General features: G+C 60.9%; 85 protein-coding genes, 1 pseudogene and 1 CRISPR repeat array (1 of these 87 running past the window's edge). Of the genes and pseudogenes, 25 read left to right on the top strand and 61 right to left on the bottom strand.

Going from position 1 to position 115,343, the window contains the following annotated elements; translation table 11 throughout:
* The 4 genes from ACTQ0H_RS02565 to ACTQ0H_RS02550 form a co-directional block, all read left to right on the top strand.
* Positions 1-172, top strand: partial view of a hypothetical protein gene (locus ACTQ0H_RS02565; RefSeq protein WP_441537781.1) — the final stretch only. The gene continues 1,019 nt to the left of window position 1, outside the view; the window shows 172 of its 1,191 coding nt (coding positions 1,020-1,191); its start codon lies off the left edge, out of view; its stop codon occupies positions 170-172.
* Between the two features lie 411 nt (positions 173-583).
* Positions 584-952, top strand: coding sequence for an ArsR/SmtB family transcription factor (locus ACTQ0H_RS02560; RefSeq protein WP_427747430.1), 369 nt, complete (start codon positions 584-586; stop codon positions 950-952).
* A gap of 63 nt (positions 953-1,015) precedes the next feature.
* A complete protein-coding gene (locus ACTQ0H_RS02555) occupies positions 1,016-1,234 on the top strand; it encodes a cation transporter (protein ID WP_117583778.1) in 219 nt (72 codons plus the stop codon).
* 100 nt (positions 1,235-1,334) lie between these two features.
* Complete coding sequence (locus ACTQ0H_RS02550; RefSeq protein ID WP_441063031.1) at positions 1,335-3,287, top strand: heavy metal translocating P-type ATPase; 1,953 nt, start codon at positions 1,335-1,337, stop codon at positions 3,285-3,287.
* Positions 3,288-3,385: 98 nt separating this feature from the next.
* Here ACTQ0H_RS02550 and ACTQ0H_RS02545 read toward each other — a convergent pair whose 3' ends face one another.
* The 8 genes from ACTQ0H_RS02545 to ACTQ0H_RS02510 all read right to left on the bottom strand — a co-directional run bounded on the left by ACTQ0H_RS02545 (position 3,386) and on the right by ACTQ0H_RS02510 (position 12,331).
* Positions 3,386-4,156, bottom strand: a complete 771-nt coding sequence (locus ACTQ0H_RS02545; RefSeq protein ID WP_441014848.1) for a Cof-type HAD-IIB family hydrolase — start codon at positions 4,154-4,156, stop codon at positions 3,386-3,388.
* A 6-nt stretch (positions 4,157-4,162) separates the two neighbouring features.
* Complete coding sequence (locus ACTQ0H_RS02540; RefSeq protein ID WP_441547735.1) at positions 4,163-6,022, bottom strand: ABC-F family ATP-binding cassette domain-containing protein; 1,860 nt, start codon at positions 6,020-6,022, stop codon at positions 4,163-4,165.
* A 205-nt stretch (positions 6,023-6,227) separates the two neighbouring features.
* Complete coding sequence (gene pstB / locus ACTQ0H_RS02535; protein ID WP_441547734.1) at positions 6,228-7,100, bottom strand: phosphate ABC transporter ATP-binding protein PstB; 873 nt, start codon at positions 7,098-7,100, stop codon at positions 6,228-6,230.
* The gene (gene pstA, locus ACTQ0H_RS02530) at positions 7,097-8,023 is read right to left on the bottom strand and encodes a phosphate ABC transporter permease PstA (RefSeq protein ID WP_427719564.1); all 927 of its coding nucleotides are present in this window, start codon (positions 8,021-8,023) and stop codon (positions 7,097-7,099) included. The genes pstB and pstA overlap by 4 nt, the downstream gene beginning before the upstream one ends.
* Entirely contained in the window at positions 8,016-8,924 is a 909-nt protein-coding gene (pstC, locus tag ACTQ0H_RS02525) for a phosphate ABC transporter permease subunit PstC (RefSeq protein WP_427719566.1), read from the bottom strand. The genes pstA and pstC overlap by 8 nt, the downstream gene beginning before the upstream one ends.
* A gap of 24 nt (positions 8,925-8,948) precedes the next feature.
* The gene (locus tag ACTQ0H_RS02520; RefSeq protein WP_154515770.1) at positions 8,949-9,884 is read right to left on the bottom strand and encodes a phosphate ABC transporter substrate-binding protein; all 936 of its coding nucleotides are present in this window, start codon (positions 9,882-9,884) and stop codon (positions 8,949-8,951) included.
* Positions 9,885-10,177: 293 nt separating this feature from the next.
* Positions 10,178-11,614, bottom strand: a complete 1,437-nt coding sequence (locus ACTQ0H_RS02515) for a M20 family metallopeptidase (protein ID WP_441063028.1) — start codon at positions 11,612-11,614, stop codon at positions 10,178-10,180.
* A 54-nt stretch (positions 11,615-11,668) separates the two neighbouring features.
* Complete coding sequence (locus tag ACTQ0H_RS02510; protein WP_441063027.1) at positions 11,669-12,331, bottom strand: HAD hydrolase-like protein; 663 nt, start codon at positions 12,329-12,331, stop codon at positions 11,669-11,671.
* 156 nt (positions 12,332-12,487) lie between these two features.
* Here ACTQ0H_RS02510 and ACTQ0H_RS02505 point away from each other — a divergent pair.
* Positions 12,488-12,613, top strand: a pseudogene (locus ACTQ0H_RS02505) (DegV family protein); the annotation flags it as partial.
* Positions 12,614-12,627: 14 nt separating this feature from the next.
* Positions 12,628-12,783 carry a hypothetical protein gene (locus tag ACTQ0H_RS02500; protein WP_441547602.1) on the top strand — a complete coding sequence of 52 codons (156 nt, stop codon included), beginning with the start codon at positions 12,628-12,630 and terminating at the stop codon, positions 12,781-12,783.
* A gap of 50 nt (positions 12,784-12,833) precedes the next feature.
* Here the strand turns inward: ACTQ0H_RS02500 and ACTQ0H_RS02495 are convergent, their stop codons facing one another.
* Both ACTQ0H_RS02495 and ACTQ0H_RS02490 read right to left on the bottom strand, forming a co-directional pair.
* The gene (locus ACTQ0H_RS02495) at positions 12,834-13,592 is read right to left on the bottom strand and encodes a TIGR00730 family Rossman fold protein (protein WP_441063025.1); all 759 of its coding nucleotides are present in this window, start codon (positions 13,590-13,592) and stop codon (positions 12,834-12,836) included.
* A gap of 457 nt (positions 13,593-14,049) precedes the next feature.
* Positions 14,050-15,537, bottom strand: coding sequence for an ATP-binding cassette domain-containing protein (locus ACTQ0H_RS02490; RefSeq protein WP_441063024.1), 1,488 nt, complete (start codon positions 15,535-15,537; stop codon positions 14,050-14,052).
* A gap of 391 nt (positions 15,538-15,928) precedes the next feature.
* Here ACTQ0H_RS02490 and ACTQ0H_RS02485 point away from each other — a divergent pair, with 391 nt between their 5' ends.
* Positions 15,929-16,987, top strand: coding sequence for a tyrosine-type recombinase/integrase (locus tag ACTQ0H_RS02485; protein WP_441537777.1), 1,059 nt, complete (start codon positions 15,929-15,931; stop codon positions 16,985-16,987).
* Between the two features lie 15 nt (positions 16,988-17,002).
* On the opposite strand, the gene ACTQ0H_RS02480 is transcribed toward ACTQ0H_RS02485, so the two are convergent.
* From ACTQ0H_RS02480 to tgt, 6 genes are all read right to left on the bottom strand, one after another.
* On the bottom strand, positions 17,003-17,482 hold the full coding sequence (locus ACTQ0H_RS02480) for a hypothetical protein (protein WP_441032094.1): 480 nt from the start codon (positions 17,480-17,482) through the stop codon (positions 17,003-17,005).
* Complete coding sequence (locus ACTQ0H_RS02475) at positions 17,466-19,049, bottom strand: hypothetical protein (RefSeq protein WP_441032092.1); 1,584 nt, start codon at positions 19,047-19,049, stop codon at positions 17,466-17,468. The genes ACTQ0H_RS02480 and ACTQ0H_RS02475 overlap by 17 nt, the downstream gene beginning before the upstream one ends.
* Complete coding sequence (locus ACTQ0H_RS02470; protein ID WP_441537776.1) at positions 19,042-21,762, bottom strand: tyrosine-type recombinase/integrase; 2,721 nt, start codon at positions 21,760-21,762, stop codon at positions 19,042-19,044. Before ACTQ0H_RS02470 ends, ACTQ0H_RS02475 begins: the two co-directional genes overlap by 8 nt.
* Complete coding sequence (locus ACTQ0H_RS02465) at positions 21,746-22,405, bottom strand: tyrosine-type recombinase/integrase (RefSeq protein WP_441547733.1); 660 nt, start codon at positions 22,403-22,405, stop codon at positions 21,746-21,748. The genes ACTQ0H_RS02470 and ACTQ0H_RS02465 overlap by 17 nt, the downstream gene beginning before the upstream one ends.
* Positions 22,406-22,465: 60 nt before the next feature.
* Positions 22,466-22,906: a hypothetical protein gene (locus ACTQ0H_RS02460; RefSeq protein WP_441064235.1), complete on the bottom strand. Its 441-nt coding sequence runs from the start codon at positions 22,904-22,906 to the stop codon at positions 22,466-22,468.
* Positions 22,907-23,171: 265 nt separating this feature from the next.
* Positions 23,172-24,311 carry a tRNA guanosine(34) transglycosylase Tgt gene (gene tgt, locus ACTQ0H_RS02455; RefSeq protein ID WP_441041950.1) on the bottom strand — a complete coding sequence of 380 codons (1,140 nt, stop codon included), beginning with the start codon at positions 24,309-24,311 and terminating at the stop codon, positions 23,172-23,174.
* Positions 24,312-24,544: 233 nt separating this feature from the next.
* Here tgt and ACTQ0H_RS02450 point away from each other — a divergent pair, with 233 nt between their 5' ends.
* Positions 24,545-26,317: a hypothetical protein gene (locus tag ACTQ0H_RS02450; protein ID WP_441537775.1), complete on the top strand. Its 1,773-nt coding sequence runs from the start codon at positions 24,545-24,547 to the stop codon at positions 26,315-26,317.
* Between the two features lie 399 nt (positions 26,318-26,716).
* Here the strand turns inward: ACTQ0H_RS02450 and queA are convergent, their stop codons facing one another.
* From queA to ACTQ0H_RS02435, 3 genes are all read right to left on the bottom strand, one after another.
* Positions 26,717-27,928, bottom strand: coding sequence for a tRNA preQ1(34) S-adenosylmethionine ribosyltransferase-isomerase QueA (gene queA / locus ACTQ0H_RS02445; protein ID WP_441537812.1), 1,212 nt, complete (start codon positions 27,926-27,928; stop codon positions 26,717-26,719).
* 70 nt (positions 27,929-27,998) lie between these two features.
* Complete coding sequence (locus tag ACTQ0H_RS02440) at positions 27,999-28,574, bottom strand: epoxyqueuosine reductase QueH (RefSeq protein ID WP_441014868.1); 576 nt, start codon at positions 28,572-28,574, stop codon at positions 27,999-28,001.
* Between the two features lie 129 nt (positions 28,575-28,703).
* Positions 28,704-29,273, bottom strand: coding sequence for a DUF3267 domain-containing protein (locus ACTQ0H_RS02435; protein WP_427719827.1), 570 nt, complete (start codon positions 29,271-29,273; stop codon positions 28,704-28,706).
* A 132-nt stretch (positions 29,274-29,405) separates the two neighbouring features.
* Between ACTQ0H_RS02435 and ACTQ0H_RS02430 the strand changes: the two genes are divergently transcribed.
* Positions 29,406-31,556: a methionine--tRNA ligase gene (locus tag ACTQ0H_RS02430; RefSeq protein WP_441537774.1), complete on the top strand. Its 2,151-nt coding sequence runs from the start codon at positions 29,406-29,408 to the stop codon at positions 31,554-31,556.
* A 151-nt stretch (positions 31,557-31,707) separates the two neighbouring features.
* On the top strand, positions 31,708-32,811 hold the full coding sequence (locus ACTQ0H_RS02425) for an RsmB/NOP family class I SAM-dependent RNA methyltransferase (protein WP_441537773.1): 1,104 nt from the start codon (positions 31,708-31,710) through the stop codon (positions 32,809-32,811).
* Positions 32,812-32,834: 23 nt separating this feature from the next.
* Here ACTQ0H_RS02425 and ACTQ0H_RS02420 read toward each other — a convergent pair whose 3' ends face one another.
* A complete protein-coding gene (locus tag ACTQ0H_RS02420) occupies positions 32,835-33,005 on the bottom strand; it encodes a hypothetical protein (RefSeq protein WP_441537772.1) in 171 nt (56 codons plus the stop codon).
* A gap of 188 nt (positions 33,006-33,193) precedes the next feature.
* Here ACTQ0H_RS02420 and ACTQ0H_RS02415 point away from each other — a divergent pair, with 188 nt between their 5' ends.
* The gene (locus ACTQ0H_RS02415; protein WP_441537771.1) at positions 33,194-34,285 is read left to right on the top strand and encodes a hypothetical protein; all 1,092 of its coding nucleotides are present in this window, start codon (positions 33,194-33,196) and stop codon (positions 34,283-34,285) included.
* Between the two features lie 106 nt (positions 34,286-34,391).
* On the opposite strand, the gene ACTQ0H_RS02410 is transcribed toward ACTQ0H_RS02415, so the two are convergent.
* A complete protein-coding gene (locus ACTQ0H_RS02410) occupies positions 34,392-35,282 on the bottom strand; it encodes a DegV family protein (protein WP_441535688.1) in 891 nt (296 codons plus the stop codon).
* Positions 35,283-35,600: 318 nt separating this feature from the next.
* Between ACTQ0H_RS02410 and ACTQ0H_RS02405 the strand changes: the two genes are divergently transcribed.
* From ACTQ0H_RS02405 to ACTQ0H_RS02395, 3 genes are all read left to right on the top strand, one after another.
* Complete coding sequence (locus ACTQ0H_RS02405; RefSeq protein ID WP_441537770.1) at positions 35,601-37,517, top strand: fructose-1,6-bisphosphatase; 1,917 nt, start codon at positions 35,601-35,603, stop codon at positions 37,515-37,517.
* 78 nt (positions 37,518-37,595) lie between these two features.
* Positions 37,596-37,991, top strand: coding sequence for a GtrA family protein (locus ACTQ0H_RS02400; protein ID WP_427728966.1), 396 nt, complete (start codon positions 37,596-37,598; stop codon positions 37,989-37,991).
* A 220-nt stretch (positions 37,992-38,211) separates the two neighbouring features.
* A complete protein-coding gene (locus tag ACTQ0H_RS02395) occupies positions 38,212-38,619 on the top strand; it encodes a GtrA family protein (RefSeq protein WP_370450581.1) in 408 nt (135 codons plus the stop codon).
* Positions 38,620-39,018: 399 nt separating this feature from the next.
* On the opposite strand, the gene ACTQ0H_RS02390 is transcribed toward ACTQ0H_RS02395, so the two are convergent.
* The 8 genes from ACTQ0H_RS02390 to ACTQ0H_RS02355 form a co-directional block, all read right to left on the bottom strand.
* Positions 39,019-39,909: a DUF4430 domain-containing protein gene (locus tag ACTQ0H_RS02390; RefSeq protein ID WP_441537769.1), complete on the bottom strand. Its 891-nt coding sequence runs from the start codon at positions 39,907-39,909 to the stop codon at positions 39,019-39,021.
* 9 nt (positions 39,910-39,918) lie between these two features.
* A complete protein-coding gene (locus tag ACTQ0H_RS02385) occupies positions 39,919-47,202 on the bottom strand; it encodes a DUF4430 domain-containing protein (RefSeq protein WP_441547732.1) in 7,284 nt (2,427 codons plus the stop codon).
* 586 nt (positions 47,203-47,788) lie between these two features.
* Positions 47,789-49,552 (bottom strand): ABC1 kinase family protein, encoded by a 1,764-nt coding sequence (locus ACTQ0H_RS02380; RefSeq protein WP_441537767.1) that lies wholly within the window; start codon positions 49,550-49,552, stop codon positions 47,789-47,791.
* A gap of 8 nt (positions 49,553-49,560) precedes the next feature.
* Positions 49,561-49,971 (bottom strand): hypothetical protein, encoded by a 411-nt coding sequence (locus ACTQ0H_RS02375; RefSeq protein WP_229770640.1) that lies wholly within the window; start codon positions 49,969-49,971, stop codon positions 49,561-49,563.
* A gap of 153 nt (positions 49,972-50,124) precedes the next feature.
* Positions 50,125-51,648 carry a C69 family dipeptidase gene (locus ACTQ0H_RS02370; RefSeq protein ID WP_441537766.1) on the bottom strand — a complete coding sequence of 508 codons (1,524 nt, stop codon included), beginning with the start codon at positions 51,646-51,648 and terminating at the stop codon, positions 50,125-50,127.
* A gap of 99 nt (positions 51,649-51,747) precedes the next feature.
* A complete protein-coding gene (locus tag ACTQ0H_RS02365) occupies positions 51,748-52,602 on the bottom strand; it encodes a bifunctional 5,10-methylenetetrahydrofolate dehydrogenase/5,10-methenyltetrahydrofolate cyclohydrolase (RefSeq protein WP_441537765.1) in 855 nt (284 codons plus the stop codon).
* 2 nt (positions 52,603-52,604) lie between these two features.
* A complete protein-coding gene (locus ACTQ0H_RS02360) occupies positions 52,605-53,237 on the bottom strand; it encodes a cyclodeaminase/cyclohydrolase family protein (RefSeq protein WP_441537764.1) in 633 nt (210 codons plus the stop codon).
* A 185-nt stretch (positions 53,238-53,422) separates the two neighbouring features.
* Positions 53,423-54,262: a zinc-ribbon domain-containing protein gene (locus tag ACTQ0H_RS02355; protein WP_441537763.1), complete on the bottom strand. Its 840-nt coding sequence runs from the start codon at positions 54,260-54,262 to the stop codon at positions 53,423-53,425.
* 352 nt (positions 54,263-54,614) lie between these two features.
* On the opposite strand from ACTQ0H_RS02355, the gene ACTQ0H_RS02350 reads away from it, so the two are divergent.
* Entirely contained in the window at positions 54,615-54,809 is a 195-nt protein-coding gene (locus ACTQ0H_RS02350; RefSeq protein ID WP_441537762.1) for a hypothetical protein, read from the top strand.
* 230 nt (positions 54,810-55,039) lie between these two features.
* Here the strand turns inward: ACTQ0H_RS02350 and ACTQ0H_RS02345 are convergent, their stop codons facing one another.
* Positions 55,040-55,216 carry a hypothetical protein gene (locus tag ACTQ0H_RS02345; RefSeq protein ID WP_441537761.1) on the bottom strand — a complete coding sequence of 59 codons (177 nt, stop codon included), beginning with the start codon at positions 55,214-55,216 and terminating at the stop codon, positions 55,040-55,042.
* 229 nt (positions 55,217-55,445) lie between these two features.
* Here ACTQ0H_RS02345 and ACTQ0H_RS02340 point away from each other — a divergent pair, with 229 nt between their 5' ends.
* From ACTQ0H_RS02340 to ACTQ0H_RS02330, 3 genes are all read left to right on the top strand, one after another.
* Positions 55,446-56,039, top strand: a complete 594-nt coding sequence (locus ACTQ0H_RS02340; protein WP_441537760.1) for a hypothetical protein — start codon at positions 55,446-55,448, stop codon at positions 56,037-56,039.
* 348 nt (positions 56,040-56,387) lie between these two features.
* Positions 56,388-57,173, top strand: a complete 786-nt coding sequence (locus ACTQ0H_RS02335) for an ADP-ribosylglycohydrolase family protein (RefSeq protein ID WP_441537759.1) — start codon at positions 56,388-56,390, stop codon at positions 57,171-57,173.
* Positions 57,174-57,208: 35 nt separating this feature from the next.
* Positions 57,209-57,430, top strand: a complete 222-nt coding sequence (locus ACTQ0H_RS02330) for a hypothetical protein (protein WP_441537758.1) — start codon at positions 57,209-57,211, stop codon at positions 57,428-57,430.
* 8 nt (positions 57,431-57,438) lie between these two features.
* Here ACTQ0H_RS02330 and ACTQ0H_RS02325 read toward each other — a convergent pair whose 3' ends face one another.
* Together ACTQ0H_RS02325 and ACTQ0H_RS02320 are read right to left on the bottom strand one after the other, a co-directional pair.
* Positions 57,439-57,588 (bottom strand): hypothetical protein, encoded by a 150-nt coding sequence (locus tag ACTQ0H_RS02325; protein ID WP_441547731.1) that lies wholly within the window; start codon positions 57,586-57,588, stop codon positions 57,439-57,441.
* A gap of 64 nt (positions 57,589-57,652) precedes the next feature.
* Positions 57,653-57,796: a hypothetical protein gene (locus ACTQ0H_RS02320; RefSeq protein WP_441537757.1), complete on the bottom strand. Its 144-nt coding sequence runs from the start codon at positions 57,794-57,796 to the stop codon at positions 57,653-57,655.
* Between ACTQ0H_RS02320 and ACTQ0H_RS02315 the strand changes: the two genes are divergently transcribed.
* Complete coding sequence (locus ACTQ0H_RS02315; protein WP_441537756.1) at positions 57,791-58,009, top strand: hypothetical protein; 219 nt, start codon at positions 57,791-57,793, stop codon at positions 58,007-58,009. The two genes, ACTQ0H_RS02320 and ACTQ0H_RS02315, sit on opposite strands and share 6 nt — an antisense overlap.
* A gap of 737 nt (positions 58,010-58,746) precedes the next feature.
* A CRISPR array of direct repeats spans positions 58,747-62,620; the repeat unit is 29 nt; unit sequence GGGATCATCCCCGCGTGTGCGGGGAGCAG.
* 26 nt (positions 62,621-62,646) lie between these two features.
* Here the strand turns inward: ACTQ0H_RS02315 and cas2e are convergent.
* The 9 genes from cas2e to ACTQ0H_RS02270 all read right to left on the bottom strand — a co-directional run bounded on the left by cas2e (position 62,647) and on the right by ACTQ0H_RS02270 (position 74,160).
* Positions 62,647-63,540, bottom strand: a complete 894-nt coding sequence (cas2e, locus tag ACTQ0H_RS02310) for a type I-E CRISPR-associated endoribonuclease Cas2e (RefSeq protein ID WP_441537755.1) — start codon at positions 63,538-63,540, stop codon at positions 62,647-62,649.
* A gap of 3 nt (positions 63,541-63,543) precedes the next feature.
* A complete protein-coding gene (gene cas1e, locus ACTQ0H_RS02305; RefSeq protein WP_441537754.1) occupies positions 63,544-64,536 on the bottom strand; it encodes a type I-E CRISPR-associated endonuclease Cas1e in 993 nt (330 codons plus the stop codon).
* A gap of 5 nt (positions 64,537-64,541) precedes the next feature.
* The gene (gene cas6e, locus ACTQ0H_RS02300) at positions 64,542-65,303 is read right to left on the bottom strand and encodes a type I-E CRISPR-associated protein Cas6/Cse3/CasE (protein WP_441032287.1); all 762 of its coding nucleotides are present in this window, start codon (positions 65,301-65,303) and stop codon (positions 64,542-64,544) included.
* Positions 65,304-65,306: 3 nt separating this feature from the next.
* Complete coding sequence (gene cas5e, locus ACTQ0H_RS02295) at positions 65,307-66,074, bottom strand: type I-E CRISPR-associated protein Cas5/CasD (protein ID WP_441032284.1); 768 nt, start codon at positions 66,072-66,074, stop codon at positions 65,307-65,309.
* A gap of 2 nt (positions 66,075-66,076) precedes the next feature.
* Positions 66,077-67,222, bottom strand: coding sequence for a type I-E CRISPR-associated protein Cas7/Cse4/CasC (cas7e, locus tag ACTQ0H_RS02290; RefSeq protein ID WP_441032281.1), 1,146 nt, complete (start codon positions 67,220-67,222; stop codon positions 66,077-66,079).
* A 32-nt stretch (positions 67,223-67,254) separates the two neighbouring features.
* Positions 67,255-67,899, bottom strand: a complete 645-nt coding sequence (gene casB / locus ACTQ0H_RS02285) for a type I-E CRISPR-associated protein Cse2/CasB (RefSeq protein ID WP_441537753.1) — start codon at positions 67,897-67,899, stop codon at positions 67,255-67,257.
* Complete coding sequence (casA, locus tag ACTQ0H_RS02280; RefSeq protein ID WP_441537752.1) at positions 67,896-69,629, bottom strand: type I-E CRISPR-associated protein Cse1/CasA; 1,734 nt, start codon at positions 69,627-69,629, stop codon at positions 67,896-67,898. The genes casB and casA overlap by 4 nt, the downstream gene beginning before the upstream one ends.
* Positions 69,626-72,571, bottom strand: coding sequence for a CRISPR-associated helicase Cas3' (cas3, locus tag ACTQ0H_RS02275; protein WP_441537751.1), 2,946 nt, complete (start codon positions 72,569-72,571; stop codon positions 69,626-69,628). Before cas3 ends, casA begins: the two co-directional genes overlap by 4 nt.
* 251 nt (positions 72,572-72,822) lie before the next feature.
* A complete protein-coding gene (locus tag ACTQ0H_RS02270; protein WP_441537750.1) occupies positions 72,823-74,160 on the bottom strand; it encodes a hypothetical protein in 1,338 nt (445 codons plus the stop codon).
* Positions 74,161-74,378: 218 nt separating this feature from the next.
* Here ACTQ0H_RS02270 and ACTQ0H_RS02265 point away from each other — a divergent pair, with 218 nt between their 5' ends.
* Positions 74,379-75,560 (top strand): cation diffusion facilitator family transporter, encoded by a 1,182-nt coding sequence (locus ACTQ0H_RS02265; protein ID WP_441537749.1) that lies wholly within the window; start codon positions 74,379-74,381, stop codon positions 75,558-75,560.
* A 110-nt stretch (positions 75,561-75,670) separates the two neighbouring features.
* Here the strand turns inward: ACTQ0H_RS02265 and ACTQ0H_RS02260 are convergent, their stop codons facing one another.
* On the bottom strand, positions 75,671-76,627 hold the full coding sequence (locus tag ACTQ0H_RS02260; RefSeq protein WP_441537748.1) for a hypothetical protein: 957 nt from the start codon (positions 76,625-76,627) through the stop codon (positions 75,671-75,673).
* Between the two features lie 138 nt (positions 76,628-76,765).
* On the opposite strand from ACTQ0H_RS02260, the gene ACTQ0H_RS02255 reads away from it, so the two are divergent.
* On the top strand, positions 76,766-77,002 hold the full coding sequence (locus ACTQ0H_RS02255) for a hypothetical protein (RefSeq protein WP_035137347.1): 237 nt from the start codon (positions 76,766-76,768) through the stop codon (positions 77,000-77,002).
* A 494-nt stretch (positions 77,003-77,496) separates the two neighbouring features.
* Here ACTQ0H_RS02255 and ACTQ0H_RS02250 read toward each other — a convergent pair whose 3' ends face one another.
* From ACTQ0H_RS02250 to ACTQ0H_RS02200, 11 genes are all read right to left on the bottom strand, one after another.
* Entirely contained in the window at positions 77,497-79,164 is a 1,668-nt protein-coding gene (locus ACTQ0H_RS02250; protein ID WP_427794639.1) for a formate--tetrahydrofolate ligase, read from the bottom strand.
* A 146-nt stretch (positions 79,165-79,310) separates the two neighbouring features.
* Positions 79,311-80,378, bottom strand: a complete 1,068-nt coding sequence (gene ruvB / locus ACTQ0H_RS02245) for a Holliday junction branch migration DNA helicase RuvB (protein ID WP_152073622.1) — start codon at positions 80,376-80,378, stop codon at positions 79,311-79,313.
* Entirely contained in the window at positions 80,378-80,998 is a 621-nt protein-coding gene (ruvA, locus tag ACTQ0H_RS02240; protein WP_154515896.1) for a Holliday junction branch migration protein RuvA, read from the bottom strand. The genes ruvB and ruvA overlap by 1 nt, the downstream gene beginning before the upstream one ends.
* Positions 80,998-81,519: a crossover junction endodeoxyribonuclease RuvC gene (gene ruvC, locus ACTQ0H_RS02235; RefSeq protein WP_035137351.1), complete on the bottom strand. Its 522-nt coding sequence runs from the start codon at positions 81,517-81,519 to the stop codon at positions 80,998-81,000. Before ruvC ends, ruvA begins: the two co-directional genes overlap by 1 nt.
* Positions 81,520-81,813: 294 nt before the next feature.
* The gene (locus ACTQ0H_RS02230) at positions 81,814-83,799 is read right to left on the bottom strand and encodes a hypothetical protein (RefSeq protein ID WP_441547730.1); all 1,986 of its coding nucleotides are present in this window, start codon (positions 83,797-83,799) and stop codon (positions 81,814-81,816) included.
* Positions 83,800-83,916: 117 nt separating this feature from the next.
* Positions 83,917-84,279, bottom strand: coding sequence for a desulfoferrodoxin family protein (locus ACTQ0H_RS02225; protein ID WP_427747728.1), 363 nt, complete (start codon positions 84,277-84,279; stop codon positions 83,917-83,919).
* A gap of 165 nt (positions 84,280-84,444) precedes the next feature.
* Entirely contained in the window at positions 84,445-87,918 is a 3,474-nt protein-coding gene (locus ACTQ0H_RS02220) for a DEAD/DEAH box helicase (RefSeq protein WP_441547729.1), read from the bottom strand.
* 162 nt (positions 87,919-88,080) lie between these two features.
* Positions 88,081-91,884 (bottom strand): DNA polymerase III subunit alpha, encoded by a 3,804-nt coding sequence (dnaE, locus tag ACTQ0H_RS02215; protein WP_441547728.1) that lies wholly within the window; start codon positions 91,882-91,884, stop codon positions 88,081-88,083.
* A 263-nt stretch (positions 91,885-92,147) separates the two neighbouring features.
* Positions 92,148-95,774: a UvrD-helicase domain-containing protein gene (locus ACTQ0H_RS02210; RefSeq protein WP_441547727.1), complete on the bottom strand. Its 3,627-nt coding sequence runs from the start codon at positions 95,772-95,774 to the stop codon at positions 92,148-92,150.
* Between the two features lie 3 nt (positions 95,775-95,777).
* Entirely contained in the window at positions 95,778-98,876 is a 3,099-nt protein-coding gene (locus ACTQ0H_RS02205) for a PD-(D/E)XK nuclease family protein (RefSeq protein ID WP_441032256.1), read from the bottom strand.
* Between the two features lie 182 nt (positions 98,877-99,058).
* Complete coding sequence (locus tag ACTQ0H_RS02200; protein WP_154515917.1) at positions 99,059-99,358, bottom strand: YerC/YecD family TrpR-related protein; 300 nt, start codon at positions 99,356-99,358, stop codon at positions 99,059-99,061.
* Positions 99,359-99,684: 326 nt separating this feature from the next.
* Between ACTQ0H_RS02200 and ACTQ0H_RS02195 the strand changes: the two genes are divergently transcribed.
* The gene (locus tag ACTQ0H_RS02195) at positions 99,685-100,050 is read left to right on the top strand and encodes a phage holin family protein (protein WP_441032254.1); all 366 of its coding nucleotides are present in this window, start codon (positions 99,685-99,687) and stop codon (positions 100,048-100,050) included.
* Between the two features lie 137 nt (positions 100,051-100,187).
* Here ACTQ0H_RS02195 and ACTQ0H_RS02190 read toward each other — a convergent pair whose 3' ends face one another.
* Positions 100,188-100,616 carry an RrF2 family transcriptional regulator gene (locus tag ACTQ0H_RS02190; RefSeq protein WP_154515923.1) on the bottom strand — a complete coding sequence of 143 codons (429 nt, stop codon included), beginning with the start codon at positions 100,614-100,616 and terminating at the stop codon, positions 100,188-100,190.
* Between the two features lie 251 nt (positions 100,617-100,867).
* On the opposite strand from ACTQ0H_RS02190, the gene cysK reads away from it, so the two are divergent.
* Together cysK and mnmA are read left to right on the top strand one after the other, a co-directional pair.
* Positions 100,868-101,806, top strand: coding sequence for a cysteine synthase A (gene cysK / locus ACTQ0H_RS02185; RefSeq protein ID WP_154515926.1), 939 nt, complete (start codon positions 100,868-100,870; stop codon positions 101,804-101,806).
* Between the two features lie 17 nt (positions 101,807-101,823).
* On the top strand, positions 101,824-103,089 hold the full coding sequence (gene mnmA, locus ACTQ0H_RS02180; protein WP_441547726.1) for a tRNA 2-thiouridine(34) synthase MnmA: 1,266 nt from the start codon (positions 101,824-101,826) through the stop codon (positions 103,087-103,089).
* Between the two features lie 8 nt (positions 103,090-103,097).
* Here mnmA and ACTQ0H_RS02175 read toward each other — a convergent pair whose 3' ends face one another.
* From ACTQ0H_RS02175 to ACTQ0H_RS02160, 4 genes are all read right to left on the bottom strand, one after another.
* Positions 103,098-104,471 carry a hypothetical protein gene (locus tag ACTQ0H_RS02175; RefSeq protein ID WP_427795723.1) on the bottom strand — a complete coding sequence of 458 codons (1,374 nt, stop codon included), beginning with the start codon at positions 104,469-104,471 and terminating at the stop codon, positions 103,098-103,100.
* A gap of 138 nt (positions 104,472-104,609) precedes the next feature.
* Complete coding sequence (locus ACTQ0H_RS02170; RefSeq protein ID WP_441537811.1) at positions 104,610-105,629, bottom strand: M42 family metallopeptidase; 1,020 nt, start codon at positions 105,627-105,629, stop codon at positions 104,610-104,612.
* 264 nt (positions 105,630-105,893) lie between these two features.
* Positions 105,894-107,060 carry a lactaldehyde reductase gene (fucO, locus tag ACTQ0H_RS02165; protein WP_154515935.1) on the bottom strand — a complete coding sequence of 389 codons (1,167 nt, stop codon included), beginning with the start codon at positions 107,058-107,060 and terminating at the stop codon, positions 105,894-105,896.
* A 229-nt stretch (positions 107,061-107,289) separates the two neighbouring features.
* A complete protein-coding gene (locus ACTQ0H_RS02160) occupies positions 107,290-108,006 on the bottom strand; it encodes a YoaK family protein (RefSeq protein ID WP_154515938.1) in 717 nt (238 codons plus the stop codon).
* Between the two features lie 250 nt (positions 108,007-108,256).
* Here ACTQ0H_RS02160 and ACTQ0H_RS02155 point away from each other — a divergent pair, with 250 nt between their 5' ends.
* Positions 108,257-110,401: a YgiQ family radical SAM protein gene (locus tag ACTQ0H_RS02155; RefSeq protein WP_441537738.1), complete on the top strand. Its 2,145-nt coding sequence runs from the start codon at positions 108,257-108,259 to the stop codon at positions 110,399-110,401.
* Here the strand turns inward: ACTQ0H_RS02155 and ACTQ0H_RS02150 are convergent.
* The 3 genes from ACTQ0H_RS02150 to ACTQ0H_RS02140 all read right to left on the bottom strand — a co-directional run bounded on the left by ACTQ0H_RS02150 (position 110,398) and on the right by ACTQ0H_RS02140 (position 114,805).
* Positions 110,398-111,309 (bottom strand): CPBP family glutamic-type intramembrane protease, encoded by a 912-nt coding sequence (locus tag ACTQ0H_RS02150; protein ID WP_441537737.1) that lies wholly within the window; start codon positions 111,307-111,309, stop codon positions 110,398-110,400. The two genes, ACTQ0H_RS02155 and ACTQ0H_RS02150, sit on opposite strands and share 4 nt — an antisense overlap.
* Positions 111,310-111,397: 88 nt before the next feature.
* Entirely contained in the window at positions 111,398-111,601 is a 204-nt protein-coding gene (locus ACTQ0H_RS02145; protein WP_117647680.1) for a type II toxin-antitoxin system RelB/DinJ family antitoxin, read from the bottom strand.
* 972 nt (positions 111,602-112,573) lie between these two features.
* The gene (locus ACTQ0H_RS02140) at positions 112,574-114,805 is read right to left on the bottom strand and encodes a DEAD/DEAH box helicase (protein WP_441537736.1); all 2,232 of its coding nucleotides are present in this window, start codon (positions 114,803-114,805) and stop codon (positions 112,574-112,576) included.
* Positions 114,806-115,343 lie beyond the last annotated feature (538 nt).

Genomic DNA, 115,343 nt, shown 5'->3' with positions numbered 1-115,343 from the left:
TGAGCTCGAGCGCGCAGTGCTCGAGGGCATCTCGCTGGACGACCCGACGATCAACAATGTCCCGGCCATCGACGACATGCAAGTCATCGAGCTGGATTGCCCGGAGTTCGCCCAAACAAGCACCTCCACACCCGAAGGCAGGGTGTACGGGGCCAGAACAGAGGCGGACTGACAGGGTGGGTACCCCGGCGACGTGCAAAAACGGGAGTTTTCAGCAGAGCCGAGTATCCGAGGGCGGCCGAATTGCCCCATTTTGCACCGAAGCCGCTGTTTTCGATGTAAGTTAGGCAACAGCTGAGGAATATCTATTGCCATTTGCACTCCAGTAAAGCCCTGTGGCGGCAAACGACGCCGTATCATGCAATAAATAACCCCTCGTCGATGCTGAAAACTCCCGTTTTTGCACGTCGCTAGGATACCCACGTTGGCATCGGCGGCCTTATCAGCACCAACCAATGCCCTTAGCCGCCTCTGGGGCCAATCGACAGCAAAAAATTTCGCAAATTATATTGACATATGAACATGCGCTCATATACTCGGAAGTAAGTTATATGAGCACATGTTCATATGAAAGGATATTGCAATGAGCGAACACGCCGATGAAATAAGGACCGACATCGACACCGCCATCGTGCCCGACATCCCCACCACTTGCTCGCCCGAGGACCTTCCCGACGAGGAGCTGCTGTACGACCTTGCCGACTTGTTCAAGGTTTTCAGCGACACCACGCGTATCAAGATCCTCTACGCTCTCATGGGCCGCGAGCTCTGCGTGGCAGACATCGCCGAAGCGACTGCGACTTCGCAGTCCGCGGTGTCGCACCAGCTGCGCACGCTCAAACAGTCGCACCTGGTTAAATTCCGGCGCGACGGGCGCAACATCCTCTACTCGCTCGCCGACGATCATGTCTACACCATGCTCAACCAAGGCATGAGCCACATCTGCGAATAGCGACCAACCACGGTACCAGCGCGGCCTGCACCCAAGCCGCAAATACAGGGAAAGGAACCCATCATGAAAAAGCAGTTCAAGCTCGACGAGATCGACTGCGCCAACTGCGCGCGTGAGCTTCAGGACGAACTCGCCAAGCTCGAGGGCGTCAAATCCGTTTCGGTCAACTTTATGACTCAGAAGCTGACGCTCGAAGCCGACGACGCTGAGTTCGACGAGGTCCTCGATCGCGTCGTGGAGTTCACCGCCGACGCCGAGCCGGACTGCGAGATCATTCTCTAGCCTGCGCATACGCTGATACGCAAGGCCGCGCTTGCCGCGGCCTTTGCTCGCGAAATTACATGAGCGAGTGTTCATACATTCAAATGGGAGGATACGAGTCATGGCCACCGCCGACCCCAAGAAGAAAAAGAAGAAGCGCAAGAAAAAAGAGTCACTCGAGCATAAACGCAACCGCATCCTGGTAGCGCTGGGTATTTTTGTCGTGGTGTACGCCCTCGATGAGCTCGGCGCCCTCACTATCGCATTTGGAGAGCCCGGCAACATCTACGCCAGCTTTGTGCTGTTCCTCGTGCCGTTTTTGATTGCCGGCTACGACGTGCTCCAAAAGGCATTCAGCAACATCCGCCGCGGCAAGGCGTTCGACGAGAGTTTCCTCATGGCCGTCGCGACCATCGGCGCGTTTGCCACGGTGCTCTTCCCCGATACCGACCCGCACATGGCCGAAGGCGCCGCCGTTATGCTGTTCTACCAGGTCGGCGAGCTGTTCCAGACATACGCCGTGGGCAAGAGCCGCAAATCGATCAGCGCCATGATGGACATCGCGCCCGATTACGCCAACGTTGAGCAGGCTGACGGCACGCTCGAGCAGGTCTTTCCCGATGACATCGCCGTCGGCACCGTCATTGTCATCAAGCCCGGCGAGCGCGTGCCCATCGACGGCGTTATCGTCGAGGGCGTAACCCAGCTCGACACCGCCGCCCTCACCGGCGAGTCGGTCCCCCGTACCGCCAAGACCGGCGACGATATCATCAGCGGCTGCATCAACATGACGGGTCTTATCCGCGTACGCACCACCAAACCCTTTGGCGAGTCCACCGTCGCGCGCGTCCTGGAGCTCGTGGAAAACGCCAGCGAGAAGAAAGCGCGCACCGAAAACTTCATCACACGGTTCGCCCGCGTCTACACGCCCGCCGTCACCGGCGCGGCAGCGGTGCTCGCGCTCGGCGGCGGCCTGGTGACCGGTGCTTGGTCCGATTGGATCCTACGCGGCCTGACCTTCCTCGTCGTCAGCTGTCCGTGCGCACTCGTAATTAGCGTGCCACTGAGCTTCTTTGGCGGCATCGGCGGCGCGTCCAAGCTGGGAGTTCTCATCAAGGGCTCCAACTACCTCGAGGCGCTCGCCGATGTGGATACCGTCGTCTTCGACAAAACCGGCACGCTCACCAACGGCACGTTCTCGGTCGTCGCGGTGCACCCCGAGGGCGGCTATACCGAGCAATCGCTGCTTGAAGTCGCAGCCCTCGCCGAGTCGTTCTCCGACCACCCCATCGCGCAGTCGGTGCGCGCCGCCTTCCAGGGCCAACTCGACCCCAAGCGTGTATGCGACTCCACCAACGACGCGGGCCATGGCGTGACGGCGAACATCGACGGCAAGCACGTCGTCGTCGGCAACGCCAAGATGCTCGCCGCGGTCGGCATCGAAGCGCCCGATTGCGAGGTCGTCGGCACTATCCTCCATGTGCTGGTCGATGACGTCTATGCCGGTCACATCGTAATTGCCGACACCGTCAAGGCCGATGCCGAGCAAACGATTCGCGAGCTGCACGCCGCCGGCGTCAAGCGCACCGTCATGCTCACGGGAGACCGCGAGGAAGTGGCCGCCGCCGTGGCCAATCAGCTGGGAGTCGATGAGTTCCACGCGCAGCTTCTGCCAGGTGACAAGGTCGAGCGCGTCGAGGCATTGCTGGCGACCGAATCGGGCAAGGGCAAGCTCGCCTTTGTGGGCGACGGTATCAACGATGCGCCCGTGCTCACCCGTGCCGATGTGGGCATTGCCATGGGCGCCATGGGCTCCGACGCCGCAATCGAGGCAGCGGACGTTGTGCTGATGGACGACAAGCCGTCCAACATTTCCCGTGCAATCCGCGTGGCTCGCAAGACCATGACGATTGTTCGGCAGAACATCATCTTTGCACTGGGCATTAAGTTGCTGATTCTGGTGCTCGCGGCGCTTGGCATCGCCAACATGTGGCTCGCCGTCTTTGGCGACGTGGGCGTGGCGATCATCGCCATCCTGAACGCCATGCGCGCGATGGGTGTCAAGAACCTGTAGCATGCGTGGCTGTCCGGCCGGGCGACGCGGCACACAACGCGCAAGGGGCGTCCCCAACTGCCGGCAGAAAAGGAACGTCCCCAAGTGCCGAGCCGCAGCTATAGCAGCCCAAAGTGCTTTGCGGCGTTGTAAATTCCGTCGTCGTCCACGGCAGTCGTCACGTAGCTCGCCGCAGCCTTTACCGTGTCTTGCGCGTTGCCCATGGCCACGCTCGTGCCCACGGCGGCAAACATCGACAGGTCGTTCTCGCCATCGCCAAAGGCGATCGCCTCGCTCGCGTCGATGCCCAGGCGCTCCAGCGTCGCCGCCACACCCAGGTCCTTGCCGCCGTTGGCCGGAATAATGTCGCAGAACAGGTCGCACCAGCGCGTGGTGAGCGAATGCGACACGGCGTCGGTCACGATATGCTCGTCGGCAGGATCCACAAAGGCGCAAAACTGGTAAACCGGCGCATCGAAGGCGTGCTCAAACGGCTCCTCGTGGTAGACAATTCCCGCGTTGTTACCGGCCGTCACCACGCGCTCGGACAGGCGGTTCACAAACGAGTTCTCGCCCTGCATGCACAGCGAGTCGTAGCGCCCCTCGGCCACCTGGTCCACAATCACCGCAACGTCGTCCGGATCAATCGGGCAGCTGCGGTAGACGCCCTCGGCATCAAAACAGTGCTGGCCCGAAAGCGTAATATACGCATCCCAACCAAGATCGAACAGCCAATCGGGCATCTGGTAGGTCGGGCGGCCCGTGGCGATCACGCACGCAATCCCCTGCTCGTGAAAGCTGTCGAGCACTTGCTGCGCCGACGCCGGAATCCGGTGCGTCTTAAAGCTCAGTAGCGTGCCGTCGATATCGAAAAACGCGGCTTTGATCATCCTCGTCTACTCCTCGCCCTCGAGCTTCTCGCTCGCCTCGAGCCACGCCATCTCCAGCTCGTCCATAGCGGCGTGAGCCTCGTCGATCTTTGCCTGCTGCTCGCCCAGCGCCGTGTAGTTGGTGGGGTCGACCTGAGCCATCGCGGCCTCGGCCTCCTCCACGCGAGCGCGCTGCGTCTCCATCTTGCGCTCGAGCGAGCTCACCTCGCGGCGGAGCTTCTGGCGCTCGGCATTGGAAAGGCCATTGGGCTGACCGCTCGCCTTGGGCTTTTCGGCCGCAGCTGCCGCGGCACCGGTGTCGAACGTGCCAGTCTTGGCGCTCGGCGCACCCACGGGCTCGCCCTCGGCGGTGGCGTTGCACAGGCGCAGGTACTGGTCGACGCCGCCGGGCATGTGCGTCAGGTGGCCGTCGAGCAGCGCCCACTGCTGGTCGGTCACGCGCTCCATCAAAAAGCGGTCATGCGTTACCAGAATCAACGTGCCGGGCCAACCATCGAGCAGGTCCTCGACAATCGCCAGCATGTCGGTATCCAGGTCGTTGCCGGGCTCGTCCAGGATGAGCACATTGGGCTCGTCCAGGATCGTCAGCAGCAGCGACAGGCGACGGCGCTGTCCGCCCGAAAGATCGCCGATACGACTCCAGAGCTGCTGCGTCGTAAAGCCCAGACGCTCGCAGAGCTTCTCGGGCGAGGTCTCCTTGCCATCGATAACGTAGTACTTCTTGTAGTTGCTGAGCACCTCGCGGATCGTGTCGCCCATGTAGGGCTCGAGCTCCTCGAGCTGCTGCGACAGCACGCCAAAGCGCACCGTCTGGCCAATCTTCACGCGGCCGCGCAGGGGCGCGATCTTGCCCTGAATCACATCGAGCAGTGTGGACTTGCCGGCGCCGTTCTCGCCCAAAAGACCATAGCGGTCGCCCGCACCAATGAGCCAGGTCACGTCGGAGAGCACTTGCTTGGGCGCGCCGTCGGTATCGGCATAGCCGGCGTCCACGTCGACCACGTCGATAACCTGCTTGCCCAGGCGACTCACCGCCAGGCGCTTGAGCTCCAGCTCGTCGCGCACGGGCGGTACGTCGGCAATGAGCTCGCGGGCGGCCTCCACGCGAAACTTGGGCTTGGTGGAGCGCGCCTGTGCGCCGCGGCTCAGCCACGCGAGCTCCTTGCGCGCCATGTTGCGACGGCGCTCCTCGGTAACGGCGGCCATGCGGTCGCGCTCTACGCGCTGAAGGATATACGCGGAGTAGCCGCCCTCGAAGGGGTCGACCTGGCCGTCGTGGACCTCCCACATGCTGGTGCAGACCTCGTCCAAGAACCAACGGTCGTGCGTGACCACGAGCATGGCGCCCTGGCCGCGCTGCCAGCGGGCCTTTAAGTGGCGCGCGAGCCAGTTGATGGTGCGCATGTCCAGGTGGTTGGTGGGCTCGTCGAGCATGAGCACATCGTAGTCGCCGATCAGCAGGCGCGCGAGGTCCACGCGGCGGCGCTGACCGCCCGAAAGCTCGCCCACCGTGCCCTCCCAGGGCACATCGCTAATAAGGCCGGCCAGGATCTGGCGCGTACGCGGGCTCGAGGCCCATTCGTACTCGGGCGTGTCGCCGACGACGGCATGATGCACGGTGTCGGTATCGACCAGGTTGTCCTTTTGGCCGAGCAAACCAATCGTCGTGTCGCGGCGATGCGTCACGCGGCCGTCGTCGGGGTCCAGCGTACCGGCGAGCACACTCAGCAGCGTCGACTTGCCGTCGCCGTTTTTACCGACGATGCCAATGCGGTCGCCCTCGCCCACGCCGAGCGTCACGCTATCGAAAATATGCTTGGTGGGAAACTCTAGGCTGACGGAATCGCATCCCAAAAGAATCGCCATATGCCCTGCTCCTTCGTAGAAATTCAACGTTGTCCATGATAGCAGCGAGCCCCGCCCCAAACCACCACGAAGGTGCCTGTCCCCTTTGTGGTGGTCGTTTCGGTCGCAGAGCAAAAAGGCGGGCCATCTCCCGCAGGAGATGACCCGCCTCTCCAATCAGTCCCGCGGCAACCATGGCCGCCGCGGGCCTCAAGCATGTCCCGGACTAGGAGAACATGCCGGTGAGGTAATCATTCAGCCGCTTATCCTTGGGCCGTTGGAAAATCTCGTCGGTCTCGTCGTACTCGACCATATCGCCCATGTAGAAAAACGCCGTGCGGTTGGACACGCGCGACGCCTGCTCCATGTTGTGCGTCACGATGACGATGGCGCGGTCGGCAACAATCGATGACATCAGGTCCTCGATTGCCAGCGTCGAGATGGGGTCGAGCGCCGAGCAGGGCTCGTCAAACAGAATCACGTCGGGATTGAGCGCCAGCGTGCGCGCAATGCACAGGCGTTGCTGCTGGCCGCCCGAAAGCGCGTAGGCGCTCTTGTCGAGCTTGTCCTTGACCTCGTCCCACAGCGCCGCGCCGCGCAGGCTTTCCTCGACCATGCGATCGAGCTCGTCGCGGTCAGTAATGCCGTGGCGTTTGGGCGCAAACGTGATGTTGTCACGAATGGACTTGCGGAAAGGGTTGGGCTGCTGAAACACCATGCCAATGGAGCGACGCAGCTCGTAGGTGTTCTCGGTCTTGGTGTTCACGTTGCGCCCGCGGTACTTGATCTCGCCCTCCACGCGGCAGTCGCGAATCTCGCGATTCATAAGGTTGAGGCTGCGCAAAAAGGTCGACTTACCGCAGCCCGAAGGCCCGATGAGCGCCGTGATCTCGCCCTTGTGAAAGTCGAGCGACGTATCGTGCAGCGCATGGTGGTCGCCATAGTACACGTTGACGTCCTTGGTGGAAAGCACGACCTCGTCGCTCACGGCTTTGCCGCTTACGCGCACGCGCTTCTCGCTCTCCCCCACGCTCGACAAAAAGTCCTGGGTCTCGGACGCGGCCGCCTCGGTTGCGGGCGTTGCATTTATCTCGCTCATTCGGCCGTCATCCTCCTTGCCAGTTGCTTGCCCACGATACGGGCGACTACGTTAAACAGCAGCACGCAGATCATCAGCAGTGCCGCGGTGCCCCAAACAATCTGCTGTGCCTCGGGGCTGCCCTCGCCATAGATCTTATAGATGTGCACGGCGAGCGACTCACCGGGGCGGAACACGTTCCAGGCGCAAGTGGGACTCGACAGGTTAAAGCTCAAGAAGTTCAGACGCACCGGCGAGCTCATGCCCGAGGTAAAAAGCAGCGCCGCGGCCTCGCCAAACACGCGGCCGGCCGAAAGCACGATACCGGTCACGATGGCGGGCATGGCCTCGGGGATCAGGATGTGCAGCGTGGCTTCCCAACGGGTGAGGCCCATAGCCAGGCACGCATCGCGCTGGGCCTGCGGCACGTCCTCGAGCGCCTGCTGAATCACGCGCACCAGGATGGGGATGTTGAACATGGTGAGCGCGACGGCGCCGGAGATGATGGAGTACTTCCAGCCCAGCTGCACCGAGAACACCAGAAAGCCGAACATGCCGACGACGATGGAAGGCAGCGAGGACAGCGTCTCGATGGCGGTGGAGGCGATGTCACGGATGGGGCCGTCCGGCGCGTACTCAACCAGGAAAACCGCGCCGCCCAAGCTGATGGGCACCGAGATACCTAGGGTGATCAGCAGCAGATAGAACGAGTCGAACAGCTGATAGAGCACGCCGCCCTGGGTTCCGTTGGCGCGCGCGGGCTGCGTGAGAAAGCCCGGCTGGAACAGCGTCGAGATACCCTCGAACAGAATATAGGCCACCATGGAGACGACGATGAGCATGACGATGGCGACGATTGCCGTCAGTACGCCCGTGGCGATGCGGTCCTGCTTTTGGACGCGCCCGAGTCTCGCCTCGTCGATATGAATGCGCGTGCTAGCCACGAGCCTTCGCCCCCTTGCGGCCGATAAGGTGGATGATCAGGATAAAGATGAGGCTCATGCCCATCAGCAGCAGACCGAGCGCCCACAGGACATCGTCTTGGGCCGAGCCCTCGGCATAGACCGCCATGGACGTGGTGAGCGTGGTGGTGATGGTGGAGGCCGGCGACAGCAGCGACGTCGGCATGGCCTCGATACCGCCGATAACCATGCGCACGGCGAGCGTCTCACCAAAGGCGCGGGTCATGCCGAGGATGACCGCGGTCATGAGCGACGGCATGGCGGATTTGAGTACCACGTGCCAGATGGTCTGCCAGCGGGTGTAGCCCAGCGCGAGCGAACCCTGACGGTAGCTATCGGGCACGGCACGCAGGCCATCGACCGAAAGGGTGGTCATCGTCGGCAAGATCATGACGGCCAGCACAATGGCGCCGGGCAAGATGCCCAGGCCCGTGCTCACGTGGAAAACGCTCTTCATAAGACCGACGACCACGTGAAAGCCGACCAGGCCAAAGACGACCGAGGGAATGCCGGTCAAAAGCTCAATAAGCGGCTGAAACACCTTGGAGCCAAACTTAGGGCTAATCTCGACCGCAAAGATAGCAGAGCCGATGGCGATGGGCAGCGCGATAAGCGTGGAGAGCACCATGACCGCAAACGAGGTGACGATCAGGGGCAGGGCGCCGGTATAGGGCAGGCCGTTTTCGGCCGTGTTGGCCAGGTCCCACTTGGTGCCGGTAAAGAACTCGACGACCGAAACGCCGTCCTTGAGAAAAGCCGAGAGGCCCTTTTGGGCGACCATAAAGATGAGCGCGGCAACGACAAGCGTCACGAGCGCTACGCACGCGCCCGTGACGCCCAGGCCCACGTTCTCAAGGTCGCGCTTTGGCAGCTGTTTTGCCATTGCAAACCTTTCCGGGGCGATTACTTATTTAGCGGAGACCTTGCCGCTGGCGTCCTTGACGACCTTCATGGCAGAGACGGGGATAAAGCCCTGCTCCTCGACAAGTTTGCCCTGGACGTCGTCGGAAAGCATGAACTCCAGGAAGGCCTTGGTGGCATCGTCGGCGTCCTTTGCGCAGTACATGTGCTCGGTCGCCCAGATCTTAAAGGAGTCGTCAGTGACGTTTGCGCTCTTGGGCTCCACGCCCTCGACCTTGATGGCGTTGAACTTGGAGTCGTCGAAGTGCGAGAAGTCGAGGTAGGAGATGGCGTTGTCGGTGCTGGCCATCTGAGTCTGGACGTCGCCGGACTTGTCGAGCTCGGCGTCGCCCTTAAAGTCGACGGCCTCGTCGCCAAAGACGGCGGCCTCGAAGGTGGCGCGGGTGCCGGAGCCGGCCTTGCGGTTGAGAACGACGATGGTGGCGTCGTCGCCGCCGACCTCCTTCCAGTTGGTGATCTGGCCGGAGAAGATGCCCTTGAGCTGCTCGAGGGACAAGTCGTCGACCTTCACGTTCTTGGAGACGACGGGACCCATGCCCACGACGGCGACCTCGTGGTCGACGAGGTTCTTGACCTGGTCGGCCTCGAGCTTGGTCTCGGCGAAGACGTCGGAGTTACCGATGGTAACGGTACCGGCGGCAACGGCGGTCAGGCCCTTGCCCGAACCGTTGCCCGAGCCAGAGACGGAGACGTCCGGGTTGGCGTCCATGAACTTCTCGGCAGCGGCCTCGACGAGAGCCTGGAACGAGGAGGCGCCGTCGTAGGTCACCTCGCCGGAGACGGACTCGGCAGCGGCGCTGCCCTTGTCGGCGGCGTTGGAAGCGCCTGCGCCGCCGCAACCAACGAGGCCGAGGCCCACGAAGCTGGCAAGACCACCAGCGAGGCCGAGGAACTGACGACGAGAATAAGCCTGATCGAGCATGATCTTCCTTTCATACATGCGACTCGCGGGCACCCTGCCCGCTTTGCTGTTTGGAAAGATACTGCCTCGATCGGGCGGTGCCCGCGCCAACTGCGGTTTCTTACGGGCATTTGATAGACCCTTACCGCAAGCGCGACTCGGCTTTACAAACGAATAACAAACCCGCCCCCAAGCATGGCCCTCCTTTTACACCAATAAAAACAAAGTTGCGGTGAAATAGTTCCTGCTTGGCCATCAAATGGCCCATTCTAGGAACTATTCCATCGCAACTTAGATTAGGAAACCGTGTAACCTTAAAGCTCTAATTCATTCAAACGGAGGATCGCAACAATATAGATCTTGAGCGCCTGCTTGAGCTGTTCCTCGTTGGCGCACTCGTTGGGGCCGTGCATCTGGCCGCCCCATGCGGGCAGCTCCAGGCCGGTTTCCTCGGGGCCAAACGACACGGCGCGGGCAAAGTTGCGCGCGTACGTGCCGCCGCCCATGGCAAAGGGCTCGGCATGCTTGCCCGTAAACTCGTTATAGGTATCAATAAGCGCCTTCACGGCCGGATCGTCGGCGGACACCGAGAACGGCACCTTTGCACGACCCACACGGCACGTCACGCCAAAGCGGCCCACGAGCGGCTCGAGCTGCTCGCAGATGGTATCGGCGCTCGTGCTGTCGGGGAAACGTACGTCGATGACCTGCTCAATATGGCCATCCATCACACGGATAACACCGGGGTTGCACGTGAGCGGGCCAAACGCCGGGCTCGTCGCGTCGATACCCAGGCCGCGGCCATAGGCATCCGCATGTACAAAGGTCAGAAACTTGACAAACTCGTGCTCGACGGGCGTCAGCAGACGCTCGTCGCGTGCACCAAACGCGTCCTCGGCCTCGCGCAGATACGCCACGATGAGGCCGACGGCATTGATCGTTCCCTCGGGCATCGAAGCGTGACCGCCAATACCGTGGGCGAAAATCTGCGCATGCCCGTTATCGAGCGCCGTGATCTCCAGGCGGTCGGCGTTCTCAACGGGCGCCGGCAGCTCATCGGCGGCAATCGCGAGCTCGCAGATAGACTGCGACGGAATGGCGTTGCTCGCCTCGGCACCGCTCCACGATACGATGCGCCCGCCGTCGATCTTGGAGCTCACAAACGTCGCCCCAAACTGGCCCTTCTCGGCATTGCAGACCGGGAACTCGGCATCGGGCGTAAACAAAAAGTCGGGATCTGCGTGGTTCTCCAGATAATGGTGAACGTCGGACATGCCCACTTCCTCATCGCAGCCCAGCAGCGCGCGGAAGGTATAGCGCGGCACAATGCCGTGCTTGATCAGGTAGGCACCGGCGTAGAGCGACAACACGGCCGGGCCTTTGTCGTCGATCACGCCACGACCGAGCAGCCAGCCCTCGCGGCGCTCCATCGCAAACGGGTCGGTGTTCCAACCGGGACCGGCGGGCACCACATCCACATGGCAGATGGTCGCAAGCTGCTTATCGCCGCGGCCGGGAATGTCGGCGATGCCCACATAGCCCTCGTCGTCGCTCGTCTGGTAGCCGAGCTTTTGCGCAATGCCGAGCGCACAATCGAGCGCATCACGGACCGGGCGGCCAAACGGCGCACCGGGCTCCGCATGGGCAGCAACGGCCACGGACGGATAGCTCACCAGCTGCTCGATATCGGCAACGACATCTTCCCAGATCTCGTCGACATACTCGGTAACGCTCTGTTCCACCTGATTCATGGACGACCTCCTTACCAATGAGCGACGGCCACACCCGCCCCTCGCATAACGTCATTAGATGGCGAAAAGTTTAGCAAGCTCGGCCACCGAGTGCACCACTGCATCGGCGCCCGCCGCCTCGTGCTCGCCCGGCACCGCCGCGCCCGAATAGATGCCAATGCACGGCACGCCCATTGCGTGCGCGCCCTCCACATCGTTAAAGCGGTCGCCGATCATCACGGCATCGTCCGCCGTCGCGCCGAGCGCCGCCAGGGCATCGCGAACCGAATCGGCCTTGGTCTCGCGCCCCTGCGGCGGATTCATACCGACCACCGCCTCAAACTGCGAAAGCCCCAGCTCGCCCACCATGTCGATGCACTTTGCCTCCATGCGCGACGTCGCCACGGCCAAGTGATGCCCCTGGGCGGCCAAGCCATCGAGCAGTTCGGGAATTCCATCGAACACGGGGTACTCTTCCGGTCCCAGCTCATCAAAAAAGGCACGGTACTCGTCGGCCACCACAAGCGACTCCTCGCGCGAGAAGCCGTAAAAGTCGTGGAAGCTCTTCCACAACGGAGGCCCGATCATGCGGCGCAGGTCACCCATCTGCGCCTCAGAAAACCCGCGCGCAGCCAGCGTTTTACGCGTCGAGGTCATCACCGCCCGGCCCGTATCGGCCACCGTGCCGTCAAAATCAAACAGCACGACCGACCGCTTGCATATCTCCAGAGCCTCCATCGACATCCCTCTTCCCCAGTTGACGATTTCCACACCGACACTTCAAACTGTTGACTATTCAACAATTGAACCTAGTAATGTGGAACGACTCTACTATACTTGTCGCACTTTGCTCTCAGAAGGCGGCGCCGTCACGCCCCAACGAAAGGTGCAATTATGTCTTTTGCCATCATAACCGACTCCACGTCGGGCATCTCCCCCGCCCGCGCCCAAGAGCTCGGCATTTACGTGATTCCGCTTCATGTGATTATCGAAGGCGAAGACCTGCTCGACCAGGTGCAGGCCAGCTCACGCAGATGCTCAATATTCGCCTGGCCGTTTCGCCGGAGTGGAAATCGGGCGAGATCAAGGCGATCAAAAAGGGTCGTGGCGCCAAGCGCATCGTCGCCAACCAATCCCTATTCCACCGCAACTTGGAAGCAGTTCATTTGGGACGGGGCCAAAAAGACTGATATCAAACGTTTCAGACCAGTCTTTTTAGCCCCGTCCCATTTTACCTACCCTACATCAGCCCGCTCAGGACAATATCGACGGCCTCGTTGAGGTCATCGGTGATGTGGACGAGGTCTGGATCGAGTGGGCTGATCATGCCGGCATCCATCACCGGGCCGTTGAGCCAGTCGAACAGGCCCTGCCAGTATTCGCTGCCCACCAAAACAAGCGGCATGCGCTTGACCTTGTGCGTCTGCACCAGCGTGAGCACCTCAAACATCTCGTCGAGCGTACCAAAACCACCGGGAAACACGATGGCGCCCGAGCTGTATTTGACAAACATGGTCTTGCGCACAAAGAAGTAACGGAAGTCCATGCCGAGGTTCACGTATTTGTTGAGCCCATGCTCGTGCGGAAGCTCAATACCCAAGCCGACCGACTTGCCGTTGGCGCTCGCCGCTCCCCTGTTGGCCGCCTCCATAATGCCAGGACCACCGCCGGTGATAACCGCCACGCCGCGCTGCGCGATCTTGCGGCCGACCGTGCGCGCCGCCTTGTAGAGCGGATCGGTCTTGGGCGTGCGGGCACTGCCGAAGATGGTCACCGCGGGCCCGAGCTCGGCAAGCGCGCCGAAGCCATCGACAAACTCGGCCTGAATGCGCAGCACACGCCACGGGTCGGCGTGCAACCAGCCAGTCGAGTCCTCGGGCGCCAGCAGGTTGGCGTAGGTGTTGTCCTTAGGAATCATAGGGCCGCGCATAACCACGGGGCCGCGTCGGTACGTCTCGTTGTAGGCCGGCTCGCCCTCGACGTTCTCATTCTTAATCATGGGGGATACTCCTATCGAAAATAGAAACGGGCGGGGTCGACGCCATGCGTCAAACACCCGCCCGAACATCAACCATTCGGTATGGTACCCACGTTTTATTATGTAATGGCTTAGTGTTATTGAAGACTTATTTACTCACTGTAATCATGTTAGCACACCGACCAAGGGTTTCTATGAGTCCTTATTTGTTTGTCCGTGCTAGATATTTGACGGTGACTTTGATGGGACTTTCATCTTGGTGTCGAACTCCACGACTCTGTCATCACCTTTAAGCCACTTGCAACCACAGGATAACAATAGTCGCTGTCATCACGAGCAAACCGCTTGCGTCCACCCTTTGGCAATAGTCGCTGTCGTCACGAGCAAGCCGCTTGCGACTACCCACGCGGAGTTAAACAATAATTGCAAACTGAAGCTGCAAATCCACCCGACAAGGCTCTTTTATAAAACCCATTGTTTAGACGACCAGCAATCTCATCAGGCTCTCACCTTGAATAGTTTCCCAGCCAATCTGCGTGACTGCCTCCGACAGCTGTCTATCATGCGTAACCAACAGTAACGCGCCAGAGAAACCGCTCAGCATCTCCTGCAGCGCCTCAATAGAACCCACATCAAGATGATTCGTCGGCTCGTCGAGTACGAGGAGGTTGGGATTCGTAACAAGCTGTTCAGCAAGCATGAGTTTGCGGAGTTCGCCAGGACTCAAATCGTCGCCATCGAGCAGTTTGTCAGGGTCGGAGTTCAACCGCGCCACGATGGAGAGGATGCGACCTTTCGTCTCCTGGTCCTGGTCTCGGAGATGCCTCAGTGCTCGCTCGCGTTCCTCTGGCCCGACGTCCTGGGGAACGTACGCAACTTTGACATTATCAGGAACAGATTCGATGACGCTTCGTACCACCAGGCTCTTTCCCGTTCCGTTCGCACCGGTCAACACCACGTGATCCGTTGGCGAGATCCAGAGCTCCGGCACATCTATCGAGAACTCGCCAGCAGACAGTCGCGATGCCTCCAAGTGCGCCACGCAACTTGAGCGCGCAGCGACGCCGAACTCGCCGATACGATGGTCGTATCTTTTCGAGACGGTTTTCTCAGAAAGCTCTGCCTCGGCCTTTGCGAGCCGCCCGCTCATTTTGGACGAGAGCTTCCCTGCAACGCCGTCCTTTCCAGAGACTATGGCGCGTCCGATCTTCTCCCGAGCGTCGCTGTCTTTTTTGCTCAAGCCGCGCTTGCTTCGCTTGCCCTTCTGACGTGCCGCCTCTTCGCTCCTGCGCTGGGCTTCTGCCTTCAGGCGCTTAGCTTCACGAGAGGCTTGCTCGCGATCCCTCATCGCAGAGGCGCGTTCGCTCGCCGCCTGGTCGCTTGCCTTCGAGTACCCGCCGGGGCGCATGGTCCAACGCGCGCCCTCGCACATGAGGCTCTGGCCCACAAGGCCGTCGAGCAGATCCCTATCGTGCGAGATGAGGATGCCGATGCCGCCGAACGAAGCCAGCGCCTCCTTCACGATGTCGCGCGTGGCGGCATCGAGGTCGTTGGTCGGCTCGTCCATGATGAGGACATCCGGTTGTGCATAGAGGGCGCATGCGATCTGGATCCGCTTCTGCTGACCGCCCGAGAGCGTGTCGTAGCGCCAGAACCAGTCGTCTTCGATGCGGAGCAGCGCCCTTGCCCGTTGCGCCTCCTTGCCCCAATCCGATGCGAGATCAAAGAGCTTGTCTGGCTCTTGGGTCGAGTCTTGCTCGCAATACGACGCGAACAGATTCGGGCTCACCGTCCCGGAATCGGGTGTAATAACGCGGGCGGCGATACGGGCGAGCGTGCTCTTCCCGCATCCGTTGTCGCCGATGATGCCCGTCCATCCCGTCGGGAACGTGGCGCTGACGTCTTCGATGGCTGGCGATGCCGTACCGGGGTAGGTATAGCTGATGTGAGTGAGATTCAGTTGCATGGCGAGCTCCTTTGAGAGGAGGTCGCGCAGGGGCCAGGCACGCGATGTATGGATTCGGAACGAGAAGGCACTGAAGCGATGCGGCACCCTGAAGCGCGACCGGATGTACAGAATGGTCGTATGGGGTACCCGAAACGGGCATCGCTAGTTCTTCATCTAACCTGACCTAACTCGAAGCGGCGCTTGCCAAAGGCCCCGCTGGATGATTGATATCTAGGATTATAGCATGGTGATTTCCCTTGGCTCGTCGCTTCACCCAAGTGCTGATTGGTGCTGAGAGCGGAGAGACTGCGTGGCACTGCTCCCTCTAGCTGGCGCCTGATGCTGGAAAGCATCACACAGAAACGCCTGCCCTTCCCGCAACCCGCCAGAGCATGGCCGAAGGCGGCGGTTGGCACTGCAGCCCCCTCCCGTGTTATCTTTATTGAAGATAATTAAGAAGGTGGTGCACGATGTGCAGAACATACCCGGGAACGGAAACGAAACACAGAACCAACTCATAACAGCGACGCAGCAGCCCTCGAGTCCCGTGGCCCTGAGCGCAGACGTCGAGATGCTGCTCGAGCGCTTTTTAGTCGAGGCCGAGCTGGCCGAGACCACGAAGGAGACCTACCGCAGGACCCTGAGGGGCTTCTTCGCGTGGAAGGAGGAGCGAGGGATCACAGACCTCGCCAGGGGAGACATCCTCGCCTACAAGCAGGACATGCTGGCGAGGGTGCGGCCCTCGACGGCGAGCACCTACCTCACCGCGGTCAAGAGCCTGTTCAAATGGCTCGAGTCCGTGAGAGCCTACCCGAACGTGGCCGCGGACATAAAGACGGTCAAGCTAGTGGGCAACATCCACCGCAAGGACGCGCTGACGCCGGCGCAGGCCAAGCGTGTGCTCCAGGTGCTGAAGGGCGACACGCTGCAGGCCAAGCGCGACTTCGCGCTGGTGAACCTGCTCATCAGAGTCGGCTTACGCTCGGTGGAGGTCACGCGAGGCCGTCTGGGTGATTTGCGCAACAGGGGCGATCAGACGATTCTGCTCGTCCAGGGCAAGGGCAGGGTCGAGAAGGACGCGCTCGTGGTGCTGACCGATGCGACTCTAGGACCCATTTACGACTACCTGGCAGCGCGCAGGTGCGAGGGGCGCGAGGTCGTCGGGGAGGACTCGCCGCTGTTCGCCAGCCTCTCCAACAAAACATATGGGAAGCCGCTGTCCACGCGCAGCATACGGCAGATTGCGAAGGAGGCCCTGCGCGCGGCGGGGCTCGACAGCGAGAGGCTCACGACCCACAGCTTCCGGCACAGCGCGGTGACGTTCGCGTTGCTGGGGGGCGCCAGCCTGCAGCAGGCCCAGGCGCTCGCAAGGCACACGAACCTGACGACCACGATGGTCTATGCCCACAACGTCGACCGCGTGAGCCAAGCTCCGGAGCGTTTTGTCGACGGCCTCCTCGACGACTAGGAGGCCGGGGCCGCGTCATGCGAGGGGAATGCCCGAGAGGTCGCTCCCCAGCACCTCCAGGTACTCCAGCAGCTGCTGGTACTTGCCTCGGAGCAGCAGGAGCTGTCGCTGGAGCTCCGCGTTCTCCTCCTTCAGCTTCCTCGATTGCTTCCTGCTCTTGTCGAGGGCGATATCGAGGTCCTGCAGGCGCGACTGCGCCCTCTGGAGCTCCCTTGACAGCCTGGTTATCTCGGCGTCCTTGTTCAGCTCGAGGTTCCCTTTCTGGCTTACCTTTGCGAGCGGCCTGAACTGGCAGACCTGGTTCTTCGCCAGGAGCTCCTTGACGTGCTGCTGGCTGAACGTCCCCGAGCTCAGCCCCGTTAGCGCCATGAGCTCCTTCTTGGTGACGATGCGGTGGTCCTCTTCGATTTCGTCGATGGCTCCCTGGATGAGGGCCAGCGTCTTCTCCCTCTTCGCCGCGTACATCCTCTGCATGTTCTCACTGGGCTGCTTCATCAGAGACCTCCAGGTCCTCGCCGCTAATCGCGTTCAGCACGCGCTGGATCAGCGTCTTGTATGCGTCTATCCAAACACCGCAGAGCTCCGCGAAGACATCGTTGCCACAACTTAGAGCCTTCTCCTGCTTGCTGCGCCAGTCGTCGAGCTCGCTTTGATAGTAGTCGAGGTCGCCGGCGTCGGGGACGAGGTAGCTGCAGCGGAGGCACCTCGACCTGTCGGCGCTGCAGCCCCTTGCGTCCGAGCACAGGCCGATCCTGTGGACCCTCTTGGCGAAGGGCTTCGACAGGATCCTGTCGAAGCGGGCAGGGTCGTCTGTGTTGATGATCCTGCCCCTGAACACGACGGGGTCGTCCTTGCGCAGGTCCTTGACGGAAGTGTGGGTATAGCTCTGCTCGATCATCTTGGTGTTGTGGTGGGCGGTGAGCGGCAGCAGGTCGATGGCGCGGAAGAGGCCCGAGTTCATGCGGTCGCTGACGGCGTTGTGGCGGAACTGGTGCGTCGTCGGGGAGTAGGGCTCGCCGTGCTCGTCGACGATTCCCCTGCACTTGCAGAGCCGCGAGAAGAAGCGGTTGCAGCTTCCAAGGTTCTTCGGCTTGAATGCCGACCCGTGAGTCCTATAGCATCTCTCCCCCGTCTTCGGGTCCCTTATGAGCCTGTAGGCCCGCGAGGTGAAAAGCCACCTTGCATTCTCGCCGAGGTGCGCCAGCACCTCGTCCCTCTGGGCTGCCACCAGGTCGACGAGGAGCTTCCCCATGCCCTCGTACCTGACCTCGATCAGCTTGATGTCGCTCGGGACGTAGGGTCCCGACTGCTTGAAGGACGGGATCGTCAGGGTGTAGGTGTCCGCGTCGAGCCGCTTCAGGCACCTGACCGTCATGCTGAGGACCTCGGTGGCGCGGTTGGGGATCAGGCGCAGCATCCAGTAGATGCACCTGTAGACCAGCGGGATGCCGTCTTTCATGAAGATGACGTCGAGCTGGCCGGCCACCTCGTCGGGGATGTACTTGTCCTCCTTCTTGACGTAGGCGGGGGCCCTCTCCAGCACGAACCTCTGCATGGCGGAGCTGATGTCGGTGAACCCCGACTCCCTCGCGAATGCCTCGAGAGCGTGCCAGTAATGCAGGCGCTTTCTCAGGGTGGTCTTCCGCTCTCCCGAGAAGAGGTAGGCATAGAAGGAGGCGAGCGCCTCCGGCGGGGCTTCTGCGAAGCTCTTGCAATCGTCGGGGATGAAGTCTGCGCAGTGCTTGATGGACATGCAGATGTCTGAGCTGATGGCAGCGGGGTCCCGCCCCTTCACGAGCCTCGTCAGCGCCCATCTCTTGGCCTCCTTCTTGAGGTGTTCGTTCGAGATACCCGTGAAATATATGTTGCGCGAGCTCGGTTTGACGTTCTTGTCGGGCTTCACCTTGTCGGCTTGCCAGACGTCGTCGCTGAAGCTCGAGGCAGAGCAGTAGTCTGAGAGCATCTTGGCCGCCTGCTCGTCGGTGACGGACACGGCGTTGGAGAGGACGACCGGCTCGAGGGCCGCGGACCCGGATGTGGGGAAGAGCAGGCTGTCAGGCATGTTGCGTTCCCTCCTCAATGGCGTCGAGCACGGCCCTGTAGCGCTCGTTCAAGGCCCTCTCCTGCGCGTACTCGGTGTAGCCCTCGTACTCGTCCATCGGGATGTCCAGCTCCGCGTACTTGGCCTCGAACTGCGCCAGCAGCCTCGACGAGTCCTCGCAGAGCTCTTCCCAGCGCCCCTGGAAGGCCCTTCCCGTGCACAGTTTGGGGCAGGACGCGCAGCTGATGTTGCCGAGGTCGGCGCACCTGCCCTCCGAGGGGTGTTTGGAGCACACGCCCAGCTCCACGTTGCGGCGGTTGGTGCAGAAGTCGACGTAGAGCCAGCGGCGCTCCTCCTCCGTGTACAGGTCGAGCCTGCCGCTCTCGATCAGGAGGTTGAACTTCTGCTGGAAGAACTCGCTGTTCAGCTCTGCGAGCCTCCTCATCCTCACCTCGGCGTAGACGCGCTCGGTGGTTCTGTAGTCGACGTGGCCGAGCTGCTTTTGCACGTCTGTAAGCGTGGCACCCGACGTGATGAGCTCGACGGCGACCGTCTTGCGCGTCTGCCTGGAGCAAAACGTGTCGTAACTCTCGTCGATCGACTGCATGCCGTACCGCTCGAGCAGCCTGTTGATCGCTCCGTTGAAGGTCGTCGCGGGGAACTCGGTCTTAACCCCGTTGGTGATGCAGAAGAAGAGCGTCTCGACCCCGTACATCTCCCTGAGGGCGGAGGTCTCCTCGATGTAGGCCTCGATCTCGCCGTGCAGCTCTGGCGAGATGACGGCGAAGATCTTGTCGCCGAGGCGCCGCTTGATCCTGGATGCCGCGGTCTTGGGGGACCTCGCCCTCACCTGCGGCATGCCGCTGGCGGGGTCCTCGGCCGTGATGTCCTCGACGCGGATGCTCTTGATATCGGAGAGGCGCCACCCGGTCTCCATCGCGAGCTTGAGCATCAGCTTGCAGGCGCTCGACCCAAGCTCGTCGACGTGCTCCTCGAGGAACACCAGGATGTCCTCGGGGATATCCGGGGTCGCCCTCGAGTAGTCAGAGCCGCTCCTGACCGTCAGGTTCGCGGTCGGGTCCGTGTCAAGGCGCCCGCGAGCGACGAGGTGCCGGAAGAACCTCCTGCAGCTGGTCAGATGATGCTTGAGCGTGCCGGGTGCATAGCCATCCTTGCTCATATGCGAGAGCGCGGCGAGGACATGCAGCTCGCCCACGTCCTCTGGGCAGGTGATGCCGTATTCGCCGACGAGGAAGGAGAGCACGGTTAGCAGATCGGCCATCGCAGCCGGGATGCGCGCCAACGCGCGATGGTCAGAGCTCGCGCGCTGGCATGCATCCTGGTAGAGGAACCTCAGATACTCCCTCGCATCCTGCTGGAACAAACCCGTCCCGTCCAGCACGGAGAAGTCGAGCCGCCTGCCTGAGAACGTCTCCCCCTTGGGAAAGTAGAACCACACCTCCGACTTGTCGCTGGCCACCTCGTCGGCGTTGCCGTCGAACATGAACCTGCGCAGGCCGGCGATCTTGTTCTCCAGGTGCTCGTCAAAAGCGTTTGCGAGGGTGGGGGTCTGCCGCACCTTCTTGAACGCCGCGAACTTCCTCACGTCCTCGTCTTCCAAATGCTCCTTGAAGTCGCGACGGAATCTGTGGAGGGGCAAGATCGGCCCCCTCGGAGAGTCGGGGGCCAGGTACCTGCCGGCGAAGAACGCATCGTATGCGCCCAGGAGCTCCTCGAAGCTGACGCCGCCTGGCAGTTCCGGTGCCGGCAACTGGGAGTCACCTGCGACAAGCAGTCCAGCAGGGACGGAGCTCTTGTCAACCCGCACAGCTTTCTCGTCGTAATAGGCGCGTTCCTCCGCGCTGAGATCTAGGAATTCATATACGGCGGTCCGGTTAGAGGTCGTAGCGTACGCAGCGTACGTGTAGGGCAACATCTCCCTAGCGATTACTTCATGCAGCCTGCGATAGTCCCACCGCTTGCCGTGCCCCCTCGCTTTGCGCTTTCGGCACCTCCCGACAGGGCGCCAGGAGAACCCGAAGATGTACGCGGTCAGGCGCGGGTAGGTGAAGTGTCGGTAGTTGCGATCGGACAGCCCCGAGGCATACTTCTCTGCCATGTCGCGCACATACGCCGCGAACTCCTCCTCGCCGACCTCTTCGACAACGCAGTTGTCAAACCACTGCAAGAAGTTATTGCGGGAAAGGCTGCAGTACTTCTCGATAAACTCCCTGCGGATTTCGACGAGGGGTTCACGTCGTCTGACGGCCTCGACGGCGCGGTCCCCGATCTGCACCGGGAAGCGGTGATAGGTGTAGAAGCGCTCCATGTACGTCTCGCCAAAGATACGTATCAGGGGGTTAACGCAGTCCCTGACCTGGTAGGTCAACCCGGTTATCACCTTGCAGAGCTTCTTTATGCCGGGCTTTTCCCAGGCTTCCTCGTCCTCGTGCATGGAGACGAGCACGTCGAGGAAGTAGTCGCTCAGCTCCTCCTCCGAGAACATGGAGGTCAGGGCAAGACGACACAGGGTCCCATAGCTATATGTCCCCTTCAGCGACTCCTCCAAGCCCTCGCAGGAGGGCAGCGGCGTGCGCGACTCCACGCAGGCGGCCAAGGCAGCAAAGTCGCTCACCGTCGCCGTGTCTGCGACATGGGTGTAGTTGTTGCTGCGCTTCGCACCCCCGGAGTTGTCCCTGATGTGCTCGAGCGCCTCCTCAGGTTGCCTGATCATCGGCGCGCCTCTGTTCCTTGGCTGCTTCGAGCCTCTTCCAGTTCTCGACGGCGGTCACCCTGTCCTGCCTGTTCTTGTAGGGCTCGGCAGACTCCATGCTCTTCCAGCCCATGATGTCGAGTATCTGGTTGTCGGTAAGGGAGGCGGGGTCGAGGGCCTGCTGCCTGAGGAGCTCCTCCATCTTCGTGCTCCTGCCGGAGTGGGTGCGCACCTTGGCGGGGTCGAGGCCGGCGCGCTTGGCGGCGCGCTTGATGATCTCGAGCGCGTTGTGGTAGGCCATCGGCTTGCCGAAGCTGCCCTCGCGCTCGCGCAGGTTGAGGAAGATCTCGGTCGGTATGAGCGACCTTGAATCGATCAGCTTCCCCTCGACGGCGCTGCGCTCGTTGTAGAGGTACTCCTCCAGCAGTCGCCGCGAGCGCTCCGACAAGACGCAGACGCGCCCCTCGCCCTCGCGCCTTCCCTTGCTGCGGAAAAGCTTCAAGGTGCCCTCGTCTGCGCGGTAGAGGTCGATCTGGGCGGAGAGGATCTCGTCGATGCGAAGGCCGTCGAGCGAGAGGGAGAAGACCGCCTTGTCGCGGTAGGTGCGGAAGTTGCTGAGGATTGCGTCGACCTGCTCGTCCGTGTACCACTTCTCGTAGTCCACAGGAGGCTTTCCGCTGGCGAAGGACGTCTCGGCGACATAGCGCGGCGACGTGGTCACGATTCACTGGCCGTAGAGGAAGGAGTGCGGGTTCTCCCCGCTTCGCTCCTCTGCGACCTCCATCTTGATGTCTTTGCCCTGGGAGCGCAGGAAGGTGTAGAAGCTGGCCACGACCGTGTAGTAGCCCCTGACGGTGAAGCCGGACCTCTTTCCCTCCACTGCGCCGACGAACGGGATGACGTTTCCGAACTGCAGGAAGCGCAAGAAGCCGGCGAGGTGCTTGGCGGTCGCGTCGGCGTAGCCGATGTGCCAGCAGTCCTGCAGGTAGTTGAGGTACTTGCACAGCTTGTAGGCGTACTGCCTCGCCGTCTGGGGCGAGCCCATGCTCATCTTGTGGAGGAACTTGTTGGCCCAGAAGGGGTAGGCGTCCGGATGGTTGATGATCCAGCCGTCCATCGTTCCCCCGTCGGCCTTCGGGTAGAGGCATTTTTCAACGGCAAACATTTTTTGTCACCTGAACAAACATCAATTCACTGGATAACGCTTAGTTAAACATCACAATAAGTGCTCGACCTATCAACGACTAAAAATAAATCTTAGTATCTGAAATACATAATAAAATGGTAGATGCATCAAACGCTTGCAAGGCATCGGTCAGAGGTCGTGCAACCGATGCCGACGCATGCGATGCCCGGCGCCGGTTACGCACGGTCGATTGGCACGCAGCCTCGACACCGCGCGAGCGCCCCCGTAAGCGCACCCGCAGCTCTTAGTAATCCACTGCCGCGGGGCTGTTCATCCAGTCGCTCACGAACGCACCGTAGTGGCCCTCGATAATGGCCTGGCGGGCACGCTGCATAAGGTTGAGCAGGTAGTAGATGTTGTGCATCGAAAGCAAAATGCCGCCGAGCATCTCCTTCTGCGTGACCATGTGGCGAATGAGCGCACGGCTGTAGCCGCCCGTGCACACCGGGCAGGTGCAGGTGGGATCGATGGGGCCGTCGTCGTGCGCAAAGCGGGCATTGCGGAAGTTAAGGCGACCCTCGCTCGAGAACGCCGTCCCCATGCGGCCGGTGCGCGTCGGCAGCACGCAGTCGAACATGTCGATGCCCACGCCTACACCACGCACGAGCGTCGTCGGGTTGCCGACGCCCATCAGGTAGCGCGGCTTATGTTTGGGCATGTACTCGCTCGCGAGCGGTGCCAGCGTCTCAAACATGGTCTCGTGGTCCTCGCCCACCGAGTAGCCGCCAATGCCGTAACCGGGGAAGTCACCGCACTCCTCCAGATGGCGCAGCGAACGCAGGCGCAGGTCCAGATGCATGCCACCCTGAACGATGCCAAAGAGCGCCTGGTCGTCGCGGGTATGAGCTTTATAGCAGCGCTCGGCCCACATACTCGACAGCTCAACGGCGCGCTCAACGTAGGCGCGCGTGGCGGGATAGCCCGGGCACTGGTCGAGCTGCATGCAGATGTCGGAGCCGAGCTTCATGGCGATTTCCATGTTGTCCTCGGGCGTCCAGAACACGTGGCGGCCGTCGTAGTCGTTGACGATAAAGCGCACGCCCTCGTCGGTGAGCTTGACGGCGTCGTTGTGGCTGAACACCTGGAAACCGCCGGAATCAGTGAGGATGGGGCCATGCCAGTTCATAAACTTGTGCAGACCACCCAACTCGGCGATGGTGTCCTCGCCGGGACGCATGGACAGGTGATAGGTATTGGCGAGCACGATCTGGGCGCCGAGCTGCTTGACAGTCTCGGTAGGAATGCCCTTGACGTTTGCCTTGGTGCCCACGGGCATAAAGATCGGCGTCTCGATGTCGCCGTGCGGAGTGTGCAGCACGCCGGCACGCGCATGCGTCGTCGGATCCTCGGCGATCAGGTCGAATTTAAATAGGCTCTGGTCCATAAACTGGAACTCCTTGGTTGCGGTTCATACGCAAACCATTATAAAGACCGCGGCAGGTGAACGGCATAACGTCTTTCGGAGAAGGGAATGTCAAGCGCAAACTGAATAGAGCGGCCGAATTTTTGCTATCCAAGCGAGCCATCGAACACGTTTTGAAACTTTGCTGCGGCGCGCGGGATGCCGGCGCGAGACTTTATCATAGGGTGACAATCAACGATGAGGAGCACATGCCTATGACAGACGAGCTGGACCCCCAGACTCAGCAGCATATTGATGATTCCGCAGACGCCGTCGACGACTGCAGCACTCCTACCTGCGTCGCCGCTTCCGTCGATGCATCCGCCGAAGATGCGCACGCCGGTGCGGATAAGGCAACAGACACAGGCGATACTGTCGAGCATGACGAAGGCGAGCAACCGGAGTCGAACGACGCCGAGCCCGACGCGGACCCCGCGCCACAGGCGGCAGGCCCCATCGAGGTATCTTCGGAAGAAGAGCTCGATGCCGTCATGGACTCCATGATGGATGCCGTCAAAGCAATGAAAGACGCCGTGGCCGACGCCGATGTGGACGCCGAAGAAGAGAAGGCCGCCGAGGCCGCATCGACCTTCGTGCCTGGCGAGACCCCCGTTGCCGACCAAGGCAGCACCGTACCTTCGTTCTTACAGCTCGAGCACCCTACAATTGGCGCAGATGCAGTTGACCCGCACACTGCCGGATTTTCCGTGATCGAGGGTGGCACCGGCAATATCGCCACGTCGCAGGCGCCCGATGCGGGTACGGCCGACGCCGGTCACCCGACCGCTCCACACGCCCCTGCAGCCAGCCGCGATCTGGGAACCGCCGTCTCAAATACAGCAAACGCCGTAGGCACTTTTATCGCCCAGGGCGCCTCTGCCATGCGCGAGATGAACGCCGCAAAGAAGGCGCTCGCGGACGCTCGTGCCCACCTGGCCGAACTTGATCAGCGCATTTCCGATCAGACCGAGGAGCTCGAGACGCGCCAGGATATCGCAGGGCGTTACGACCAGATTGTCGCCGACCAGCGCCACGCTATCGACACGGCACAAAAGGCCGCCGCGGCGGCAGAAATCGGCCGCGATACCCATGCCGCCAAGACAACAGAGCTCAAAGCGCAGCTCGAACAAATAAAAGAAGAGGACGACGCCACCGAGCGGCGTCTCAAAGCCGCACTCGATGCCGTAGAGGCTCGCGAGGCGAGTTCGCGCGAGACCGGTAACCGCCTCGTACGACGTCTCGAGGATTCCAAGCGCATCCGCGACAAGGTACAGGCCGAGCGCGACGCCGGCGTTGCCGCAGCGCAGCAAACCGTCGACGCCACGCGTGCTCAACTCGAAACGTTGCGCCGTGAGTATGCCGAGCTGCAGCGCAATCCCTCGGCAAATCCCGCCAACTATACGGTGCGCACCAGCGAGCTTTCGATGCAGATCTCCGACACGGCTGATGCCCTGCGCAAAGCCGAGGAAGATGTCCCGCGCATCACCGCCGATCTTGAGCACTCGCTCGCAGCCGCCGAGCACGCCGTCGAGCAGGCGCAAGCCCCCATCGCCGACGCCAAGCGCGCCCATCAGGCCGTGACGGCCGAGGCCGATGCCGCGCGCGACGAGCTGCAGACCGCAAAGGCGGCCGCTGCAACGCGCCAGCGCGAATTACGCGAGAAGATCGTCACCGAGGACAAAGCGCGTCAAGAGCAAGAGCAGGCTATCGCCAATGCCCAGGCGGACGTCGCGCATGCGCAGTCGATCATCGAGCAGGCGACCGAGGTGCACAACCATCCCGAGATCACCGAATCGCTCGCGGGCTCCCTGGCTCGCGATAAGGACGAGCGTGCCGAAACCGAGCGCGAAGTGGCTCAGCTCGAAGCCGCCGAGAACGACGTGCGCGAGCGCACCCGTGACTCACGCGTCAAATTCACCGGCGCAATCGTCTGCATTGTCACCGTAATCCTCGTGATCGTCCTAATCTGGCTGTTCGCGAGCAAGTAAACCAGCTGCCAAAAAACACTCACCGCAACGTTTTGATTGGTGCAAAGGGGCCAGGCTACTTTGCACCAACTTGGTGCATATAAAGCAGTCCCCATTGCACCAACAACGTTTGCCCAGATAAAACCTGCCAAAATAAACCTGTCCCTTTTTGGCAGGTTGAACCACGGCAACGCCAATGTTTTGGCGAAGTCAGCGAAAACCCGCCAGAACGGCAATCTCTTGACAACCAAAGAAATGCCGATGTTTTGCCAGCGACAGCGAGCGGGTCGCATTTGAGGCAAGGTGACGTGAAACGAAAGGGCGCTGACCTTCTGGTCGCGCCCTTGAAGTTGAACGTCAGATTGTCCAAATGCGGCCCGCGCAGCGTCGAGCAGTTACGCGGTTCGTAGAACCGCGTAACTAACAAATGAGCATGGCGTCGCCAAAGCTGAAGAAGCGGTAGCGCTGCTCGATAGCGGCGGCGTAGGCATCCATGATCTGATCGCGGCTAGCAAGTGCGCTCACGAGCATCATGAGTGTGGAGCGCGGAACATGGAAGTTAGTGATCAGCGCGTCGACCACGTGATAGGTCGAGCCGGGCATGAGGTAGAGCTGCGTCGTCGCGTTCTCGCGCGCCACGATGTCACCACGGCCGAGCGTGTCGGCCCCGTCCTTACGGCCCTCAAAATAGCGCGCCGTCACAGCCGGATCGGACACCGGCGCGTCCGCGTCAAACGCACTCTCGAGCGAGCGGACTGCGGTGGTACCGACAGCAATCACGCGATGCCCCTCGGCCTTAGCCTTATGCACGGCGTCGACAACCTCCTGCGACACGTGATAGCGCTCGGTGTGCATCACGTGCTGCGTGGGGTCGTCCTCCTCCACCAGACGGAAGGTATCGATGCCCACCTCGAGCTCGACAGCGGCAAACTTCGCACCCTTGGCCTCGATAGCGGCCATGAGCTCGGGAGTAAAGTGCAGGCCCGCCGTGGGAGCGGCAGCTGAGTGCTCCTCCTTCATGGCGTAAACGGTCTGGTACTTCTCGGGATCGCCCTCGTAATCGGTAATGTAGGGCGGCAGCGGCACGTGGCCGGCAGCATGGATAGCCTCATCGAGCGTGCGCGGCTCGCCGGCGGCATTGCAACCGGCCGGCTCAAAACGCACCAGGCGACCGCCGCGGCTATCGGTGACAAAGTCGACGACCTCGGCCGTCAGCACCACGGGAGCACCCTCGGGCGCATGGGCACCACCGGCGCGATACTCAATCTGAGCGCCGGGCTTTAAGCGCTTGCCCGGCTTGACCAAGCACTCCCAAACGTGACCCAGCGGATCCACGTCCTCGCGGCGCTTGAGCAGCAGCGTTTCGACCACGCCGCCCGAGCCTGTCTTGCGACCGATAAGACGGGCCGGCATCACACGCGTCTGGTTGATGACGAGCACGTCACCCGGCTCGATATAGTCGATGATGTCGCGAAAGATGCGGTGCTCGACGGTGCCACCATGCTCCAGCGGCGTCCCCGCCTGGGAGCCCTTGCGGTCCACCACCAGCAGGCGGCAGGAGTCGCGCGGCTCGGCAGGAGCCTGGGCAATCAGTTCCTCAGGAAGGTTGTAGTCAAAATCATCGGTACGCATAGACACGTCGAATACTCCTTATATAGCTAAAATCCGCTCTACATCCTAGCAGGCTGCCAGCCCAAAAGGACTACTTTTTGGACGCTTTGCGCTCGTCGCGGATGCGGGCGCGGTCCATGGCCGCCTCGACGGCCGAGAATCGGCAGCCGCAATAGTTCTGCCGATACATGCCCAGCTCGCGCGAACGACGCGTGGCCTCGGGATAATACGGGCGAAAATCGCGAATCACCGGGGTGAGACCATGTGCCGCCGCCAAGCGCTCCAACACATCGTTGCAGGTGTCGAACAACTGATACGGCGAGACGGCGAGCGTCGTGCCCACAAACTCAAACCCGCACTCCTGGGCCACACGGCATGCCTCGGCCAGGCGCAGGGCATAGCACGCACGACAGCGACGGGGTCGATCGGCGCCCAGCGGGGCCACGCCGGCCTCCCAGCGCTCGCGGTCCTCCCCCGCCTCGATGAGCTCGATGTCGCCATCGGCACACCACCGGCGCAGCTCGTCCAAGCGGCGCTGCCATTCATCGCGTGGCTGAATATTGGGGTTGGTCCAGCAAATCGTGGGCTCAAACCCCTCCTCACGCAGCAGACGAACCGGCTCAAGCGAGCACGGCGCACAGCACGCATGCAGCAGCAGCGGCTTCATGGACATCTCCTCCCAATCTTTGCCCAGGGTAGTCTTTTTGGGACGGGGCTATTTTGACTACTTTTAACGTCAAGCAGTCAAAAATACCCATCTCCAAAAAGTAGTCAAAATAGCCCCGTCCCAAAAAGACTACTGACCAAAAAAGCGCACGCCAAAGGACGTGTCCTCGCAGGCGACAATGCGGCGGTCGCGCAAAATGGTCCGCACGTAATACCAGTCGCCCACACAGCCCGACAAATGCAAGCCGGCCGCCAGGTAGCACAGCAGCGGATAGCCCGAAAACGCAAACCCCAGGGTAAACGCTGTCGTCACGACAACCGTCGGCGCCAGACAAACTGCCATGTACCGCCGGCGCGAATACACAACGCCCTCGGCGCAGGCATAGATCATGCATGTCTCGAGGTTCGCCCCAAAGGTCACCTGCGCGCCCGCAGGAGCCAGCAGCTTAAAGAACACGCCGTGCACCAACTCGTGCACGGCAAATGACGCCGCCGAAACCGCAGCCAAGCCGACTATCCAGCCTAAGACAGCCGTCCAGCCACCCGCGTCAGCCGCATCCAAGTCCGCGGGCCCACCCAGCAGCATAAACACCGGCACCAGGCACACGGCAAATGCGCCAAGCACGGCCATCCCCCACACAAAGCAAGCGTGCAGGAAATCCTCGTCTTCAAACGCATGTATGTTGGAAATCTCATTCATAGCATCTTAGGATAGCGCCCCTGCCACGTACCCGTCCGCATGTGCGATAATGTCGAACGATATGCACGAATTGACCACCGCGTCGCCGAGCCCCGCGCCCGGCCACGCTCTCACCATATGCGAAGGAGTCCCATGGCATCCAAATACTCCATGAACGACCGTCCCAGCTGGCCTCGCCGCGCCATCGTAACCGCCGGCGAGCCCTATGGCAACAAGGGCCTTCACTTTGGCCACGTTGGCGGCGTCTTTGTTCCGGCCGACTTCTTCGCCCGCTTCCTGCGCGACCGCCTGGGCCGCGAGAACGTCATCTTCACCTCGGGCACCGACTGCTACGGCTCGCCCATCATGGAGAGCTACCGCAAGCTCAAGGAGAACGAGGGCTACGATAAGTCCATTAGCGAGTATGTCGAGTCCAATCACTCTCGTCAGGCCGCGACCCTCAACAACTACAACATCAGCTGCGACATCTACGGCGGCTCGGGCCTTGAGCCGGCGGCCCAGATTCACAACAAGGTGACCGCCGAGATTATCGAGCGCCTGCACGAGCAGGGCACCATCTCCAAGCGCTCTACCCTTCAGTTCTACGACGCCAAGGCCGGCACGTTCCTCAACGGTCGCCAGGTCATCGGCCGCTGCCCCATCCAAGGTTGCAAGTCCGAGAAGGCTTATGCCGACGAGTGCGACCTGGGCCACCAGTTTGAGCCCGAGGAGCTCATCGCGCCCAAGAGCCAGCTCACCGGCGAGGTGCCCGAGCTGCGCCCGGTCGACAACCTCTACTTCGACCTGCCCGCCTACCTCGACTTTATGAAGACCTACACCGCCAAGCTCGCCCAGAACCCGCAGGTTCGCTCCGTGGTCTCCAAGACCATGGAGGAGTGGCTGCTGCCGGCACAACTCTACATCCAGAACAAGTTCCGCGAGGCCTTCGATGCCGTCGAGGACCAGCTCCCCGAGCACACCGTGCTGGAGCCCGAGGGCAACAAGAGCAGTTTTACCGTCACCTTCCCCAGCTGGAAGGAGCGCGACGACGCCCACGCGGTGCTCGCCAACGGCGGCGTGCGCTTCCGTAGCGGCAAGGCGCTCGTGCCCTTCCGCATCACCGGCAACATCGACTGGGGCGTTCCGGTGCCCGAGGTCGATGGCGTCTCCGACGTCACCTGCTGGTGCTGGCCCGAGAGCCTGTGGGCGCCCATCAGCTACACCCGCACCGTGCTCGCCCGCGATGCCCGCGCCGCCGGCGTGACCGAGGGCGTCGCCGCCCAGGATGCCGCCCTCATGGGCGAGCCCGCCGCCGATTCCACCCAGGTCCCCGCGCCCACCTACCAGCACAGCTCGCTCGACTGGCGCGACTGGTGGTGCTCGGATGACGCACAGATCTACCAGTTTATCGGTCAGGACAACATCTACTTCTACTGCATCGCGCAGACCGCCATGTGGGAGGCCCTGGGTTGGAACCTCACGCAGAGCACCGTCAGCGCCTGCTATCACCTGCTCTACATGGGCAAAAAAGCCAGCTCGTCCTCGCAGACGCCTCCCCCGCCGGCAGACGACCTGCTCAACCACTACACCTGCGAGCAGATGCGCGCGCATTGGCTGTCGCTCGGCCTGTCCGAGAAGCCGGTGAGCTTTAGCCCCAAGGCATATGACACACGCGTGACCGGCAAGGACAAGGACGGCAACGAGGTGCGCGCCTGCGACGACAAGCGCGTTATCGACCCGGCCCTTAAGGAGAGCGCGCTTTTGACCGGCGTGTTCAACCGCCTGGCCCGCAGCTGCTTCTACGGCGTCGCCGTCAAGGAGGGCGACGAGAGCCCCTACCGCAACGGCTGCATCCCCGCCGGTGCCGCCTCCGCCACCGTGGTCGAAGCCGCCGAGCAGGCAGCTCTCGCCTTTGAGCAGGCCATGTACAAGTTCGAGACGCACCGCGCGCTCGCCGTGTGCGACGACTACCTGCGTGCCGCCAACAAGCGCTGGAGCGACGCCTCCAAGGCTGCCAACAAGCTCGAGGGTAGCGAGGCAAACACCGCAATGACGCAGGCACTGGTCGACGCCTTTACCGAGCTGCGCGTGGCGACCGTCCTGATGCACGGCATCGTCCCGGCCGGCTGCGAGCTCATCTGCGAGTACTTCGACGTCGATCCGGTCGCCTTCTTTAGCTGGGACAACATCTTTGCCTCCACGGACGAGTTTGTGGAGAGCCTGGGCGAGAAGCCCGGCGAGCACCGCGTAAAGCCGCTGCCCCCGCGCTTCGACTTCTTCAGCAAGCACGAGAGCCAGTACTAGACAAACGCCAAGGCAGACTAGTCAATTTGGGACGGGGCTATTTTAGCTACCCCGTCCCAAATTTAACTGCAACGCCTGCCGAAACGGACGGGTAGCTAAAATAGCCCCGTCCCAAATTGACTACTTTTAATGGAATGGGAAGGAAAGACGGATGTCCAAGCCGCGTCGTCGTAAGCAGAAAAAGCAGGTTAAGCCCGAGCTCAAGCTTAGGCAGTTTGCCGCCACCGAGCTTTCCGACCAGCTTGCCGCCCAACACTCCGCCGCCGACCTGCCGCGCTTTATGGTCGACACGGTCGCCGGCGCCTATGCGCCTGCCGATGCCGAGCTCATGATCGAGGGCTTTGGCGCCGCCGCCACGCGACCGGTCACGCTGCGCGCCAACACGCTCAAGGCGACCGCCGAGGACATCGCCGCCGCGCTCGACGCAGCCGGCATCGCCCACCAAACCGTTGCCTGGTACCCGGACGCTTTCATCCTGCCCGAGGCCCAGGTATCCGATCTGTGGGATCTCGACATCTACCGCAACGGCAAAATCTATCTGCAGAGCCTGTCGTCCATGATGCCTCCTTTGGTGCTGGGCGCTCAGGCCGGCGAGGATATCCTGGACATGTGCGCGGCCCCCGGCGGCAAGACGACGCAGATCGCCTCTCTCACCCAGGGACAGGCGCACCTCACCGCCTGCGAGATGAGCATTCCCCGCGCCGAAAAGCTCGAGGCCAACTTGGACCGCCAGGGCGCCAAAAACGTGCCCGTCATGCGCATCGACGCACGCGAGCTTGACGAGTTCTTCCGCTTTGACCGCATCCTGCTCGACGCCCCCTGTACCGGCACGGGCACCGTCATCAGCGGCAACGAGAAAAGCCTGCGCGGCCTGACCGAGCAGCTGCTCTGCAAGTGTGCCCGCTCGCAGCGCGCGCTTCTGGACCGCGCCATGGGCGCCCTCAAGCCGGGCGGCACGCTCGTCTATTCGACTTGTTCGATCTTGCCGCAGGAAAACGAGGACGCCCTGCAAGAGGCCCTCGACAAACACATGGACTGCGAGCTCATTCCCCTCGACGGCACGCCGAGCGAAAGCGAAGCGCGTCGCGCCCAGGAAGCTGGCGAAGAGCCACGCGTCGAGAGCAACGCCCTCACCGAGGCCATCGCCACCGGCCACGTCTCGACCGTCGCCAACGGCATGCCCGGCACGCTGACCATCCCACCCAGCCGCGACTTTGAGGGCTTCTACATCGCTCTGATCCGAAAACGCAGCTAGCGCACGGATTCAAACTCAACAGACTATCGCCGTGCGCGCCTGTCCTGCTGGTCCTTATGCCGCGCAAGCGCTTCACGCTCCTTGCGCTCGGCCTTTTTGCCCTTAATGGCCGTAACCACAAAGTAGATGACCGCGGCGGCTACGATTGCGCCCACGCATAGGCCAATCGAGCTCAATATTGTCGTGATTTCCATACCGCGCCACCTCTCTTATAAACGGGACATCCAAGATAGCACCTCGATTCCCGCCACCACAGCTCCTTCACGTTCGCGGCCCTTCAGTCTAACGGATGGCGCGGCGGGGAAAAATCAACACGTCAAACGTTTTAGCAACGTAGCGCCGGTCGCACGCTGCCGACCGCACATTATAGAAACGGACCGCAATGGATTCTCTCAACGATTTGAACGAGCGTGTTGACGCTTTTGTCGCCACCAGCTCCTTCGACACGCCCGCCGCGACGAACGACCAAGCCCCCATCGATGTTCCCGCCGAGGTTCACGAGGACATCGTCGCCTCGGTCGATTTCTCAGAGGTTGAGCTTGCGGACGAATTTACCGAGCCCCAGGTGGCTGTAACCCCCAGCGGCCTTTTGCCCATGGAGCCGCTGCCCATCGACGGGCGCCTGCGCAAGGCGGCCCTCCGCATGCCCGATGAGATCGAGGAGGCCAGCGGCTTTACGCTCTTTGGACGCCGCATCAAATCGCTCATCTATACCACCGACGTGGCGGTCATCCGCAACTCCAATGCCGACGCCGTGTTTGCCGTCTACCCCTTCACGCCGCAGCCCGCCATTACGCAGGCGCTGCTGACTGTTGCCGAGTGCCCGGTCTTTGTGGGCGTTGGCGGCGGTACCACCACCGGTAAGCGCTCCGTGCAGATGGCGGCCGTCTCCGAGATGCAAGGCGCGGCGGGCTGCGTGGTCAACTCCCCCGCTACCGCCGAGATGGTCGAGCACATCACCAACATCGCCGACATCCCCGTCATCGCCACGGTCGTTCGCTGCGATGACGATGCCCACGCCAAGGTGCGCGCCGGGGCCAAGATCCTCAACATCGCCGCCGGCAAAAACACACCCCAGGTCCTACGCGAGCTGCGAGAGCACTATCCCAGCCTGCCGCTCATCGCACCGGGTGGCAAGACGCCCGAGAGCATCCGCGAAACCATCGCCGCCGGCGCCAACGCTATCATCTGGACGCCGCCTTCGGCCCAGCAGCTGCAAACCGACATGATGGAGCGCTACCGCAAGATGAAGGAAGACGCCACGCCTGTCATCTCGCGCGACGATGTGCCCATTATCGACCAGGTCGCCGCCGCCGAGGTCAGCCAGGTCGAGAACATGAATCCCGACGTGCCGATTCCCGACGAGGTCATCGAACGCGTCGCCTCGATCCACGATCATATCGCGGAGCGTCGTGCCAACCGCGGACTCAAGCCCTCGCTACACGGTTTCTTCTTCCGCGGAAAGAAACGCTAGCAAAACATCTTGGCCCGCCCCGCAAACAACGGGACGGGCCTTTTTCTGTTATCAAATGTCAGGAGGACAGGCGTAGCCGTTAAAACCGTCAGCCAGCCCACAAACGTTAGTCCACGCGCTTGTCGCCCATAAAGAAGAGCGCCACCGTACCAGGTCCGGTATGCGAGCCAATCAGAGTACCGATGTCATTAATCTCAATCTTGCCTTTAAGCTGCGGAACCTGTTCCTCTATCAGCGCCGCAACTGCCTCGGCATCCTCGCGACACGCCGAGTGCGACATGATGCACTTACCCGAATAATCCGCACCGCCCTGCACGTGTGCCATCATGGTCTTAGCCATCTCGGAAATCGCACGCTTCTTGGTGCGAATCTTCTCACGCGGCGCCAGCTCACCTTCGCAATCGACCGTCATAAGCGGGCAAATCTTGAGCGCCGTGCCGATAATCGCGCTCGCGGCCGAAATGCGACCGCCGCGCAGATAGCTCGACAGATCGGTCGAGAAGAACCAGTGGTGCAGGTTGAGTTTATGCTCCTCAATCCAAGCGGCCGTCTCGTCGAGCGAAGCGCCGCCATCGCGAACGTCGGCGGCACATTCCGCCAGCAGGCCAAGGCCCGAAGACGCCGCCAGCGAATCGATGACGCGCACCTTGCCGCCCTGGGGATAGCGATCCGCGAGCATCTGCGCCGCAACGCAGGCCGATCCATACGTGCCCGAAATACCCGACGACAACGTCAGGTGCAGCACGTCTTTACCCTCGGCAACAAGCGGCTCCCAAAACTCCTCGTACTCACCCACGCTCACCTGAGACGTCTTGGGCATGGCGCCCGCGGCAATCTGAGCAAAAAACTCGTCCGGCGTAATCGACTGATACAGATCGTCCGTATAGACAACATCGTCGATCTCGTAATGAAAACACACGACAGGAATATTGCGCGACGCAAAGAACTCACGGGTTCGATCGGCGGCGGATTCACAGGTCAGGACAAAATCACTCATATGAGGCTCCTTACTCATTGCTGCGCAAATTATCGCACAGCATGCGTGAATACGGTACAAATGTCCGTTATTCACCAAATTGAACCAAAGGTAGTGAACATCTTTACCGTCATCATCTCTAGCGATCCCGGAGGTATGCGCCTGCAAAAACGACCCTACGTCTCCACTCAACCGCCACATCTACCTCGACTAAATCGATTTAGCAAACCGTTCGGCCAACAATTCAATCTCCTAACCCCAATCGAAACAAAAGCGGCGCATACTGATAAACGTTTGGCGCTGTTTATCAGTTTTACCAACCACATCGGAAGGTGTTTCATGGTCGCATTCGATCGCAATCCGCAAGACTTCAAGTATCTGCGCCTGCTGTCGAGACAGTTCCCCACCGAGCAATCCGCATTCACCGAGATCATCAACCTCTCGGCCATCCTCAACCTGCCCAAGGGAACCGAGCATTTTATGAGCGATGTGCATGGCGAGTACGAAGCCTTTATGCACATCCTCAACAACTGCTCGGGCGTCGTGCGCGAGCATGTCGACGAAATCTTTGGCGACACGCTCTCCTTTAACGAAAAGGGCGAGCTGTGCACGCTCATCTACTACCCGCGCGAGAAGATCGATCTGGTCCGCAGCCGGCACGAGGACTCGCCCACCTGGTACAAGACCATGCTCAACCAGCTCATTGTGGTTGCCCGCTCGCTTTCGAGCCGCTACACCCGCTCCAAGGTACGTAAGGCCATCCCGCGCGATTACGCCTACATCATCGACGAGCTGCTGCACACGCATCCGGACGAGAACAACTACCGCGTGCGTTATCACGAGCGCATTATCGAATCCATCTTGGAGACCGCCAGCGCCGACGACTTTATCGAGTCGCTCGCCTCACTCATCAAGCGCCTCGCCGTCGACCACCTGCACTTGGTGGGCGACATCTTCGACCGCGGCGGCGGCGCGGCCAAGATTATGGACCGCCTGCTCACCTATCATTCGCTCGATATTCAGTGGGGCAATCACGATCTGTTGTGGATGGGCGCCGCTGCCGGCGAGCCTGCCTGCATCGCCACGGTGCTACGCAACAACCTGCGCTACGGCAACTACGAGATTCTCGAGAACGACTACGGCATCTCGCTGCGCGAGCTTGTCGCCTTTGCCAACGCCACCTATACCGCCGGCGAGCCCATCAGCCCGCTCATCAAAGCCATCAACGTTCTGCTCTTTAAGCTCGAGGGCCAGATTATCCAGCGCCACCCCGAGTTCGACATGGCCGACCGTCTTCTGCTCGACAAGGTCGATCACGACACCGGCACGGTCACCCTCGCCGACGGCAGCGTGTGGCCGCTCACGACCAACGACTTCCCCACCGTCGATCCAGCGGACCCCTACACGCTCACGCCCGAGGAACAGCACATCATCGACAAGCTCGTGTCCGAGTTTGTCACCGCCGATCATCTGCATCGCCACATCGATTTCCTCTATACCCACGGCTCCATGTATAAGGTCGCCAACGGCAATCTGCTGTTCCACGGCTGCGTACCGCTCAACGAAGACGGCACCTTTAGCAGCATGAACTGCCTGGGTACCTGGCACGCCGGCCGCGATTATTTTGATTTTTGCGACTATATCGCCCGCCGCGCCTGGCGCGCCGGCGACCGCGATGCCCTCGACTGGATGTGGTACCTGTGGATCGGCTTTAACTCACCCGCCAGCGGACGCGTGGTGCGCACCTTCGAGCGCGCCTACATTGCCGACAAGAGCACGTGGGTCGAGCCGATGGACCCGTACTACACGCTCACCACGTCCTCGTCCGTTTGCGACGATATCATGCGCGAGTTTGGCGTCGCCCCCATGGCCTGCTCGCCGACGGGCCATATCATCAACGGCCATACGCCCGTCAAGACCACCAAGGGCGAGCAGCCCATCCGCGCCAACGGAAAGCTGCTGGTCATCGACGGCGGTTTCTGTCGCGCCTACCACCCCAAAACGGGCATCGCCGGTTACACGCTCATCTCGAGCTCGCGCGGATGCCGCCTTAAGTCGCACCAGGCCTTTACCACTGTTGCCGAGGCGCTCACCCGCAATGTCGATATCGAGAGCGAGACCAACCGCTTTGACGAGGCCGACCGGCGCCGCATGGTGAGCGACACCGATACCGGCGTCAAGATTCGCAGTCAGATCCAAGACCTGCGCCAGCTCCTCGATGCATATAGAAACGGTGCTATCGAGGAGCGCGCCTAGCCCCGTCTGCGGGGATTGGTTAAACTTGCTGGGTTTGTCATCCCCGCGGCGCCCCGGCGCCACCCTAAGGCAGGTACCATGCAAAAGCTCCTTGCGCAGATCATAAAGTTTGGCGTCGTCGGCGTCGTTGCCACCGTCATCGACTTTGGCATCATGAATCTGCTCCACTACGGCCTGGGTCTCAACATCTTGATCGCCAACACCAGCGGTTTTATCGTCTCGCTCATCTTTAACTACGTCGCGAGCATGAAGTACGTGTTTGCACACAAGGAGGGCATGAGCCGCCGCCGCGAGTTCATCATCTTTGTCGTGCTATCCGTTATTGGCCTGGCGCTCAACGACGGCATCGTGCTTGCCCTCAACGCCGGCCTGGGCCTCGAGGCCAATATCGCCAAGATTTGCGCTACCGCACTCGTCATGGTCTACAACTTTGTAACGCGAAAGATCTTCCTAGAGGGCGAGCAGACCAAATAGCTCGGCCTCCTCGTTGCACTACGGGGACCTGCGGATGACGCGCGTCGAGCGTTGTTTATTCGTGGGCCTTGCTCGTTTACGGGAAGATTTGCAGCGTTTGCGGATTACCTCTTGAATATTTGGCGAGTTCGTATAGTTCTTGCCAAAGACCTTACGTTTGCCATGCAAAAGCTCTAAAGTATCTCGTTGCTCGTTTCATCAACGCATTGGATGTGATTACGTGCGTAACGCGCTGGCACAACCTCATACCAAGCAGTTCCTCAAGTTCGCTGTCGTGGGTCTTATCTCCTTTGGCGTCGACTGGGGTATGCTTATTGCGCTCGTCGAGCTGTTCCACCTCGACTTTTTGATGAGCACGACGGTCTCGTTTACCACGTCCGTCGTGGTCAACTACTGGCTCAGCATGAAGTACGTGTTCGACCATCGCGAGGGCATGAGCCGTAAGCGCGAGTTCACGATCTTTACCATCCTGTCGGTGATCGGTCTGGGCCTCAACGACCTGTACATGTTTGTGGGCGTCACGTTTTTGAGCATCGGCTACCAGGCCATGAAGGCCATCGCCACGTTCCTGGTCACCTGGTACAACTACTTTAGCCGTCGCTTTTTCCTCGAAGGCGCACGGTCGTAGTCAGCCAAACATAATCTCGCTTCGCAGCCGGTTGGAATTCTCGTTCCAACCGGTTTTTTGTTTGCAGAGTCTGCCGAGGAAGGCGGGCTACGGTGCATGAATGGGACGCAGTTTCCCCATGAACGCCGTTCCGGAAAGTGTATCCCAGATTGCAGCCTCAGAATGGGACGCAGTTTCCCGCGGACGCCGAAACGGAAAGCGCATCCCGTTATCGATGTCTAGAACGAGATGCGCTTTCCCAATGGATGCTGATGCGGAAACTGTGTCCCGGAATTCACCTTCAGAGTGGGATGCGATTTCCAGTTGAGCCTCGATTGGGAAACGACGTCCCATTCGCATAAAGACGGGCGGCTCGGATGTTGGTCCGAACCGCCCGTTTGGCATGTTATGTCAAGGCATTTAACCCGTTACGTAATACCAGACGACGCTGTCGCCATTGGAGAGAACGTAGTTGCTGCACGCCGTGTTGGGCGTTACGCCGTTGACAGAGTACATCCAGCCGCTTGTACCACCGTGCTCCTTCTCGGCCAAACCACCGATAGCGGCGACATACGTGCCGTACGATGAGCCGTGCGCATTTACGGAAAGGCCCAGGGCGCACAGGGCATCGTAGGGGGTAGCGCCCTCGTTGAAGGTGAACGTACCGCCAGAAGACACCGGGTTACCCACGGCACTCGACGTCACAGAGACCGTCACGGTAACGTAGCCAGGCTGCTGCGAGCTGCCCTGATTGCCAGCAGAGGCGCTGTCGCCGTTGGATACAGACCCACCGCCAGACACCGAGCCGCCGCCCGAAGAGGAGCCGTCAGAAGAACTCGATCCACCAGCGGATTCGGAGTCCTGTCCGGCAGACGCGTTGTTGGACTTCTTGCCGCCCTTGCCTTCGGACTTCTTCTCTTTCGAATCCTTGTCTGACTTCTCGTCCGAAGACTCGGAAGCGTCCTTGGAATCCGATTCATTCGAGTCCTTGGACTCGGAGTCCACAGCGTCAGAAGACGAGGAGCCCGCTGTCTCCGTCTTGCGAGAGGCGATAGAGCCAGAGTCGGCAACGTTCCTCCCCGCCACGGCCCGAGCGATCCAATCGATGGACCAGGCACCGCTGGCGGAAGGGTGAACAAAGCCCAGCGAGACGACAATCAGCGCGATGCAGACGGCCGTCAGAGAGCCAAGCAGCGCCTTGCGCCGAGAGGCGGACGCCGCCGAGGCGGCGCCCTTTTGCTTAGCATCGTCGAGCTGAATGAACGACGAGTCGGGTTGCTTGGAGTCGGCGTCCTGAGGTTTATTGGACACAGCTCTCACCTACCGGCGCTTGGTAAACACGAACACGCCAATGACCGCAAGCCCGATCATGCCGGCCGCAACACCAACAATGGCGAGCGGGTTGAAGCCAGACTGCTGTGCCAGAGCCTCAGCGGACTTCTTAGCGGTAGTCGCGGCAGCCGAGCCCGTATCGGACTTGGAGCTGGACTTGCTGGACTTCTTGTCAGACTTCTTGCTGTCCTTCTTGTCGGACTTGTCGGAATCCTTCTTGGAATCCTTGCCGTCCTTGGTCTCGGTCTTGGTCGTGGTGGATACCGGCTTCTGGCCCGGAGCAACAGCACCGCCAGTCTGCTGGCCATTTGTGCCGTTACCGGAGCCAGAACCAGCCCCGGCATTACCCGAGCCGCCATTGGAGCCGCCATTGCCGCTATTGGAGCCAGAGTCACCGTTGCCGCCAGGGGTAACGGCATTCTTGGTCCACTTAGCGTAGAGCGTCATATCGGCCGTCACCGCAGCGCTAAAGTCATACGCCTTGGTGCAAGCCTCATCGGTATACCAGCCACCAAAGGTGTAGCCCTCACGCGTCGGATCGGCCGGCTTGGCGACAGAGCCGTTGGCGGCCGTAGTCTGAAAATCGACCTTGGACCCCTCGCCGGCATTGAACGAAACCTTAACGCCAGCATTCAGCTTGAACAGCGCGCCAGAGTCGTTGATGTAGTACAAGTTGCCCTGGGCATCACAAGCGATTGGCGAGTCACAGTAGTTGTTGTGTCCTGCTGCACTAAACACACCAGAAGCCTCAGTGTCACCCAACTTGTAACGATATACGCCACCGCCCGAGGTGTAATTGCCTTGGGCAGTGGTCCCACCATAGTTGACGGTGAAATACACGTAGTAGGTCCCATCGGCCTGAGCACTCACCAGCGGAGCACCCTTGATGCCACCAGCAGGAAGCGCAGTGCCATCAGCAGACGAAACCAGCGTCGTGGCAAAGTCGTCGGCCGGATCAATAATCGCTAGCGCAGAGCCGCCAGCAACCTCGCCGCCAACAATCAGCTTGTTGCCATCATACGACGTAGGCGCACACGCGCAGCCGGTAAGGCCAAGGTCAACTACGCGCTCCTCGGTAATTCGCGAAGCGGAATCCGCATCGCGTGAGTCGCCATCAGAAATCGCCAACACGTGCAGCTTGCCGTCGCGCGAGATGAGATAGGCATGGCTGCCGTCAGCCGAAAGCACGCAGGTGGAGTTGACAATCGCCCCAACCGAAACGCTGCCGAGCACATCGCCCGAAGACTTGCTGAGCATCTCGACGGTACCGGCACTGGTGGGAACCAAGACAAAGTCATCACCCACCGTAGCGCCTGTCCAGTAATAGCCCTCATTGGCATTGACATGCTGCCAGGAAACAGCACCTGTCAGCATATTAATGCGCGTCAGGTGGCCGTTGTTGTACGTACCCGATCCAAAATCGACATCAACGGTACCAACATAGAGATAGTTGCCATCAACCGTCATCTGAGAATTCGACTGGGCAACGTCGCTCACCGCATCGGTAATCCAAACTGTCGTAAGAGCATCGGCAGTCAGGGCCTGAACCGCACCGCCATTGAGCGGGACGACAACCAAACCGTTCGCATAAATCGGGCGCGAGGTATAACCGACCGCAGCCTTAAGTTTCGACTCGGCAAGGACCTTGCCCGACTCGGCGTCAATCTTTAGCAAACGCTTGTTGACGGCAAGATACACGTTGCCGTTCACGACAATAGGCTCGCTCGCGTTGGGATACGCCGAACCGGAATACGCCTTCCAATCGAACGTCCAGGAGCTCGCTAGCGCACCCGTAGGCGTCGAAACGTTCTCGACCGCCGCATTGGACTGGCCGTCCCAATCGGACTTCCAATCGGTCGGACGCGGGGCGCTCGGATCGACTACGACCTCGTCGGGATTAGGCACCGTGTCGCCGGCAGCATAGGCCCAGACGATCGTGTCGCCCGATTTGACAACGTAGTCGCTATCGATTTGGGGTCCGGGAACACCGTTAACAAAGAACGACCAAGCGCCGGCCAACTTAGCGCCGTCAAGCGGAGAGACAAGGCTGTGAACGCCCCAGAAGCCCAGCTGATCGTACATCTCGAACTTGATGCCCAAAGCATCAAAGTAGGCGGCAGTGGCGTCCTTAATCGTCGTGCCCTCAACAAACACCTGCGTCGAAGGATCGGTCCAGCGCTGCGCCTTATCGTCCTTCTTGCCGATGATCTCCATCGAGACGGAGACCTGACCGGGCATGGCGCCATCGGAACCATAGACCCAGGTAACCTCGTCGCCGGCCTTAAGCGTGTAGTTGCCGGCGCCAACATTGGCCATCTTGCCGTTAACGAAGAACTGCCAGGACTTCCAGGTGCTTTCGTTAACCTGTACGGTCGAAAGCTTCACGCTCTTATTGAACGGAGAAGTCAGCGAATTGAGGAACCAACCATACGAACCGGTTTGAACGTCGGCGCCAATGCCGGCCTGCTTAAAGACCTGCTCGGAAAGATCGGCGGCAGTTGCGCCCTCTTCCACCAGTGCAGTCGTAGGCTGCGCCCACGTCTGCTGGGCACCCGAAGCGTCCTGACCGATAACGGTGCAGCTTACCGAAAGCTGGTCGGTGGGTGCAGCGTCACCGTACTTCGAGTAGCACCAGACGACGGAGTCGCCCGCCTCGAGGGAGTAGCTGCCAGCGCCCACCGATGCGGCGACACCGTTAATGAACAGCTGCCAATACGCGCCCGTCGCTGAATCGTACGCAAGAGTGCGGCCTGCATCGAAAGGCGACGCAATGGAGTTGAGCACCCAGCCCCAAGAGCCATTGGGGTCGTAGTCGGCCTTGAGACCGGCCTGCTTAAAGAGCTCTTCGGAAAGATCGGCGGCCGTCGAGCCATTCTTGAGCGTGTACTGCGTCGCGGCAGCCCACGTTTGCTGTTTGCCCTTGGCATCGACGCCGATAACTGTGCACGTCGCCGTAACCTCGGGATCGTTTAGACCGCTCGTGCCCACGACCGTCAACGTTGCCGAGACATCCTGGTTCGCAAGCTTGGCATACGTGGCATTGTCGGGATAGCGCTCAGCATAGCGAGCGAACTTCTCGCTCGTCAGGCGCGAGGAAACGACAACCTTCGTGTTGTACTGCGGCTGCGTGACCTTCAGGTTCTCTGCGGAGACAATAGAGCTGTTGCTCGACTTAAACAGACGCCAATCCTGCCCGGACATCGCGTCATAGCCAGGCAGATCGACCGGAACAATACCAGGGGACGTCGAATCGGTCGTTGCCTTGTTGTAGCTCCAGGCAAGGTTGCCGTCGGCATCGAGATACGCCTTCTGGAAGGCGTGCATGTCCGCCGAAACGGCATTGGAGTGCTGGCCATTCAGAATGGCGTCAGCATAGCCGGCCTTCGCCTTTTCCATAAGAGAAAGCTCGGCATCGAGCTCACCCTGGTCCTGCGGAGCAATCGCTAAATCGAGGGTCTTACTAGCCGTGACCTCGGAGTTCGACTTGTCGGTCACCGTGAGGGTAATCTTGGTGTTTGCAGCCTTGGCTCCGGGCAGCGGCTGGTAGACCGTGCCCTTGTAGCCGTTGAACGTAATGTCATCGGTGCTGGCAGAGTACTTGACCTCGTAATACTTGCCGTCGATATTGAGCGTGCTCGTGCGCGGCATCTGCAGGTCGGCGGTCAAGCCGTCCTTGTTGGCGACCACGTCGGTGCCGGAGTACTTGATATTATCGTAGGTAAAGGCCGCATCGACCTTCTCCTGGAGCGCCTTCTTGTCGGCGTTGACTTTCTCGGGATCACCCTTAACCGTCACGACAAAGTCGTGCGAGCCGGCAAGCTTGATGTCGCCGCTCGTAACCGTAACCTTAGCGGTCAGCGTCACGTCTCGATCGCTCGATGCGCGCGAAACCTTACCTGTCTTATCTTCCCAGCTATAACCAGAAACAAACAGGCGATCGGTGTCGGAGCTTGTCCATTCAACAGAGAATTTCTTTGCGGAACCCGCCTTGTACGGAAGCGTGACATTTTGGGTCACGCCATCGGCGGACTCGCCCGCCGCGTAGCCAATCTGCAGGGATTCGGCAGCACTGTCAAGAAGGTCTTGCAGCTTAGCCTCGTCCCAAGCAACCTGCACCGTCTTGCTGGGCTGGTAATACACGGTCTTGCCATCGCGCGACAGCTCAAACACCACATCGGCGCTACGCAGACCGTCGATGTTGTAACCGGTGTAGTCGTTGGGGTCGATGTAGAAGAACGTCACATCGCCGTTGGTCTTATCCTGGGCGTCGGAGATGCCGACCGTGGCCTTAGCATCCTCGGCCTTAAAGAGCACGCCACCCTCGGAGACCTTAACGTCAACGTCGGTAAATCCCAGATCGGCAAGCTGCGCCTTCAGCGCGTCGTTAACGTTGCCGCCCTTAGCGCTGTAATCAACGGAGATCTGCTTATTGGAATCGTTGAGCTTTTGAACTGCGGCCTCAAGAGAGCCTGCGGCGATCACGGGATTGGCAGAGACGAGCTCGACCATCGAGCTGCCGCTCGTGGCGACAGCCTTCAGATACTTGCCCGCGGCAGAAGCCGAAACCGTCGCCTCGGCGCCCGACATATCGGGCAGCAGCGTCCAGTCGGCCGCCGGAGCCTTCGCGTCGTCGGCCGCATACCAGGCAACAGTCGCCTGACCGGTGACGTCGATACCGTTGGTGGCCGAACCGTCGGCGCGCTTAGCCTGCGCCGTCGCCTTAACGCTATCTCCCGAGACGAGATGGGTCGAATCACTATTGATCTGCGGCGTAGTGGTCACGCGCAGCAGGTTATACTCCCCCGCCGCGGTAACGCTATCGGGCGAAACCCACTCAACGGTGTTGTCGAGGGCGTTCGCCGTAACTTTGATGCGCTTGCCAACAAGCGCGTCCGAAATGGTCAGGCTGCCATCGGTCGTATCGATGCCGTCGGTGAGCTCGGTCCAATCGGCATCGCCCTCGCCCTTGGCATACCACGCCATGGTGAGCTCGGCATCGTCGGGCACGTCCTTGGTCGAGCCCGACCAGCTACCCGGAACCTGCACGCTCGGTGTGATCTTTGAGCCCACGCTGAGCGTAACGTTCTTGTCGGCAAGCTCAATGCCTGCCAGCTTGTACTGGCCCTTAAGCGTTACGGGACCGAGCGGAGCAACGGACTGCGTACCGTACGAGCTCTTCTTCTGCGTGCTGGAAACGGTATTTTCGCTCGTCACCTTCACGCGCAGGTACTTGCCAGCATAGGTGGCGTCAACGGTATAGGTCGCTTCGGTGGCACCGGGGATATCGGTGTAAGCGGAGTCATAGCTCGAGCTGGTATTTGCATACTGCCACTGATAGGTCACATTGTCGGTACGTTCGATATAACTGTAGTTCGAGCCGTCCTTTTTGCGTACCTTGGTCTTGAGCGTATCGCCCACGTGCACGCCATTGGTGGCGGGAGAGCCCTCGAACTGCACGTCGTAAAGCTCAACTTGGCCAGCGACGGAGACAGGACCCGCCGCATAGTACGGCTTCTGCTCGCCATAGCCGCCGTTGGCCTTGGCCACGACGTACCAGCCCTTAAGGGCGGCGGTCACCGTCAGGGTGTTACCGGTCTCACCCTCGATAGGCGTGTTGCACGAGCTGGCGGTATTCGACTTGCCCTTGTACCACTGCCACGTGACATGCGAGTCGGAGGTAACGTCGGTGGAATCCACCTTGGCGGTCGCCGTAATCGTGGAGCCAACCTCGACTTTGCCTGAAGTCGGGCTCATAGTCACGCTCGTGACATTAATTGAACCGGCAGCAGCAACGAGAGCACCCGTCGAGTTGGTCAAGCTCGAAGAGCCGATCTTCGAAGACACTTTACACTTGAGGTACTTGCCACCCAAAGCGTCGGTAAGCTCGAGAGTCTCACCCGTGGCGCCCGCAATGTCGGTATACGTGCCACTCTTGGTGTCAGAGCACTGCCACTGATAGTTGAGCTTGCTCGCGTCGATAAACGTCGAGGAGCCCTTCTCCTTGGCGCGAGCCTGGGCGGTATCGCCAACCGCGAACACGGAGGTGTTGGTCTTGGGATTGATGAGCGAAACCGCGTAGACGTCCACTGCACCGGCCTGTTTGACCTTGCTGGAAGTGGTCTTGCTCACCGTGTTGACGCCGGCAGTGGCCTCGACCTTAATGTACTTGCCCTCGAGGTCGTCGCCCACCACGAGCGTAGCGCCCGTCTCGCCCTCGATCTTGGTGAAGCCCGAGGACTGCGAGGTGGATGCGGACCACGTGTAGGTGACCTTGGCGTCGGAGCCTGCGGGGCTCGACCAATCCTTGTACGGCGTCGCCGTAAGGGTATCGCCTATGCTCGGCCTGTCGCTATTCAGCTTGACGCTGTAGAGTTCCATCTGCCCGGCACCCAACACGGGACCGGGGATGAAGTTGGCATTGATACCCGAGCCATCAGAAACGGACGGACCGTAGTAGTCCTTACCGTCCGCGGTCACCTTGCAGATGAAGTATTTGCCTTCCATCGCGGCGGTGACGGTGAGCGACTGCTCGTGGCCTACGACCTCGGTGTAGTCGGCGACATTGCTGCTGGCCCTGGTCGTGCCGGCGAGCCAGGTGTAAGTCCAGGTGCCAGGATTGGAGACGGAATAAGCCGAACTGTAGTAGTCGTCCTCATCCTTATCGTACATATTGGCCCAGAGCGTATCACCCGCATTGAGCGCGCCGGACTTCGTGGAATACGAGTAGTTCTCATCCTTGGTGTCCTGGATGCAGACCCTGGCCACGCTGGAAAGCGTCGTGGCAGAAGCGGCAGCGGCCTTCGGCTCGCCCTGCTCCGAAGCGACAGCGGGCATCGCGGCGGAGCTGTCAGACTCAGTCGCGTTGTCTGCAGCGGTGTCATCGCCATTCGCGGCACTCGCAGTTGCGCCCTGATCAGCGTCGGCGCCATCGGCAGCAGCGCTTGCCGCCGCGCTGTTCGCGCCGGCGTCGGCAGTGGCGCCTTCGGCCGCCGCGCCCTCGCCGGCCGTCGCAGCCTGAGCCACAGACTCGGCAATGCCCTCGGCGCCCTCGGCCCAAAGTTGCGCCGGCGTGGTACCAAAAGCCATGGCAAAAGCCAGGAACGCCACCAGACCGCGCTTGGCTATGCCGCGGGCAATCGCTCCATGACGACGCCACGAGGCGCGCTGGCACTCGTCCTCAAACATATCCATTTGTCTCCTACTGTCTGCACCTGGAGCATTGCCCAGCGGCTGCCCCACGTCATCGCGCATATTGCGCTCGAGTACCCCCATCGGGGTCCCCCCTTCCCTCCAGAGCCCAACGCGTACCGGCGGCATGCGTCGCGGCCGCGTACAAGATGGGAGGCGATCCGACTTAACCTTACCGGCCCGGGCACGCCGTCCGATCTGCGGCGCGGCCATCCCGGGCCAAGAGGAATTACGGTTACTGGTACAGCCGGGGACTTGCACCCCGATTCTCCCAAACGCGCAGGAAAACCGCGCATTCGTGCGTCTCCGCACCACCATCTAGGCCATCGATTATTACTGTCAATATGGTAGCACGCAAAAGGGCCCCGCACGCAGGCGAAGCCCAAGGTAAAAGCTATGGTTTGCGATAGGAAGGACTGTCGTCGGACCTTGCAAGAACAGCCCGTTTCAAAACTATGCCGGTTTACGGGGCTAATTCAGCACTTCGCAACCATATCTGCCATTTTCGAAAACCAACGACTCATCTACCTGCGGTTTTAAAAGCGCGAATTTCGGTATGCTCGAGGTTCGGCGCTCCAGCCCCGTAAACCGGCATAGTTTTGTTCGGACCAGCCCACGCCGGCGCGACGCAAGGCAAAATGATCCGTTTTCCTCCGTCCCCCAGGGGCCATTAACGCTTGCCGCCGTGACTGTTACGCCAGATCTCGCGGCCCAGCATCAGCGCCAGCACCAGCGCGCTCACGTAGCCCATAAAGCCAATGACCGGGATACCGAACACAACCGGCTCGATGCGCGCGTAGTACACCACCGACGAGCCGATAAACAGGCCGGCGATCACAATTGCCATCGACATGCGGTCGATAATTCCACCCAGCTGTCGCAGCGCCTTATCGCTGCTCATGATCTGCGTGTTCACCTTAAGCTGGCCGCGCGTGAGCATGCGCGACGCCAAGCCCAGATACTCGGCCGCCTCGAGCGAGCCTTTTGCCGCGCGATAGCTGCTCGCGGCAAGATCGTGCCCCATTTCGCGGACGCGCGCATAGGTGCTCTTCTCGTTTTTGATGTGCGTCTGGATGATCTGGATCATGTTGACGTCGGGCATATACTCGGTCAGCAGACCCTCGAGCGTCACCATGCCACGGGCGAACATCGTCACCACGCTCGGCAGCTCAACGTCGTTTTTGCGCGCCAGATTTAACAGCGAGGTCAAAAACTCGCCGATATCCAGGTCCTTAAGATCGAGCCCTGCAAAGTCGGCGACGATAAAGTCCAAGTCGGACAAAAAGGCCGAATGGTCGAGCTCGGCAGAGTCGCCGCGCGTCACGGCAAAGCGCATAAGCGAATCCTTGAGCTTGGGAACGTCGCCTTCGGCCACGGCGAAAATCATGTCCTTAACGATACCGCGGTCGTGACTCGACATGCGCCCGACCATACCCAGGTCGATAAAGTAGACGATGCCGTCTTTGAGGATGATGTTTCCCGCATGCGGATCGGCATGGAAAAAGCCATCATCGAGCACCTGCGTCGAGTAGTCCTCGACGATCGCGGCGCCAATCTTTTCCAAGTCATAACCCTCGGCTACCAGGAGCTTGGGATCGGCAATGGAGATGCCGTCAATGTAGTCCATGACCACGACGTGTTCGGTGCAAAGGTCCAAGTAGGATTTGGGACACGAGACGCCATGCACGCTTTTGTGGAAGTCATAGAAATCGTTGAGGTTTTTGGCCTCGGCCAAAAAGTTGGTCTCCTCGCGAAACGAGGTCCACAGCTCTTCGACCACGCCATGCAGGTCCACAAACTGATCAGTGTTGACGAACTTGGAAACGATGCGTACCACCGAGCGGATGATGTCGATATCCTGAGCCATCACCTGCTGCGCACCGGGGCGCTGTACCTTAACGGCCACGTCCTCGCCAGTCACCAGACGGGCGCGGTGCACCTGCGCGAGCGACGCGCTACCGAGCGGGTTGGGGTCAATCGCGTCGAATATCTGCCCCAGGCGCTGGCCGTATTCCTCTTCCAAACAGCGGAGCACTACCTCATACGGCACCGGCTCTACGTCGGAGCGCAGACGGCGCAGCTCGTCGCAAAACCGCTGCGGCAAAATCTCGGAGCGGTTGGCCAGAATCTGCCCCATCTTAACGAACATGGGACCGAGCTCTTCGAGCAGACGACGCAGGCGCACCGGCGTAAGGTTGTCCCACACGCGATACTTTTTGATCAGGCGAACGATCTGCCCAATGCGCTCACGACGACCTGCCGGCGTGAGCTGGTATTCCTCGTCCGGCGCCATCGCGTCGGGCTCCTCAGGGACCATATCGACAGCGCGCGGCTTCTTGCGAGCGCCCGAGACGGCGGCCTCGACCTCGTCGACAACCGCCGCCTCGTCACCCAAGGGATCTTGATTGTTGTAATCGGTGGTGGAATCTGCCATCTGCGCTGCTACTCGGCCTCTTCGGCATCCTCTGCGTCGTCGGGCTCAACGGACTCGACGGGCACCGAGGTCACGTTGTCCTCGACCGAATCGACGATGTCGCGCACATGGGCCAAAAATGCCGTGCGCTCGGGGGCGGTCATGACGCGCACGCGGGCGAGGATGAGCTCGTCGAGCACGCGCTGGGCCGCAGTCTCGCCCTGCATGCCCAGGCGCTCGGTAAGGTCGGAGATGGTGCCGCCGGCCTGCTCGAACATGTCGGACACGCTGCGGGCGATATCGGGGGTGCCGGCGTCCTTGCGCACCTGCTCGCCCTTGGCATTGAGGTCGTCGAGGACCTTCTTGCCGCCCTCGACGGCAACGGCGGCGGCGCCGAAGCCCACGTTGATGGCACCGTTAACAAGCTGATCGAATTTCATAACCATGGTTGGCTCCAATCGTGAACAACTTCATTGGCCTACTTGTACCCAAGATTGAGCAAACGACACAAAATCGTTTGTCACCGGGATAGAAATCGAGCGAGGCAAAGCCTTTGACGGCGTTTGCCTCGCTCGTTCGCTGCAATGTGGCTTTTACCTAATGTTATCGTTCATCGCGAAGGAATTCTTCATGGCACAGCTCGTGGTGTAGAGCACCTTGCCCAACAGGGCATCGGTCTCCACGCGCACAAGCTCGGCAAAGGCCTCGTTGGCGCGGGCGAGCTCGGCGGGCACCTCAGCCTCGGGCAGTGCGGCTACAACGGCGTCGACGTCGTGAATCTGCTTGTGGCCCATGCCGCCAACCTTCTCCTGATAATCCTCGACCGCGCGACCGCACTCATGGAAGCGGACATCGGCCAAGGCGCCAATCAGGCGATTTGCCCAATAGAAATTCTCGGACGTCACGCGAGCCTGCGTGTCGGCATAGTACTCGGGCATGGTCTCGACATTGGCGTACAGCGGCACAAGCGCGTTAAACGAGTTGGAGCCAAACGCCATCCACTGCACGGCGCGATACGCCGGCTGCGCATAGGGGCGCAGCTGCAGCACGGCGAGCTGGCTGTTGCGGTTGATGCCGATGGGACGATAGGCGCCGCGCGTGGCGGGCGTACCCTTGCTGCCGTAGCAGTCGTACTCCGTGCCCTGGTAGTGGCTCGAAAGCACGTACTTGATGTCCTCGAGGGTCACCTTGCGCTCGGGCACGCGGCTCCAGGGAATGTCATCACTCTCGGGCGTGTAGTCGGCGTCGGGACCGTCCCACACATCGCTGGGGTTGAGGCAGCGCTGCATGTACCAGGCGCGCGGCGTGTTGTAGACGTGGTCGCTGTCGCTGTGCGAGCCAAAGGCCTCGCGCGGGTTAAAGACCGCGGCGGGACCGTCGCCCTTAACGCCCAGCATCAGGTCCAGATGCCACTCGGCCATCCAGGCGCGTAGGTCAGCCGAGCACATGTGGTCGACCTGCGCGCCCTCGGCGTCGTCCAAGTCAAAGCTGTCGATACCCAGCTGGTTGGGCATGGTCACATAGGCGTCGTCGGGCACGCGCTTGGCGATCCAGTGGTGGCCGCCGATGGTCTCGAGCCACCAGATCTCGTCAACGTCGCTAAAGGCGATGCCGTTGTTCTCGTAGGTACCGTAGCGCTCGAGCAGGTCGCCCAGAATGCGCACACCGTCGCGGGCGGACTTGGCATACGGCAGCACCAGGGTCACCATATCCTCCTCGCCCAGACCGCCGGGCTGCGCCGGCGCATAGCCGTCCTCGCCCTCGTTACCCTTGGCGGGCACGTAGTCCACGAGCGGATCGGCGCCGCGGACGCGCTCGTTGGTGGTGAGCGTCTCGGTTGCGGACATGCCAACATTGAGCTCATTGAAGCCGGCCTCGGCCCAAATGCCATGACCCGGGACAACGTCGGGGACGCTTGTGTAACGCATGGGGTTGTCGGGCAGCTCAACGGTCAGGTGGCTCAGGACACTCGTGTAGACACGCGGCTGCTCGTCGGGATGCACTACGCGCATGCGCTTGGGCTCAAATACCCCATTGGGCGAGTCCTCGTTGCGGGCAACCAGCGTCGACCCGTCGTAGCTCGCGTTCTTACCGACCAAAATCGTTGTGCACGGCATGCGCATCCTCCTTGAGCGAAAAAATCAAACGGCAACAGTGTATCGCTTCGGTGCAAAAAGGGCGAAACCACAGCCTCGGCAGCCCCCGTGGTCAAAAGCCTATTTCGATGCGCGCTCGGCCGCTTCGATCACGTGTTTGGCGAGAATCGCGGTGGTCACAGCCCCCACGCCGCCCGGCACAGGCGTGATGGCGCTAACGACCGGCTCCGCAGCATCAAAATCGACGTCGCCGACCAGCTTGCCGGCGGCCTCGTCCCAGTTAATGCCCACATCGATGATCGTCTGGCCCTCGCGAACCGCATCCGCGCCAATCGTGCGCGCGCGTCCAACTGCCGCAACCACAACATCAGCCGCACGACACTCGGCAGCAAGGTCGCGCGTGTGCGTATGGCACGTCGTCACCGTGGCATTGCGAGCCGTAAGCATGGCGGCAACGGGACGGCCAATCACCAGAGACCGACCGACGACCGCAACCTTGGCCCCATCCAGCTCAACACCGTAATGGTCCAGCAACGCCAACACGGCCTCGGCCGTGCAAGGAGCAAAGCCCTCGCCTCGTCCCGAAAGCGTGGTAAGTAGCGAGGCCGGCGTCATGGAGTCGACATCCTTGGCGGGATCGAGTGCCGCGGCAACCGCATCCTCGTCAAGCCCAGCGGGCAGCGGGCGAAACACTAGGCAGCCATGAACGGCGGGATCGGCATTGATGTCCTTAATAGCCGCCAGCAGCTCATCCTGCGAAGCATCGGCAGGAAGCAAAACGCGGCGAGCCTCAATGCCAGCCTTTTCACAGCGCTTGAGGGCGCCGCGCTCGTACGATAGATCGTCCTCGCGCTCGCCCACACGAACGATGGCCAGCGTCGGCACAACGCCGCGTTCGCGCAGGACTGCGCAGCGAGCAGCGAGTTCCTCGGTCAAAGTACGGGCAACGGGAGCACCTTTCAGCAGCTCTGCCATGACTATCCCCTCTTCCTGGCTGCGTCGGCGGCACGGCGCGCCAGCGCATCGGCACGCGGCAGCCACGTATCCAGCAGCTCATCGCACGCCGCCTCGAGCTCCTCGGCGCGCGCCCGGTCTTTCATAGACGTAGTGTTGGCAAAGAGCGTCAGACTCGCGCCCTGCATGGCGGCGCGGCAGAACACGGCGCCACAAGCCACGTCGGACAGCAGCTGGCGCGACCCCTTGTCCGCCATGTCCTCGAGCAGCGCCAGCGCGCGCCCGCAGGCATCCATAATGCGATACGGTGGCATAGCCGCCACGTGCAGCGCATCCTGAATCGCAGCCGGTCGAGCCGGATCCTCGCGCGAAATACCGTACGCCGCGGACACCTGCCCATAGGCACGAACGTCCTCGGCGACCAACTCGACAAGTTCCTGCGCCAACTCATCCGCCCGGGCAAACGCGTGCGCCAAATCGTCCGCTCGATCGGCAAGCGCGGGATTGGTCGACCCATAACGAGCGACCATCCCGCACAGCGAGGCGCCCAGCGCGCCCACAAAGGCGCTCGCGCTACCGCCGCCGGGAACCGGCTCGCGCGCGGCAAGTGCCTCGGCAAATCCGCGACAGGTTTTATCCATCATCTCTTGGCTCATCGAAACACCTCTGCCCACCGCGCCGGCCACCACGGGCCGCACGCATAATAAAAAATGGGACAACGACGCCAGGAAGCAGTTGTCCCATTCATCGATCTTGTCCAAGCCAGTCTAGCCCATAAGACAAAGGCTGTCAGGAGCTCTGGCTATCAGTGTTTCCGATTGCCGGCTATAGGCACGGGCGCCTAGTCCACCTGGAACGTCGGCAGCAGCGTGTCGATAATCTTCGACCCCATGTCGCGGTTTGCAGTCGAATACTCCAGATGCGCCGTGGCAATCGTCGAATCCGTGACGATCGTCTTTTCGTAAATGATCGTGTCGCCCTCGCGCCACGAGACCACGTACCAGTTGTCGCCCTCTGCGGTATAGAGGTCGGCCTTGCCCGAGGTGTCCGCATCGACGAACATCTCGTGTGCAGTTTCGTCGTTAATGTTGACGTAGCCAAACAGGTTGATCACAAAACCCGTCTCCGGATCCTCATACCTGGCGCCACTGCCGCTGGGAGTATCTTCCATCTCAAAGCGATTGGGAATCGAAATGCTATAAGGATGCATGTCGTTCGTGTACGTATACACGTCGGTTAGGTAATCGTCCGAATCGCCCGAGCCGTAGTATGCCGATTCGTCCTCGGGAACGGCCTCGTCATCCGACGACGAAGACTCCTTGGCCTTGGACTTGTCATCCTTCTTCTTGGCAGAAGAATCTTTCTCGTCCGAAGACCCGGTATCGATCACCGAAATCTGCGTGTCAGAGCTCTTGGACCCGTTAAGCATCGTGAGCGCAAACACCGTGCCGCCCCCGAGGAGTACCACGGCGGCACACGCCACCGCGATAATGACCGGCGCCTTGCTCTTAGGCTTTTGAGGCGCGGGCGCGACCGGCGGCATCGACTGGGTCAGGCCCGGGGCAGAGGAAGGACCAGCGCCCGTAGGCGTCGGCGCGGAGCCACCCGCCAGCGAGGCCCCACAGTGCGTACAAAACGTCGATCCATCAGGCACTTGCTGTCCGCATTTTTGACAGAACATCGTTCGACCTTTCGTGGTTTAGCTTTTGTCACAGCCAAGTCTATACGCCCCCACCCAGAGCGCTGTTGCGCAACATGAAAAAGCCGATGCCGAGCCGTGCCGCCCCATGCGCCTGCCCCAAACATGGGGCACATGGCCCACCTTTCGAGACTCCCCGGCAGCACAAACTGGGGCATATCTATAAGTAAGGAACCCGTTGGGGCACGGCCACTCAACGGCCGAAAACTAAGAACGGAGGTATCGCCGCACCACACACAACGACATCCGCCACGCTTGCGAATAGCAACATACACCAACGGCTCCAACAACCCGCGGCGCCGTGATGTCACCGACAGACAAGGAGGACGCCACCATGAAGAAAAAGACCCTATCGATCCTTTCCCTTTGCATCGCCCTCTTTGCCGCACTCGCCCTTGTCGGCTGCGGCGGGAACGCATCGGGCGGGGGCAGCAGCGCATCCAAGAGCGAGGGCAAGGAAAAAGCTCCCGTCGCCAAGAAGACCGACTTTATCTGGTTTAAGGTCGAGATGCCCGAGGGCTTTGCGTAAGCGACTCCGCTGGCAAGAATGCCGACAGGGTCCAGCTCACCTTCCCCGAAGACAAGAACGGTTCGGCCGATCGCTTTATCCCCGTTTGGAAAAAAGCACTGACGACAGAGGAATCCCACGCCGACCAGGCAGAAAAGAAAGGTGATACGTTCCAGTGGAAGGATGGCGGGTCCGTCGAGTATAACGGCAGGACGTGGCTCGTCGGAACGTACGAGGACAACAGCGGCGTCTCAACCCTCCTCTTTACCGACGTTGAGCCGGGAAGCGTCTACGTCCTCATCTCGAACTTCGATCTGCATAAGAAAGAAGCCGAGGCGCTCCTCAACTCCATCGAGTTTCCCGATGACATGGCGAAGGCAGTTGCCGAGGCACGCGAAGTTGAGATTTCGAGCATCGAGATCAAGCATTAGGGGCTCGCACGCAGCATCGCATGCGCAGTCATTAAATGATTGGACGCCCAGCCAGGGGAGGGCCGACGGCATCGGCCCTCCCCTCTTTTGCGCCCGGACATATTGCCACTTGCCGGCGCAAATCCGGCCCTCAGAATGGGACACATGGCCCACCTGAACGAGCCGCTCGCGCGTACAGTAAAGGCAGGTAATCCATGGGCGGTTACAGATCGAGGAGGACACGACCATGAAAAAGAAGGGCTTTGCGATTCTCACCCTCTGCATAAGCCTCTTTGCCGCAGTTGCCCTGGTGGGCTGCGGTGGCAGCGGCGGCGCTACCGGCAGTGGCGGTGGCGGCGGCGCAGAAAAGCCAGCCGTGGATATGAGGACCGACTTCATTTGGTTTAAGGTCGAGGTCCCCGAGGGCGCCGAGATCACCGACGTCGCAGGCGACACCGCCGATAGGGCCCAGTTTAAGTTCACCGAGAGCGAGCACGCCAGCGATCGCTTCATCCCTGTCTTCGACTCTGACAAGAACGCCGACGAGCTGTTCGACTACGAGGCCAAATGGAAGGCCAACTCCGGATGGACCGAGAGCGACCCCGTTAAGTACAACGGCAAGACCTGGCGCAGCGCCTACTTTACGCACTCGGGCGGTGTGACGACCGAGTACTTCACCGACGTTGACGGTGGCAGCGTCTACGTGCGCATCGACAACGTCGAAGAGCACAAGGACGCTGTCGAGACCATGATGAAGTCCCTGGAGTTTGCCGATGACATCGCCAAGGCCAAGACCGAGGCCATGGACGTCAAGCTCGACGATATCGAGATCAAGCGCTAAAGCTCCAACGGCATGCAGCAGCGCCGTTTTAGCTCAGCCGGGATGCAAGGTGTGACTCCTTGCATCCCGGTTTTTTGTGTTCGAAAGCGCCCGGTCACATCACCATATTGAGCACGTTGACGAATTCCTGCGCCTGGGAGCGGCTGCTGGGGCTGAAGGTGCAGGCGGTCAGCAGCCTGTTACTGTGCCTCTGTTGTCCCTAGCATTTCATTCTAGTAGCCACGAGACCCTTTCGCGAAGGCCTCCGACGACGTCGCAGTTTCTGTCCCCGCCAGGCTTTATGATAATCGCCATTAGCCAGCCTTAGCCATTAAGCAGCATCCCTCAAGAGGAAAGTGGGAGATACGAATGGGCACACCAAAACCGTCTTTGCGCGACTGCATCTATGGGCTCGCCGTCGGCGACGCGCTGGGCGTTCCCTACGAGTTCAGGCCCCGCGGCACGTTCGAATGCACGAACATGATCGGCTACGGCACGCACGGGCAGCCCGCCGGCACCTGGAGCGACGACACATCTATGACGCTTGCTACCTGTGACTCGATTAGGGAGCTCGGGCATATCGACACCGCGGACATGCGCGACAAGTTCGTAGGCTGGATTGCCCATGGCGAGTATACGATTGACGGTGTTTTCGATTACGGCGGCACGACCGCTCGAGCCCTGCGCACCGGCAAAGGAGGCTCCGGCGAGCGCGACAACGGCAACGGTTCGCTCATGCGCATCGCGCCCCTGGCGTTCACCGATGCGACAGGTGAAGAGATCCGTGAGGTCTCTGCGATCACGCACGCTCACAGAACGTCGACCGAGTCATGCATCATATTTGTTGAGCTGATGAGAGACGTGCTGAGCGGCGCGCTCCCCGAATGGGCACTCTGTCTGAAAGATGTACCCGAGCACGAAATCAGATCCGGCGGCTTCGTGCGCGACACGCTTAAGGCAGCCACCTGGTGCTTCGTCAACACCAGCAGCTACGAAGACTGCGTGCTTGCCGCCGTCAACCTGGGCGACGACGCCGACACCACCGCAGCCGTCGCAGGCGCCCTCGCCGGCACGGCCTACGGTATCGAGGCAATTCCACGGGAGTGGATCGATACTCTACGAGGGAAGGATCTGATTGAGAGCTGCTTGTTTTAGATCGCGGCGGCAACAGAAACAAGCCAGGTGGCATCATGGAGAGGAAGATCGCGAATATAGACGAGTTCCAAGTAGACGAAAACGGGATTCCGCTATTTCCAGCAGGGCTGAAGGAGGAAGAAAACCTTTACGTCCTCCCCGACGGGCGTTACCTCCCCTGCGGGGTCTACCGGACCGAAGATGGCGGCTCACTCATTTATGAGCCGTTCGAGCTCAGCACCTTCGGGCAAATGCTTGCCCAATTCGAGGAAAACTAGAGACATGATTACCAGCTGGATTGACGCTGCTCAAAACAAAAGGCAGAACCATCAATAACCCTCTCATTAAAGAGCAGCAGCGCAGCGAAACCAAATAAGTAAAGAAGACGGTTCCAACCCCAGACCGAGCCCAGGGCGGAACCGCCAAGCAATTTCATCTTATCAGCTCTGCAGGATTGGTTTGATGGTGGCAGGAGACACCTGAAGCCCAGCGCAGAGTAATCATGCATAAGCCTCCTCCGGAAGGTTGCCGTCGATGGCAGCATAGGGCCGGCCGTCGCGGTCCTCCCAGCTCGCGCAGACGTAGTTGTATTTTTCGAGCTCTACACCATCGTCGTCAATCCATGCGGGCTTGAACTCATGCACAAGCTCATTCGGGACTGCCCAGCCGAACATATCCTAACAGTGCTTGCCTCGGATAATCTCCTGATCGACATCGGCCGTATCGAAGAAGAAGCGCTTCCCGCTACGCTCAAGCTGAGCATTGACCGGGTCAACGGAATCGATTATGCATTCGCTAAACCCATCGTATCGTTCCCGGCACTCTTTGGACCTATATTCAGTTTAATTACCGGTTAGATCGACGCTGATTCAAAGCCTGCCGCGATAAACCGCTTGTATGCATCGGCTTGATTTCCAGCTAGATCGACATTGATCCAAAGCTTGATAAGGTTGCCAGCGTAAGGGGAAATAGGAATCACGAAAAGTAGCGCAGTACGAAGAGCGCCCTTGATTGAGGAGACGTAGGTGCAAATCCTACCGCCGCGCAAGCCGCCTTCGGGGCGGCTTTTTATGCCGATACGAGGCGAGGGATGTCCCTCGAGAAACCCGCCGCGGTTGCCGCCGACCCCGTGGAGAGCGCCAAGTGGGACAAGCTCACCGCCGGCCACGCGAGATCATCCCCGCATGTGTGAAGAACAGGTGGAAGAAGTTCCGGGGCTTTGACGGCTGCCGGGGTCATCCCCGCGTGTGCGGGGAGCAGTATCCCGTGCAGCCCGCGAACACGCTCTGGCTGGGATCATCCCCACGCGTGCGGGGAGCAGGAATTGCCGTTCGCCGCGTTGGTGCTGTTGACGGGATCATCCCCGCGTGTGCGGGGAGCAGTCGCGCTTCAGGTCGAGAGCACCCTTGCGTTCAGGATCATCCCCGAGTGTGTGGGGAGCAGGAATTGCCGTTCGCTGCGTTGGTGTTGTTGACGGGATCATCCCCACGCGTGCGGGGAGGAGGAGGCTTCGTCGCCGGTCGACTCTACCTCTTTGGGATCATCCCCGCGCATGGGGAACAGGTGTCCAGCGGAATCTCGCGGCCCTCCGCATCCGGATCATCCCCGCGTGTGCGGGGAACATTTCAGACCATTTCTCTCTGGATACTGTCTGAGGGAATCATCCCCGCGCGTGCGGGGAGCAGATTGTTCACACGGAAGATAATAACACCTCTGTGGGATCATCCCCGCGTGTGCGGGGAGCAGGACGGCGTTGAAGAAGGTCAACAACAACATTTGGGATCATCCCCGCGCGTGCGGGGAGCAGCTGGCGCGGGCGTGCTTCTCGGTTGCGCTGACGGGATCATCCCCGCGCGTGCGGGGAGCAGCCTACGAGCAACGTTGTATCCGTGCAATCAGTAGGATCATCCCCGCGTGTGCGGGGAGCAGCCGTTGGAGCTGTACTGGTGGAGCGCGCACTCGGGATCATCCCCGCGTGTGCGGGGAGCAGACGAGGTAGTCGTGCCTGCGGCCGCCCCGGACGGGATCATCCCCGCGTGTGCGGGGAGCAGGATCGGCTCTTTATCTTGCGCATAGTGCGGTAGGGATCATCCCCGCGTGTGCGGGGAGCAGTGCGATCTGCTTTGCTTGGTCTTGGCTTTGTCGGGATCATCCCCGCGTGTGCGGGGAGCAGCGATTGCCTACGGTTGCACACGATTGCACACAAGGATCATCCCCGCGTGTGCGGGGAGCAGTCGACGACGCTTATCTGCGTTCCGCACATCGAGGGATCATCCCCGCGTGTGCGGGGAGCAGTGCGCACGCAAATACTTAATTTGCGCTTCCTTGGGATCATCCCCGCGTGTGCGGGGAGCAGGTCAACGTGTTGCCCTTAATACAGACAATCACGGGATCATCCCCGCGTGTGCGGGGAGCAGACATTGCTGCTGGCAAGGCCAATGAAGCCACCGGGATCATCCCCGCGTGTGCGGGGAGCAGGTGTAGTTTTGTTTCGCGAAACCCTGGTAGGCGGGATCATCCCCGCGTGTGCGGGGAGCAGATTGTGGCGGGATTGATTAGGTCGGGCGTGGGGGGATCATCCCCGCGTGTGCGGGGAGCAGGTGGCTTACCAGATGAGCGCGGTTACCTCCTCGGGATCATCCCCGCGTGTGCGGGGAGCAGCAGTCGAAGAGCGGCCTAACGTACAGTGTCGAGGGATCATCCCCGCGTGTGCGGGGAGCAGGCGGCGAAGGCCACGCAGTCGTTCTCCGGTGCAGGATCATCCCCGCGTGTGCGGGGAGCAGACTGGGGCCGTCTGTGCATAAAAAGTTTGGTCGGGATCATCCCCGCGTGTGCGGGGAGCAGTTGACTACGGAAAAAACAAGGCGCTCAAATGCGGGATCATCCCCGCGTGTGCGGGGAGCAGGACCTATCTTCCCCATGAAGGACGGCAGCTGCGGGATCATCCCCGCGTGTGCGGGGAGCAGCATCGGTCGAACTCGCTCACGCTGATTAGCGCGGGATCATCCCCGCGTGTGCGGGGAGCAGATATACGGGTTCTCCCAGGACGGCGAGTCTTGGGGATCATCCCCGCGTGTGCGGGGAGCAGTCGCTGCGGCCTGCGCGTCCTCCATCTGTCTCGGGATCATCCCCGCGTGTGCGGGGAGCAGTGTTGCAGCTTGTACGGGTCGGCGAACGGGTCGGGATCATCCCCGCGTGTGCGGGGAGCAGGCCCCGTCCCTGAAGCTCATCGACGTGATTCCGGGATCATCCCCGCGTGTGCGGGGAGCAGGTAGACCTTGCGCTCGAACGGTACCGTCACCATGGGATCATCCCCGCGTGTGCGGGGAGCAGCCGCACCATCGACCAGATTCCCGTCGATAAAATGGATCATCCCCGCGTGTGCGGGGAGCAGCGTCAGGTAGGCGCAATCTACCAGGCGGGGTCGGGATCATCCCCGCGTGTGCGGGGAGCAGTTGTCGGTGAGTTTCTGGAGTACGCTGAGCGCGGGATCATCCCCGCGTGTGCGGGGAGCAGAAGTGTTCACCTGCTCCAATGCCGCTGTGCTTGGGATCATCCCCGCGTGTGCGGGGAGCAGTAGCTTTACAACGCAACTAGAATGACCGTCACGGGATCATCCCCGCGTGTGCGGGGAGCAGGACGTGGGAGCTGTGTTCTAAGGCGCGTAAGCGGGATCATCCCCGCGTGTGCGGGGAGCAGGACCTATCTTCCCCATGAAGGACGGCAGCTGAGGGATCATCCCCGCGTGTGCGGGGAGCAGCGCATTGCGTGGTTCAGCGCAGGAATCAGCTCGGGATCATCCCCGCGTGTGCGGGGAGCAGACGGGATGGGACGACCAGACCTTGCAGGAGGAGGGATCATCCCCGCGTGTGCGGGGAGCAGTTCGATTAGATGAATAGCGTACTTTTGCGCACGGGATCATCCCCGCGTGTGCGGGGAGCAGTCGATCGCGTCCAGCTCCTCGCGTGTGATGGAGGGATCATCCCCGCGTGTGCGGGGAGCAGGTGGCGATACTAACGCGCTTGACCTTGACTTTGGGATCATCCCCGCGTGTGCGGGGAGCAGCTCAAGAGCGGTCGAGAGCTGAACGCCTACGAGGGATCATCCCCGCGTGTGCGGGGAGCAGATCGGAGCAGTTACGTGGCCGGCGGTAGTAACGGGATCATCCCCGCGTGTGCGGGGAGCAGCAGGAAGGGCGGCGCTCCACTGGTCTTGGCGGGGGATCATCCCCGCGTGTGCGGGGAGCAGCAATATCACCAATAGGAACACGATAGAGTACCGGGATCATCCCCGCGTGTGCGGGGAGCAGCCCGAGCAAATTAGCTCGCGTCGTGTTTACGCGGGATCATCCCCGCGTGTGCGGGGAGCAGTCGATGTACGTCACGACCGCCTTCTCCTGAGTGGGATCATCCCCGCGTGTGCGGGGAGCAGTCGCGCGTGAGGTTGCCCGAGATGTTCACGATGGGATCATCCCCGCGTGTGCGGGGAGCAGTGCAACATCACAGGCGGCAAGTGCTACGACACGGGATCATCCCCGCGTGTGCGGGGAGCAGTGGGGAATCGGGCGCGAGCTGTACACGGCACCGGGATCATCCCCGCGTGTGCGGGGAGCAGGCGGGCTGGTAGCCGGTGTGCTTCGTTACGTCGGGATCATCCCCGCGTGTGCGGGGAGCAGCAATGTCCAAATACCAGCCTGTGCGCGTAGTTGGGATCATCCCCGCGTGTGCGGGGAGCAGTCAACACGTTCTCGGACCAGCTCAACGCAATCGGGATCATCCCCGCGTGTGCGGGGAGCAGGTCGGCAAACCAATACATGGAGCAGGTGACGAGGGATCATCCCCGCGTGTGCGGGGAGCAGTGGGAGCAGAACGTCGGAGGCATCAAGAAACTGGGATCATCCCCGCGTGTGCGGGGAGCAGCCGGTGATGCCGCCCTCTTTCGAGGTCATTCCGGGATCATCCCCGCGTGTGCGGGGAGCAGTCGCGCATGGCTCGGTAGAGCTTGCCGATGTGGGGATCATCCCCGCGTGTGCGGGGAGCAGGTGTAGTTTTGTTTGGCGAAGCCTTGGTATGCGGGATCATCCCCGCGTGTGCGGGGAGCAGTCACGCCAAGTCTTCTGGTCGATGTCCGGCGCGGGATCATCCCCGCGTGTGCGGGGAGCAGTGGGGAACGGGTGCCTTCGGTACTGCCGGACAGGGATCATCCCCGCGTGTGCGGGGAGCAGGAGTGAGACATGGCACGTGAGAAGAACACCAAGGGATCATCCCCGCGTGTGCGGGGAGCAGACGTTGTCAGCCAAGGCTACACGCCCATTGGCGGGATCATCCCCGCGTGTGCGGGGAGCAGAATGTCCAGCTTTGGCGAGACCATCGAGGTCAGGGATCATCCCCGCGTGTGCGGGGAGCAGGCCAGACGGCTCAGACTTCACGATATACGCGCGGGATCATCCCCGCGTGTGCGGGGAGCAGACTTAAAAATCCCAGCTCAAAACACCCTATCCTTTTGATGTGGGCCCCATTTTAATCAGTTTTCTAAACAAGCTCAAGGTCGCCTCACAATCAGACTCGGCACGATGAGGTATTTGATTGTCAAGGTTCAAAAGGCCGAGCAGGGTCTTCAAGCGATAGTTCGGCGCATCGGGCATCTTCTTCTTTGCCAGTGTAATGGTGTCGATGCACTCATTGTCAAAATCGTCTAGGTCGCATTCTTCGCACGCTGCCTGCACGAAGCCGGTATCGAACGAAGCGTTATGCGCAACCACTATGCGGCTCCCGACAAAGGAAAGCAGGCCGCTCACCGCTCGCTCAAGCTCGATCCCCTTTTCGGCAAGCATCTCATCGGTAATGCCTGTTAGCTCGACTATCTTCTTTGGGATGCCTTTCTCGTATCGAATAAGCTCATGGAGCCTGCCCGCCTCAACACCCTGCTCAACTTTGATGGCGGCAATCTCGATAATCGCATCTTTGTCTGGGTCCAGCCCCGTGGTCTCAACATCAAGTACAACGTATTCGCGCGGCTCGTCCGTTTCGGCTGCCACGCTCCCGCGACGTGCCTTCGATCGCATCGCCGCGTAGCTCCAGCCCACTCTCTTCGTGCCAAGGGCCTTCATGCGCGAAGGCGAAGGCCGCATCATTAGCTTGATACCATCAAAATCGATAGGTTCCCACGCGGTGTTGTGCACTCGATAGTTGAGGTGTTGCTCGTTGCGTGCAGAAAAAACCATCGTGGCACGCCCTGTTTTGCATTCTTTGCAAATACGACTCCAAAGCTCATCCCTTACACGCGCGCCCACCCTGCCGACATACACGCCTAGGCTAATCTCCTGCAACCATTTCGTTAGGTCGCCGCGAAGTGCAAGGGGGCATTTTTCCAAAACAACAACAATCACCCGTTATCCTTCCACAAGCACTCCGTTATTCTCTTCGGTGGCATCCACCTGGACGTCGTTTTCCTTGCCATAGGACACTCCAAAAGCAACGGCAGGGCGCCTCTCATCCCAGAGGAACATCGTATCGATATCAGGCTCGTCCTCTGTCTCGAAGTCGCCCAACAGCAGACCCCTGATATCGCGAGCACAGCGCTCCATTATCTTCCCGTCAAGAAACGCATCACGAGTGCACCGACGCGCTTCCACCCCGATATCCTCTGGAGGATCGGAAGCCACTTCGAAAGCGATGGGAATCGTCACCTCTGCTTTATACAAATCGGCAATGTCATACACAAACGAGCGCTCATGGCCAACGTGGACAAATCCCAATGCCGGAGAGCACCCCAGCGCCACAATCACGCTGTGAACGACTCCGTAAAGGCATGCATGGGCAGCCGACAGCGCCTGATTGATTGGGCTTGCATCAAGAAAATCATCGGGGTTGTATTCCCTCCCATCCCATGGGACGTCGTATTGCTTCGACAGCCGCCGATAAAGTGTTCGAATCCGAGCTCCCTCGCGGCCACGGAGCTGCTGCATCGTGTAATTCGATACATCCTCGCCGGGAAAACGCATGCCGTACATCGCTCGTGCCACGGCAAGACGCCTTCGAGTGTTCGACACGAGCTCAGCCTGCGCGACAACCAACCGAGAAGAATGGGTGAGCGGGCGGCCGTGCGCATAGTAGCGAACGCCGTGCTCGCCCACCCAAATCACGCTTGTCCCCGAATCGCCGAGCAACTCAACCGCACGATGAGAGATATTGGTCCCAGGCCCCAGCATAAGCACCCCAAGAGAAGCCGCGGGGACATACGCCGTTCCGCGCGCATCGGTTATGCTCACTGCGCTATCTTGCCTGCTCACAAGACATCGCTCGACATAAAGAAACGTCATTCGCTCCTTTATCGTGGGCAGTACGCGCAAATCAGGCTTGATCATGCCAGGATTATCACCCATGCCGCTCACCTATCCAGTGGAACCAGCGTGAGAAGGCCGCATCCGAATCCTTTGGCATGCCCGATGCCACACACAAGCGCATGGCGCAAGGCATCAGCATCGGTCACGCGCAACACGCCATCGTACTGGGCGCGCGTAAAGGTGACTTTGTTTCCTTGGACACCCTTGGTAAACGAGATTCTGTTGGAATTACTAACAATCAAGCTCGGGCAGCCCTCATCGTCGCTCAAAACCTCAAAACCATTCCTTTGGGCACGTGATCCCCGCTCGGGCGCAAAAATGCTTGGCACTTCCTTGTCGGCGCCCTTATATGCTTGAGCTCCAACGAGCCAGGCAGTTTGCTCCAGAATGGTCAGGTGGCCAATTCTATTTCTCTTAGGTTCGCCCTCGCTGTTTAGCAGGTCGCTTTTGCCGCCACGCGTGCTTCTGTTGAGCGACGGATTCGCTACCAAGCGAAACGAATAGGTCTGTCCGTTCGAGATGCGCCCCAAAAACGGATCGTATCCGCGCGTGCCCCACTGCGGTTCGCAGTCGGGCCACCCAATTTGTTCATCAAGCCCTACCAAGCTCGGCTTGCCGGGACTCACGATATAAAGGCGAGAACCCCCATCAGGCATTCTATCCACGCGCCAAAGCACGCGGCCGTCCCCGCTCGTCTGAGAAAAGGGGAAGCTGCCTGCAATCGCCGCATGCATGCGATAGGGCGAGGCAAGCATCGCACGCGACTCCCTCCGCGTCATATTGATGGGAAACTGGGTAAAGAACATCGGCTATACCTCCTTTCCTAGAGCAGACCAAGGGTCATGGTCGGCCTGCACGCCAGCATATTTCGGGTTCCTAACCGTTGCTGTTGTATGGGCAACAGTACGAAAGCTGTATTGGCGATGCTCCTGCGAAAAGCTGATGGGCACGTCGCGCAGCGGAACATCGTAGCCCTCGCCTTCGTCAGAACCCTGCTTATCGTAGAGAATCTCCAGGTCAACGCTTTCTTTACCGCGGAACTTCCAGTTGCCCTGATATCTCTCGCTTGCTTCCCAGGGGTGACTGCGCAAAGCTTGGAGCAACGCCACATCCTCAAACAGCCCAATATGTACTCTGCACGCGGGTGGACAGGAACGGCGACCCAGAAACAGGGGAAACGCCGGAGCGTCAAGCGCCTCGGCGCACCTTTGCAAGAGTCCCAAATCGCCCTCAAGGGCCGCAACAAACACAGCATCAGCAAGATAGTGACGATACGTTAAAGGCAGGGTATCGTCCTTTTTCTCGCTTAATATCCATCGAGCGCTTTGCGAGTCCCACTTTCGCTTATGTTCGGTTTGAAAGTCGCTTACAAATGTTCCTGGCTGATCGATACGTACGCCAAAGCGTAGCGCCGCAAGATCATCAACGGGATCTGTTCGGTAACGACCTAAGGCTGCGGCAAGCAGGCCCACAACGCCGCTCTTCGTCGGCTCGTGCTCTGTTCCGCGCTCGGTGAACCTGCTCGACGACCCCCAAGATTGTAGCGGACCCGCCAATTTGAGCAGCAGGACCGCCATAGCTAGTCCACCTCTTCGGTTTGGTGGCCATTTTCGGCCAGATAAGCAGCACACGCTTGCGAGATTTGCGCAATTGCGGCGTCAAGATCACATGCCCCTTCGACACCCATGGCACTGGGAAGAGACTGCGCATCCGGAGATGCAGTTATAACGAACGTCTTTTGCGGGGTCGTTCCAAACGCCTTGTCAATCGCCTCTTCCTGTTTGGCCAAACGCTCACAACCAATTTCAATCTGGCTTTTCCCATGCGACGCCTCAACAGGTTTTTCAAAGGCATTCACCAAGCTCACCGGTTGCGTATCCCTCAGCTGAAGAACGACCGCTCCGGGGAGCGTGCGGTTTGCAAACGAATTCTGCTTTCCCGTGGGCATGGAAGTAATGAATGCCTTCAAAAACGCCTCGATGCCGCGGCAAGCAACCGCAGCCGAACCGAGATTTTCGCACAGATGCAGCACATCAATAGTTGCATAGCGATACATCGTCGATGAGGTGAACTCCGTTGTCTCAATCATTGCTGCGCCCGCATTGTCTTCGGGCGAGCAATCGTCAAGGGCAGTGAAGTAATCGAACTCTGGATTCATCCTCCCAATGCCAATGGCATGGGCGACCTGAACGGAGGCGTCGACATTCAAATCAGGAGCATCCGCCACCATACGACCGAACATTGCCACATCGATGCTGTTAAGCGTCGGTTTCTTCTTGATATCAAGAATTTCCTTAGCAAGCCTCTTGTCGACATCCGCGCCCGCTTCAAAAGCCTGCGCCGCCAACGATGCAAGGGCTTTGATCTGCCCTGAAGAAAGAAACAGCAAGTAGCCCGTTTCGCCATCTTTGACTTTGACGCCCGTTGCCGCCAAAGCCTTCTCGGCAGCAACTTCGGCCTGATCGCCTTCAATGTCCGGCAAAATGGCGGTCACGGCCTCCGCGATCAAGTTTGCTGCGTGCTTCGTACGCCAACCAAGACCGAACTCATCCAACAAATAGGAAAAACTATCGCGCGTGGCCTTCTTCCAAGCCTGGCTTGAGACCCTCGAGCGCTTGACTCCGCCGAAATATGCTGTTTTTGGACTACCCGTGTCATCTCGATTGATGTTGCTCGGAGGGACAGTCTGAAGGATATGGATATCGATAAACTGGGGCTTTTTCATTGTAGGTCCTTTCTTGGCGATTTCCCCATCAACTATTCTTCCGAAGAGCTGGCATCGATGCCGGACTCGGCCTTTGGTATTCGACTATATTCACGCCCCCACGCAAGACGCACCTTATCTGCTGTATAGGGGTTTTGCAGTGTGTATAGCTGTGCTGCAAAACGCGCGTAATCAACGGGAATCTCGGCAGCTCGCAGCTGCTGTATAAGCTGCCTTGCATAGTGAAGTGCCTCTTCCATGGAATCGGCCGTTATAAAGGCCCTAAACCTTCGAGGCATTTCGCCCTCTTCGAGATTCGAGTAACGTCCCTTATCACTCCGCACGAGCTGTCGCAGGGCTGCACCAAACGAATGTTCATCGCCAGGCACATACATTGGCTTGGTTTTGCCCTGTTGATGAACCGCATAGAGCGTGAGCGCGGCATGAACCGCCGTCTCGGCCCACGATGGTTCGGCGCCTCTCCCCACAAGCTCGGCAGGCAGGCCCTCGAACACAAGTGACCATGCATCTGCGCTTGAGCCCATGGGCAAAAGAAGCACATGGCGCAATGTTGCCAACTTTCGCGCTCCTCGTGGTTTTCTGCTGGCAGACAGATAGTCGTTTTGGATAGAGCATATGCGCCCGTGAACGAATGCGCCAATCATCTGCTCTGGGCGTTGCTCCTTGGTTTTCGTCATGTTTGAACCTCTTTATCGTTTGGCTCGTCTTCTTCAAGCGGCAGATACTTTTTAAGGGCGGCGTTCAACTTAGCCTCTGCTTTCGAGGCCGTCATCCAATCTGCGGTTTCTCCCTTCTCGTTTTGAGCAGGAGCGCCAACGATTGCCTCCGGACCAGCTTCGCGAAGGAGGACATCGGCATGCGCTTTGATAATCACGCGTGCGGTACGGCGCCATCGACGCCTCTCTACCTCCGCGTTGCTGGTCTCGTTAAGAGCGGCAAGCCACTGACGAAACGGCGAATCAATCTCAAAGAAAGCCCGAGCAATCGCTTTCTCTTTCGCTGTTTCTTTTGGTTTTTCGTCCGGCTTCGCTTTCTGATACTCCCTTTCCGCGCTTCCTCCCAACGCTATGCGGAGGTTTGCGGCAAAACAGCCCAAGGCAAAAACCGCCTTTGATGTCGAAGTCACAAGTTCCTTTGCAAGATTTACCAGGTCCTCTCCCTTGTCAGAGAGCAGATATGCACTTAATTCGACCTTGTCATCAAAAACAACGGTAACAGCTCCGCACTTAGCATCAACATATTCAAATCCTACGGCGCGGACGTTAACATAATCGCTCCAACGAAGCAGCGATCCTGAGCTTCTGCCACTCATCCTTTTTACCCAAGAGATAACCTCAGGAGGAACAATGCGAGACTCTTGTTCGGCGGTCCCTCCGAATATAGAAATGATACCCCGCCACATAGCTTGATCTCTCTCATGTTTACGAGGCAAAAACTCAATTCCGGAAGTCCTGGACGCCCCAACCCTCTCTTTCCAGGCAGTCATGCTTTCAATTTGGCGGAGCCTCTGATTGCTCTTTTCCATCTTTCGCCCGGCACTTACGATTGCATCGATCACATTCCGCTCGCATGGAATCAGCCGTACCCATCTCGATTGCCATGTGAAAAGCTCCGCGCGCCCGCGGGGGAAAGACTCCTCATGGCCGTCTGAGACCAGCAACGGATTAACCTCCCAACAAGGCTTATCATCCTCGAGGAACAGACAGTCCTCATCAGAACGAGAGGCAGTAGGCAAAAAATTTAAAAGAAGGGTATCTGCCAGAGAATCGCCTTCTAGATACATACAGCCCAATAGGCCATCTGGGCCTGGACCGCCAGGATATACCTTCCCGCCTTTAATAGATTCCGCTTTCTCCCCCAAAACTGGCTGTCCAGGAATTCCAAGAGCAAAAGCTTGCAGATGAACCAGCCATCTCGCTGCCTCGGCAAACGTCAATCTAGCGAGCCCAGAGCCTGCCCTTTGAAGAAATAGACGCTTATCCTCTCGAGACCAACTATCTCCAATAATCCTGTACAGGTTGTTCTCTTTTTTCTCGCTATCCTTCCAGCGCAAACCAACAACCTGCATAAAAGGCTGTTCCTCGTCAAACAGATCGAAACGATGGTGCCACTCGTCGAGGTATTTGTGAATCTGGTCGATGGGCAGTTCGTGAGCACGCCATAGGCGCCCCCAAACCTCCGCTGGAACGTCGTCATCGTCGAGCGTCGGAGAAATTGCCCTTTGCAGCACTGCCAGCAAAACGCGCAGAATCGCAAAATCCTGTGTAGGTAGATCGTTAGCCAAGCACTTGATGCTTGACGCTTGCTCAAATAGCTCGAGCAGTGATACCTCGCGCGTCGCCCCGCCCAAATCGCGAACGCAGATCCATGGTTCGTCCACGAGGTTAAAACTCACATTCTGGCTCATTGCGCATCTCCTTTCTTCCTCACTGTTTCAACAAGTTCAAGCCCGTCCTTACGCGAATAGTGCATGCGATAGATAGCATCTTTCGTTTCTATTACCGTATCTAGGTTTGAATCAAACGCCAAGACCAGTTGACCTTGAAGCCATCTTGACTCTTGCCATCTGAGCGCCTGAGATTTTGTCTCCAGGGCATCAATTACCTGATCAGACGATAGCCAGAATGGCAGGCTCACGGTACAACTCGCCGCAAGGCGGGCAACCTCATCGTCAGGCGCTTCACTTCCATCCCCTAAATAGCCCTGACACGGACGGCTCCCCTTTATGTCGGTGACCCAGGGAAGCAGCGTGAAACCGTCGTTGCCTACTTGGACCGCAATAACCTCAACCGTGTCACCAGAATCGCGAACGGCAGCGCGTGCTTTTGTCTCGTCTGCAAGCGAGAAGGTTTCATTCAGCCAGCCAATAAGACTTTGCGTCCCCTTCTGTGGCTTGCTCAGAAGCCAGGCATTTGCCTTGAGCTGCTTGTTCTCTTTTGTCTTCTCCAGCTCTTCTTCTGCGCTTTGCAAAGCATGAACCCATTCCGGTGCTGCGCCCGCATCGCACAACTCTTCCGCCGCAATGCTTCGTGAATACGTCCGCTCGACAAGGCCAGCAATATCGTGAGGCAGATTGACCATAGCCGTCCCCCCATCGGTACTCTTTGCCCTCAGCGAAAGCAAGCTGCGCAAAAGCATCGCAGGGTGATAGACCTTCTCTATACCCCCATTCACCTTAGGCGGAGCAGTCGCCCAGTCCTCGATGCCCGTGATAAAGCAACGTGCTTGCCTGAGCTTCTCCGGACGCTGTCCCTGATTTTCCCCGCGTTCATGGCGGTGTAGGCGTCCCATTCGCTGCAGCAAAAGGTCGATAGGGGCTACATCGGTGATCATTACGTCGAAATCAATGTCAAGGGATTGCTCGATCACCTGCGTACCCACTACGATGAGTTTACTGGGCCTGTCGGCAGAGTCGGGACCAAGCAGTCGCAGCAGTTCCGCATCATTTTCCATTCGGTCGACGGCAATAAAGCGCGAATGGACGAGCTTTACGCACGAATCGCCAAAGGCAGTCTTCAACTGCTCGTAGGAGCTTTGGGCACGGGAAACCGTGTCTCGCAACACGCATGCGCAACCACCATCGGACAATAAGTCCTCCAATTGTGCAACCAGCGCAGCATCGTCGTCTTCCAATCGTTCGACAATAACGTTTGTTCCGATCGAAGGGTCATCGCATGCTCGGTACATGCTATCGTCCAGCGCTCCATTTCGGGTTGCCGTTGTAACGAGCGGGTACGACGGCAACCCTGATGCTTTACGAGGAGCTTCCGGAATATCTTTCCGCTTTGATGCGCGACGAGTGGATTTTCTATCCCTACCCCGATAGGCGTGGATGAGCTCGTTGCGGCGCTCAGCGGGAAGCGTTGCCGAAAGCAGTATGGTCGGCACGCCGTAAGCGCCAAGCCACGTGAGCACACGGTCAAGATAGACATTCATATAGGCATCGTAAGCATGAACCTCATCGATTATGACAACCTTGCCGGCAAGGCCCAAGTGCCTAAGCTGCACATGGCGCGCCTTAAGCGCCGCCATAAGCAGCTGGTCGACCGTGCCCACAACAAATGACGACAGAAGACCACGCTTCCTTCCGCCAAACCACTGGTGCGCTGTCACATCTTCCTCAACGCTCTTTTTCGCGTCGTCCCCCATCCAAGTGCGTCCCCAGCTTCGCAGGCTGTCGTAGTCCGGGTTCAAAGCCGCCTTGCTATGCAAAAGTTGCATCGACTGCGTACTGCGGCCCCGCGAATCGGGAACGCACTCGAGCCAATCTTTAACGCGCTTGAACATCGCGTTGGAAGTTGCCATTGTCGGTAGAAGATAGGCGATTCCCCCTGCCCCGGTTTTCGGAGCCATAATCTCTGAGCACATCAGTGCGGCCTCTGTTTTGCCGTTGCCCATGGGCGCTTCGATAATGAGTAGCCCTGCGCCGTCCATGTCGGATGCCGCCTGCATCGCCTGCTCCTGTGCTGGACGCAAGCTCGCATCCTCAGGAAGACCAATAAAGCGGTGATGAAACAGCTCTTGTCCCTCTTCCTTTACCGGCATCGCCTGCCACGCCGGGGGCAACGCCAGCGAAGCCCATGCGGCATCGGTGCGCTTGATAAATTCGTCATAAGAGCCGATGCAAGAGTCAAGAGGGAACAGATCTGAATTTGAGGCAATCCAATCGGCAACGATAACCAGCGCAGAGACGAGTGCTTGTTCTGGTTGAGGAACAGGTGACGAGCTAAAGACACTCTCGAACTTCGCCATCCCCGACTCCTCAAACATCCAGTCAAGAAGCTCCTCTTGGACGGCACGCCAATCGTCATCACCCAAGTTCTCGTTGGGAAAATTACGCGATGCGCTCGTTATGCCGTCGAGCACGCTATCGGACGAAGGCGTGGTTCCATGATGCGCTCCCAGAATGCACCCGAATGTCCACGAGCAGTCCCAACCGCGTCCATCGAGCCAATCTTCGAGGATCACCTCACTCATGAAGGCGTGCGATGGAGGGTGGTTCATCATGCGGGGGCTCGGAACCTGAAGCCCCGCTTGTTCAACAAGTTCTGCCCGCTCCGAGACCTTGTACTGGAAGCCTGGCGTCGCCTTGCCAATGTCGTGGATACCAGCAAGCCAGGTAACGAGTGCCGCCGTTGCAGAGTCGTCACAGCCAAATGCGTTCACGATTTGGTACTTGACAGATTCCGGCAGCCATTCGTTCCAAAGCCTGCGCGCAACACCCGCAGAATCGACCATATGAACATAAAGAGGCGACCACAGGTTACGCTCTTCCGCGCTGCCGGTTTTTGCCCATAGTGCACGGGCACGTGAGCTTATGGGAATAGAGTCCATCATGGTCTTTTGCATTACTCTCCCATCCGCTTCTTCCTAGAACCCGAGAGGCTGGAAACGCCTTACGATTAGACTACTACCGCATACGGACATTTTTTAATAGCCCTCGGCAAACGTAATGTTGCTCAACGTTCGTGCTATGAGCGTGAGCGTTTAATGGAGTGCCTGCGGGTCCTGCCGCCGCACAAAAACGGGGAGGCCCGCACCCCTGCGAGCCGCCCCGTAGCCCTAACCTTCAAGTTACAGCAACAACCGGTACTACTCCCCTACTTCCCAAATAGCGCACCCAGAAAACCGCGGCGCTTGGGCTTTTCCTCTCGGTAGGAGCCCTCGGCCACCGCTGCCACCTGACGCGGTTGCCCGCCGCCTCCATGGCGCACGATCTGGTACAGAAACGGCGATTTAACGTATTTGACCTCGATGGGTGTGGCGTGCACGGTACTTTCGCTCGACAGCATCACGTTGGGATTGAGCGGTGCCACCACATGCGTCTCGCGCTTGTCGCTAAACACCACCGCGGCCGCACGACCCGTCTGGCCGTTTACGGCAATGCGCACCTGCTCGCCATCGCGGCTGTCCGTCGCCGGACGATCGACAAAGTAGACCGGCACCATCACCAGGCCGTCCTTATGTTTGCGGGCCTTGCGCGCCCACGCACGGATACTCTTTTTATTGAGCCCCAGCACCGCCTCGGCATCGTTGCCGGCAATGTCGAGCGCCAGCTTATCAATGACCACCTGGTCCTTGGTAGACGCATCGACGGAGACAACGCGGAAGTCGCCTTCCTGCATGGCAGGATCGAACGGCCCCACCTTGGCAAAGTCCCACGGCTCCAAAATGCCCATAAGACGAACGTCCAGGTAGTTTGCCCGCGGATATGCCCAGTCGAGCACCTCGTAGTACACCAAGGTCTCCTTGCTCAGCCCCTTGCCCGGGAAGGACGCCATCATGCGCAAATCCGCCAGCGCCATGGGAAAGTAGAAGAGCATCATGTCATTTTGAATCGCATCTTCCACGTCGTGCCCGGCAAAGGCTTCCGCATACTGGTGCACCAGCTGCAGCGCGTTGGCACGTGCCTGCTGCGGCGAGATTTCGCAGGGAATACCCTGCTCGGGTACATACTCCGCACCAACGCCCATGGTCAGGCGCTTGCTAAAGGTACCGGGCTTGAGTAGGTCTGCAACGCCGATCTTATTGCCGCAGGACGGGCACTCAAACACGCGCTGGGTCGACTCGCCTTCGAAGGATGCGCCGCAGAAGGGGCACGGGATGCTCACGTGCGCGGCCTCCTGGAACTCCTGCGCCGTGCCGCGGTCCTCCCACAGTAGATGCTCCAGAACCGACTGGTTGCGCCAGTGCGCATGAAAGAAATACCAGTCGGGGTCCACCGGGCGCTCGAGCTGCGACACATGGGTGAGCTTAAGCAGCCCATCGACAACCGTCAGCGGCGCATGGCGAATGCCCAGCGCGCTCTTGGGCTCCCCCGCATCGGCCTGCCACGGAACGACCGTGCCGCAATAGGCGCACTCAAAGCTGCGTTTAGCCTGGTGAGAGTACATGGGGCCGCCGCAGTTTTGGCATTTAATGGCAAACATCTCGTCCATGGATACGTCCTCCTTTACACAGGGGCTGTCGACATTAAGTATGTCGAGCAGGCAGGCACAAGCCCATACCCATGTGGCCCAAAATGGAGCACGCGGTCGGACAAGAAGCCCCGCTCGTTAGCTCCCGCAGACCATTACTGCATTTTCTGAGCATCGGCGCACGGCGCGCCCATGCGAGCTACACTATCCCCTTAAACGAGGATGCGAGGAGGTACGCCATGCTATTTGTAAATCGGCTGGTACATACACTTGTTCCTGGCAGCGAGGGCGAGCCGGTCGATGCATCATGTCGCACCAACGCGGGCTTTGCCGCAAGCCTCATCTGCATTGGCCTCAACATTACCCTGTGCCTGGCCAAGGGCATCGCGGGTCTGCTCGCCGGCTCTGTCTCGCTTGTCGCCGACGCCTTCAACAACCTCTCCGATGCCTCGAGCAACATTGTGAGCTTGCTCGGGTTCCGCCTTGCCAGCCGCCCGGCAGACGAAGGCCACCCCTATGGCCACGGCCGTTACGAATACCTCGCCGGCTTGTTTGTCGCCGTCCTCGTTTGTGCCGTCGGCATCAACCTGGTGCTCGAGTCCATTGCCAAGATCATCAAGCCCTCCCCCACCGCCTACACGCTGGTCTCCCTAGCAGCCCTCGTCTTGTCCATGCTCGTCAAATTATGGATGGCCGCATTCAACCGCGCGCTGGGCGACCGCATCGACTCGGAGACGCTCATCGCCACGGCACAGGACTCCAAAAACGACGTCATCACCTCGGGCTCGGTCTTGGCGGCGGCGCTTATTTCGCAGACGACCGGCTTTGACCTCGATGGCTGGGCAGGCCTGGGTGTGGGTATCTTCATCTGCATCAGCGGCATGGGCCTGGTGCGCGACGCCATCAGCCCGCTGTTGGGACAAGCGCCCGACCCCAAGCTCGTCCAGGAAATCCGCGACAGGATCATGTCGTACCCCCAGGTCTTGGGCACACACGACCTCATGGTGCACGACTACGGCCCCGGCCGTCAGTTTGCCAGCGCACACGTGGAAATGCCCGGCGAGGGCGATGCCTTTGAGCACCACGAGATCCTGGACACCATCGAACACGATATTAAACGCCAGATGGGCATCGACATTACGCTGCACTGCGACCCCATCGCCACCACCGGCGACGACCTGCGCGGCTGGGTCAAGCATGGCGTCATGCAGATCGATCCCGCGCTCTCCATCCATGACCTGCACGAGCACGATGGCTTTGTGTCATTTGACCTGGTGCGTCCCGACGGCTTTCGCATCTCCGACGACGAGCTGTTGGAGCGCGTAACGCATATCGTGCACGAGCGCAGGCCCGATTCATCATGCGTTGTCACGTTTGACTCGGGCTTTAGCTCGCCCGACCGTCCGGCAGAACAGCTGTAATCGACAGCAAAACGGGACGCAGAACCGCCGACCAACGCGCCCATGCGCCCGGTCACGCGATCCTACGTCCCGTTTTTGTTTGCACCGCTAAGGCTCTAGCCGCTCGGCCGCTAGTTTCCCTGCGCGCCCGAAATGCCATTTTGCAGGGCATCCCAGGCGTTCGTTGCCATATCACCCAGATTCTGAGCAGTATCGCCGAGATTCTGGGCTGTGTCGCCCAGCTCTTGGGCCTTATCCCCAAGCTCCTGCGCCTTGTTGCTCAGGTCCTCCAGCGTGTTGGAGCTCGAGCTGTCCGTGGTGCCCTGGTCGCCGGACGCGTTGCTCGACGAGCTGTCCTTGCGCGTGAGCTGAATCTCGAGGTTACCGTTGTCGTTATAGTAGGCAGACGTCACGACCCAATTGGCATCGACAACAGGTGTCGAGCCGTCGTCGGTCAGAATCACGGCATTCGAAAGATCGGCCCCGCGCGACTTGAGGAGCTTCTTGGCGTTTGACCAGTACTGACCCGGGATATCGCTCAGGTCGACGGTGCCGGACTGGGCAGTCTCGGTCTGCTCGGCCGTGGTATCAGTCGTGGCGCCCCGCTTGTTGAGCATGCCCGACACGATGGCAAACACAACCGACAAGGCAAAGAAGATCGCCAGCACGATGAGGATCTTCTTGATCACGCTCGACGAACGCGAAGGCTTCTTCTCCTCGTCCTCGCCATACTGGGGGATGGACTTGGGATACTCACGATACGGCTCGCGCGCGTATCGGTCGTGCGACTCGTAGCGCGGCTGTGCCGTGCGCGGCATATATGTCGTCTGCTGGGGCTGCGGAATGGGATTTTGCGGCAGGTCATCATAAGGGTCTACCGCCGCGTTGCCGTAGGGGTTCTGCGATGAGACACCATGCGGGTCCTGCGCCGCATTTCCGTAATTCACAACGCGCGTGGGATCGGCCGACACCTGCGTCGTATCGGGGGCAGCGTAGCCGGGATTCGGCACGACGCGGGTCTCATCGGCGCCATTGCCCGTCCGCGGGGAGCCGTAGCCACCCATTACGGTCGTCTTGTCCTGGTCCATGCAACGTTTCCTTTCCGTCGCCCGTAAGCATCAAGTTATCCATGCATTCTACCCGCGCAAAAGCCTATGATGGACAAAGCCCGCCGGTATCTACAAGACATGCGCGGCCGACGGTCACAAGCGAATCGAGGATATGTCATGGCAAAAAGCAAGCTCATCAAGGACACGACGCGTGCCGAGCGTGAGGAGATCATCAAGCTAGCGCTCGCTGGCTGCGGCAACGGCAGCTGCGACAACTGCGGAAGCTGCAGCTTGGGAGCCGGCGACCCGTACGGTACCTACCAACCCTACATTGACGGCGAGATGGAAATCGCCGATATCAACATGATGGTCGCCGAGCGCAACGCCAAACTCTTCGGCCTCCAGCGCGGCTAACGACCTCTTCTTGGGCTGTGCACCACAAAATGCGCCCATCTACTACGTTTAACCCAAGGGTGCCAACCATAGCCAAATTTGCGTTAACAAAACCGCAGGTAAACGTCTTGCCGCATTGTTAAAAAACGCTCCATGGTCGGTCCAACCCTGGCAAACGTAGTAGATGGGCGCTTTTCGTGGCGCGGCTGGCCCAGACAGCTTGTCTCGGAGCCAATTTGCATCAAAAAGTCCCCGGCGGCGCTGCGTTTTGCGCCACCGGGGACTGTTCAGTTCACTCCCTGTTGCTTTGCCCTACTCGTTGGGCACATGCGTGGCGCAAGGATACTCAGGCGTCACATCCTGGCCGTTGGAATAGCTCGAATTTTGTAGTACGCCGACCTCGTCACCTGTTCCGAACGATACGGAGAAACGTAGCTATCGGTATAGGTACGCACAAAGCCCCGCCGGGCCTTGGTAGGCACGGCGGGGCGGGCAAGCGGCTATGAGCAGCAGGCTTAGAACAGGCCGGTGATGTTGCCGTCGTTGTCGACGTCGATGTTCTCGGCCGCGGGAACCTTGGGTAGACCCGGCATGGTCAGAACGCTGCCGGTCAGCGCGACCACAAAGTGGGCACCGGCGGAAACCTTGAGCTCGCGCACGGTGATGCGGAAGCCCTCGGGCGCGCCCAGAGCCTTGGCGTTATCGCTAAAGCTGTACTGGGTCTTGGCGACGCACACCGGCAGGTTACCAAAGCCGTTCTCGCGCAGCTCGGCGAGCTGGCGCTTGGCAGCCGGCGTAAAGTCGACGCCATCGGCGCGGTAGACCTTGGTGGCAACGGCCTCCAGGGCGTCGGCCACATCGGCGCCGTCCTCGTAGGCAAACTTGAGCTCGCTCGGCTGCTCAATCAGGCGCATGACCTCATCGGCCAGGTCGAGCGCACCCTCGCCGCCCTTGGCCCAAACCTCGGACAGCTTAACGTTGACGCCGAGCTTCTGGCACTCGGACTCGATGAGCGCAAGTTCGGCCTCGGTGTCCGTCGGGAAGCGGTTGATGGCGACCACGCAGGGAAGACCATAGACGTTCTGGATGTTGTCGACGTGGCGCAGCAGGTTGGGCATGCCGGCCTTAAGGGCCTCGAGGTTCTCGTCGTTGAGGTCGGCCTTGGCAACGCCGCCGTTGTACTTAAGCGCGCGGGCAGTGGCGACAACCACGACGGCGCTGGGACGAACGCCCGTCATGCGGCACTTGATGTCCAGGAACTTCTCGGCACCAAGGTCGGCGCCAAAGCCGGCCTCGGTAATCGCGACGTCACCAAAACGCATGGCCATGCGGGTGGCCATGATGGAGTTGCAGCCGTGGGCGATATTGGCGAAGGGACCGCCGTGGACAAACGCGGGCGTGCCCTCGAGCGTCTGCACCAGGTTGGGCTTAAGCGCATCCTTAAGCAGCGCGGCCATGGCGCCCTGGGCCTTAAGGTCGCGGGCGCGGACGGGCTCGCCGGCATAGCTGTAGCCGACAACGATTTCGCCCAAGCGCTCCTTAAGATCGTTGATGCTCGTGGACAGGCACAGGATTGCCATGACCTCGGAGGCAACGGTGATATCGAAGCCGTCCTCGCGCGGCACGCCCTGGGCCTTGCCGCCAATGCCATCGATAACATGGCGCAGTTGACGGTCGTTCATGTCGACGACGCGCTTCCAGGTGATGCGCTTAACATCGATGCCGAGCTGGTTGCCCTGCTGAATATGGTTGTCGAGCATGGCGGCCAGCAGGTTGTTGGCAGCACCGATAGCGTGGAAGTCGCCGGTAAAGTGCAGGTTGATGTCCTCCATGGGGATGACCTGGGCCCAGCCGCCGCCGGCGGCACCGCCCTTTACGCCAAAGACGGGACCGAGCGAAGGTTCGCGCAGGGCAACGGCGCTCTTGACGCCGCGACGACGCAGACCGTCGGCCAGACCGATGGTCGTGGTGGTCTTGCCCTCGCCCGCAGGCGTAGGATTGATAGCGGTCACGAGAACAAGCTTGGCCTGGTGATCGGTCGGCTCGTTGAGCAGTGAATAGTCGACCTTTGCCTTGTCGAAGCCGTACGGAATCAGGTGCTTTACGTCGACGCCGGCGTTCTTGGCCACCTCGGTAATGGGCAGCGGCGTGACGGAACGTGCGATTTCGATGTCAGTAGGCATGGGCGGTCCTTTCGTTACCGGATGAGAAAAAGACCAATTCAGCATAGCACGGGCGCGCAATAGTAAAACGCCCATAACCGATGAACGGCGATATGTTTATCCAATGCCCAGCGATAGCCTACAGATGCGCTAAAACAAGCCCATTCCTACAGGGTCGGCTCGATACCCAAATGCTCGAATGTGCGAAGGGTTGCCTGACGGCCCTGCGGCGTGCGAATCATCAACCCGCACTGCAACAGATAGGGCTCGTAGACATCTTCGAGCGTACCCGGATCCTCGCCCACCGCGCTGGCAAGCGTGGTCAAGCCAACGGCACGGCCGGAGAACGTCTTGGCGAGCGTCTCCAAGATGCGAATGTCCATCCAGTCCAGACCAAGCTCATCAATCTCAAAGAACTCGAGCGCCTGACGGCAGATATCAAGCTCAATAGGACCGTTGCCGCGCACCTGGGCGTAATCGCGCACGCGCTTGAGCAAGCGGTTGGCAAGACGTGGCGTGCCGCGCGAGCGTGAGCCGATCTCGAGCGCGCTCGGATGGTCTATTGTCACGCCCAAAATGGTTGCCGAGCGCGTCACAATCTGGGCAAGCTCCTCGACCGTGTAGTAGTCCAGGCGATACGAAATACCAAAGCGGTCGCGCAGCGGGCCGGTCAGCATACCCGAGCGGGTCGTTGCCGCCACCAGCGTAAACTTGGGGATATCCAGGCGAATCGAGCGCGCCGCCGGACCTTTGCCAATCACGATATCGAGCGCAAAGTCCTCCATCGCGGGATACAGGACTTCCTCGACCGAACGGTTGAGACGGTGGATCTCGTCAATAAACAGCACGTCACCCGGCTGCAAGTTGGTAAGGATGGCCGCCAGGTCGCCGGTGCGCGCGATGGCCGGGCCACTCGTCGTCTTAATCTGAGCGCCCAGCTCGTTGGCGATAACGGTGGCCAGCGTGGTCTTGCCCAGACCCGGAGGGCCCGAGAAGATCACGTGGTCGAGCGTCTCGCCACGGCTCTGCGCCGCCTCGATCAGCACGCGAAGGCTCTGCTTGATATGCTCCTGACCGCAGTAGTCGTCCAGGCGCTGGGGACGCAGGGTACGGTCGACATCGAGGTCCTCGGGCGTCAGCTCCGAGCCCACCATGCGCTCGCCATGCGCCATGGATGCCGCCGGCGAGTTGCCGGGCGTCGCCCACAGGTCCTGAGAGTCATCGGCTTCCCACATCACGCATCCATTCCGAGTCGCTTAAGCGCCGCGCCGAGCAGATCCTCGACACGCATATCCTGCCCATCATACCCGCTCAGAGCGACATCGGCCTCCTGCGGGCTAAAGCCCATGGAAAGGAGTGCCGCGCGGGCATCATCGATGGCCGAGGGAGCGGCAGCGGGCACGGGCATCGCAACCTGTCCGGGAATCACGTCGACCGGCACAAAGCCCTTATCCTTGGCAAAGGTACTCTTGAGTTCCAGAATGAGGCGCTGAGCTGTCTTTTTGCCCACACCGGGTACCTTGGCCATGCCCTTGTCGTCCTCGGCCATCACCAGCGAATACAGCTGCCCCACGGTATAGGTGGAAAGCACGGCGAGCGCCAAGCGCGGGCCAACGCCCGAGACGGACACGAGCCGGTCGAACATTGTGCGCTCATCCTTTGAGGAAAATCCGAAAAGTGTCATGGCGTCCTCGCGCACCTGCATACGCGTGTAGAGGCGAACCTCGCCGCCGGGCGTCGGCAACGTGGCCGCAGTGCTGCCCGAGATGCCGAGCTCAAAGCCAACGCCCGACACATCGACGACAGCAGAGCTCATCGTGGCCTCGACAAGCGTTCCGTGGAGCTGGGAGATCATCAGTATCCGGTTCCTCTCTGTTGATAGAACTCGCCGCCGGTAAGCGCTCGGGTGCGGCTGAGGTTAACGTGGCAGATGGCGCAGGCCAGGGCATCGGCGGCATGGTCGGGGTGCGGGTCGTGATCGAGCTGTGTGAGCGTACGCACCATGTAGGCGACCTGCCGTTTGTCTGCGGCGCCGGTGCCCACAACAGCCTGCTTGATTTGCATGGGCGTGTATTCGCCAATCTCGAGCGCGCACTCCGAAAGCGCCACAAGCGCAGCGCCGCGGGCATGCGCCGTGGGGATGGCCGAACGAACGTTAGCGCCAAAGTAGATGCTCTCGATAGCAGCGGTATCGGGACGATAGCGTTCGACAACGCCCTTGAGGTCGCGAGCGATATGCGACAGGCGCACCGCGAGCGGACTTCCAGCACTGGTCTCGATGCAGCCATAGGCACGACAGCGAACCTCGCCACGTCGTTCCTCGATAATCCCCCACCCCGTATGGGCCAAACCAGGGTCGATACCCAAGATAACCAAGCCAACCTCCCCTCGTCACAAGCGCAGCGCAAGGCAAGGCCCCACGCACTATTCACGAACGTCTGTTCTAGAATAACACAACAGCGACCGTATCTGGCAAGCAAGGTCGAACCATAGGTTGAGCATAAGTCAGCGAGCGAGTCCCTGCCGTGGCAAGGTGTCGCGAAAGAGGAGCGCCGCGTACTTCTGTACGCAAGCGACGGTTTGAGCGGCAGATGGCCCGGCAGGGGCTCGCGTAGCGTCGACTCGTTACGCGGTTTGGCAAAACCGCGTAACCTTGGCCCCATCCCCAGTTTAGTTCTGCGAGAAAAAAGGAAACTGACGGGGATCCACCGGCGGATGTGGCATCGGCGTGCCCTGGGGCCCGCCCTGCGGTCCGCCCTGGCCGCCCATCATCCTTTCGATGGCGTCCTGGACCTCGCCCTCGAACTTTTTCATTCCCTCGTGCAAACGACGCTGACCGTCCTCAGAGCGCAGCTCCTCCATCTGCTCGGGCGAAATACCCAACAGCTCACCCAACAGACCCATCATCTCACCGCGCATGCGATCGCCCGTATCGCTATCGGCAAAGCGGCGCACTTCGGCGCGCGCCAGTGAATCAACCGTCATGCGCTCCTTGCCGTTGAGCCCCAAATCGGACCACGCAAGCATGTACGGCCAAGCGCGCTCGGCAAACGAACGGGCCGAAACGATCGGCGCCGTCGGCAACATGCGACGGGCAGCCTCACCCTGTCGAACGAGCATCAGCAGCAGCGAGCAGGCCTCAGGCTTGCCAGCGGCCATCGGGATGTCGTCGAAAGATCGATTGCGGTCCACGTGCGCCTCGAGCGCGCCATCGACCTCACCCGGCTCAAGCCCGCCGAGCAGCTGTGCCGCGCGGTCGAGCATATCGACCGGACCGTCGAGCGTCGAGAGCGCCTGCGCCAGCACTCGCTCCATACAATCTTCCACCGCGTTGAGCGTCACGAGCTCTTGGGGCACCACGGCAGACGTGCGGTTGCGCACGCGCGCCACAAACTCAAGCGTCGACAGGTACACATCGCCAAAGGGCGCAAAGTCGCCCTGGTAGCCGCCGGACAGTGCGGGCGCCGCTAGCGCGTACTCGGTCTTGGAGAGCGGGCTCAACGCCATGGCGCCCAGCTCGAGCGCCGTATCCTCGAGCATCAGGCCCAGCGCACGCGAGCGCAGACGCTCGGCATCGCCCGCCGACACGTCGCGATCGAGCACACGCGCCGCATCCGGTGCATCGCGCTCGACGGTGCGAATGTGCAGGCGCTCGGCAATCGCGCGGACGGCGGCACAGTGGGCAGCCTCGGCCTCTTCCTGAGCCGGCGTAAAGATACGGTTGCGCCCCAGCACAAGGCCAATCACATTACGCGGGCCCAGAGCGTCAACGGCAAGTGCCGCCAGCAGGGACGACGGCAAGTCACCCTCGAGTGCCACCACAGCACGCGACGTGCCGCGAGCGCGGGCGTTGTCGCGCACGGCGAGCACCAGCGCCTGCCACAGCCACTCCTCGGAACGAAACTCGGGCAGTTCGTGATCTTCCAGGGCATCGAGCATCACGCCGCGCTGAATCTCCTGAACCAGCAGGCTCTCCTCAAAACACGGCGCCTGGGCCACCACGCGACCGCAGTCGTCGAGCACAAACGAACCGCCGGTATATACCGACTCGTCGTACGCACCGACCGGCGCCATGCAGGCAAACCACACGCTGCGCTTAGATGCGATCTTGCGGTAGGCACCGCTGCGAACGGCGGCGATGGCGGCAGTCTCGCGGTCGGTCATGTCAAACGCGTTGAATTGGAAATACGCAATGAGGTCAACACCGGTCGGCAACATCTCGAGTTCGCGGTCCAAGTCAAAAATCACGGCGATGCGCACGCCGTCCACGTCGAACACCGGCGGCGCCCAACGCGTGTCGTTGTTCTCGCCACGCTGCAGGGCAATGCTCGATCGCGCCGGCACCACATGACCGTCCTTGAGCATCATGTAGTCGAGCAGTGGCTGGCCCTCAAACGAAACCGCCGCGGGCACGATGCAGATCATATCGAGCTCTTGGATACGCTCGGCAACACCGGTCAGGCCTGTCAGCATGTCGTGCTCAAAGTCGGCAGTACCCATCAGGCCGCCGGGCAGAGCACCCATAAAGAGCGGTGCCGGGACGCACAGCACGCGCGCCCCGCGCTCGTGGGCCAGACGAGCCTGGTCCTCGATGCGACCGCAAATGCCCTCAATATCACCCAGGCGCATATCGATCTGTGCAAGCGCGAGCTTCATGGCCCAGCCCTTTCCGTCGTAAACCATCGAAACCGTAGTAAAAGCGCCGGCCGCATAATGCAGCCGGCGCTTGCATGTGCATATGCTAGCTATGATACCCCGAGCGGGGGCGCGCTCCTAGAACGTCGCGGACCACAGCCCATGCAGGTTGCAGTAGGCATAGACGGTACCGGTCTTGGAGCCGCCAGCGAAAAACGTCGCGGGCTTCATGCCGGGCTCAAGGTAATGGACCTCCAGGCGGCCCTCGGCCTCAAGCGCGATCCACTCGATGTAGTGCTCGGGCAGCATGGGGTGCTCCGTCGAGCCCACGCGCGCACGAATGACGTGGCCGTCGCGCTCGGTCTCGACAACAGGCACGTGCTTCTCGTGCGCCGCATCCTCGGTGTTTGCCGTCAGCTCCGTGCAGCCGGCAGGGGTCGCAACGTCGTCGCCAAGAGCGGCAACGAGCTTGCCGTCGGAGTCTTTAAAGAATTTCGCCATGATGTTCTCCTTTGCTGATGTGCCAATGTTCTCAATGGTTCTTATGCCCAAAGAGCGCCGAACCATCCATGGCATTACAAATGAACACATAACGGGTGAGGCAAGCGGTCGGGCCAGGACGAACCGGCGACCTGGCCCAGCCCGGCAGCCCCATCCCGCGCGCAGCTAGCGACCGTCGCCACCGAGCAGCGCCAGAACGTCCTCGCGGGTAAACAGCGCCGACGAAATGCCATCGCCGCCGAGCACACTGTTGACCAGATCGCGCTTGGACTCCTGCATCTGCATGATGCGCTCCTCGATCGTGTCCTTGGCGATGAGCTTGTACACGGTCACGGTGTGCTGCTGGCCAATGCGGTGGGCGCGGTCGGTCGCCTGGTCCTGCGCCGCCACGTTCCACCACGGGTCGTAGTGGATGACCACGTCGGCAGCCGTCAAATTAAGGCCCACGCCGCCCGCCTTGAGCGAAATCAAGAACACCGGCACCTCGCCCGCTTGGAACTGCGCAACCATCTTGGCGCGGCTCTCTTTAGACGATGCGCCCGTAAGCTTAAGGAAGGCGATATCCTCCTTGGCCAGGCGCTTGCCGATGATATCGAGCATGCCCGTAAACTGGCTGAACAGCAAGATGCGATGACCGCCGTCGAGCGCGCCGTGGACGAGCTCCATACACGTATCGAGCTTGGCGCTTCCCGCCTTGTAGTCCGCGTAATGCAGATGAGGATCACAGCAGATCTGGCGCAGCTTGGTGAGCTCGGCAAGTACCTTGAGCTTATCTTTTTTGAACTCCCCGGCCTCGCGGTGCTGCACTTGCTGGGCAATGCGGTCCTGGTTGGCCAGGTAGAGCTTGCGCTGCTCGCCGGTGAGCTGCGCCATCACCGTATCCTCGATCTTCTCGGGCAGGTCGGCCACCACGTCTTCCTTGACGCGGCGCAGCACAAACGGCGACACGAGCGCCTGCAGGCGAGCGGCGCTGTCACCCTCGGCGTGCTCGACCGGGCTTTCGAAGCGCTTGGCAAACGACTCGCGCGTGCCGAGCAGGCCCGGCATCAAAAAGTCGAAGATGCTCCAGAGCTCGGACAGGCGGTTTTCGATGGGCGTGCCCGTCAAGGCAAAGCGCACGCCGGCCGGCAGACGCTTTGCGGCGCGAGCCACCTGCGTGAGCGGGTTTTTAATGTACTGGGCTTCGTCCAGCACCACGCGGGCAAAGTCCTGCTCGACGTACTCGTCGATATCGCGGCGCATGAGGTCATACGACGTTACGACCACGTTATGCTCGGCCACGCCGGCAATTTGCACGCGACGTTGGGCCTTGGCGCCCACAATGGCGCACACATCAATCGAGGGGGCAAAGCGCTCCAGCTCGGCAGTCCAGTTGTACACAAGCGACGCAGGACATACCACGAGCGTGGGCTTAGCGTCCCCCGCCTCCACGCGCGCCAGGATATGCGCGATCATCTGGAGCGTTTTGCCCAGGCCCATGTCGTCGGCCAAGATGCCGCCAAGGCCCAGATGCTCGAGCGAACCGAGCCACTGGTAGCCGTCGACCTGGTAGCCACGCAGCGTGGCCTTGAGCGAGGCCGGCACCGTAAAGTCCATCTTGCCGAGCGTGTCCAGGCGCTCGACGGTGCGACGGAATGCAGCGTCGCGATCGGCTTCGAGCGCGGGCGTGCGCGCAAGCATGCTGTCGACGAACAGGGTACTCGACGCGGGAAGCGACACGCCGTCGAGCAGGTCGACAGCATCGACCCCCAGATCCTCGGCAAGACCAAACGCGGCGCGCGCTCCCTCGTCCAGGCGAATGATATCGCCCGACGTGAGACGAGCAAACGTCTGGTGACGCTTGTAGGAATCGAGGTAGATGGCAAGGTCTGCCGCCGAAAGGCCGCTCGCGCCCAGTTCGACGTCGAGCAGGTTACTCTTGACGGTGGCGCGCACCGAAAGCTTGGGCGCAGGGCGGACCGAGATCTGGCGCAGGCGGTCGCTGAGCATGACCTCGCCCAGCTCGGACAGGGCAGACAGGCCCTCAGTCAGCAAGTGGAACAGGCTCTCGTCATCGCGTTCCTCAAACGCCAGGCCACCCTCGTAAAAGTCGAAATACAGAGCCGCCGTATCCATAACGCGAAACTCTGCCACCTCGTCGCGCGGCGGCACGCCCGGGCGCTGCTCTTCGAAGGGGCTGCCCGGAGCGCCCATGCTAAAGAGATCTGCCGACCAGTCGCCGTAGGTAACCGTAATTTTGCAGGTCACAAGGCCATCGTCGACGCCGATCGCCATGGCAAAGCTTGGCTCGGGCGCCACGGTATCGAGCACAGCGGGCGCGGTAAGGTCGGTGTAGTCGCGCAAGATAGGCAGCGCCATGCGGCAAAACTCACCCACCTGGTCGGCGGCGATATGGACCGGTGTGCGGCAGGGCAACAAGTGCGATAGGAACGGCGCGGCATGCTGGGCAAACGCCGTGTCGGTACGGCGCGCGCGGCGCGTATCGACCAGATAGGCGACGTCGCCCGAGGCAAAGCAGTACGTATCGGCCGGAAGGCGCAAGTCGTAGCTGCCCCCGGCTGCCGGCACAATCTTGGCAGCAATCAGCGGCGGGCGCTTAGCCGGGACTTCGTTCTCCCCTTCCGGCAACGACTCGACCGCCACCTCGTAGGCGCGGTGCGTCGTCGTCCCCCGCGACCAAGCAGGTTCAAAGAACATGGTCCTGCCACGCAGCAGGTCCAGCACGGACACGATGGAATACTCGGATACCGGCAGCTGACGCTCGGCGACAAAACCGCTGCGGGCAAAGTCGTACGATGCCGAGCGCGAGCTCGTAATATCGCCTAGGTAGGCGACCGTCATTGCAACAAAGTCGAGCAGCTTTGCCGACACATCATCGAAAGCCTCGGGCGCATGAAGGAACGTAAGCTTCTTGCCATAGGAGAACGTACCGCCACGCTCATAGGCATCGGCCATGCCGTCGATATCCTTAACCACGTAGGACACCGAGCCACAGCGGATGCGAAACTCGAGCGCCCAGCTAAAGCGATCGGCAAACAGCGGATTGTAGTACGGCACCAGCGAGGGCTCCAGCACTGCTTTGGGCGCATCGGGGTCAATGGTGCCGGCGAGCTTGCGGCGCATGGCCACGAGTTTATCCATGCGCGCGTCCGAAAGATCGGAAAGCGCTGCCACAAGGCTCGGGCTCGTGGGCACGGGCGCCGGGAAGGGAAAGTTGGGGTTGACCGCAGATGCGCTGGGCGCGGGGCGTGTGGGCTGCTTGGACTGTGCGGGCGACACCGTAAACGTGCGGACCGGCGTGCGCAAACCCTCGACGGGCTCGGCGCCGCTGGCATCCAGATACGCCAACGCCGTGGCGATGGCGTGCTTGCACATGCCGGAATAGCGGAAGGCGGCGGGGCAATCGCAGTCGTAGTCGACAACCTCGTGCTCGTCCATATCGAGCGCCACGTGCGTCTTATACAGGTCGCCGCGCGAACCACGCACCGTACCCTCGATATTCACGTTTTTGGAAAAGCGCGAGCCGGAGTCCTCAAACGACAGCACGGCGCCGTTGAGCATGAGCGAACGCCCCTTCATAAAGGTACTGCTGAGCGCCGCCTCCTTACGAAGCGTCTGCACAAACGTCCCCTGCGCCATCGCTTCCTCCAATCTCGCCCGGGGTAGCTAATTTGGGACGGGGCTATTTTAGCTACCCCCATATGTCGGTTGAGATGTGTTCCGACCCCGACTCATTCGCCGTCAGCCAAAGGGTAGCTAAAAAAGCCCCGTCCCAAATTAGCTACCCCGCCAACGGCGTCCTTAGATCACCGTCACTCTGCCTTGGTTACCCACGATGGCCTTGGCCTCGGCCAACAGCGGAATCGAGCGTGCGTTGACCTTAGCAGGTACCTCGGCACGCAGCACGCGCCCGTCCGCCTGCTCGATAAAGATCTCTACGCGGTCGCCGCCCGGGTTGGCGGTGAGCACCGTGGCAAGACGCGCCATGTTGCCCTGGCTAAAGCGGCTGTTGGGCACCATGACCTCAAACACCTTGGGCTTGTTGTTCTCCTCGTTGAGCTCAAGCGGCACGATCTCCTGCGCGATGATCTGGTCACCGCGGTCCGAGCGCTCGAGCTTGCCCTTAATGCGCACAAACGCGTCGGACAGCTGCGCGCCGGTCTCGGGATCGACCTCGCCGTACAGATACCCCTCGGCCTCCTTGAAGGTCTTGGGGAACACCACGACCGTAGCCTCGCCTTCCATGTCCTCGAGCTGCACGATGCCCATGGGGTCGCCGTTTTTGGTCACGCGCTTGGACACGCTCGAGACCATACCGGCCCACCACAGCGCCTTGCCCTCGGGAATCTCCTGGTTGATGGTGCCGCCCGTGGGGTTTTGCACCTCGTAGCCGGTGTCGATCTGCGAAAACGAGAAGTCGCGCGCTTTGCTGAGCGCATACTCAAACGGGCGCAGCGGGTGGTCCGAGACATAGATGCCCAGAACCTCCTTCTCCTGGCTCAGCTTAAGGTGGCGGTCCCATTCCTGGCCATCCGGATCGGGTACGCTCACCTCAAAGCCCGAGCCCTCAACGTCGCCAAACATGTCGAAGAACGACGTCTGGCCGCTCGCGCGATCCTTCTGGCGCTTTGCCGCGGCATCGATGATGTTCTCGGGGTTGTTCTTGTCCACAAAGTGCATCATCTGACGACGCGGATACCCCGTGGAGTCGAAGGCACCTGCCTTGATGAGCGATTCGATCACGCGACGGTTGGCCTGGCTCGAATCCACGCGCTCGACAAAATCATGCAGCGTCTTAAACGGACCGCCCGCCTCGCGCTCGGCGATAATCGCCTGCGCCACGCCGGTGCCCACGCCGCGGATGCCGGCCAGACCAAAGCGCACACCTTCCTTGGTAGCCGTGAACTCGGTACCGGACTCGTTGACATCTGGCGAAAGCACGGGGATGCCGTCGTGACGGCATGCCGAGACGTAGTGCACGATCTTGTCGGTCTTGCCCGTATAGGACGTCAGGACGGCCGCCATGTACTCGTGCGGATAGTGCGCCTTGAGCCACGCCGTCTGCATAACCAAGATGGCGTAGCCGGCGGAGTGCGACTTGTTAAAGGCGTAGGACGCGAACTCGAGAACATCGTCCCAAATCTTCTGGGCGACCTCGCGCGTGTAGTTGTTCTTGATGGCGCCGTTCATCCAGTGGTCGTAGGTGGTCTCGTCCGAGCCATCCTCCCAGTGGAGCACCGTCGACGTAAGCAGCTTGATCTTCTTCTTAGCCACGGGCTTACGGATACGCGAGTCCGATTCGCCCTTGGAGAAGCCGCACATCTCGACGGAGATGAGCATAACCTGCTCCTGGTAGACCATGGTGCCGTAGGTTTCGCCCAAGATGTCGTCCAGACGGTCGTCGTAGGAGACGGCCGGCTCCTTGCCGTTCATACGGTTGATGTAGGACGAAACCATGCCGGCGCCCAGCGGGCCCGGGCGGTACAGGGCGATCAATGCCACAACGTGCTTGTACTCGGTGGGCTTCATGTTCTTGATCGTGGCCGTCATGCCGGCGGACTCGACCTGGAAGACGCCGGCGGTGTGGCCGGAGCCCATGAGCTTAAAGATCTCGGGATCGTCAAAGGGAATCTCTTCCTCTTTGATGTCGATGCCGAAGTTCTTTTTGATGTTTGCCTTGGCCTTGGAGATAACCGTCAGCGTGCGCAGGCCCAAGAAGTCCATCTTGAGCAGGCCCATGTCGGCAACGGTATGGCCCTCGTACTGGGTAATCTCGACGCCGCCCTTGGTGTCGAGCTTGGTGGGCACGTGCTCGTTGACGGGGTCGCGGCAGATCAGAACGGCGCACGCATGCACGCCCTCGCCACGGGTGAGGCCCTCGATCGAGAGCGCCGTGTCGATGATGCGGCGGGCGTCGTCGTCCTTTTTATAGGCCTCGGCAAAGTCGGGGTTAAACAGATCCTCTTTGCCGGGTTGTTTTTCGAGCACCTGCTTGAGCTTGACCTTGGGGTCGCTCGAGACCATCTTGGACAGGCGCTGGCCCATGTAGACCGGGTAGTCCAGGACGCGCGCGGCGTCGTTGATGGCCTGCTTGGCCTTAATGGTCGAGTAGGTGATGACGTGGGTGACCTTCTCGGGACCGTAGAGCTGGCGAACGTGCTCCACGACCTCGAGACGCCGCTCATCGTCGAAGTCCATATCGATATCGGGCATCTCGGTACGCTGCGGGGACAGGAACCTCTCGAACATCAGACCGTTCTCGAGCGGGTCGAACGCGGTGATGTTCATGGCGTAGGCGACGATAGCGCCGGCGGCCGAGCCACGGCCGGGGCCGACGCCGATGCCGTTGTCCTTGGCCCATTGCACGTACTCGGCGACGATCAAAAAGTAGGCGGCAAAGCCCTTGTCGCAAATGACCTTGTATTCGTACTCAAAGCGCTCTTTGATGTTGACGCCACCGATCTCGCGCGTGGCCCAGTCGTCACCGTAGTGCTGGCGCAGGCCTTTCTCGCACTCGCGGCGGAACTGGCTCTCGTGCGTCTCGCCGGGATCGAGCAGCGGGAAGCGCGGCAGAATGATGGAGTCCCAGTCCAGCTCAACGTAGCACTTGTCGGCGATCTCGAGCGTGTTGTCGCAGGCCTCGGGGCAATACGGGAACATCGCCCGCATCTCCTCCTCGGTCTTCATGTAAAACTCCGAGCCGGTCATGCGCATGCGGTTGGGGTCGTCGACCTTGGCGTTCATGCCGATGCACATGATGACGTCCTGCACGGGCGCGTCCTCGCGGCGCAGGTAATGGAAGTCGTTGGTGGCGATGACCTTGACGCCCACCTGTTTGGCGATATCAATGAGCGTGCGGTCCATCTGCTCGTCGGTCAGGCCGTTATCGGTGGTAATGCCGTGTTCCTGGATCTCGATGTAGAAGTCACCAGGCTCGAAGGTATCACGGAAGGTCTCGGCCCACTTGATGGCGCCCTCCATGTCACCCCGGTCGATGTATTTGGGGATGATGCCCGCGATGCAGGCGCTGGTGCAGATCATGCCCTTGGCGTGGCGGCGCAGGTTGTCGAGCGTCACGCGCGGCTTGTAGTAAAAGCCCTGCACGGCGGCCTCGGAGACCGTTTGCATCAGGTTGACGTAGCCCTCCTGGTCCTTGGCCAGAAGGATCATGTGGTAGAGCTCGGGTTTGTGGTCGCGGGCGAGCGTCTCGTCCGGCGTAAAGTAGACCTCGCAGCCAAAGATGGGCTTGATGACCAGAGGCGGCTTGAGCTCGTCGATATTGCCCTTCTCGTCCCACATGGCCATGTCCTTCACATACTGGGCATGCTCGCGCGGGTTTGCCTCGGAATCGGGCTCCACCAGCTCGTCGCGGCGGTCCTTTTCCAAGAAGGCCTTGTCGTGGCTCCACGTTTTGTACTCGGGCGTATTGTGGTTGACGGCGTCGCAGGCCAGCGCCAGATCGGGCACGCCATACATGTAGCCGTGGTCGGTAATGGCCACGGCGGGCATGCCCAGCTCTACGGCACGGTTGACCATATCCTGGATACGGGTTGCGCCGTCGAGCATGGAGAAAACAGTGTGGTTGTGCAGATGGACGAATGCCATGTGATGAGCTCCGATGCGGGTTCGTGTTCTGACTGAACGATTTTACCCCACGGCACGGACAGCGCCCGAACCTAGCCAAACCCACACGGGTAGCTAATTTGGGACGGGGCTTTTTTAGCTACCCTTTGACTGACGGCGAACGAGTCGGGGTCAGAATACATCTCAACCGATGTATGGGGGTAGCTAAAAGAGCCCCGTCCCAAATTAGCTACCCCTGAGCTGCAGTGGAATCGAAAAGGATTCCACCGCACGTTATCTGAGGGCTAGAGGTTGTAGGTGACCACCTGGGGCTCGGCGAGCTCGACTGAGACAGCTGGGGCCGTCTGCTCCACGCGGACGAACTTGACGGTCACCGTCTTAAAGCCCGCCTTATGCAGAACATCCGAATAGACGCGCGCCTGCAGGGCGTGCTTCTCGAGCAGCTGGTCGGGTGTCTCATCCGGCGTGCCACCCGTCTTGTAATCGATGACCAGTGCGCGTGACGGATCGGCCGGGTCGGTCGCCAGCGCATCGATGGCGCCCTCGGCATATGCACCGAAGCGGGCAATGTCCTTGTCCTCGCAGCCCAGCGAGAAGAACGGCACTTCGGCACGGACGCACGGCCAGGCAAGAAGCTCGGCACGGACCGACGACCTGAGCCAGCGATTCAGGGCAACGTCAAAACGCTCGCACTGCTCCGGCGTCAGGCACCACAGGCGCGTCAGCGCATCGGCACGCTCAGCGGGCAGCGCATCGGCACCCATCTCGATGAGCCACTGGCAGGCGGCATGGAACGCCGAGCCCAGCGCCATGGGGTTGCCGGCGGGCTCGACAGCAGCCACGTCTGCATCGGCCATCTCCGAGCCATCCGACTCGGCATCGTCGCCTGCCTCGTCCATGGGAACACGCGCCTCGGCGGCACGGTCTTCCGTCTCGGCATGGAGCGCCGCGGCGATCGACGAATAGCTGTACGAATCACGCGCCGGGAACGGACACGTGCCCATGCGCACGCCCGCCGCCTGGGGATATACGAGTTCAAACGAATCGGGCTTGGGGTCGGCAGGACCGGGCACGGTTGAGTGCGCAGCATTATCGGCGACATCGGTATCGCCACGAACGAGCCTGCCCTCGGCATCCAGCGAAGCGTTGGCCTCAAACGCCTGCTCGCCAAAGGTAAAGTCCGAAAGCGAAATGAGCTCGTAGTCGCCCGGCTGGGAGTTGTCGAATACCAGGCGGTCGGCATCGAGCTGCGGCATGTCCAGAGCGTCGGTCGGCAGAATGCGGCGCAGCACGTCGTAGGTCAGATCGGTCTCGACATCGAAGGTCGGCGCCGTCACCTTGCCACGGCTCACGCCGGCATCCATCGCCAAGATCACCAGCTCGCGCGCACGGGTCATGGCAACGTAGAGCAAACGGGCCCGCTCCTCGAGCGAAAGCTGCAGGTCGTCGTTGCGCAGGCGGGCAAATGCCTCGGCGGGAGAACCCGTCGCACAGACGTCCTCCATGAGCTCCGGCGGTAGCCACAGCGACGTGCCCTTGCCCTTAAACGCATGCTCAAACTGCTTTTTGACGTCATCGCCCTTTACGAACGTACCGTCCGCGAGTTTAACGCCGTCGAAGCGTGCCGGCAGCGCCACGACCTGCGCTCCGCCCTCGACGCGACCCATCTGTGCCGCACCCGAGGACTTACGCACGCCAAAGCACTCGGAGACCGCCACGACCGGATATTCCAGACCCTTGGAGGCATGAACCGTCATGATGCGCACCGCGCCGTCGCCCCCCTCGTTGAGGGCGCCCGGGGCCTCCTTGCCCGCCAGGAAGCGATCGAAGGCAAGCGCAATGGAGCGCGGCGAGTTACCGAACTCGGCCTCCGCCTCGGCCACGGCATCGAGCGCCTTGAGCACGTTGGCGGCGATGGCCTTGCCCTCGGGGCCGCGCTGCGCCAGGCGCACGAACCAGCCGGAAGCATTGACCGCGTCGCGCGCGATGGCGGCGAACGAATCACGCCCCACGCGACGCAGTGCGTAGCGCAGCACCTCGCGGGCACGCGTCACGAGCGGCAAGCCCTGCAAGCCCGGCACATCGGAATCGCTCATGATGCCCGCATCGATGTTGCGGCGCGACGTCTCGCCCGTCTGATCGTCGAGTTTGGTCGCCAGCGCCAGGAACTCCTGGGCGCCGAGTGCAAACATCGGCGAGGCCAGCAGCGGCATAAGACCCTGCGCCGTATCGGCCGGATTGGCGAGGGCACAAACCAGGGCGCGCACCGTCTGCACCTCGGCAGCTTGGGCAAAGACCGAGCCGCCCGCGATGACGCAGTCGAGCCCCTGGTCACGGAAGGCCTGTGCGTAGACGTCTGCGTTGGTCATGCGGCCCAGCAGCAGCACCATGCCGCCCTGGGGCTGGCCGGCATCGGCAAGCGCGCGGAATCGCTCCGCGATCGCGCGGGCCTTGGCCTGTGTGCGCTCCTGCGTACTGCCGCCGGCAACAAAGAGGGCCTGGCGGCGCGAGGCATCCGCCACCAGCGTGTCCTTGCGGCCGTCGCTCGCCTCAAGATCCAAAAAGCCCTGCATAAGGCCGCCGTCATCGCCGTCGAAGACGCGGGCCACATAGCGCAGCACCTCGTCGTGGCTGCGGAAGTTGCGCACGAGCTTGACGAGCTCGCCGGCGGGGGCATCGGACGTGGCAACCGTCTCCGACGACGCCGCCGATCCCACCTTGCGCTCCTGGCGACGGAACACCTCGACCTCGGCGCCGCGGAAGCGATAGATCGACTGCTGCGCATCGCCCACGGTGCACAGTGCGCGCTCCCCCGCACCCGTCAGGTAACGGATCAGGTCGACCTGCATCTGGTCGGTATCCTGAAACTCGTCGATCATGACCATCTTAAAGCGGCCCTCGTACGCAGCACGAATGGCAGGGTAATCGCGCAGGGCCTCGTAGGCCATGCGCAGCAGGTCGTTATTATCGAGGGCGGACTGGGCAGCCTTCAGTGCGCGATACTCGGCCTCTACAGAGCGGGCCAAGCCCACCAGTGCATCGAGCGCGGGGGCACCGCAGGCAAGCACGATATTGATAAATGCATCGGCGGCCTCGGCCTTGAGCAGCTCGACCTGCTCCTTGGGGAATGCCTTGCTCGCGCGCGGCATGGCGCACGACATCATGAGTCGCGCCGCATCGGCCATGGTCTTGCCGCTCGCCTCGAACGCGTCGATGGCATCGAGCGCCGTCTGCGCCTTCTCGGTCGCGGCCTTGCTTGCGCCCAGCGCCGATCGATAGGCATCGGCGAGCGCCGAGGTATCGGCCTGGCCGCGCGCCACGCGCACGTCGTCCATGCCGCCCGGCAGCTGGCTCGAGAGCTCCAGCAGGTCGCGTACCAGGCCCTTGATGGTCGTGCCGGCGCCAAAGGGGCCGCCCTCGCCCGCCATGGGATACCAGGCGTAGAGGGCCTTGAGCGATGCCGCGAGCTCGGGGGCGGCATCGGGTGCCGTCGCGCGGGCCAGCACATGCTCAACAGCCTGGTCCATGAGCTCGTCGGTATCGGTGAGCACCGTGAACTCGGGGTCGATGCCCAACTCCAGCGCGTGTGCGCGCAGGATACGCGAGCACATGCCGTGAATGGTCGAGATCCACGCGTCGTCGACGGTCAGCGCTTCCTCGTCCATGCCCTCGTCGATAAGCGCACGGCGCACGCGGTCGCGGATCTCGGCCGCGGCATCCTTGGTAAAGGTAATGGCGAGCACCTGGTCCAGATGCTCGACGAACGGACCGGATTCGGGCGAGAGCGCGTAGACGATGCGGCGCGTGAGGGTAAAGGTCTTGCCCGAACCGGCGCCCGCCGAGACAAACAGCGGACGGTCGAGCGTCTTGACGATCTGCAGCTGTTGCGGCATCAAGGTCGAAAGATCCATGGTCTACACGTCCCTCCTTACAAACGTTCCTTCGTGGTTATACGAGCAGCGGGCATGCGCGGCCTGCGTCGACGCCGGGTCGACAGCAGTGACGTTGCCCGCCTCGAGTTCGCGCAAGCGCTCGGCGATGCCGGCCTCCACGCGATCGAGCAGGGCGTCGAAGTCCATGCTGCCACCCTCGCCGGGGAAACCTTTCTTAAGGCCCGGGATGCGACCGTCGCCACGCTCTTCCTCGAGCAGCTCGGCGCTCGCGGCACCGCGCAACGCCGGCTTGCCGCCCTTGGTCGAAAAATAGAGTGCCGCACGGGTATCCAAATCCAGCGCCCGGCGCATGGCCTGGGCGTAGATGAGCGTTTGGGTATGTGGCGGCAACCAGCGCGGATCGTCGATGGGCGCCGTGCCCGATTCCTCGTCGCGCACCGTAGGATCGGCGAGCTTAAACTCCTCAACGCCCGTGCGATGCTTGTAGTCAATCACCACAGCGCGATTCTCGGCATCCACATCCACACGGTCAATGCGCCCGCCGAGCGGCCAGCCGGCATACTCGACCTGGAGCTCGTTGAACGCAAACTCCAGGTAGCGCGGAGCGAAGGGGGCAAGCGCCTCGGACTCGTAAGCAAGCACGCCCTCCAGCTGCGGCAGGATCTCGGCCACCTGGCGCTCCTCCACCGCAGAGAGCGGTACCAGCGGGCCCTCGTTGCCACGCTTGCCGGCGTGCTCGGCCAAGGTCTCGGCAAAGACCTCGTGCAGCAGCTCCTGCGCACGCGGCAGGTTTTCGGGCGTCACACGCTCCATGCCCTCTTGGGGCAAACGGGCATGCAGATGTTCCAGCACGTCGTGGACAAAGTTGCCCTTCTCCATGTTGCCAAAACCCGCGTCGATAGACTGGGGCTTAACGCGATACGAGACGAACCAGCACAGCGGGCAGGTGGAATAGGCCTCGATCTGCGAGGCAGACGTCAGACGCGGTACAAGCGGCGCGTCCTCGCCCTCGCCGTCCCGACGGCGCAAGACCAGATATGGCACGGCCGCCTCGCTCAAATGCTGAGGAGCCTCGCATGCCACGCGCTCGCGCTTGAGGCCCTTGCCGGCTGCAGGGTCAAAATCACCTACGATATCGCCCTCGCCCACGCATGTCACCTGAGCGGCACCGGTGGCCTCGGCATGCGCCCGCAACTCGGTCCACACGGCAGCCGGATAGCACTCGCGCGCCTGGCGATCGTGCGTCACGCGCGCAAGCGCAACCGGGCCACGTGCCGCCCGCATCGCGTGGCCAAAGCGCACGCGCAACAAGGCCGCAGGCTCAAGCGTCACGCCCTCGCGACCAAGGCTCGCAGCCAACGTGGCCAGCGGTCCTTCCTCGTGTGAGAGCGGATAGCTGTCCAGATCGACATCGGCAAACAGCACGGCATCGTAGCTGCCGGGGCGCAGAGCCGCCACATCGGCAAGCGAGGCAAAGCGAACCTGGGCACGTGGTGCACCGTCAACCTCGTAGGTCTCGTAATCGTAGGCGGTGCTACGCTTGTCCACCTTGGTGCGAATGCCATCGAGCACGGGCACGGTCGCGGCCTGCGACACGTCGAGCGCGCGGGCGTCATTCATAAGGATGTCGATGGCGTGGCGCAGCAGGGCCGCCTCCGCTTGGCGACGAGCTTGGCCATCCAGGCTGCCCAGCGAGCGATCGGGCAACGCCTCGGCAACGGCAAGCATGGCCTTGAGCGCCGTCACGGGCTTGTCGCGCCACAGTGCCTGGAACACGTCCGAGACCACACACGGTACGTTCTTAAACCAGTTTTCGTCGCTCGCCGCCTTGCGTGCGCCCCTCACCTGGCCTTGCACGCTCTGCAGCAGGCTCTTAACGCCCGCGGTAGTCTTGCTACGCGAGAGACGCATATTCTTATCGAAGATACGGGCATTGGCGGCATCAGCGCCCGAAAGCGGGCTGTAGATCCAGTCGGTAAGCTCCGGCGCGGGCCACCACTCGGTCTTTGACGCCACACCCTCATCGGCCGCCTTCATGCGCTCGATCAAGCTGGCAAGCGCCGCAAACTGCCCGCCCGCAATGGATTGGGAAAACGCCGTGAATTCAGTTGTCTCGGCAGCGATATGACGAGCCGCCAGACGAGAGGCAAGCTCACCGAACAGCTGGGGTGCCCGGGCAGAAACAACGAGCACGCGTACGGGGTCGGCGGAGAGGCCGGCGGTATCGTCGGCCCCGAAACCCTGGCGCGCTTTTACCAGATCATCAATTGCGTCCGCATAAGCATGAGCGCGGGCGTGGGGGCCCGCGACCTCAATAAAGGCAGGCTGAGCGGTAGCTCCACAAGCGGCATCAGACGCGACGGCGTCCTCCCCCAGCGGCGCGACCTCAAACAGCACACCGCTGGCATCAAATGCCGCGGCAAGTTCCTCGCGCATCGCCGCCTGCTCGCGAGCAAGCAGCACGACGACCTCTCCCCCACTGTTCGCCACAGCAGACAGCAGCTCGAGCAGACCGTGCGTAAACGACGTGACGCCGCGTACACAGACGGCACGGGCGCACGCCGGCAGATTATCGGCCAGGGCGCTGGCCATAATGTCAGCCGCCTCGCAGGGCTCGACCATATCTCGACGGTCCAAACCGCCCGCGTAGGCACGCAAAAGCTCGAACACACGAGTCTCGGCATCGCTTTTTGGCACAGGCCGGCAATTGTTGCCGCGGCATCGCTCGGCAGCTGTCCCCGCCACACCTGGCAGCACATCGCGGGCCATGCGCGCAAGCATGCGCACCGTGCCCTGGCTGCGCGAAAGCGGCTGCAGGTCGACATCATCGAGACGCGTGACCATGTCCGAAAACAGCATCTGGCGCTGCAGGTTGTCGACGAAACCGCGCCCGTCGCCCAAAAGCTCCCAAAGCGAGCGAAGCCACGACGCGGGCGTCTTGTAATCGATGCCCAGCGAAACGCCGGCTTCCGCCGCATCATGACGGCACAGGTCGAGCTCGGCAAACGTTGGCGCCAGCAGCACGGCACGCCCGTGGCGGGCAATAAGGTCGGCAAGCAGCGCCGACTCGGCATCGCTCAAATCCGTGCCGGCATTAGTGGTATAGATTCGAACAGGCATGGCCCTCCACTCAAACTGTTCGCAATAATCAATGTATCCATCCTACCCGCCCAAGCGGACACATTGCCACCGCAGCTTCATGTTTTGGTGCAAAGCAACCTGATCCCGGCGCACCAGCCGATTGCGGGCATATAAAAACCGCCCCCGGAGGAGCGGTTTTTCACAATTCGTTTTGCCGCGGCCTATTCGCCATCCTCCAGCTTAATGAGGATCTTGCGGTAGCCACCGTACTCGCCGTTGAGCGCCTTGGATACACGGCTCACCGTGGTGGACGAAGCGCCGGTACGGACCTGAACCTCGACATAGGGCTCGCCCTCATCCAGGTAGCGCGCGACCTGCAGACGCTGCGATAGATCGCAAATCTCGCGCGGTGTGCAGATATCGGTCAAAAACGCTTGGATATCTTTCTCGTCGTCCAAAAGACTAAATGCGTGGACTAGCTGCTTGACATCAGGCTTGTCAAACATGTTCTCGATATTCATCGATCACCGCCAAACCCGCCAAAAGGCATCGAAGTTGATACTGGCACCGGGCATCGTTCGCCCATTCTATGCAATAGGGCAACGCATGTGGCTTTTGCCCGTAGTAGTTTAGCACACCACCAAACTAAAGTGACAAGACTCTCTGTCAGCGGCGCGTTTTTTAGGACGAACACCGTTTTGAAACCGAATGCGCACGCAAGCTCCACGAATATCTGAGACAATGGGCGCCCAACGCAGAGGCGCACGCCAAGGCAACCATCCGATTCGCCGCGGCAAACGAGCTTACGCGCCACCAACACGTCACGCGCACCGGAAAGGAACCCACCATGCGCTTCTTGCTCAACTGGCTTTTGACCTCAATCGCTATCGCGATCGCCACGTTCCTCGTCCCCGGCATTCAGCCCTTCGGCATGGCCGACGCCTGGGTCTGCTTTGCCTTTGTGGGACTGTTCCTCAACATCGTCGACTCGCTCGTCAAGCCGCTCCTGACGGTCATCTCGCTGCCGCTCACCATTATCACGCTGGGTATTTTTCAGCTTGTAGTCAACAGCTTTATGCTCGAGCTTGCCAGCTACCTATCGGTAAATCTGCTGGGCGCGGGCATCTCCATTGCCGGCTTTGGGTCGGCCTTTATGGGTAGCATTTTGGTGTCCATCGCTCGAAGCATCTTCGACAGCATCGCCAGGAACTAAAGCAACCGGATACGGACCGCCACAACACGCCAAAACGAAGGCCGTCCATCGCAACGATGGACGGCCTTCGCCTTTGTCAAGCCTCAGAGGACAAAAGAATCTACCATTTCTACCCCGTCCCCAAATGGCTGGTGGGGCTAGATGACGTAGTCGTAGCCCCCGTTGGGGGCGACGAGCGCATCGAGCGTCACACCGTCGAGGTAGTCGTTGATGAGCTTGTCCAGGTTCTTCCACACGTCGAGCGTGGGGCACTCATCAGATCGCGAGCAGCCCTTGCAGTCGCCATCCAGGCAGGCGACCGGCGCCAGGCTGCCCTCGGTCAGGCGCAAGATCTCTCCCACCGTGTACTGCTCGGGCGGGCGCGTGAGCACGTAGCCGCCGCCCTTGCCACGCATGCCCGAGAGCATGTTGGCGCGCACGAGCGTAGCCAAGATGTTCTCGAGATATTTCTCGGAAATCCCCTGTCGCGCCGCGATCTCTTTGAGCGGGATGCGACCGGCCGCCTGGTGCTCGGCCAGGTCAACCATAACGCGCAGGGCGTACCTGCCCTTAGTAGAAACCAACATATATAGTGCTGCCTTTCGGTCTTTTAATCCGTTGAAATTCTAGCCGAAAAATTGGCTTTGAAAATACCCATTCCAGTCAAGGTGGTTAATCGGCTCGTAATAATCTCCTATTTCCTATTGCATTACTAGGCTTTAGTGTCTACTATGCTTGCCAACAGCTAAACAAACAACCTATAAGGTTTATGGGTTTAGCTACTAGGCCACCGTAAAACCACACGGTATCCAGTCGTTTGAACACTTGGAGGTTCACCATGAGCAAGGTTTATACGTCCATCGATCAGCTTATCGGCCACACCCCGCTTTTGGAGCTCACTCACTTTGAGGCCGATGAGGACCTTAAGGCCCGCGTGCTCGTCAAATTGGAATACTTCAACCCCGCCGGGTCCGTCAAAGACCGCGTCGCCAAGAACATGATTGACGAGGCCGAGAAGGCCGGCAAGCTCGTGCGCGGCGGCGACTATACCATCATCGAGCCCACGAGCGGCAACACCGGCGTCGGCATCGCCTCGGTGGCGGCGGCTCGCGGCTACAAGGTGATCATCACCATGCCCGAGACCATGTCCGTCGAGCGCCGCAAGCTTATGCAGGCATACGGCGCACAGCTCGTGCTCACCGACGGCTCCAAGGGCATGAAGGGCGCCATCGCCAGGGCCGAGGAGCTGCAGAAGGAGACCCCCAACAGCATCATCGCCGGCCAGTTCGTGAACCCCGCCAACCCCGCCATCCATAAGGCCACGACCGGCCCCGAGATCTGGGACGACACCGACGGCAAGGTCGACATCTTCGTCGCCGGCGTTGGCACCGGCGGCACCGTGACCGGTGTGGGCGAGTTCCTCAAGGAGCAGAACCCCGAGATTCAGGTTGTCGCCGTCGAGCCCGCCACCTCCCCGGTACTCTCCAAGGGCCAGGCCGGTCCGCACAAGATCCAGGGCATCGGTGCCGGCTTTGTGCCCGACGTCCTCGACACCCAGGTCTATGACGAGATCATCCCCGTCGAGAACGACGACGCCTTTGCCACCGGCCGCGCCGTGGGCCACAAGGAGGGCGTGCTCGTGGGCATTTCGTCCGGTGCCGCCGTGTGGGCCGCGCTGCAGCTAGCCAAGCGCCCCGAGAACGAGGGCAAGACCATCGTGGCACTGCTCGCCGATACCGGTGAGCGCTATCTGTCCACGGCACTGTTCCAGGACTAGAGCCTTTTTCCCATAGGTTGAGCTCAGGGACGAACCTGCCTCCTCTCTCTCCCGGCGGTCTGAGCCCATCCCGTCAGGGTGTCCCACGAGACGTCCGAACTTGCTACAATGTCTGCGGCGCGGAACCAGCCTCCCGCGCCGCTTTTCTTTTTTGGCCACATGCCACCAAGGAGAACCTCCCCATGCACAACAAGCGCGTGCTCGTCGCCATGAGCGGCGGCGTCGATTCCAGCGTGACTGCCTATCTGCTCAAGTGCCAAGGCTACGAATGCGTCGGAGCCACTATGCGCCTCACCTGCCCTGCGCCCGATCCCGTCACGGGCATGAGCAAAGTCGACCGTGACATCGCCGATGCAAAGGCCGTCGCCGATCGCCTGGGGATACCTCACCATGTGCTCGACCTGCAGCAGGCCTTCGACCGCAACGTTATCGAGCGCTTCGTGACTGCCTATCAGAAGGGGCTGACGCCCAACCCGTGCATCATCTGCAACCGCCATATTAAGTTTGGCGCGCTGCTCGACGCGGCGCTCGATATGGGCTGCGACTACATTGCCACGGGTCACTACGCCAAAACGAGCCAAGCGCCCGATGGCACCTGGAAGCTGCACCGCGGCGAAGACTCCAAGAAGGACCAGAGTTACTTTTTGTATTCGCTCACGCAAGAGCGCCTGGCACGCACAATCTTTCCGCTGGCAGGGTTGGACAAAGAGCGCGACGTGCGCCGCATTGCCGCCGAGCAAGGCTTCATCAACGCCAAGAAGGCCGAGAGCGAGGATATCTGTTTTATCGCGGACGGCGACTACGCGGGCTATATCGAGCGCCGCTGCGGGCATGCCGCCGAGCCGGGCGATATTGTATGGCGCGACGGCAGCGTGGTCGGACGCCACAACGGCGCACTGCGCTATACCGTCGGCCAGCGCAAGGGCCTGGGCGTCGCGATGGCGCGCCCCGTGTATGTAACGGGCGTCGATGCCGCCAACAACATTGTGCATCTGGGCGAGGCTGAGGACCTGACGGCGACAGCACTCACGGCCAACGACTGGATCTGGAGCGCCCCTGCCGACCGCATGGAGGCAGAGCTCACGCCCGGCGACATTCGCGTGGGCACCAAGTACCGCTACCGTCAAAAGGACCAGGCAGCGACCCTTACACGCGGCGCCGACGGACAGATGCTTCTGACCTTTGACGAGCCGCAGCGAGCCATCGCCCCCGGCCAGGCCGTCGTTATCTATCGCGGCGACGTCGTCCTGGGCGGCGGCACGGTAACTGCCGCCATCAGGTAGCCGCAGGATTATCGCCGCACGTGTCGAAGCACTTCAACAGCAGCATTCACCTCGATAACGCGACGCTCGAGGCCGCGGCAAATGGACTCGAGCCGGCCCTCCGCTGTGGCCCATTCGCTCTGCGAAAGAATCTCGATCGCCTCATCAACAAATCCGTTGAGCCGCGATGAATCGAACCAATCGAGTGAGTCCGCAAGCGCCAGCTGGACGGAAGGGTCGGGCCCAAACGGCTTAGCAGAAAACCCAAACTCCCCAGCTGCGAGCACGGCAGTTGGTACGTTGTACCACAGGCAGTTGCCGCTATCGAACAGCGGAGCAGGCCTTATCTCCAGGGTGTCGACATTGCGGATGATGCCGAAGTTTCGCCAATGGCGATCGCTGTTGGCCAAAAGGGCATCGCAGACAATCATCTGCGACATAGACCTTCTCACGGCAGCCTCGTCTGCTCCATGCTTACCAAGGAAGCGGCAGTACCGGTCGTATGTCGAGTTTCCCCGCTGGCTACCAAGTGCGCCCTTAACGTAAACAGCCGGAACGTATTCCTCGCGGCCGTCAAGAAAGTCGTCGCACAGACACACAGGGCCATCGAACATCCGCTCAACCGTATAAGGAACAAACTCGCCCTCCGACAACAAGCGACGATGTAGAGCCGTTGCAACCGCCTCGTTAAAGGGACGCTGATCGTCCATGCCGCACCCCTTGACCAGAACGCGAACAGCGTTGCGAATCATCCACGATTTAGGAAGCTCGCCCTCGGATGTGTTGTCGGGATTTTTAAGACCGATGCCCTCCAGCCAACCCGAACGTCCCTCGGGCGCCGATCGCTCAAAATCATTCTCGAAGTAATTGAGGTTTCGCCATTTGAGCCCGTCGCATTCTGCCGGCCGCAGCCAATAGCAATCCGAAAGCGAGAGGCCCAGGCACTGAACCGGGACCTCGATGCCACTGGCAATTCCCAGTTCACGATAGCGCGAGACGAGTCCGGGGCGAACATCGGGCACCGACCGATGGCTCCACCACACGTTGAGCTCCCGTTTATTCACCGTAGGAGAAGAGCTCGAGCACGTGCCAAACGGCATTCGTTGTGCATCGAGGACCTCCGCGATTTCGAAGGGAAATTCGCGCGACGGATCAAATGAGACATGCGCGACCTCATGGTCGGCCGACATCAGCGTAAACTTGCGCCCCACATCGGCCGCAGGACGGCGTCCACGTTTGCGGACCTTTTGATAAGCGACCGCGGAATTGTACTCGACCATCTTCCGTCCGCCCACAATATCGCACGCGAGCGTTCCCGATGCGGCAAGTTGAGATATGCGGGCTTTCGTAACGCCCAGCAGGCGGGCAGCATCACCCATAGACAAGTACTCAGACGTATCCATACACCGCATCACCTCGTTAAGTAATTTACACGTTTAGTTAATAGATTACATACATCATAATACTAAACGACCCAAAGCGAAAAAAAGCCCGAGAAATCGGGCTTTAGCGATTGGTCAGCCGAGTCGCAAGCTGATCCCCTAGCGCTGAACGTAGGCGCGAACCAGCTCGTAGGTATTGCGCACGCCGTCGATGTGGCTGCGCTCGTAGTTGTGGCTCGCGTACACGCCAGGGCCGATCAGGCCGTGACGGATGTCGTAGCCGGCGGAAAGCGTGGCCTCAACGTCTGAGCCGTAATGCGGGTACACGTCGATGGCGTAATCGAGCTCCAGCTCGCGCGCGATATTGGACAGCGTGGTCACCAGATCGTAGTTGTAGGGGCCGCCCGAATCCTTGGCGCAAATCGAAACCATGCGCTCGGTGCAGCCCAGATCGTCACCCACGCAACCCATGTCAACGCTGATCATCTCGCGCGTGTCGGCCGGCACAAAGGCACCGCCGTGGCCGACCTCCTCGTACACCGTAAAGAGCAGTGAAACCTTGCGCGAAAGCGTCACCTCGCCAGCGGCGACGGCACGCGCCAAACCCAGCAAAATGGAGGCCGACAGCTTGTCGTCCAAGAAGCGGCTCTTAATATAGCCGCTCTCCGTCACCGTGGTGCGCGGATCCATAGCGATGATGTCGCCCGTCTGAATGCCCAGCTCAAGCACGTCATCCTTGCTGTCGACATTCTCATCGAGCAGGATTTCCATGTTCTTCTCGATGGTCTTGACCGGCTCGTCGGCCACGTGCGCCGAAGGCTCGGTATTGAGGACCACACCCGTGTACACATTGCCATCGCGCGTGTAGACGGTGCAGTTCTCGCCATCGGCCGTAGACCACTGATGCCCGCCGAGCGTCGTGGGACGCAGGCGACCATTGTCCTTAATGGAGCGCACCATGGCGCCCAGGGTATCGACATGGCTCGCCAACACAAGCGGCTCGCCCTCGCCGCCAAGCTCAACCAGCACGTTGCCCTTATTGGAACACTCGGGGCCAAAGCCCATATCGCGCAACGTTTCCATTAGATAATCAGTCGCCGCACGGGTATAGCCCGTAGGCGAAGCAATCGAGGTAAGCGCCTTCAACTGGTCAGTAATATAGGAGAGCGTAGAATCCATCTTGGACACCAAAGTCACCCTTTCATATCGAATTAAACCCACAGCAACAATACCACCGCGAACCATCTTTTTACCTAGCGAGACAACCCATCGGGCTTCTCAGAGCAGCGCCCACCACGATAACGAGCCGGCGGGCCCCGCCCGTTAGCCCCAGAATCTTTCCGCAGGACAGAAGGAGGCCCCGCCGCACGTAGTGCGCAGCGGGGCCTCCGACATGTCCGAGGACGATTGTGGGGCTAACGGGCAGGGGACCGCCGAACCATGTTAGGCAGCCGGGCAGATCTTCTTGAAGAGCTCGATGACGTCGTCGAGCGTCGCCTCACGCGGGTTGCCCGGGAAGCAAGCATCGGCCATGGCGTCCTTGGCCAGGACCTCGATCTCGTCAGCCTTCATGGCCTCGCAGACGTGCGGGATGTTCACGTCAGCGGAGAGCTGCTTAACGGCGGCGATAGCGGCGTCGGCAGCCTCATCGGTGCTCATGCCCGTGGTGTCAACGCCCATGGCGACGGCGACCTTGGCCAGGCGCTCGGCGCAAACCGGCTTGTTGAACTCCATGGCAATCGGCAGCAGCATGGCGCAAGCGACGCCGTGCGGGGTGTCGTAGTGAGCGGACAGGGTGTGAGCCATGGCGTGGTCGATGCCCAGGCCAACGTTAGAGAAGCCCATGCCGGCGACATACTGACCAAGAGCCATGCCCTCGCGGCCGGAGCCGGGCTGGCCGGACTTGGCCTCGGCAACGGAGTCGCGCAGGTTCTCGCTGATCAGCTTGATGGCCTCAAAGTGGAACATGTCGGAGAGCTCCCAAGCGCCCTTGGTGGTGTAGCCCTCGATGGCGTGGGTCAGAGCGTCCATGCCGGTGGAAGCGGTCAGGCCGGCGGGCATGGAAGCCATCATGTCGGGGTCGACGACGGCGACCTCGGGGGCGTCGTTGGTGTCGACGCACACGAACTTGCGGACCTTCTCGGGGTCGGTGATGACGTAGTTGATGGTCACCTCAGCAGCGGTACCGGCGGTCGTCGGCACGGCGATGGTGAACACGGCGTGGTTCTTAGTGGGAGCAACGCCCTCGAGGCTGCGGACATCGGCGAACTCGGGGTTGTTGATGATGATGCCGATGGCCTTGGCAGTGTCCATAGAGGAGCCGCCACCGACGGTCACGATAGCATCAGCCTCGGCGGCCTTGAAGGCCTCGACGCCGTCCTTGACGTTCTGGATAGTGGGGTTGGGCTTGATCTCGGAGTAGAGGCTCCAAGCGATGCCGGCGGCATCGAGCTCATCGGTCACCTTAGCGGTAACGCCAAACTTGACCAGATCGGGGTCGGAGCAGACGAAAATCTTCTTGTAGCCGCGACGCTGGAGCTCGCCGGGGATCTCCTTGATGGCGCCGGAGCCATGATAAGAAATGGTGTTGAGAACGAAACGATTAGCCATTGATAGCCTCCCATCGTGTGCGGGGCACCCATTACGCCCCACGCTATGGCTCCCATCCTAACGCTTTTGAAGCGAAAAACGCGTGAGAACGTCAGATTATTTAAAGCGTTTCAACAACTGGTATCGTCACCGCCTGACCATTAAACAAAAAAGGGGCGGCCGAGATGACCGCCCCCTCCCCATTATTGATCAGTGTGGCAAGGGGTCAGCCCCTTGCCACACCCTGCCGCTATTTTTGGCAGGCCTCTTTCCAATCTTCGCAGGCGCGCTTCCAGCGAAAACGCAGGTCGCGCTCGCGGTCGATAAACATGATGGCAAACGCCACGAACAGCAGCACGCTCGCCACCGCAATAGCGTGCAGCCCCATGCGCTCAATACACCAGTTTCCCAGCACAGCGCCAAACACAAAGGTAAAGATCACGCCAAAGTACAGCAGGCCGTTTTCCAAAAAGCCACGCTTGTGGGTGATGATGTAGTCGTCCACGTTTTGCAGCGCGTTGCGCAGGTTACCGATGCACATGGTCGTGGCAATGCCGTGACCGTGGATCTTGCGGAAGCTCTCGACCTGCATACCGCAGGCAAACGAGATGAGGCAGTTGGCGAGCAAGTTGTAGCCGCCACCGGGGATAAAGCTCACGCCCAGCAAGATGACGGCTTCAAAGAACACCGTCACCTGGCGCCAGTGAATCACGCTGCCAAACCGTTCGTGCACCAGGTCGGCAAGCATAATGCCCACGGCAAACGACACCACAGGGAAGAAATAGCGCCCCGCGAGCGCCCAATTGCCCTCCGAGATGCTCACGCCCACCAGCAAGATGTTGCCCGTCTGCGCGTTGGCGAAAACATGGTCGCGCCCAATGTACGAATAAACGTCCATAAAGCCACCGGCGAGCGCCAAGATGATGCCCAGCTCAATAGACTCCGATATCTGTTTGGCACGCTGCATCGTCGTGCGCCCTCCTTGTTGACGACCCTCTCGTGCGTTGGCGGAAACATAGCCGCCGTTCATACTGTAACCCATTGACAACATGGCGCGCCCGCGAGACGGCTTCCCCAACGCGCAGATACATCGTCTGGAAACAAAGGGCGGGCGCGGCATCGACACCCGACACCTCGTGTACTCCACCAGTCTTTTTAGCCCCGTCCCAAAAAGACTGGTTACAATTACGTGCAGTATACAAACACCGGGAGGAATCGTGGCAAAAAAGCCCCAGGACGCTCAGCACAACCAGCACGGCAAGCATGCCCAACGCGGCCAGCAGCAAAAGCGTGGAAGCAAAGCCCAGGGCTCGCGCCCCGCGCATGCCCCGGCAGCGCCTGTCCGCCCCTGGCGCCCGGGCCGCGATAAGTTCCTCCCCGTCAGCCGCGCCGACATGGATGCGCGCGGCTGGGACCAGTGCGACTTTGTCTACATCTGCGGCGACGCCTACGTGGACCATCCCAGCTTTGGCATGGCCATCATCAGCCGCGTCCTCGACGCGCACGGCTACAAGGTGGGCATCATCTGCCAACCCGACTGGACCGACCCCGCCAGCATCACCGTGCTCGGCGAGCCGCGCCTGGGCTTTCTCGTCAGCGCCGGCAACATGGACTCCATGGTCAACCACTATTCGGTGACCAAGCACCGCCGCCACACCGACGCCTATACCCCCGGTGGCGAGGAGGGACACCGCCCCAACCGTGCCGTCACGGTCTACGGCAACCTCATCCGCCAGACATTCAAGGACGCCCCCATCATCATCGGCGGCATCGAGGCAAGCCTGCGTCGCTTGGCCCACTACGACTACTGGCAGGACAAGCTCAAGCGCTCGGTACTGCTCGACTCGGGTGCCGACATCCTCATCTACGGCATGGGCGAGCACGCGATTGTCGAGATCGCCGACGCGCTCGACGCGGGACTGCCCGTCGATCAGATCACCTATATCAATGGCACCGTCTACCGCACGGGTTCGCTCGACGAGGTCTACGACTATGACCTGCTGCCCAGTTGGGACGACCTTACCGCCGACAAGCTCAACTACGCGCGCAGCTTTAACGTGCAGCAGCAGAATATGGACCCCATCACCGGACATCGCCTGGTAGAGCCCTACCCCAACAGCGTCTATGTGGTGCAGAACCCGCCGTCGGCGACGCTCACCACCGACGAGATGGACGAGGTTGCCGAGCTCCCCTACGCACGCGATTGGCATCCCGATTACGACGCAGCGGGCGGCGTGCCGGCCTTTGCCGAGATCAAGTTTTCCATTAGCTCCAACCGCGGCTGTTTTGGCGAGTGCTCGTTTTGCGCGCTCACCTTCCACCAGGGCCGCGTGCTGCAGATGCGCAGCCACGACTCGATCATGCGCGAGGCCGAGCTGCTCACGCGCGATCCCGAGTTTAAGGGCTATATCAACGACGTGGGCGGGCCGACGGCCAACTTTAGCCGTCCCGCCTGCGACAAGCAGCTCAAGCACGGCGTATGCAAGAACAAGCGATGCCTGTGGCCGAGCGTGTGCAAGAACATGGTGGTCGACGAGAGCGGCTACACCCAGCTGCTGCGCGACCTGCGCCAGCTGCCGGGCGTCAAGAAAGTCTTTGTCCGCAGCGGCATCCGCTTCGACTACACCATGGCCGATGCCTCGGACGAGTTTTTGCGCGAGCTGCTGGAGCACCACGTCTCGGGCCAGCTACGCGTAGCACCCGAGCACGTAAGCGACGCGGTGCTGTCCGTGATGGGCAAACCGAGCCGAGCCGTCTACGACGCATTCTGCCGTAAATTTGAACGCTTGAACCGCGAGTACGGACTCAAGCAGTACGTGGTGCCGTATCTGATCTCGAGCCATCCCGGATCGACGATGAAGGAAGCCGTGGACCTTGCCGAGGCCGTGCGAGACATGGGCTACATGCCCGAGCAGGTGCAGGACTTCTACCCCACGCCGTCCACCATGTCGACGTGCATGTACTACACCGGCGTGGACCCGCGCACCATGGAGCCGATCTATGTGGCGCGCGACCCGCACGAGAAGGCCATGCAGCGCGCGCTCATCCAGTATCGCAAGCCCGAGAACTACAAGCTCGTGCGCGAGGCGCTAGAGAAAGCCGGGCGTCGCGATTTGATCGGCTACACCAAGCATTGCCTGATCCGCCCCGTGCCGCCACGCCCGGGCGAGACATCTGCCGGCGGCGGACATGGCACCGGCAAGAAGGGCGGCAAGGGCCACGGTGGCGCTGGCGGCGCTGGAGCCAGGGGGCCCAAGGGCGGCAAGGGCCACGGCGGCATGTCGCGCGCGCAGAACACCGCCGGGCGCAACCGTGCGGCTCAGGGGCGTCAGGGTGCCAACGGAGGCGGTCGCCGCAACTAAGGCAGCAGTGCGCTCGCTGCGTCCATCCCACACGCGTGGCGCAGCGAGCGCATTGCCTCAACGAGGATGACGCCGGCGATAGCGACCGTAATTGCCACGTCGACCGGCGTGTTCACAAACCAGAGCAGGCCCATGAGATACGACCCGGCGTTAAAGGCAAAGTGCAGCAAGATCGTGTAGCGGAGCTTTCCGGTCGTCACGAGCACCCAACCAAAGATGAGGCCGGCGGCACCCGCGTAGCAACCCTGCACCCAATTCATGTGCATAAAACCGAAGATTGCCGCCTGCAGCACAATCGCCGCGGCGACACCCCACGTGCTTGGGGCCGCCCAGGGCACTATGGCGCCGTCTTGCGCACTCGCACGACGCCGGCGCTTCCAGAGCGGACGGCACTGGGGATTAAACGCACGCAGCGAAAACTCAAAGATGACACCGCGCACCAGGAGCTCTTCGCAAAACGGCGCGCCGAGCACCGTGGTCAGGACGGCAAGAGGACTGGTATCGCCCATGCCCGTTTCCTCGACAAGCTCGCTGTAGTCGGCCGCGGCATCGGGCAACAGCGACAGCACGGCGTCGGTCACGTAGCTAACGACCACCTGCAGGGCAAGACCGATCACGATAACGCAGGCGATGCGTTTCCACGCCCCACGCGCTCCCCCGCCGAGCGGATGCTCGCTTTGCGAACGCGCCATAAACGAGCGCGGCCACAGATAACGCCACCACAGCAGCGCCATCAAAAACGACGCCGTCTGAGCGGCGGCCTGAAGCAATTGAATGTCGAGGTCATCGATCGAAAAACCCATGAACACCGATGCGACGCCAAGGGCGGAGAACAAAACGACGCTCAGGGCAATATCGACAGCGACGACGCCAAAACAGGCAAGCGCCCACGCTATCGCATTGAGCATGCCAACCTCCTCAAAACCCGGCACTGAGGGACGTTCCTTAACTGCCGGCAGAAAATGAACGTCCCCAAGTACCGGCAGTTTGGGACAGTCATTGTTGATGAGAATCGGGTGCAGTGCCAAAGGCCCCGCTGGGCGAAATGTCGAACGGGAAAGTGCCGCAGCGATTGAACGCGGCGATAAACATGCGGATGGCGTTGGACGGCGTGGTGCCCACGAGCTGGGTTGCCGCCGCGAAGGCCGCCTTTTCCTCGGGCAAGACCTTCGCGACAACTGGGGTCATGTGTTCTGCCATGGCGCTTCCTTTTTGAAACAACGGTAGTGCGGATAGATGCGGGCCACGCGGCTGGGCGACGGGCTGTGAAGGCAACCCGATTGGCCCGCATCTGGAGTTTGTTTCTGCGGCGTTGGTATTACTTGGTATTCCTAAGTTATACCCGGCAGATAGAATACCACACCCGATCCCATGGGGACGGAGAAAAGACGGATGATTTTGTTGCTGGGTTAGTATTTAGAGCGTGGTGATGTCCGAGATATCGAGGGCCTAAGCGTCGGCGTATGGCGCGCCCAGGCTGGGTATCCGGCGCATGGCGCCCTATTGTCTTGCATAATTTCGCTTATGCCATGCATAAAAAGACGGGGGCACCCCTTCTCGTCCCAACGTACCCCCGCTTGTACCGTGCAAAAACCGGAGTTTTCAGCATCGCGGCCCCCGCAGGCGGTGCCGCGAATCGTGGACGCCGCGCGATTGGCGTCGTTTTGGGGCACGGCGCGACGCGAAACGCGCGTTATCGCCGCGCCGGACGCCGTCAGCCAACCCAAATCGCCTGCCGAAGGATCCCGCCGGCTCAAAAAGACGATTCCGGCGCGTATGCAGTCACCCCGGCTTGCTGAAAACTCCCGAAAATGCACGGCGCGCCCCGGGGGACCCGTGCGCGCCACGAAAAACACGCCTGCATCCAAAAGAATGCGAGCGCGAAAGCCGGATGGCGGCAAGGGCGCCAGGCAGCGGGCGAAATCCCCGGCGTGTCCGCCCGGGCACCGCAGCCGCCGCGCGTCAGCAGAAAACCTCATACCCTACGTCGATGTCGGCCCCCGCATACGCGAATCTCCAACTAGGTCGATAGCCCGTATCCCTTGACGCGACCGTCTCCGCGCGTTTCCGCGAAGAAGACTGGCCCCACCTAATACTGAGCCCACTAAAAGGGCCCCGAGCATAGTCTGCTCGAGGCCCAAACTCGTGTCGCCTTACCGCGCGACGCGTATGTTACTTGCGCTTGCCGCCGCCGTCACCGGGGCGACGGGAGCTGCCGCCGCGCTTGCCGCCACGGCTGTTGCCATAGCTGCCACGGTTATCGCGACCGCCGGCACGGCCACCACGGGAGCCGGCCTGGTTGCCGCCGCGACCGCCACGGTGGCCGCCGCGACGCTCTTCGCGGGTATCGTCGTAGTTGCGCCAGTCATCGCGACGATCGCGGCTGGCACGCGGGTCGCGACGATCTCGACTGGCACGCGGATCGCGACGATCGCGCGACTCGCCAGAACGGCCGGCGCCACTGCGGCCGCCATTGCCGCGAGCATCCTCGCGACGCTCACCGCCGCGGCCGCCGCGCTCTTCAAAGCGCTTGCCGCCACGGGACTCGCCGCCGCGGCCGCCGCGCTCGTCATCGCGACCGGAACGACGACGGTCGCCCGCGCCGCGCTTGCCGCCGCGCGAGCCACGGCCCTCTTCCTCGCGCTCAACACGGCGACGACCGCCGCGGTCCTCGTCCTCGCGGCGACGGCGATGTGCCTCGCCCTGGAACTGCTTGGCACGGCGCTCGGCACGGTTGCCGCGCGGGGCCGGCTCGACGGCACCAGCACCGGCACGCTCCTCGGCAGCCACCTCGCGGGCCACGCTCTCCACGGCCTCGTCCACGCGAGCCTGAACGCCCTCGCGCACGCGGGTCTTGCCGCCGCGCTTGGGACGGCTCGGGCGCTCGCTGTCGCCGCGACGCTCATCGCGACCACGGTTGGAACGACCGGCCACATCGCCGTAATCGTCGCCGTTGCGCTTGCCGTCGCGACGCGCTTGCTCAAGCTTCTTCTTGCTCTTGGACTTACCGCGCTTGGTCTTCTTCTTCACCTTAAAGGCCGCAGGGTCGCGCTCGGGGTCAACCGCAGGCGGATTGGGGCCCACGTGCAGGTCGCCGGCCTCGTAGATGTCGGCAGTCTTGTCCATGAGCTTCTCGATCTCGTAGAACTCATCCACGTCCTGCTCGGTCACAAACGTGATGGCCCAGCCCAGCTCGCCGGCGCGCCCCGTACGGCCAATACGGTGGATGTAGTCGGTCGGCTCGGCCGGCACGTCAAAGTTCACGACGTAGCGCACGTCGCTGATGTCGATGCCGCGGGCGAGCACGTCGGTTGCCACCAGCACGTCGACGGTACCGTCGCGGAAGGCCGAAAGCGCGCGCTCGCGCTGGGCCTGGCTGCGGTTGCCATGAATCGCGGCAGCCTTGATGCCCTTGCGCTCCAGACGACGGCAGCAGCTGTCGGCACGGTGCTTGGTGCGCATAAAGACGATGGTGCGCTCCGGGCCTTCCTTCTTGAGGAACTCGGGCAGCAGGTTGTTCTTGGCCTCGATGGACACCGGAAACACAAACTGGTCGACGGTGTCGGCGGTCGATGTGGCGGGCGCGATCTCCACGCGGGCCGGGTCGCTCACTAGGTCGGTGATCTCGCCCACGGCCTCCTCGTCGAGGGTCGCCGAGAACAGCAGCGTCTGGCGCTCGGCCGGCGTCTCGCGCACAATACGGCGAACGGCGGGCAAAAAGCCCATGTCGAGCATGCGGTCGGCTTCGTCGAGCACCAGCACCTTGACCTCGTCCAGGTGGCAAGCGCCCTGCTCGATCAGATCGACCAGACGGCCCGGCGTTGCGACCAGGATGTCGCAGCCGTACTTGAGGGCAGCGGTCTGCGGCTTGTAGCTCACGCCGCCCACAACGGTCACGGCAACATGGCCGGTGACGTCGGCGACCTTGCTCGCGACCTCGTCGATTTGCTGGGCGAGCTCGCGCGTAGGGGTGATGACGAGCATCACGGGGCCGCGGCCGTTTCCCTCGGGCTTTTTAGCACCGCGACGACGGTTACGGCCGCCGCGCTCGCGCACAGGTTTGGGAGGAGCGATGTGCTCCAGATTGTTCATGGTCGGCAGCAAAAAGGCGGCCGTCTTGCCGGTGCCGGTCTGAGCGGCGGCAAGCAGGTCGCGGCCCTCGAGCACCACGGGGATCGAACCGGCCTGCACGGGCGTCGGCGCCGTGTAACCCAGGTTCTCGATGGCACGAAGTATCTCGTCCGAAAGACCCAGCTCGTCAAAGGCGGGCAGGTTCTCGGTAGCGGACTCGACGGTCTCGGCGGCGCTGGCCTCGTCGGCCGCATCGAAGGCAGCCTGGGCCATGGCCTCGCGGGTCTCGTCCAGGATCTCGGCGTCGGTGACGTCGGATACAGAATTACGCATATGTTGTTGTTCCTTATCTGCACGCGCAAGGGGCACGGCATGCGGCCGCGCGGGCGTGCTTGGTAGTGCGCTAGTACATACAAAAACGGGTGCGCACAGAGAGGACGTTGCTCAGCACGCTGGCGATCGCTTTGGCAGCCATATCACGCGCCGTCCAGACGCAGCAGCTCTAAGCGATGGAGCAGATTCGCCGCCGGTTAGTATACCCGTACTCCGTATGCCCCCACGTAAACCACAGATGACGAGGCGGACGGGGTGGGTCTGGGCCAATTGTCTCAATCTGTAACATCTACAGGGCAAATCTTCCTCTACGTGTTACAGATTGAGACAAACGGTCAACACGGCCCACAAACGTCTCAATCTGTAACAGTTACCAAGTAAATCGACCCGCAACTGTTACAGATCAAGACAAACCAATCCGTCTGAAGGTACCGTCAAGATTCTTTCGCAAATTGATTTAGTCGTCTCCCGCCCCGTCCTCTTCTAGCCCTCCGCCTTTCCCCTCAGCTCGTCCATCTCCTCCAGCTTCGACATGTCC

Origin of the sequence: Collinsella sp. LCP21S3_A3 (assembly GCF_052118905.1) — a bacterium.
Classification (GTDB): Bacteria; Actinomycetota; Coriobacteriia; order Coriobacteriales; family Coriobacteriaceae; genus Collinsella.
Note: the sequence above shows the minus strand (reverse complement) of the source record. Positions and strands in the feature narration are given on the sequence as shown.

What these genes read in the sequence shown, in the direction of transcription:
- ACTQ0H_RS02560 (WP_427747430.1), top strand. Translation starts at nt 584, where the DNA reads ATGAGCGAACACGCCGATGAAATAAGGACCGACATCGACACCGCCATC.
- ACTQ0H_RS02555 (WP_117583778.1), top strand. Translation starts at nt 1,016, where the DNA reads ATGAAAAAGCAGTTCAAGCTCGACGAGATCGACTGCGCCAACTGCGCG.
- ACTQ0H_RS02550 (WP_441063031.1), top strand. Translation starts at nt 1,335, where the DNA reads ATGGCCACCGCCGACCCCAAGAAGAAAAAGAAGAAGCGCAAGAAAAAA.
- ACTQ0H_RS02545 (WP_441014848.1), bottom strand. Translation starts at nt 4,156, where the DNA reads ATGATCAAAGCCGCGTTTTTCGATATCGACGGCACGCTACTGAGCTTT.
- ACTQ0H_RS02540 (WP_441547735.1), bottom strand. Translation starts at nt 6,022, where the DNA reads ATGGCGATTCTTTTGGGATGCGATTCCGTCAGCCTAGAGTTTCCCACC.
- pstB (WP_441547734.1), bottom strand. Translation starts at nt 7,100, where the DNA reads ATGAGCGAGATAAATGCAACGCCCGCAACCGAGGCGGCCGCGTCCGAG.
- pstC (WP_427719566.1), bottom strand. Translation starts at nt 8,924, where the DNA reads ATGGCAAAACAGCTGCCAAAGCGCGACCTTGAGAACGTGGGCCTGGGC.
- ACTQ0H_RS02520 (WP_154515770.1), bottom strand. Translation starts at nt 9,884, where the DNA reads ATGCTCGATCAGGCTTATTCTCGTCGTCAGTTCCTCGGCCTCGCTGGT.
- ACTQ0H_RS02515 (WP_441063028.1), bottom strand. Translation starts at nt 11,614, where the DNA reads ATGAATCAGGTGGAACAGAGCGTTACCGAGTATGTCGACGAGATCTGG.
- ACTQ0H_RS02510 (WP_441063027.1), bottom strand. Translation starts at nt 12,331, where the DNA reads ATGGAGGCTCTGGAGATATGCAAGCGGTCGGTCGTGCTGTTTGATTTT.
- ACTQ0H_RS02500 (WP_441547602.1), top strand. Translation starts at nt 12,628, where the DNA reads ATGCTCAATATTCGCCTGGCCGTTTCGCCGGAGTGGAAATCGGGCGAG.
- ACTQ0H_RS02495 (WP_441063025.1), bottom strand. Translation starts at nt 13,592, where the DNA reads ATGATTAAGAATGAGAACGTCGAGGGCGAGCCGGCCTACAACGAGACG.
- ACTQ0H_RS02490 (WP_441063024.1), bottom strand. Translation starts at nt 15,537, where the DNA reads ATGCAACTGAATCTCACTCACATCAGCTATACCTACCCCGGTACGGCA.
- ACTQ0H_RS02480 (WP_441032094.1), bottom strand. Translation starts at nt 17,482, where the DNA reads ATGAAGCAGCCCAGTGAGAACATGCAGAGGATGTACGCGGCGAAGAGG.
- ACTQ0H_RS02475 (WP_441032092.1), bottom strand. Translation starts at nt 19,049, where the DNA reads ATGCCTGACAGCCTGCTCTTCCCCACATCCGGGTCCGCGGCCCTCGAG.
- ACTQ0H_RS02470 (WP_441537776.1), bottom strand. Translation starts at nt 21,762, where the DNA reads ATGATCAGGCAACCTGAGGAGGCGCTCGAGCACATCAGGGACAACTCC.
- ACTQ0H_RS02460 (WP_441064235.1), bottom strand. Translation starts at nt 22,906, where the DNA reads ATGTTTGCCGTTGAAAAATGCCTCTACCCGAAGGCCGACGGGGGAACG.
- tgt (WP_441041950.1), bottom strand. Translation starts at nt 24,311, where the DNA reads ATGGACCAGAGCCTATTTAAATTCGACCTGATCGCCGAGGATCCGACG.
- ACTQ0H_RS02450 (WP_441537775.1), top strand. Translation starts at nt 24,545, where the DNA reads ATGACAGACGAGCTGGACCCCCAGACTCAGCAGCATATTGATGATTCC.
- queA (WP_441537812.1), bottom strand. Translation starts at nt 27,928, where the DNA reads ATGCGTACCGATGATTTTGACTACAACCTTCCTGAGGAACTGATTGCC.
- ACTQ0H_RS02440 (WP_441014868.1), bottom strand. Translation starts at nt 28,574, where the DNA reads ATGAAGCCGCTGCTGCTGCATGCGTGCTGTGCGCCGTGCTCGCTTGAG.
- ACTQ0H_RS02435 (WP_427719827.1), bottom strand. Translation starts at nt 29,273, where the DNA reads ATGAATGAGATTTCCAACATACATGCGTTTGAAGACGAGGATTTCCTG.
- ACTQ0H_RS02430 (WP_441537774.1), top strand. Translation starts at nt 29,406, where the DNA reads ATGGCATCCAAATACTCCATGAACGACCGTCCCAGCTGGCCTCGCCGC.
- ACTQ0H_RS02425 (WP_441537773.1), top strand. Translation starts at nt 31,708, where the DNA reads ATGTCCAAGCCGCGTCGTCGTAAGCAGAAAAAGCAGGTTAAGCCCGAG.
- ACTQ0H_RS02420 (WP_441537772.1), bottom strand. Translation starts at nt 33,005, where the DNA reads ATGGAAATCACGACAATATTGAGCTCGATTGGCCTATGCGTGGGCGCA.
- ACTQ0H_RS02415 (WP_441537771.1), top strand. Translation starts at nt 33,194, where the DNA reads ATGGATTCTCTCAACGATTTGAACGAGCGTGTTGACGCTTTTGTCGCC.
- ACTQ0H_RS02410 (WP_441535688.1), bottom strand. Translation starts at nt 35,282, where the DNA reads ATGAGTGATTTTGTCCTGACCTGTGAATCCGCCGCCGATCGAACCCGT.
- ACTQ0H_RS02405 (WP_441537770.1), top strand. Translation starts at nt 35,601, where the DNA reads ATGGTCGCATTCGATCGCAATCCGCAAGACTTCAAGTATCTGCGCCTG.
- ACTQ0H_RS02400 (WP_427728966.1), top strand. Translation starts at nt 37,596, where the DNA reads ATGCAAAAGCTCCTTGCGCAGATCATAAAGTTTGGCGTCGTCGGCGTC.
- ACTQ0H_RS02385 (WP_441547732.1), bottom strand. Translation starts at nt 47,202, where the DNA reads ATGGGGGTACTCGAGCGCAATATGCGCGATGACGTGGGGCAGCCGCTG.
- ACTQ0H_RS02380 (WP_441537767.1), bottom strand. Translation starts at nt 49,552, where the DNA reads ATGGCAGATTCCACCACCGATTACAACAATCAAGATCCCTTGGGTGAC.
- ACTQ0H_RS02375 (WP_229770640.1), bottom strand. Translation starts at nt 49,971, where the DNA reads ATGAAATTCGATCAGCTTGTTAACGGTGCCATCAACGTGGGCTTCGGC.
- ACTQ0H_RS02370 (WP_441537766.1), bottom strand. Translation starts at nt 51,648, where the DNA reads ATGCCGTGCACAACGATTTTGGTCGGTAAGAACGCGAGCTACGACGGG.
- ACTQ0H_RS02365 (WP_441537765.1), bottom strand. Translation starts at nt 52,602, where the DNA reads ATGGCAGAGCTGCTGAAAGGTGCTCCCGTTGCCCGTACTTTGACCGAG.
- ACTQ0H_RS02360 (WP_441537764.1), bottom strand. Translation starts at nt 53,237, where the DNA reads ATGAGCCAAGAGATGATGGATAAAACCTGTCGCGGATTTGCCGAGGCA.
- ACTQ0H_RS02355 (WP_441537763.1), bottom strand. Translation starts at nt 54,262, where the DNA reads ATGTTCTGTCAAAAATGCGGACAGCAAGTGCCTGATGGATCGACGTTT.
- ACTQ0H_RS02350 (WP_441537762.1), top strand. Translation starts at nt 54,615, where the DNA reads ATGAAGAAAAAGACCCTATCGATCCTTTCCCTTTGCATCGCCCTCTTT.
- ACTQ0H_RS02345 (WP_441537761.1), bottom strand. Translation starts at nt 55,216, where the DNA reads ATGCTTGATCTCGATGCTCGAAATCTCAACTTCGCGTGCCTCGGCAAC.
- ACTQ0H_RS02340 (WP_441537760.1), top strand. Translation starts at nt 55,446, where the DNA reads ATGAAAAAGAAGGGCTTTGCGATTCTCACCCTCTGCATAAGCCTCTTT.
- ACTQ0H_RS02335 (WP_441537759.1), top strand. Translation starts at nt 56,388, where the DNA reads ATGGGCACACCAAAACCGTCTTTGCGCGACTGCATCTATGGGCTCGCC.
- ACTQ0H_RS02330 (WP_441537758.1), top strand. Translation starts at nt 57,209, where the DNA reads ATGGAGAGGAAGATCGCGAATATAGACGAGTTCCAAGTAGACGAAAAC.
- ACTQ0H_RS02325 (WP_441547731.1), bottom strand. Translation starts at nt 57,588, where the DNA reads ATGAAATTGCTTGGCGGTTCCGCCCTGGGCTCGGTCTGGGGTTGGAAC.
- ACTQ0H_RS02315 (WP_441537756.1), top strand. Translation starts at nt 57,791, where the DNA reads ATGCACAAGCTCATTCGGGACTGCCCAGCCGAACATATCCTAACAGTG.
- cas1e (WP_441537754.1), bottom strand. Translation starts at nt 64,536, where the DNA reads ATGGGTGATAATCCTGGCATGATCAAGCCTGATTTGCGCGTACTGCCC.
- cas6e (WP_441032287.1), bottom strand. Translation starts at nt 65,303, where the DNA reads ATGTTCTTTACCCAGTTTCCCATCAATATGACGCGGAGGGAGTCGCGT.
- cas5e (WP_441032284.1), bottom strand. Translation starts at nt 66,074, where the DNA reads ATGGCGGTCCTGCTGCTCAAATTGGCGGGTCCGCTACAATCTTGGGGG.
- cas7e (WP_441032281.1), bottom strand. Translation starts at nt 67,222, where the DNA reads ATGAAAAAGCCCCAGTTTATCGATATCCATATCCTTCAGACTGTCCCT.
- casB (WP_441537753.1), bottom strand. Translation starts at nt 67,899, where the DNA reads ATGACGAAAACCAAGGAGCAACGCCCAGAGCAGATGATTGGCGCATTC.
- casA (WP_441537752.1), bottom strand. Translation starts at nt 69,629, where the DNA reads ATGAGCCAGAATGTGAGTTTTAACCTCGTGGACGAACCATGGATCTGC.
- cas3 (WP_441537751.1), bottom strand. Translation starts at nt 72,571, where the DNA reads ATGCAAAAGACCATGATGGACTCTATTCCCATAAGCTCACGTGCCCGT.
- ACTQ0H_RS02270 (WP_441537750.1), bottom strand. Translation starts at nt 74,160, where the DNA reads ATGGACGAGATGTTTGCCATTAAATGCCAAAACTGCGGCGGCCCCATG.
- ACTQ0H_RS02265 (WP_441537749.1), top strand. Translation starts at nt 74,379, where the DNA reads ATGCTATTTGTAAATCGGCTGGTACATACACTTGTTCCTGGCAGCGAG.
- ACTQ0H_RS02260 (WP_441537748.1), bottom strand. Translation starts at nt 76,627, where the DNA reads ATGGACCAGGACAAGACGACCGTAATGGGTGGCTACGGCTCCCCGCGG.
- ACTQ0H_RS02255 (WP_035137347.1), top strand. Translation starts at nt 76,766, where the DNA reads ATGGCAAAAAGCAAGCTCATCAAGGACACGACGCGTGCCGAGCGTGAG.
- ACTQ0H_RS02250 (WP_427794639.1), bottom strand. Translation starts at nt 79,164, where the DNA reads ATGCCTACTGACATCGAAATCGCACGTTCCGTCACGCCGCTGCCCATT.
- ruvB (WP_152073622.1), bottom strand. Translation starts at nt 80,378, where the DNA reads ATGTGGGAAGCCGATGACTCTCAGGACCTGTGGGCGACGCCCGGCAAC.
- ruvA (WP_154515896.1), bottom strand. Translation starts at nt 80,998, where the DNA reads ATGATCTCCCAGCTCCACGGAACGCTTGTCGAGGCCACGATGAGCTCT.
- ACTQ0H_RS02230 (WP_441547730.1), bottom strand. Translation starts at nt 83,799, where the DNA reads ATGAAGCTCGCGCTTGCACAGATCGATATGCGCCTGGGTGATATTGAG.
- ACTQ0H_RS02225 (WP_427747728.1), bottom strand. Translation starts at nt 84,279, where the DNA reads ATGGCGAAATTCTTTAAAGACTCCGACGGCAAGCTCGTTGCCGCTCTT.
- ACTQ0H_RS02220 (WP_441547729.1), bottom strand. Translation starts at nt 87,918, where the DNA reads ATGGCGCAGGGGACGTTTGTGCAGACGCTTCGTAAGGAGGCGGCGCTC.
- dnaE (WP_441547728.1), bottom strand. Translation starts at nt 91,884, where the DNA reads ATGGCATTCGTCCATCTGCACAACCACACTGTTTTCTCCATGCTCGAC.
- ACTQ0H_RS02210 (WP_441547727.1), bottom strand. Translation starts at nt 95,774, where the DNA reads ATGGATCTTTCGACCTTGATGCCGCAACAGCTGCAGATCGTCAAGACG.
- ACTQ0H_RS02205 (WP_441032256.1), bottom strand. Translation starts at nt 98,876, where the DNA reads ATGCCTGTTCGAATCTATACCACTAATGCCGGCACGGATTTGAGCGAT.
- ACTQ0H_RS02200 (WP_154515917.1), bottom strand. Translation starts at nt 99,358, where the DNA reads ATGAATATCGAGAACATGTTTGACAAGCCTGATGTCAAGCAGCTAGTC.
- ACTQ0H_RS02195 (WP_441032254.1), top strand. Translation starts at nt 99,685, where the DNA reads ATGCGCTTCTTGCTCAACTGGCTTTTGACCTCAATCGCTATCGCGATC.
- ACTQ0H_RS02190 (WP_154515923.1), bottom strand. Translation starts at nt 100,616, where the DNA reads ATGTTGGTTTCTACTAAGGGCAGGTACGCCCTGCGCGTTATGGTTGAC.
- cysK (WP_154515926.1), top strand. Translation starts at nt 100,868, where the DNA reads ATGAGCAAGGTTTATACGTCCATCGATCAGCTTATCGGCCACACCCCG.
- ACTQ0H_RS02175 (WP_427795723.1), bottom strand. Translation starts at nt 104,471, where the DNA reads ATGGATACGTCTGAGTACTTGTCTATGGGTGATGCTGCCCGCCTGCTG.
- ACTQ0H_RS02170 (WP_441537811.1), bottom strand. Translation starts at nt 105,629, where the DNA reads ATGGATTCTACGCTCTCCTATATTACTGACCAGTTGAAGGCGCTTACC.
- fucO (WP_154515935.1), bottom strand. Translation starts at nt 107,060, where the DNA reads ATGGCTAATCGTTTCGTTCTCAACACCATTTCTTATCATGGCTCCGGC.
- ACTQ0H_RS02160 (WP_154515938.1), bottom strand. Translation starts at nt 108,006, where the DNA reads ATGCAGCGTGCCAAACAGATATCGGAGTCTATTGAGCTGGGCATCATC.
- ACTQ0H_RS02150 (WP_441537737.1), bottom strand. Translation starts at nt 111,309, where the DNA reads ATGCTCAATGCGATAGCGTGGGCGCTTGCCTGTTTTGGCGTCGTCGCT.
- ACTQ0H_RS02145 (WP_117647680.1), bottom strand. Translation starts at nt 111,601, where the DNA reads ATGGCAGAACACATGACCCCAGTTGTCGCGAAGGTCTTGCCCGAGGAA.
- ACTQ0H_RS02140 (WP_441537736.1), bottom strand. Translation starts at nt 114,805, where the DNA reads ATGCGTAATTCTGTATCCGACGTCACCGACGCCGAGATCCTGGACGAG.